The sequence below is a fragment of the Microvirga subterranea genome (assembly GCF_003350535.1).
GTDB classification, from domain to species: Bacteria; Pseudomonadota; Alphaproteobacteria; order Rhizobiales; family Beijerinckiaceae; genus Microvirga; species Microvirga subterranea.
Genome location: NZ_QQBB01000001.1, coordinates 1 through 115,343 on the forward strand (window position 1 = coordinate 1; position 115,343 = coordinate 115,343).

Consider the following 115,343-nt stretch of genomic DNA (forward strand, 5'->3'; position numbering starts at 1 on the left):
GTGCCCTGGTTGCGGCCTTCGTAGACCCGGTCGGCGCGGTCGTCGACGTCGTAGGTGTCGTTGCCGCGTCCGCCCCACATGTGGTCGGCGCCGGCGCCGCCGTCGAGGCGGTCGTGGCCGTCATGGCCCCACAGCCGGTCGGAACCGTCCCCGCCGACGAGGCGGTCGTTGCCTTTCTCGCCGTAGAGGCGGTCATGGCCGTCGCCGCCCGCGAGCCGGTCGTGGCCGCGCCCGCCGCGCAGCGCCAGGTCCTGCGGCGCCACCGGAGCGGCCGGACCCGGCTGCTCCGCCACTGGCGGAGTGACAACAGGAGGCTGCTCCGCCGGCGGCTGGGTCACGGGCGGCTGCGCCGGGTTCGAGGTCTCCTCACTCACCACGATCGTCACCCGCCCCTCGTCGTGGCCGCCATTGCCGTCCTCGACCCGGTAGGTGAAGGAGGCGGTGCCGGTGAAGCCGGCCCTTGGCGTGAAGGTGAGCGTGCCGTCGTCGTTCAGCACCACTTCCCCATGCTCGTCCTCGTCGACCGCGACCACGCACAGCGCATCGCCATCCGGGTCGCTGTCGTTGGCGAGCAGATCCGCCACGGTGAGGTTGAGCACCCCGCCCTTCTTGAGGGTGAAGGTGTCATCACCGGCGACCGGCCGGCCTGACGGCGAATGGTGCATGTCATCGTCGTCCGCGCATTCGCGGATCATCGGCTCCTGCGCCTCCTCACAGCGGTAGGTGATGGAGTGGGTGTCGCTCGCGAGGGTGATCGTGCCGTTGGCGTTGACCGTCCGGGTGTAGTCCCCGACCGTCCTGCCCGGCGCCAGCTCGACCACGTCCTGCTGACGCAGGGTGCCCACAATGGTGTCGTGGCCGCCATTGGAGCGGAACACGATGCGGTGAGCCGATTGCAGGGCCGAGATGTCGACCGTGTCGTCGCCCCCGTCCCCGTTGACGGTGATCGTGTTGAAGTTCAGACTCGTTGGGTTGAAATTGCCCACAGCCTGCACCGTGTCGGCCCCGCCGCTGGTGTTGATGGTGATCTCCTCGATGTTGTCGAGCTCGGCAATGACCGTGCCGTTGCGGGTGATCACGATCTCCGTATCCGGCCTAAGCCCGGCCGCGAGTGCCGCCGGGACGGAGGCTCGAGCGTAGACGACGAAGGTCTCGGCCGCGTTGCTGCCGGTGACGACGAAGCGGTCAAGGTTGCCGGCGCCGCCGTCGACATAGTCGCGGCCGTCGTTGGCGATCTCGAAGCCGAGGAAGGTCGTGACCCCCCAGGTGACGGTGTCGTTGCCAGCACCTGCAAAGATCAGGTCGTCGCCTCGGCCACCCGCCAGGGTGGTATTGCCTCCGTCGCCGATCAAGATGTTATCGCCGTTGTTGCCTTCAAGAGTCCCGGTGGTGTCGCGGTTGATCGTCACGGTAGCAGTGTCGGTCGCATTCGCCGCGCCGGATCCATCATTGGCCGTGTAGGTGAAGGTCCCGCCGCCCGTTGCATTGTCTGTGACGGTTACCGAACCTGGGTTGGTCGCCAACGAGACACTCGTGAGTCCGCTGTTGTTGGGCAGTGCGACAGCCGTAATATCAAGCGGGCTGCCATCGGCATCGGTGTCGTTGGCGAGCAACACCCATTCCGGAAGAATGAACGGTGTCGTCGTATAGTTGGTGAACACACTATCGTTGTTCGCCGACGGGGCGTCATTGACAGCCGCGACGTTGACGATTGTCGTAGCGATGTTGCTGTTCAAGAAGCCGTCGTTGACGCTGACCTGGACAATGCGGTCCTGAACGTCGGGCTGTTGCGACGTGTTCCTGAACGATACGGACTGGATAGCTGCTTGGTAGGCCGCCAGAGAAGCTGCTCCGGTCAAGGTGACGATGATCTGGCCCGTCACAGAGGTATCGATCACCCGGGTGATCCCAGCAGGCAGCGTGCCGACAAGGAGTTCATCACCCGCCTTGGCGTTCGTCAGCACGATCCGGGCCGAACTCAGCTGGGCCGTGTCGTCGGTGATGCCGGGATTGGACGCAATTGCGACCGGAGCACCGTCCTCTGTGAAGGTCGTCTCGTGGTTCACCGTCGGCGCTGCCGCAGGCTTTGTGAAGCTGACGGCAACGTCGTCAATGTTGACGAACTCATTGAACCCCATCGCTGTGGTCACGAAGCGAACGGTAGCGTTGGCTGTGAACGGGCCGGTAAGATCGATGCTCCGGTTGGCGTTGCCGGTGACCCCTGTGATCGTATCGACCAGGGTAAAGGTGATCCCGTCCGCCGAGAAGAAGACGGTGACCTGCTCGCCCGGATCAAGTCCCTGCTCGCTGACGGAATAGCTCAATCGCGCCGTAGTCGCTCCGGCAAGGTCAAGGCTACGTTGGATGCTGGCCCCGTCGCCGCCATTCTCACCAAGCCGCAGGTCGCCACCGGTGATCCGAATCGCACCCGAAGTCGCTGGATTTGCGGTGGGATCGCTCGTTTCTTGCCAACTCGTGGTCCATGGGGTCGAACCATTCGAGTTCGCATAGCTAGACTGATTGAATTGATCGCCATAGCTCCCTGCATCGAACGCATGCAGCGTCAGCTTCGGCGGAGACAAGGCGATCTCGCCGTCCGCGAACCGGATCTTTTCGATGTTGAACAGCTTGTCGACCCCGTCGGAAACCAAGCCGGCCGTCACCGTGTCGTGTGAGATCCGGATCGAACCGTCCGCATTCTGCGAGATGGTGTAGTTCGCCCGGACATCGCCATACACCGCGATGTCGGTGTCTCCCACGCCATCGTCCGCAACGATCTCGCGGACGATCGAGAGCTGGCCGGGATTGAGGGTGCGATCCAGCATCAGTGCGTCGAGCGTCCTGCCGCCGAACTGCGCGGCAGCGTTCGGGACAGGCGCTCCGTCCTTGTAATCGGCTTCACGATAGACCTTCTGGGCCATTCCGTCGGCGGTATAGGTCTCGTTCCCGACCGTGATGCGGATACGGACGTTCAGCCAGCGGTCGCCGTCGATCAGATCGTTTCCGCCGCGCCCCTGGATGACGTCGCTTCCGCCGCCGCCAAGCAGGATGTTCCCGTCGTCGAAGGCGACGACCTTCTCGAGGTCGCCGGTCGCCGGCGCTGCCGCAACCCAATCCCCGAGGAGAGCACGCAGGCCAGTGACCCTGTCGACGCCGGCCTGGGACAGCTCGTTGTTGGTGAAGACGGTCTCGACCGCATCGCCGTTCGCTCCCGGAGGAGGCGTCTCCGCATTCTGATCGCCGCGATTGTCGCCCCTCAGGATGTCGTTGTTCTTCCAGCCCGACAGGGCCTCGACCTGATCGAAGCGGTCCCGGAGGATGTCCTGCTCGACCGTGGTGAAGATCGGCGTCAGGAGATCGGAGTCCGCCGCCTCCTGGTTCCCCTTGTGGATCGCCCAGTCGTAGCCGAACATGCCTTCGTTGCGCATGACGCTCTCGCCCTGAACCATGATGTCGTCGCCTGATTCGGCATCGAAATCATGCTCGTTCTGACCGGCGAACATCACGTCGTGCCCGATGATCGTCGAGTTGAAGTTCAGCTCCGAGTTGTCTCCGGCCGTGGTGTCGAAGCCGTTTCCGGCCTCAATCCAGTCGTCGCCCTCGTTGCCGAGCAGGAAATCGCCGCCGTCGCCACCAAGGATGAAGTCGTTGCCGGTGCCGCCAAAGGCCTCTTTGCCGTCCGGTCCGGTGATGATGAAGTCCTGCCCCTCGTTGCCGAAGACCAACGCCAGACCGCTGCCGGCGTGAATGACATCGTTGCCCTCCTCGCCGTGGAGCATATCGACTTCACCGATATCCGTGCCGGAATTGGTGATGATGTCATCACCCTTGCCGCCGTGGATCCGGTCGACGCCGTAGCCGGCCTCGATCCGGTCGTTGCCGTCGCGGCCCCAGACCGAGTCGTCGCCTCCGCCCGCGATGATGGTGTCGTCGCCATTGGTTCCCTGGATCAGCACATGGTCGTTGGTGTTGACCCGGATATATCTGGCAATTGCAATCGGGTTGTCCTCCGGATTGATCAGGTTGCCGTTAGCATCCCGCCGTTCGACCATCGGGGAGACCGCCTGCAGCCAAGGATCGTCCTGGATCGGATCCTCATAGCCGAACCTGTTCTGCTGAGCATGGTCCATGTACAGAATGTGATCCGGAGTGGAGAAGATGTCGCCAGCCACTGCATAGCCTGTCTCGGCAAGGTCGGTATTGTTCAACACCATCTTGGCGAAGGAATTGTTCTCCAGCTCGTTGAGGAAGTTGAGGCCCTGGACGCGGGACAGGTAGTAGAACCGGTCTGCGTTCTGCAGGTTTTCCAGCTGCAATTCGAAGATGAACGAGAAGGTCGAGCCCAGCATCCCGCCGAAGGCCATCTTCTTCTCAGCCATGCCGCCGACCCAGAGGTCGATGTCCTCGAGACCGCCGAGCTTGCCGCCTGCATAAGCGCCGGTGGCGTTGAGGAAGTCCAGCCGGTCCGACGGAGCACCTTCACCACCGAAGACGAGCTTCCAGGCCGCCTCACGCTTCGCCTCCAGCGAGCTCGCCGAGGTGATCGTGGAATGGGTGCCATAGGCGGCAATGAAGTTCACGATCGAGGCCGGGTTCTTCAGATTGAGCGCGAAGTCCGTCCAGCTCGTATAGGGGTCGAGCTGCGAGTCGCCGTTCGCGATCTCCTTGAACTGCCTGCGCGCCTCGTTCAGCGGTGGAATTCCCGTATCGCGGCCGCGGGCAATGTTGAGCGCCGCGAGGTCGAGCGGAATACCGAGAAGCTGATTGCGGAGCACGTCTGTAACGAACTCGTCGATCTCATTGCCGATCTGGTTGGTCATGCCGCGGACGATCGCGCCGGCGGCGGCCGCATGGTCCAGGCCGTCGGCCCCGAATGCCAGCGGATTCAGGAACGCCTGGAACAGATCCATGCTGGCGTCGGAACCGTCCGCGTTGGTCGCGGCTACCTCCTCCCGAAGCATCGAATGGCCGAAGCGGTAGACCACGTGGGCGAATTCGGCGAAGATCGCCGGATTGATGTCCATCGACGGATTGAACACGAATGCGTCGACATCCGGCTGGATCTTGCGGGCGAACTCCTCGAAGACCAGGTGCTGATACTGCATCTCGGTCGTAAAACGTGCCGCCTGGAACAGGCGCTCGCCATCCCAAGCAAGGGTGCTTGCAAAGGCCTTGACCGCCGCGGCATTGGTAGGATCCGGCAGCTGCGCGCCTGCAGGGAGATCGACGAGGAGCCACTCGTTAAGGAAGGACAGATCACCCGACTCGATCGCCCGGGCCTTCACCTGGTCGACCATGTGGTTGTGCTCGGAGTGGAAGATGTGGTGGACGGCCGTGAGACCGATGTTCTCGTTGCCACGCCCGTCGCCGGTGATGTAGTGCGCGTCCAGCAGCTCGTTGTCGTACGCCGTCTGGCTTCCGCGTTCGTTGACTGGTCCGGCGCTGCCGTCAGCATTCTTGTAACCGACAGCAGTGTCGCTATCCTGCTGGAGAATGCCACCCACGACCACCGGGGCGGCGGCATGTGCAATGTCGTCAAGGAAGGCGTGGCCTGTGCGGATCGCGTTCGTGGTCGAGATTGGCGCGAGAGGATTGCCCTCTACGAAGACGTCGTCTCCACCTCCGAACTTGCCGTCGGCACCAAGGGAGGTGACCATTTGCGGATAACCGTTCGGACCGCGCACGAACTCGCCGTACTCGTCCATGACGAACAGCGGGATGTTCGTCACGTCGGCATCGGTCAGGTCGATGCCAAGCTTCGTGCGAGCCTGCTCCTTCACGTCAGCCCAGGTGGCAAGACCCTTGTCGCCCTCGAGCAATCGTCCGGTTGCGAGCGGCTTGCCGTCGACCATGGCATACTCGCGCATGAAGAGCTGTTTTGACGAGTGTGAGCTGTAAGTCTGGTTCTGGTCGACCCAGGGGGTCGTCAGGTTATTCGGGTTGGCCGGGGCGCGAGTGAGCACCATGAAGTTGGTGTGAGGGCTGTTCGGATTGTACAGCGGGTCGTCAGGCTGGAGCGGAATGTAGATCGTGCCGTTGCCGCCCTTGGGCACGAGATCAAGGCCGTGGTCGAAGAACTGGCCGAAGAGGGTGAACCAGCCGTTGTACTGGGCTGACAAGCCCTCGTCCGGTGACACGTTGGGAATCACCACACTGCCGTTTTCCACAACGACACCGTGCTTGACCAAAGCTGCATCCAAAATCGCCTTAGCTGCCGCGACGTCGGATCCAGTGGCGGAATCGAGTGCCGCCTTGGCCGCCCTGATCTCGTTCAAGGCCGGCATCAATGCCGCACCCGTAACACCAGCATAGGTCAGTGCTGCATAGATGGCCGCAGGATTATCGAGCGTCTGATCAACGATGAGATTGGAGACGAGGCGCGGATCGGCGTCGACGACGCTGCCGAGAGTACCGTAGTTGTTGTTGTTTAGCGGAACAGGGTTTTGCGGAGTGCCGAAGACGATCTGGTCGTCGCCTTCGTTGCGCCAATAAGGGTCCGTGATTTGGGGAAACGGCGTGTCCGATGCACCCCACTCTTCGCGGCCGGCCACAAGATTGTTGTAGCTGCCATCGACGGTGCGCAGGCCATAAGGTGAGAGCGGCGTGCTGATCGCGAGGGGCGCATTGGGGTCGTTTGTGATGTTGCCCTGCGCGTCGACGCGGATTTCCGTAAGCGGCGTACCGGCCGAATGTGCTTCGGCGATCTTGATCTGCTTGAGAATGAACTCGAGATCGTGCCTGACGAGATTGACCATTGCTTGCCTCCTGCCCTTGTTTTCGTCGCAATCCTGACGATGCCTGGACACATGTTGGGCAAATCGGCGGTCTGAGCGCCATACGGTCTGAAGCCTTGGACAGGTTGGACCGATGGCTCGGCCCAATGGGACGAAAGGCAGGAGGCAGGCCGGACCTTGGTCGGAGTTAACAGGGCTGTTTTTCTCGGGAACCCTTGTGCCGTACAGAAATGAAACGGTGCCAACTTAAGCCGGCAGACCTTCCGGTCGGCTCGGAAAGGTTCTTTGAGTTGGGCGCCGGAACTACAACCACTTGGCGTTACCCCCATGGAGGTAGCTTGGATCGCACGAAGATCGGCACCTGTTTAACTATCTGATAGACCTATTTTTTCCGAGATGTGACTTGGCCTGCGAAGCTCGCAGTGACAGGAATACGGTCTTGGGCAGCGTTGACGAACTTCTTATCTCAATTCAGAGTTACTTAAGGTCTTAACGCATGTGCCCAATGATCTTGATGTCCTGCAAGGTCGTGTATTCAAAAAGCTTAACTATAATGGAAGGCCGCCCGCACGCCGCGTTAGTGTCGATGCAAAGCGCATTTTATCCAAGCTTTAGAATCCTCGATCCAACAACAGAATGGATATGAGATATCGTTTCACAGCTAATACTTAATCATTACTTAATTATGTCGACAAAAAGGCTGAAATGCGGTAGACCTCTCACCAGCAAAGGTCCTGCGGCGTGCATGCTCTCCAGAATATCAGCATCGATCTCGAACCCGAGGGGTTCCACTGGCTGAGACACAATCTCGCCCGCCAGTTCATCCTCGTGGCGTTTGGGGTTCTTCTGGTCGGCATGTTCACGCTGGGCACATGGGTTACCCGGAGGATCGAGACCGGCGTCGCGGAAACAAGCGCTGCCTCGGCGGCCCTCTACATCAACAGCCTCCTGGCCCCTCATCTCCAAGATCTCGCCAGCCGCGACTCTCTTTCCGAAACGAGCGCGGAGGCCCTGAATGGCGCCATCGAGAGCATCGTTGCCAAGATGGATGTCGCCTCGGTCAAGATCTGGAATGATGACGGGTTCGTGATCTACAGCACCGATCGAAGCATCATCGGCAAGACCTTTCCGCTTACACCAGAGCTGAAGCGCGCATGGGGCGGTGCAATTGCCGCCGAATTCGCCAACAGCTCCCACGACGAGGCGTCTGCGCGAGACATTGACGCCGACACGCCTCTGCTGGAGGTCTATGTTCCCGTTCGGGATGCCAAGAGCGGCAAGGTGATCGCAGTCCTTGAGTTCTACGACTTCGCCGAGGAGATCGAATCGCAACTTTCGAAAGCGGAGTGGCACAGCTGGGCCATGACTGCCTTGGTGACGATCGCCATGATGACGGCTCTCTTCTCCATCGTCGCCAACGGCAGCCGGACGATTGATGAGCAGCGTGTGTCCCTGACCCACCGCGTGGCCCAACTCTCTGAACTCCTGAAACAGAACGAGGCTCTTCGTTCACGGGTGGAGCGGGCAGCTCGAAATGCCACAGAGGATAATGAGAAGTTCATTCGCAGGCTCGGCTACGATCTTCATGACGGTCCGGCGCAGCTGATCGGCCTCGCCCTACTCCGTCTCGATGCCCTGAACCTGTCTGGTCACGACGGCGACAACCTGGCGACGATCCGCGGCGCCCTTTCCGATGCGCTGAGCGACATCCGCAACTTCTGCGCCGGCCTGCTCCTGCCCGAAGTTCACAACATGACGCTCACGGGCGCCCTGCTGCACATCATCAGGGATCATGAGCGCCGAACGCGCACCAAGGTATCGTGCACCATCGCGGACCTTCCTCCGGATGCGCCGCAGTTCATGAAGGTCTGCCTTTGCCGCTTCGTGCAGGAAGCCTTGAACAATGCGTTCCGTCACGCCGGTGGACAGGGCCAACAGGTCTCAGCCTGGTCGGACGGAGTTTCGATCATGGTTGAAGTCGCCGACGAGGGGCCGGGAATGTCCTCGGACCCGTCCTATGAAGGCCGCATCCAACTGGGCCTGACGGGCCTTCGCGACCGCATCGAAAGCATCGGTGGAATCCTGAGTGTCGCAAGCAGGCCTGGCACCGGAACACGTCTTCTCGCAAGTTTGCCGCTGAATTCAGGGGAATCCAATGGATAACAAAATTCGCGTCGGTGTGGTCGACGATCATCCCCTCTACAGGGACGGCGTCGTTTTTACCCTTGCGGCCCAACCGGACATCGAGGTTGTCGGCCAGGGTGCTTCAGCGGCCGATGCCGTTCGGATCGCTCAGGACCATAAGCCCGACGTCCTTGTGCTCGACATGACCATGCCCGGTGGTGGACTGAGCGCCATAGCGACGATTGCCCAAAGCCACCCATCCGTCAGAACCCTGATGCTGACGGTCGTCGCCGATGAAGATCAGGTCTGCACGGCCCTCAAGCAGGGCGCCGGGGGCTATCTTCTCAAGGGAACCAGCGGCCCTGAACTCGTCCAGACGGTGCGACTGATCAGCCAAGGGGAGAACTACGTCTCCCCCAATCTTGCGGCTAAGCTCCTGATGCGCTCGGGCTCGGGGCCGGCGCGAGAGGAGAAACGCCCGGACCGCTTCTCCGGTTTGACCCCTCGAGAGGAGCAGATCCTCTCCATTCTCGTGGAGGGTCACAGCAACAAGGAAATTGGCAACAAGCTCGACCTCAGCGAGAAGACTATCAAGCACCACCTGACTAACATCCTGCAGAAACTCCAAGTCCGGAACCGGGTGGAGGCAGCGCTGTTGGCCTCGGACAGAATGTCCCACCGGTCGCATACGGCCCGTTGATCGCACAGAACGGACCGATACCCTCCATGTCAAACGTCTGGCCTTCGTAACGAGACTGGCCGTATTGCTCCGGAAGCGTCGTGGGGAGACGCGGCATCCCCATGTCTGTCGCGGCGGAAAATTGTTGTCCCGCTCAGGAGAAAGTGGTTTGAGCGACGCTTCCGACCATTTGCACCGACCGGAGGCAATCGTGGCCAAAGCTATCCATTCCATGATCCGCGTGCTGGATGAACAGCGCTCGACCGAATTCTACACGACGGCGTTCGGCCTCCAGGTCGCAGACCGCTTTCCCTTCGAGGGGTTCACGCTCGTCTACCTGCGCAATGCCGAGACCGATTTCGAGCTTGAACTCACCATCAACCACGGCCGCACGGAACCGTACCAGCTCGGCGACGGATATGGCCATATCGCCTTCTCGGTCGATGACGTGAATGCCGAACGAGAGAGATTGGAGGATCTCGGCCTTGCTCCAACTCCCGTGAAGACGCTGGAGCACGGGAGCAATCATCTTGCCACGTTCTTCTTTGTTCAGGACCCAGACGGCTACAAGATCGAAGTCTTGCAGCGGAACGGTCGGTACAAGTAGCCGGAATCAACATTTACCGCGAAGCTAAAGGCCATTTGTTTAGAGCCAACGTCAACCTTGAGTACGGCGAATTGCTTCGCCTGAGCCGTGTAATTGTGTCCCGATTGGCCCATATCATGCCCGATAGAGGCCATACTTGCACATTAGCGCTGGCTGCGTCCGCGCCGAAACCAGTACGGCAGCTGACGAAGCCATAAGACGATCTCCCTTCAAGGGGGAATTCAGCAAGGGGTCCTTCATGACGCAGCCAAGCGCCAACGAGCAGTATATGCTCGAACTGATCAATGCCGAGCGGGCGAAGGTCGGCGCACAGGCGCTGGCCTTCGATGCCAATCTGCTGACATCTGCGGAAAATCACAGCCTGTGGATGCTCTCCAGCGACACGTTCTCGCACACGGGTTCCAATGGCTCCGACCCCACCCAGCGCATGACATCCGCCGGGTATCAGTTTACCGGGTCCTGGGCATCAGCCGAGAATATCGCGTGGGCCACCACGCGCGATCAGTCAGGCTTTCAGGACGAAGTTCTGCTCCTGCATCAGAACTTGATGAACAGCACAGGTCATCGGACAAATCTCCTGAATGAGAGTTTCAGGGAGATCGGCATCGGCTTCGAGGTGGGAGACTACCAAGGCCGGGAGAGTGCCTTCGTGACGGAGAATTTCACCAGATCCGGCACGGGATCGCTTCTGACAGGCGTGGCATATCAGGACAAAGATGCCGACAGGTTCTACGATCCCGGCGAAGGTCTCGGAGGAGTGTCGATCTCAGCCGTCAGCTCCAATGGTCAAGCCTACACCGCTTCGACCATGACCGCGGGTGGATATCAACTGGACCTTCCGGCAGGCACATATACGGTCACGTTTTCCGGAGGCGGGATCGCGTCGACGTCACGCACCGTCGTAATCGGCTCCACGAACGTCAAGGTGGACTTGGTGAGCCCTGCCGCCGGACCGACATCGGCTCCGCTGGATCCCGCTCGACCCGTCATGAGCGGCACAGGGGGGTCGAACAAGCTGATTGGCACGGCAGATGCCGACGTCATCAAGGGCCTGGGTGGCAATGACCAGATTCAGGGACAAGCCGGCAATGATCGTCTCGACGGCGGCACAGGCAACGACAAGATCAACGGCGGGGCCGGCAGCGACTTGCTTTTCGGACGCGGCGGCCGAGACTCCCTGAGCGGAGGCCTGAACAACGACAAGCTTTACGGCGGCGCGAACGCGGACACCTTCATCTTTCGTGGGAAGTGGGGCTACGATCGCGTCATGGATTTCCAGGACGGGCTGGATAAGCTGGACCTTCGAAGCAACGGCCTTTCGTTCTCCAAACTGGCCATCCGAATGGCGGATGTCGACAGGGATGGTCGCTCCGACGACATCTTGATCAAAGCAGGCGCCAATACAATTGGTATCCTGAACACCAAATTGGCCACGATCGACCATGGCGACTTTCTGTTCTGAGAACATGGAATCCTGACGAGATCGCTGCGGCTCTTACGAGCCGTACCACATGAGCTGCGTAGAACGCATCGACATTCATGCCCGCACTAAGAGATTAATGCCCTTCAATCTCTCCTAGTTCACTTCTGCGCTTGTCCGGCGCACTACGTTGAGGCCGGAGAGCGCCACCGTCGTCTCGTAGCCTTGAGCATCGATCACGGTCCATTGGCGCAGCGCATTCGCGCGAGCGTCGAACCGCAGGGTGATCTTCGATGTCCCGCCCAGGGTCGCGCTGTCCTCGAACCGCACCGTGATGATCCCATCGGAACCGATCTGCACGTCCTGAACCTTGGTATCCTTGGCAAGATCAACCTGATCCTGCACAAGGAATTTCAGCGGCGTCTGACGGATCGAGTAAACGTCATTGGTACCGAGCTTCTTGTCGCGAATGGCGACCGAGCGCCCATCGGAAACGATTTCCAGCGAACTCGGCGGAGAATAGGCGAAATGGAGCTGACCCGGTCGCCTCATGGACAGGGTCCCTTCCGCACGCTGCCCATTGGCGCTGGTCTGCACGAAGGATGCTGTCATCTGGTCGATGCTGTTGAAATAGCCGTTCACTCGCTCGAGCGCCGCAGCGGGCGACGTCGGCACTGGTTGAGCGGACGATGCTGTGGGAGCCGCGGCCCTGACCGGCACCACGCTTGCTTTAGCGGGTGCTGCAGCATCCGATGCGGACGCCTCAGACCTGGGCGACGGAGCGGCCACCGGCTTGACTGCCTGAGCAGGCAGCTTGGATTTGGCCTTCTCCGGGCTCGCTGCGGGCTTGACGGCGTCGCTGCCGGTCTCGACACGTTGTGGCTGGGGCTGTGAGGGCAGCGTACTTGGACTGGAAGCCGCCCTAGGCTGGGGAACTGCGGGCGGCTTTGGGGCGGCGCGTGTCGGCGCTCTTTCTGCGGGAGCTATCGGCGCGGGTGCAGATTGTTCGGTGGGGGCCGCCTCCGGACGGGGCGTATCGCGTTTGAACATTCCATCGAGAAACCGCGTCAGCGGGTCAGCCTGCGCAAAAGACGGGGATGAGCAAGCAAGCCCGACGGCGAGACTGTAGAAAACGAACGTGGACTTCTTGCGCATGAACTCACCACCGAACAACGAATACCGACCGTAAGCTTCTTCGGACGAACCTTCAGGTCTGATGCTGGGCCTTAAGGGCTGAATGAAGGCAGAACAGCCATTTCCGTGCTTCACATGGGAATTCCCAAGCCGTCGACAAGCCATGCGGTATTCTGTTGCATCCGCCACGGCGATGCGCAATGTAGCGATGTTCAGGCGGAACTCGACCGATGATGTTTATTTACGGCCGTCGTATCCTATCTGACACCTTGGCCTTGATCCGGAATGTCAGACATTTGTTGGCAGCGTCCGCTCGGGCTGAGACCTCAGGCCCGAACTGCGGCCGAACGAAGAACAGAGATTAAGCGCTCATGGCGATCAACCGCGTCCCTACAACCCCCTTCTCCGATCAACGCCCAGGCACCTCGGGGCTGCGGAAGAAAGTAACCGTCTTCCAGCAGCCGCGCTATGTGGAGAATTTCATCCAGGCGATCTTCGACACCGTCGATGGGGCTGAAGGCGCCACGCTCGTGATCGGCGGTGATGGGCGGTATTTCAACGAAACAGTGATCCAGATGGCCTTGAAAATGGCTGCCGCCAATGGATTCGCGCGCATCCTCGTCGGTCGGCGCGGCCTTTTGTCGACGCCGGCTGCCTCGTGTGTCATCCGCAAGCACAAGGCCATCGGGGGCCTCGTCCTCTCGGCTAGTCACAACCCGGGTGGGCCGGACGGTGATTTCGGGATCAAGTTCAACATGGCTCATGGAGGCCCCGCTCCCGAATCCTTTACGGAAGCGGTCTTCAAGCGCGCAAGTGCGATGGCCGAATACCGGATCGTTGATGCACCCGACGTCGATCTGGGGCGCCTTGGTGAAACGCGTCTTGGAGATGCTACCGTCCAGGTGATCGACCCGGTCGCGGATTACGCGGAACTGATGGAGAGCCTTGTCGATTTCCAGCGGATCAGCGAGCTGTTCCGGTCAGGTTTCCGCATGAGGTTTGACGCTCTGAGCGCCGTGACTGGTCCTTATGCAAAAGCCATTCTGGAAGACAGGCTCGGGGCTCCGGCCGGAACCGTCGTGAACGCCGAGCCGAAACCGGATTTCGGTGGCCACCACCCGGATCCGAACCCCGTTCATGCCCATGACCTGATGGACCTGATGTACGGTCCGGACGCACCGGACTTCGGCGCTGCATCCGATGGCGACGGTGATCGCAACATGATCGTCGCCCCAGGCCTGTTCGTGACGCCCAGTGACAGCCTCGCGATCTTGACGGCACATGCCCATCTGGCTCCAGGCTACCAAGGAGGCCTCACCGGCGTCGCAAGGTCGATGCCGACGAGCCGCGCGGCTGATCGTGTCGCCGCGAAGCTCGGCATCCGGTCCTATGAAACTCCGACTGGTTGGAAGTTCTTCGCCAATCTGCTCGATGCCGGCCTGATCACTCTTTGCGGCGAGGAAAGCGCCGGCACAGGATCCAACCACATCCGGGAAAAGGACGGCCTCTGGGCCGTGCTCCTCTGGCTCGATATCCTTGCGGAGATCAAGAAGCCGGCTGACCAAATCGTGCGCGACCACTGGGCGTCGTATGGGCGGGACTACTATTCACGTCACGACTACGAAGACCTCGACACGAAGGCAGCTAATGATCTAATGGACAAGCTTCGCGGCAAGCTTGCAACCCTGCCGGGCCAGCGGTTCGGCGACCTCACGGTCGAACATTGCGACGACTTCTCGTACACGGACCCGGTGGACGGATCTGTCACGCCACGCCAGGGCATTCGCATCCTCTTCAAGGAGGATGCTCGCGCGGTGTTCCGGTTGTCGGGGACAGGAACCTCCGGGGCGACGCTTCGCGTCTACCTCGAACGCTTCGAACCTGATGTCAGCCGCCATGACTTGGCTGTGGCGGACGTTCTTGCGCCGGTCGCCAACGCTGCCAATGAAATCGCTGACATTGTACGCCTGACCGGGCGCGATGCTCCTTCTGTCATCACCTGAGCATTCTCCGGCGGCATCGTCACGCTCGGTGCCGCCGACCGCATCTGCACGACCTCTTCGGAATCGAATGGTCGGAATGCCCTGGAAAAACTCGTGTTGCGCCTACATCAGATGATGGGAGACTCCTTCTCTGAGGCGAGACAGGGCACATTTGGCGAAGCTTCCGGGCTTGAGGTCCATTCATGCGGTTCCGGCTTGCATTCAGCTGTCTTGTGCTGAGCAGCGCAGCAGCTTTCGGCAATCCGTCATCCGAGACTGTCGAGCAGGCTCTGTGCCGTCTGATCGACGACGCCGCCCTCGCCCGCCAGATCCCAACTGATTTTCTAACCCGGCTGATTTGGCGGGAGAGTTCATTTCGAACCGGCGTCACCAGTTCTGCCGGCGCACAAGGCGTGGCGCAGTTCATGCCAGGCACCGCAAAGGAACGGGGGCTGGAGGACCCCTTCGACCCCGAGCAAGCGATCCCTAAAGCCGCCGAATTCATCCATGAGCTGAACGGCCGTTTCGGGAATCTCGGTCTTGCGGCAGCCGCATACAATGGTGGACCGGCCCGCGTCGGAGCGTGGCTCGCCGGCCAGGGCGGCCTGCCATCCGAGACCAGAAACTATGTCTATGCAGTCACCGGAAGATCCGTCGAGGATTGGGCGGCGGACAGAACGGAAACTTTCGACGCACAGGAGGCGACTCCGGCCCCCGCCCAACGCTGCCTTCAGGTTGTCGCCTCCCTCCGCAAGCCCGGAAGTGGCATGCCGGAGGAGGCGCCATTCGCTCCTTGGGGCGTTCAGCTGGCCGGCAACTTCTCCAAAGCCACCGCACTCGCCAGTTTCTCACGCGCCCGGCAAGCCTACGCTTCGCTCCTGGGCGACGTGCGGCCTATGATCATCGGGACCCGTTTGCGCAGCCGCGGCACGCGGACATTCTATCGGGTACGTGCACCTGCCACGACCCGTAACGAGGCCAACCAGCTCTGCGACCGAATCCGTAGAGCTGGCGGAAGCTGCATGGTCCTTCCAAGCTAGGTGGGCGGCAGGGATAAGCTCCCACCACCCTGATCCTGGCACTTAGCGCCGCTGCGGCCGCAGGGAGCGGGCGAGTTCGCGGATCACGTTGTCTTCGATGTTGAGATTGAGGTCATGCCCTTCGTCGTCGTGATCTACATCTGCAGGAACGGGCTCGCTCTTGGGCGCTGCGGCCTGCTTGCGTCCTGTGTTCTCCTGCTGAGGAGCCGGCGGGCCGGAGCGACGCCCCTGCTCGGCAGCCGGCCGGGCAGGTGCCGGGGCATAGCTGCGTGGCGGGCTGTAGCGGTTCTCCAGGCTGTCGAGCAGGCTGTTGAGAGCCCCGTTCGAAATCGGCACGTCCGGGACGGGCGGTAGCCCCTCAAGCGCGATGGAACGGTTCTGGTAAACCGTATCGGACGTGACATCGGGGCCGAACCATGCCAACGGCCGGAAATCCCTGGCTTCCTCCTCGCTTTCGAACTCGACGGAGATCAGATCAAGTGGTCCAGGCGTCACGTAGCGGTTGATATGGATATCCCGCGTGCCGACCGTCAGATGCGACCGGACGTAGTCCACCTTGCCGGGGGTGACATCCAGCAGTGCCTCTGCATGGGCGCGAGGAACGTCGGTCCGCTCTTCCATCGGAGCGCCAGGACCGGTCGTGATAAGGACCAGGCTACCCTTGTCGCCCTCGACGATCACGTAGGAACTGCGATCAGCTTGGTTTGGGAAATGGCCTTCCGTGACACGATTGCCTCCCCTTTCCTTACGGATGAGACGAGCCAAGGAGGAAGCAATCAGATAACGTCGGGAAGTACTCATTGGGAGCTCTTTGCTGGCAGCTGTTAACGAACGCTTGGCTTTACGCAGAAATCCACAGCTTCATCATCATAATGGAACAGTATTTCGTAGTTGCATCGTGCAAGAAACGAAATAATGTTCACAAAAGAAGCCGCCGAATTCAGGTAGAGCGTGAATATAACAATTAGTACTTATCGTGGCACTTCAAAGGCAAAATTGATCAGAAAGTTAAGATCTGCGGGCTCACCCCAACGCTGGAGCCAAACAAGCGTGCTTGCGCCCTTTTGAAGTACGAGGGACTTTCGAAGTTTGAGGAAGGGGCGAGGTCGGAATGATCGCTCTCGCCCCTATCTTGTCTCACTCGCTGGATTTTGTTTTGGGCACGTAAGGCTCGTTGCCGTCGAAGGTGTAGGCGGTCTTCACCGTGGTGTAGAACTCCGCCGCATACCGCCCCTGCTCCCGCGGCCCGTACGAGCTGCCTTTCCGCCCCCCGAACGGCACGTGGTAGTCCACGCCGGCTGTGGGCAGGTTCACCATCACCATCCCGGCCTCCACGTTGCGCTTGAAGTGCGAGGTATGCTTCAGGCTCGTGGTGCAAATCCCAGCCGACAGGCCGAACGGCGTGTCGTTGGCAAGCTCCAGCGCCTCGTCATAGTCCCTCGCCCGCGTCACCGTCGCTACGGGGCCGAAGATCTCCTCCCGCGCCACCCGCATCCGGTTGTCGACCTCCGTAAATAGGGCCGGCGCAAGATAAAATCCGGGATTGTCCCGCTTCAGCAACTCGCCGCCCGCGACCAGCTTGGCGCCCTCCTCCTGGCCGATGCGGATGTACTTGAGGTCCTGATCGAGCTGGCCTTGGTCCACCACAGGACCGATCTGGGTTCCCGCCTTCAGGGCGTCGTCGACCACCAGCCCACGCATCCGGTCCGTGAGGGCCTGAACGAAGCGGTCATGGATTGCGTCTGTCACGATCAGCCGCGACGAGGCTGTACAGCGCTGGCCGGTGGAGAAGAATGCGCCGTTGACGGCACATTCCACCGCCACCTTGAGATCGGCGTCGTCGAGCACAACCAGCGGGTTCTTGCCGCCCATCTCGAGCTGCAGCTTTTTCATCGGATCGGTGGCTATGCAGGTCTGAGCCACCCGTCGTCCGGTCGGCACGGAGCCGGTGAACGAGATCGCCGCCACCTTTGGGCTCTGCAGCATCGCCTCACCCACCACCGAGCCGCGGCCCATGACCAGGTTGAACACGCCCGCCGGCACTCCGGCCCGGACGATGATCTCGGACAAGGCATGGGCCGAGGCAGGCACGAGCTCGGCCGGCTTGAACACGACCGTGTTGCCGTAGGCGAGCGCGGGCGCGATCTTCCAGGCCGGAATCGCAATGGGGAAGTTCCAGGGGGTGATCAGGCCCACGACGCCGACGGGCTCGCGGGTGATCTCGACATCGACGCCGGGCCGCACGGAGGGCAGCTTGTCGCCGGCCATCCGCAGGCATTCGCCGGCGAAGAACTGGAAGATCTGGCCGGCCCGCACGACCTCACCGATACCCTCGGGCAGGGTCTTGCCCTCTTCGCGCGAGAGCAAACGGCCGAGCTCGTCCTTACGGGCAATGATCTCGTCGCCGATGGTCTTGAGCAGATCGTGGCGGGTCTGGATCGAGGAACGCGACCACGCCGGGAAGGCGTCATAAGCCGCGTCGATGGCGGCCTGAGCCTCCGTCGCAGAGGCACGGGCGAACTCGCCCACAACATCGGCCGTGTTCGACGGGTTGAGATCGGCCGAGGCCTCAGACGCCACAACCCACTCGCCGGCAATGTAGTTCTTCGTCATCGTGCCGCTTCCTGTCCTGTCTTGAGAAGGCCACGCTGGGCCAGATTCATCATGAAGTCGCGAAGGCCGAAGGTCCACGGCTCACAATCCGCGCTCGATTTCATGCGGTTGACCAGCTTTCCAAGCTTCGGTGCCGCAATGGTGACGATGTCTCCGGCCTTGTGGGTAAAGCCCATACCGGCCTCGTTCCGATCCTGTGTGGGCGCGAACATCGTTCCGAGAAAAAGGACGAAGCCATCGGGATACTGATGATGGGGGCCGAGCGTCTGGCTGACAAGATCCTCTGGATCACGGCTGATCTTGGTGATCGACGACGACCCTTCAAGCCTGAAGCCGTCTTCTCCCTCGACTGTCAGGGCCACGGTGGTCTGGCGCACGTCGTCCAGTGTGAAGCTGTCGTCGAAGAAGCGAATGAACGGCCCAATGGAACACGATGCGTTGTTGTCCTTCGCCTTGGACAGCAGGAGCGCGGAACGGCCCTCGAAATCGCGAAGGTTGACGTCGTTGCCGAGTGTCGCGCCGACGATCCTGCCGTCCGCAGTCACGACAACCAGGACCTCCGGCTCCGGATTGTTCCAAGTCGATTTGGGATGAAGCCCGGCATCCATGAAGGGCCCAACCGAAGAGAGCGTCGGAGCCTTGGTGAAGACCTCTGCGTCAGGGCCAATCCCGACTTCGAGGTATTGGCTCCAGGCACCTTGCTCCACCAGGACGGCCTTCAGATCCGTAGCCTCCTTCGAACCTGGCCTTAGACGGCTCAGGTCGTCACCGACAAGACGGGTGACTTCGGCGCGGATCGCCGCAGCGGCGCTCGCATCCCCGCGCGCCCGCTCCTCGATCACACGCTCCAGCATGGATACCGCGAACGTCACGCCTGCGGCCTTGATCACCTGAAGATCGACCGGGGCCAGCAGCCAAGGCTTCGTTCCATCCCGCTGGTCAAATGGCGTGTTGGCCAGAATGTCCTCGATCCCGCCGACCCTCTCCCCGGCAGATGCCCTAAGCGTCCGGGCCGGATTATCTAAAGCGGCAAGATCGCTCATGGTCGGGCAGGTTTCCGAGATGTCGAAGGTGCCATCCTCGCGGATCGCCACAACGGATGGTCCAATGCCGGGACGCCAGACGCGGCCCGCGAGTGCCCCCTGAAATTCATCTTCGGGCAGGATATCTTTCCAGGTCTGTCGTGAAAGGAGGTCTCTCATCGCCGGCGTCTGCTCCCATGCGGGGACTGTTGCCCCTATTCGTCACCCTTTCTCTTATAGCCGTGGACGACAGGAGGACGACAGCAAAAATGGCCCGCTCAGGCCACTGTTTCCGGATGCCGTAAGAGCGCAGTCGCGCCACCGGCAGCCTGAACGGACAGGCTTCCGGCCGCAATAGCGCTCTCCAGGCAGGCTCGATCATCCTTTCGGTTCAGCCACGCATTGATGAAGCCCGCATTGAAGGCATCTCCCGCACCGGTCGTATCGACGACATCGACCGTCGGAGCGCGAAGCGAACAACGTTCCATTCCCCTGGCAAGGGTTGCCCCATCAGGTCCCTGCTTCAACACGACCAGTGGAAAATGGCGGGTCAGATGCTCGAGAGCCTGAACAGGATCTTCTCTTCCGGCAATTGCGGAAGCCTCCTCGACATTGGGCAAAAACAGGTCGACCCCGCGACAGTTCTCGATGAGAGCAGGATCGCGAATAAGGGTCTCGTCCCAGCTCGGATCGAGCGAGATGCTCACCCCCCGCCCCTTGGCTTCGGCAATCAGCTCCGGAAGCTCTGTCAGTGTTGCGTACTCGGCAATATGTAGGTGCCGAACACCGGAACAAGCGAGGGCAGCCCCAAGAGTTGCGGGACGTCCATGACCCGCACGCCGGGACAGGAATGCTCGGTCCTGAGGCTGCACAATGGCGACGGTAATCTGCGGCCCGGCATCCCGCGCCCTTTCGACGAAAGAGAGGTCGACGCCGGTTTGTCGAATCGGCTCTTCGAGTCCCACCGACAGGGGATCGACGCCCAGACGGGTGACGAGCGCTGCAGACCGTCCGAGGCTGACAAGATGGGCGGCCGTGATGAATGCTCCCCCACCTGGAACGACCGCGACATCGTCAGCGAAGAGCTCCCGCCCGAGAACCGGAAGGGTGCTCAATCCGGTAAAGACCAGATCGCAATAGGTGCGCCCGAGGCACAGGACGTCCGGCGCCGCCCCGGGGGAGTTTACATCCGGCATAGCGCCCGTTCTGTCTTGGCATCGAACAGATAGAGGCTCCCCGGCTGCGCATGGACAGTGACTCTCCCTCCTACCTTTGGAACTGTCTTGCCGGGGGCAGACGCAATGACGGACGTTCCGCCGAGATCCAAATGGACGAGGGTCTCAGAACCCAGCGGTTCAACGACGGACACTTCGCCCAAGAGAGTGAAATTGTTAGCTCCATCGGCGGAGCCGACATGCAGATCATGCGGCCTGACACCGACGAGCACGTCGGCTCCGTCGGATCTGATTGCTTGGCTGCCCGGCAGATGCGCTGTGGCGTTGAAGCCATTCAGAGCGGCCACGCGTTGGCCCTCCTTTTCGGAAAGTCGCGCCGGCAGAAGATTCATGGTCGGACTGCCGATAAATCGCGCCGTGAAGACGTCGGCCGGATTCTCATACAGCTCGATCGGGGTTCCGACCTGAAGGATCCGCCCGTCGCGCATGACGACAATGCGGTCGGCCATGGTCATGGCCTCGACTTGATCGTGGGTCACGAACACGATCGTCGTGCCGAGTCGCTGGTGAAGCTTCTTGATCTCCAGGCGCATCTGGGTACGCAGCTGTGCATCCAGATTCGAAAGCGGCTCGTCGAACAGGAATGCGGCCGGATCGCGAACCATCGCCCGTCCGATCGCGACGCGCTGGCGCTGGCCGCCGGAGAGTTGCGACGGCCGCCGATCGAGAAGGTTCTCGAGGCCAAGAATTCCGGCCGTCTCCTGGATGCGCTTTTTCTTCTCGGGCTCCGACAGCTTGGAAGTGTAGAGACCAAAGCCGATGTTCTGCGCCACAGACATGTGAGGGTAGATGGCATAGTTCTGGAACACCATGGCGATGTTCCGGTCCTTCGGCTCGGCCTCATTGACGATCCGCCCGTCGATGCTGATCGTTCCGCCGGAGATATCCTCCAGACCTGCGATCATGCGGAGCGTCGTCGACTTACCGCACCCCGATGGGCCGACGAGCACGACGAACTCGCCGTCCGCAACATTTAGATCGATGCCATGAACGGCCGTCGTTTTGCCGTATCGCTTGACGACGCCGTCAAGTGCAATGGTCGCCATCAGGCTTCTCCCATCAATGCGCGAAATTGTGTTTGAAGCTCGGCGGAGGCGGCAGCCTCACGACCCGCAATTGCACTGGCCTGCTCTTCGAGAGCAGCCAAGTGCCGGCGACAGACATTCAGGGCCGCCCGAAGCGCTTCCGGAGCCGGCCCTCCCAGCCGATTCCGCACAGCCACGAAATGGTCGGGCGAGACCATTTCGGCAAAAGCAGCTTCGTCGATTGTCGCTGTCCTGCCCGCCGCGCGCTCGAAGGCGCTCACGAAAGCGGCATAGCCGTCGCTGGCCAGGTCTCCCTGCATGGCCACGACGGCTCTCGCAACCGCTGCTGCGATCTCATGCGCCTCACGGAACGAGAGTCCTTCCCGGCGGACGAGACTGTCTGCAAGCTCCGTCACGGTAATGCAGCTCCTACGGATGTTGTCCCGGACCCGTGCCTCGTCGATCCGGATCTCGGCTACCAGCGCGGTCAGAAGATCGAGCACGCGGCCTGCGGAAATGAAGGCCTCATAGCCCATGCCTTGCGTCTCGCCTTCACTGTCGTTCATGTCCGTGAAGGGCGTGTTATGCATCACGTCCAGCATGGTCCGGGCCCTGCCGAAGGTTTGGGACGCCAGATGCCGAAGATGCTCAATAGGAACGGGATTGCGCTTCTGGGGCATGATGGACGAGATCTGCACGAATGCGTTCGGCACATAGACCTGACCGACCTCGAAGCTCGTCCAGAATTGCAGATCCTGAATCGGGCGACCCAGATGCAGGAACATGAGTTCGATCGCCCCATAGACGGAGGTGACATAGTCGACCGCAGCAATGCAGCTGTAGGAATTCTGTAGAGGCTTCGCGAAGCCGAGGAGCTCGGCCATCCGATCTCGGTCGATGGGGAAGCCCGACGTCGTGATCGCCGCCGCACCCATGGGAGATTGGTCGACGATCTCGCGCGCCGCGGCGAGGCGCTGAATGTCCCGCAGCAGCACCTCGGTCACCGCACCGAGATAATGACCGAAGGTCGTGGGTTGAGCCGGCTGGCCATGGGTGTAGGCCACGATCAAGGTCCCCTCCTCCCGAGCGGCGACCTGGATCAGGGCATTGGTGAGACGACGAGCCTTCGCGAGCAGCTCATCGACCCGCTCCTTCAAGCCAAGCTTGAATAGGGTATGGTCGATGTCGTTGCGTGATCGCGCCGTATGGAGGCGGCCGGCGAGATCCGGGCCAAGCCGGCGCTTGAGTTCCTTTTCGATCAGAAAGAAGAAGTCCTCGACTTCACCCGTATAGGTCAGGGTCGAGACGTCGATTTCGGCGTCGATTGCCTCGAGCGCATGAGCAATGGCGGTAGCCTGGGAGCGGTCCAGGATGCCGGTTTCCGCCAGCATGACCAGATGAGCCCGGTCGATCCGACGGAAGCCGTCGACGTGATAGGTCTTGGCTCCGTCGAAAAGAGGGCGGAGCACCGTCTCTTTGTAAACCGGATCGGGGAAAACGCTCTTGTCGTCGCGTCGCGGGTCACGGGTAACAGCCATGGATCACCCTTTGAGTCCGGCGAGCATGACGCCGCGCACGATATACCGCTGAAGCAGCAGGAAGACGAAGAGAGTCGGGATCGTGGCGAGGCTGGCGCCAGTCATGATCATCTCCCACTGGATCGCCTGCTCGACCGCGAAACTCGAGAGACCCACCGGCAGGGTGTAGAGCTCGCGGCTGTTGGTGACGATGAGCGGCCAGAAGAAAGCCGTCCAATTCCCAAGAAAGGTGAAGATGGCAAGCGCCGACAGCGCCGGCGTCACGAGCGGCATCGCCACTCGCCACCAGATCGAGAATTCGTTGAGGCCGTCTACCCGCGCGGCTTCGAGGAATTCATCCGGCACGGTCTCGAAGAACTGCTTCATGAGAAACGTGCCGAAGGCGGTCATCATGCCCGGAAACATGATGCCCCAGTATGTGTCGATCCAGCCGAAGCTGCTCGCCATCAGGTACCACGGGATCACCAGCATCTCGGTCGGAATCATCAGCGTCGAGAGGATCGCGATGAAGATGAAATATCGCCCTCGGAAGCGGAACTTCGCCAACGTATAGCCGACGAGCGAGTCGAAGAACACGTTCGACAGGGTAACGGCGACGGCGACGAAGAGGGAGTTCAGGAACCAGCGCAGAAATCGGCCGTCGGACAGCACCGTGATGTAGTTGTCGAGGGTCGGGCTCTCCGGAACGAGGCGCAGATCGTAGACCTGAGATGCATCCTTCAGAGATGTCGACAGCATGAAGAGGATCGGAGTGATCATCACGATGCCGCCCAGGAAGAGCAGCGTCCAAGCGATCACCTGACCGGGCCGGACGGAGCGGAAAGAAGACCGATGGTCCAGGGTTGCTGCATTCATGGACATCGTCAGCGGTCCTTCAGGATACGCAGCTGGATGAGTGAGACGACGAGGAGGATCATGAAAAGGACCACCGTCTGCGCTGCGGCATAGCCCATGTCGAAGGATTTGAACGCCGTCTGATAGATCATCAGAACGAGTGGCTTCGTCGAGTTGAGGGGACCGCCAGGATCGTTGAAATTCATGTTGTAGACCTGGTCGAAAATCCTCAGGAAGCCGATGGAGGAGAAAACGACGAGGAACACGATGGTGGGTTTGAGAAGCGGGATGGTGATCCGGCGCAGGATCGTGAACTCGGACACGCCGTCGATCCGGGCAGCCTCATAATAAGAAGTCGGAATCGCTCGAAGCCCGGCGATGAAAATGATGACCTGGAAGCCGAGGCCTGCCCATACCGCAGGGGCCAGGATCGCTGGCAGCGCCTGCGTCGTCGAACGCAGGAACGGTTGCTGAGGCAGCCCCAGCCAGGTCAGCAGTCCGTTGAAGACGCCGATGGGCACCGGCTGATAGAACCAGCGCCAAACCCATGCCATGGCGACGGCCGTCGTCAGGAAGGGCAGGAAATAGAGCGCCCGAATGAACCCGTGCATGAAACGCACGCGGTCGAGATAATAGGCGATGACGAACGAGATGATCAGGCTGATCGGCGTTCCGATGATGAGATAGGCGAAGGTGTTGCGAAAGACCTGCCAGAACAGCGGGTCGTTCCAGAGGCGGATGTAGTTCTCGAAGCCGACGAAGGACGCCGGCTTCAAGAGGTTCCAGTTCGTGAACGACAGGGCAAGCGCCTCCAGCGTCGGCCAGAAGCGGATCATCCCGTAAAAGACGATCGGCAGCGCCAGAAAACCCCAAGCCCAGATGACGCGCTTGTGGCGCAGGCTCAGCCTGTCCCAAGCACGGCCTGATGTCGCTGGCGCTGCTCTCACGGTCAGATCCTCACTTCGCAGCTCGGTCGATGATCGCCTGCTCGGCTTTTGCAGCCTCGGCCAGGGAGGCCTTCGGGTCCTGCTTCTGGATCAGGACACGGTTGACCATGTCGATCGCGGTCTGCCGCTGGGCTGCCTCGTCCAGGAACATGGTGGTGTGGGCGTATTCCAGCCCCTTGAGGAACGGCCCATAGATCGGGTTGGCGAGGTTTGCCTGCGTCATCGCCGCGGAACGGCGCGCCGGCAGCTCGCCGACTGTCTGCAGCCAGAGGTCCATCGCCTCGGGTGAGCTGATATAGGCCAGGAACTTCTTCGAAGCCTCCAGCTTCTCGCCCTGCACCTTGCTGCTGATCGCGTTGGCGAAGTAGCTGGCGTAGTTGCTGCGCATGCCCTTGGCATCGGCGGGCAATTCGGTCACCCCCCACTCGAAGCCCTTGATCGCGTTGAAGCTGCCAAGGCGGAAGGTCCCGTCGATCGTCATAGCCGCAAGGCCGGCCTTGAAGGCCGCCTGCCCTTCGTCCATGAAGCCGACAGAGCCGACTTTATGCTTCGTCTGGAGGTCGGTGTAGAATTGCAGGGCCTTCAAGCCTGCGTCGCTGTCGTACGCAACTTTGCGGTCGTTGTCAGTGTAAGGCGTGCCTCCGTACTGGCGTACGAGGACCTCTCGCCACCAATGGTGATCCTGCCCCGCCATGTCGAGCGTGATTCCCGCCGAAACGATGTTGCCGGCACTGTCGCGCTTGACGGTCTTTTCAGCAGCGGCGACGAGTTCGTCGAGCGTCTGCGGCGGCTTGCTGGGATCGAGCCCGGCAGCCTGGAAGGCCTTCTTGTTATAGAAGAGCGCCAAGGAGCGGACGGCAGTCGGAAGGCCGTAATATTCGTCGCCGCGCTTCATCGCCTTCACGATTGGGAAGAACTCGGCTTCGATCTTGTCGTGCGGGAACGCATCCTTCGGCAGCGGCTGAATGAGCTTGCCGGCGACGAAGCCGTCGACCCATCCGTAGAAGAGCTGAACCACGTCGGGCCCCTGCCCGGCGGTCACGGCAGCCGCAACCTTGGTCTGATACTCGGCGTAAGGAAAGGTCGTGTGCTTGACCTTGATGTCGGGATTGGCGGCTTGGAATTTCTGGATCAGCTGATCCATCGCCTTCACGCGCGTGTCGAAGACATATTGCCAGTATTCGATTTCAACGGCGCTGGCGGCATTGGCGGCCAGGACACTGATCCCGAATGCGAGACCAGCGATCATCTTTTTGAGGCGCATGCGTGACCCTCCTCTTGGCCAGCCGATCGAGATCATCGGCGTGGCATTCTTCCCCTCGATGCGAGCGTGGCAAAGTCCCGCTCATCCCACAAAGCTCATCTGCGGACCGCGCGCTGTCAATAAAATAATTCACTTGAGTTATTACAAAACGCTGGCATCGTCGGTGCACGACACGAGACACACATGCCGCGCTCAACCCCGCCTCCACCGAAAGCTGCAATTGGCAACAACCCCGAGCGAAACCGGTCCCACAACCGGCGGGTGGTCCTGGATGCAGTCCGGCTCCATGGCCCGCTTGGGCGCACGGCGATTGCACGGCTTGCTCATCTGACCCCGCAGGCAGTCTCAAACATCGTGAGCGAGCTTCTGGACGAAGGACTCCTGCTCGAATGCGGTCGCCTGCGGGCCGGTCGCGGCCTTCCACCTGTGCAGGTGGCCGTCAATCCGGATGGCGGAATGACCATCGGGGTCGAGATTGCCGCCGATCACCTCGTCATGGCTCTCGTCGATCTGACAGGCCGCGTGCGAGCGAACCGAACGCTCCCGCTTGAGGATGCCACCCCGGACCATATCGCGCCTCTGCTCAAGCGGGAGATCGACGGCATCTGCAAAACGGCCTCCGGGTCGCATCGCCGCCTCCTAGGTCTCGGCGTCGTCATGCCCGGCCCTTTCGACATCGATGGCATGAGCTCGGTCGGACCAACGACTCTGCCTGGCTGGGTTGGCGAGGATGCTGCCCAGGTTCTGACCGCCGCCACCGGCGTCAGTACCCTCGTCGAGAACGATGCGACCGCTGCTGCCGTCGGCGAGCGTCTGCATGGTGTTGCGCGCAAGCTGAACAACTTCTGTCTCCTGTATTTCGGTGCGGGCCTCGGCCTTGGCATCGTCGTGGATGGGAGGCCGATGCGGGGTGCCTTCGGCAATGCGGGCGAGATCGGCCACATCGTTGTTCAGCAAGATGGTTCGCGATGTGCATGCGGCAACAGAGGCTGCCTCGAGCGTTATGCCTCGCTGCACTCCCTGAAGGAAAAGCTCGCAGATGCCGGCGTTTCATGCCGCACGGTCTCGGACCTTGCGGCTCTTCATGAGGCGGGGTCAGCTCCACTGAAGGAGTGGATCGCCGAAGCGGGGGCTCATCTGTCTCCCGTCATTGCGATGCTGGAGAACCTCCTCGATCCGGAGTGCATCGTCTTCAGCGGCGCTCTTCCGGATACTCTCCTCGACGACCTTATCGCATCCCTTCAGCCCCTGCCGCTTTCGGTCGCCAGCCGGCGCAAGAGGGCCTTGCCGCGCATCATCAGGGGCACGACGGGGCTGCTCACCGCAGCGCTAGGAGCAGCGGCTCTGCCCCTTCAAGAGACGATGACCCCTAAGCTCGATACCGCACCTGCAATCGAACAATCGACTTGAGACGGAAAGCAAGCAAACGATGCTGCGAGACCACGAACGTATCGCAAGGGAAATGGCCGACCCTGCCCTCGTGCGTCTTCATCGCAAGCTCGAGCGCCTCTCGTCCGTCCTGACCGTCATGAACACCGGGGCGCATCCCGATGATGAGGCGAGCGGGATGCTGGCAGCGCTGCGCTTCGGCCTCGGCATGCGTGTCGTGATTGCCTGTTCGACGCGAGGAGAAGGGGGCCAGAACGCAATCGGACTTGAGCGCGGAGCGGCACTCGGTGTGCTGCGCACACGCGAGATGGAGGAGGCGGCGCGGCGTCTCGACGCGGATGTCGTGTGGCTCGGCCACGGACCTGACGATCCCGTGCACGATTTCGGCTTCTCCAAGAACGGTGACGACACGCTGGGCCGCTGGGGCGAAGATCGCATCGTCGAGCGCCTCGTTCGTGCCTATCGTGAGGAACGACAGGACATCGTCATTCCCACATTCCTCGACGTCCCTGGGCAGCATGGCCATCACCGAGCCATGACGCGTGCCGCCGAAAGGGCAGTTGCGCTCGCGGCTGACCCGAAAGCATTTCCCGAACATCTTGAAGCCGGGTTGAGGCCGTGGCAGGTCTCAAAATTCTATCTGCCGGCGTGGTCCGGTGGCGGCTCCACCTATGACGACGAGGTCCCGCCGCCTGTAGCGACCCTTGTGGTTCATGCCCCTGGAGACGATGTCGCGACAGGAGCACCCTTTGCGCATATCGGGGAATGGTCCCGCGCAGCGCATCTGTCACAGGGCATGGGCCACTGGCAGGAAGATCCTGTCCGGTCGTGGCCTCTGCATCTGCTCTTGAACGCTACCGCCGCACAGAATGAAGAATCGGATATCCGCGACGGCCTTCCCGCGACTGTTGGCGAACTCTCTACTCTTCTCCCGGAGGAGCCGGCGCGCCATCTGGCTGCAGCCCAACGGTTGCTCGAGCAGGCGCGAGCGGCCTTTCCTGATCGCGCCTCGATACGCAATGCAGCCATCGCAGCGGCCAAATCGATCGTGACGGCACTTGCATCCTGTCCTCACGAATACCTCGATGAGGTCGAACACAAGCTGAAACGCAAGCTCAGCGAAATCGACGATGTCGTCATCGAAGCGAGCGGGGTGCATGTGCGCGGCTGGGCCGATCCGCACGTCGTCAAGCCAGGTCGGAGAGCGATGGTGCATTACGCCCTTACCCGGCCAGACGTTGCAGTTTCTGTAGCGCCTGCATCCGTCAAGAACATAGGAGAGGCTGCCCCTTCGTCCGACGGCAATACAAGGGCATTTGAAATCGCCGTACCGGCCGGTGCCCCCCTCACCACGGCGTATCCTGCTCGCTTCAGAGTCCTCGGAGGCAACGGTGATATCCACCTCTCTGCCATGGTCGAGGTGGATGGGTATCGAGCCTGCCGTCTAATCGATCTCGATGAACCGATGCGCATCGTCCCGGGTCAGTCCATCGTGCTGGACCCCGATACCGTTCTTCTCCCCACATCCCGAACTCACGAGCCCTTCTTCATCAGAAGCTTGATCGACGGAGATGCCTCCAATGCCGGCATCGACCTCGTGACGCCGGCAGGATGGGCGCTCGACCCGAGGGACAATGGCTTTCGGGTGTCTCCCCCCACGCACCTGAAATCTGGTCTCTATCGGCTCGAAGGACGTGTGAACGGACATCCTGCCTATCGCTCGACACCGATTGCCTATCCTCACATCGGCCGCACGGCCCATCTCAGCCGCGAAGACCTCAAGGTGCTGGTCCTGGACGTCCAGCTCCCGACTGGAGCAAAAATCGGCTATGTGGGCGGAGGCAACGATCAAATCGGGACGTGGCTCGTCCGGCTTGGCTTCGACGTGACGGATCTTGATGGCGTTGACCTTCAGGGCGATCTCTCCCGTTTCACGACCATCATGGTAGGGATCTTTGCATTCGGAACCCGTCCTGACCTCGCGGAGGCCTGCCCACGCCTGCACCGCTTCGTGAGCGAGGGCGGGCATGTGGTGACGTTCTACCACAGGCCTACCGATGGCTGGGACCCAGGGCTGACGCCGCCTCGGCCGATCACCATCGGCGCACCGTCGCTACGTTGGCGCGTGACAGACCCTAGAGCAACGGTCAAGGTTCTCGGTGAGGACCATCCTTTGATGGCCGGCCCAAATCCGATCGGCCCCGACGACTGGGAGGGTTGGGACAAAGAGCGTGGGCTCTACTTCGCATCAGTGTGGGACGAGGCTTATGAGCCGCTGCTCAGCATGAGCGATCCTGGCGAAAAACCGCTCCTCGGCGGCCTTATCTCAGGCACGATCGGACATGGGCGCCACACCCACGTCAGCCTTGCGCTCCACCACCAGCTCGACAGGCTCGTGCCGGGAGCATTCCGGATTCTGGCCAATCTCGCCCAGCCGGCATAGCACAGCCATACTGTCACGGGTGCCCAGGCACCTCCGGCTGTGGCGTCGGATGGATCACCGGCTGCTTGGGCTCTGGAGCCTGTTCGGGCATGGGCGACGGAATGGTGGGCGATTCCAGGGGATGTGGCGCATCCGTGGGAGCTGGCGGAACCGGGACTGGCTCCGTTGGCGGCGGCTTCGGATAGAATTCATCCGGCAAGGGGCGACCGCTGCCGAGATCTTGCCGGCCGCTCGTGAGAAGGAGCATGGTGTCCAAGCCGAAGGGCCTCTCGATGGTTCAACCATGCAGGAAACCCTGATCGAGCCTATTGGTTCACGGACCGCCGAGCTTATTCGGAAGCCTGCACCTGTGTTTGTGAGACGCTGGAAGCGCCCGAATTCCAATCGTTCCAAATACCCCTATAATCATAGCCTGAGAGTGCTTATGAGCCCGTCGCGCGGAGGAAGGTCATGGAGCGGCCGCGCGAAAGCGATAGAAGGGATGCGCATTGATGGTTGGCACGCCCTCCCCCTCCGAACCGCGCCCGGACATTCCGGCTCCGAACCCCGATCCAGTCAACCCCGAGCCCCCGCCTTCAGGCGTGCCCGGGAGGGAGGAGCCCGTGAGCATTCCGCCGGACACTCCCGACGATGCTCCGATGCCCGGTGAGCCGATCGGCATTCCCCCGACAGTTCCACCAGAACTGTGAACCCCTCGACGTCCAGGCGCTTCGCTAGCCTTTCTCCTATGAGACCGGGCCTGTCCAGCGTCGCAATGACGACCGTCAGCTCTGACCGAGGGTGCGAACCGGCTCACGCGAGAACACTTGCTCGCGGGGCGCCTGCGCCTTCGGGAGCAGAGGGATCTTTTCAGCATCCTTGAGCATAATCAATTTCGCCACCTTCCGACCATGTCAGTTTGTTCTCGAAGCAGGAGAAGCGCTGGATGGTTCAAGACATCAAAAGCATTCTCGTTGGTATTTCCGGCGGCGAGGAAAAGCCGTCCTCTGCCCTGCGTTACGGCCTCTCCCTCGCGCAGCAGGCTTCCGCCCACGCTTCGATCTATGCCCCCACCCCCGAAATGCTGGTGACGCACGCCTTCGTCAGCAATGTTGCGGCAGGCCTCGTTGCTGCGGAGAACCGTCGCCTCCATGAGGCTTCCCTGATGGCGCTTGAACAGGCCCAGCAGGGTGCCCGGGCGTCGGGAGTTCCCTGCAGCGTCGAGGTGCTGCAGAAGCCCTATTCCGATCTGGCGGCAGCTCTTGCAGCCCGAAGCCGCGTCCATGACGTGACCGTCCTCGATGCGGAGCGGGACTTCTTGAGCCTCGGTCGAGGCATTCTTGAAGAGGTCCTATTCAACGGTGGACGACCGCTGCTGATCGTACCTCAAGGAACGGACGTCTTCCGGGTCGAGAGAGTTCTGGTGGCGTGGGACGGCAGCGCCAAAGCAAGCCGCGCGGTGCACGATGCCCTGCCTTTCCTGAAAGCCGCACAGCAGGTGGAGATCGCTTCGGTTGTAGGAGAAAAGGACCTGTCATCCTCGCTCCCGGGAGCAGAGCTTGCTCCGCACCTGAGCCGCCATGGTGTCGATTGCACGCTGAAGGAATTGCCGCTTCAGAGAGGCGATGCTGGCGAAACTCTCCGTTCGCAGCTCGGGATCTTCAGAGCCGACCTGCTCGTGATGGGAAGCTTTGTGCATTCACGCTGGCGGCAACTCGTACTCGGAGGGGTTACGCAGACCATGCTGAAGGGCTGCCCGGTTCCGCTGCTTCTATCCTATTGACCACGAGCGCAAGTCGTTGGTGTCGGATGCAACGGAGAGAGGAGGAAGGAACTCATGTACAGCCATATTCTCATTGCAACCGACGGCTCATCGCTGTCCGGCCGCGCCGTCGATCATGGCGTAGGCTTGGCGAAGGCGCTGGGTGCTGCCGTCAGCCTGCTCACGGTCTCAGAGCGATTTCACGTGTTCGCTCTCGACGCCGAACAGGTCGAAGAGACTGCCTCCACCTTCAGGGAGCACATGAGGGAGGAGGCGATCAAGACGTTGTCCCAAGCCTTTGAGGTCGCACGGTCGGCGGGAATCGAGGCGACCCAGATCCATTTGGAGGATGACGAGCCTTATCAGGCCATCATCCGGACCGCCGAGGGCCGGCGTTGTGATCTCATCGTCATGGCCTCGCACGGCCGTAGCGGCGTCTCGGCCCTTCTCTTGGGAAGCGAAACCATGAAGGTGCTCACCCACTCGAAGATCCCCGTCCTCGTCGTACGATAGCCGCCGTCAGCGAGCGACGCCGTCGTCCATAGGCTCCCGCGCGAAGGCGATCTTTGCGTGCACCCGGAACAGCCGGATCTCGTCACCGTCTACGACGGCTTCGAAATCCGTCACCGACATGGAACGGATGTTGCGGATCGTCTGCGAGGCGATCCGAATGCCCCGTCTGGCGGCATCCTCCCAACTCTGATCCGACTCCGCCACCACCTCGATCGACTTGAGCAGGGTCATGGCTTCCTCCTGAAGCGGTCCGCTCAAGAGTAGCAGCGATCAAGCGCGACAAGAACGACTATCCAGGAGACCAGGCTAGAAAGGTGACTTACTAGGAAATCGGGCTCCTGTGAGTTCGGCAACTTCCTCTCGGCAGTCCCAGCCTCGGCCTTCGCACTGCTCGAATCGGAACGTCTGCCCCTGTGAGGCTCGGCACGGGATGCCGGCTGCCGAAAATGACAGGTCAGGAGGCATTCACGGATCGAGCGCCCTGTGCTCTCGACGGTTGAAATGACATGCCTCGGGACGGGGTTGATCCCCGTCCCGAGAACCCTTTCAGGTGCAGGAGATCTGGCCACCGTCCACGCGCAGGATCGATCCCGTCATGAACGAGGCCTTTTCGCTCGCCAGGAAGACGGCCGCCGCCGCGAACTCCTCGATCTCACCGTAGCGGCCGGCCGGAATGCCGGCTCGCGCCGCAGCCGCGACGTCGTCGACCGAGCGCCCTGTCCGCTCCGCATTGGCGGCATCGAGCTGCTTGAGACGGTCGGTGGCGATGCGTCCCGGCGCGACGGCGTTCACGGTAATACCCGACGACGCAACCTCGGCCGCCAGGGTCTTGCCCCAACCAACGAGGGCCGGGCGGATCGCATTGGAGATGGCGAGGTTCGGGATCGGCTGAATGACGCCCGACGAGATCACCGAAATGATGCGGCCGAACTTGCGCTCGATCATGCCGGGCAAAAGCTGATCCGTGATCCGCACCAGGTTGACGAACATCGCCTCGAACGACGTGCGCCACTGATCGCTCGACACACCCTGCGCCTTCCCGGGCGGCGGACCGCCGCTGTTCAGGACCAGAATGTCGACTCCGCCGAGCGCATCCGTCACGTCCTTCGCCAGGGCATCGACCTGATCGACCTTGCCCGTATCGCAGACGAAAGGCAGGACGCCGTTGCCGATCTTCTCGGCGGCGGCTTTCGATCCGTCCATCGTCCGGCTGGCGATCGCGACGCGAGCGCCCTCTTCGGCGAGCCCTTGGGCAATGCCGAAGCCCAGCCCCTTGCTGGCGCCGAGAACGAGCGCGCGCTTCCCCTCCAATCCAGTCTTCATGCCGCAAGGCTCCCCTGTTGCGAGCGCTCGATGCGCTCCATCAGCCAATCGATTTCAGCAATCGTCTCCGGGCTCAGCTTCGGACCCGGCTTCCGCAGCGTGTCGGAGGCGATGATGCCGCGCTTCTTCAGCACGTATTTGCGCACCGCGAGGCCGAGGTTGGGCTGCGTCTCATAACGCACCAGCGGCAGATGCCGGTCGAAGAGGTCGTGCGCCTCCTGACGGCGTCCCTGCTTGATGAGGTTCACGACGCCGACGAGCATCTCGGGATAGGCATAGCCCGTCATGGCGCCATCGGCCCCACGCTCCATCTCGAACGGCAGGAACAGGCCGCCATTGCCGCACAGGATCGAAACGCGACGGACCTGCCCCTCGGCGCTGGCACGGCGCAGGGTCGTGATCTTGTCGAGACCGGGCCAGTCCTCATGCTTGAGCATCACGCAGGACGGGCTCTGCTCGATGATCCGCATGATCACCTTGGGAGTCATGACCACATTGGTGGCGAGCGGATAATCCTGGATCACGAAGGGGGTATCGGCTCCGATCGCCTCGACGGCGTCCGCGTAGTAGGAGACGATCTGATCGTCGGTCCTGAGGGTCGACGGGGGAGCGATCATGACGCCTGCGGCGCCCACGTCCATCACCTTGCGGGACAGGCCCGACATGGCCGCAAAGCCCGCGGCGGAAACGCCGACCACGACCGGAACCCGCCCGGCGACGGTGGACATGACCTGCTTGGCGAAAGTCAGCGATTCCTCGGCCGCAAGCTTCGGCGACTCGCCCATGATGCCAAGGATCGTCAGACCCGTGGCGCCGGCCTTCAGATAGGCTTCGACCATCCGGTCGGTCGAGGCGATATCGAGACGGCCATCGGATTCAAAGGGCGTCGGGCAGATGACATAGACGCCTTCGGCAGCGCTTGTGAGCAATGTTTCCTCCATCACGGAGCTTCAAGGGAGAAACTCGGCGCCTTTCCTTACACCGGCTTTTCGCCGAGTGCACCGGTGAACTTGATTGGCACGCAAGAGCGGACCTCGGAGCGGCTCACCGGGCCGAAAGGATCCTTGCCAGATCGGCGGTCTCGTCCACGTCGAGGAGAACGCCCGGATCGTAGGTCGGGACAAGCGCGAGAGCGGGCCCGAGCCCATCAAGGACACGGCGCGCGCCCTGATCTCCGTGAAGCGCCGCAAGTTGCGGGAACAAGAATGCGGATACAAGCACCGGATGCCCGCGCCTGCCCTCATAGACAGGCGCCGCGGCAAGGATATTCGGTAACGTCATTGCATCGGCCAAGGCTGCCGGTACCGTACTCGGAATGCAAAGCATGTCGCCCAGGAAGATGAAGGCGCCGGACGCGGATGGGGGCAGAGCGGCCAATCCGGCCCGGAGGGAAGCCGAGAGACCGTCGCGATGGTCTTGCGCGTGGATGACATGCACGTCCGGCGCATTGGTCCAAGTCGCGGCAAAGTCCTGAGCGGCTTCAGACACCTCTTTAGAATCCGCACCGGTCACGAGAACCACGCCCGCGACGGGAGCCGAAAGAGCGACCTGAAGCGCACCGTGAAGGAGGACGCCTCCGCCCCAGGGGGCCAGAAGCTTGCGCCCGCCGAAGCGGGTGCCTGCTCCGGCCGCCAACACAAGGGCGTGGAACTCCGCCATGCTGGTCTCAGGCGGCAGCGGCGGATCGGACGGAGGCGCGGCAGACCGACAACTCGCTCGAGGCCTGGATGACCTCGGCAATGACACCCGTGGCGATCTCCCAAGGGGAATTGCCGCCGATCTTCAGGCCGATCGGAGCCTTGAGTCGCTTCAGGTCGACCGGAGAAATGCCTGCCTCGACCAAGCGTGCGAGCTTGCGCGGGAGCCGCCGACTGCTGCCGAGAAGGCCGACATAGCCGGCCTTCGACGACAGTGCGGCCACCAAAGCCTCTTGGTCGTCCTCCTCCTGGTGCATGGCAACAGCCACGGCAGTCCAGGGATCTGCTCCGATCCGGGCCAGAGCATCCGCGGGTCGCTCGCGGATATAAAGGATGTTCGGGATGGGCGGAGGAGCCATGGGTCCTTTTGGGCGTACCAGGAAGGTTTCCATCCCGACCTGGCCAGCGAGCATGGCCATTGCCAGGGCGGTCGGATCATGTCCGAAGACGACGAAACGCTGCTGCGGCGCGTAAAGCCGATGGAGCATGTCCCCACGAGATCCGGCCCGCATGGCGTTCCGTCGTACGGCAGCGAGAGCGGCGCTCACTGCCTCGTCAGGAGAACCGCGGTCCTCCACCTCCAGGCAGAAGCGCCTTTGGCCATCACTGATCCACACGCAGGGCATCCGCTCTACTGAGAACCGGAGGAGAGCGGATAGAGCCGGGTCGCCTGCGGGGATACGCTCGGCCAGCAGCTCGATCCTGCCCCCGCAGGGAAGGCGAATGTCGATCGGACCGCCTTCACCGTAGATGAGGCGACGCGGCTGGCCATCGGCCAGGACCGCCAGCGCATGGCGGGTCACGTCCGCCTCGACGCATCCCCCCGACAGGTAGCCGCTCACCGCATTCCGCGTGATCACCATCTGGGCGCCAATGCCTCGGGGCCCACCGCCGATGGCCGTGTGAAGGGTGACGAGGACAGAATCCCAGCCGGACTCGACGGCGGCCTGCAAGGCAGGGCGAACGTCATCGTTCAAGCCGAAGGCCGGCCAGTCCGCCTCGACATGGTGCAGGGCCCCGCTCATTCCGATCCCTCAGAGAAGGTCCTCGATGCGGATTGGCAGATCCCGAATCCGCCGTCCGGTTGCATGATAGACGGCGTTGGCGACCGCCGCGTTGGTGCCGACATTGCCGAGTTCGCCCAGCCCCTTGATGCCGAGGGCATTCACCTGGTGATCCTCTTCCGGCACGAAGATGACCTCCACATCCTTGATATCGGCGCAGACGGGGATGAGATACTCGGCAAGATCGTCATTGACGTAGCGAGCCACCCGTTCGTCGATCTCAGTCGCCTCGTGCAGCGCCGAGGCCACGCCCCAGATAAGGCCGCCAAGCAGCTGGCTCCTCGCGGTCGTCGGGCTGACGATGCGGCCTGCCGCGAAGGCTCCGACGATACGCGGAACACGGATCTCGCGCGTCCTTTTGTGGATGCGGACCTCCACGAACTCGGCACCGAACGCATACTGGACATGGTCCTTGACGGAGCTGCCGGACGTCATGGCCGAGATCCCGCCCTCGATGAGCTTGTGGCCCATCAGCTTGACGGGAGCCGAAGCGATCTCCGGCGTGTACTTCGCATGAGCTTCCACGGGTCCGAACCCGAGGCGCATGATCGCCTCCTTCAAGGGCTCGCTTTTGCCGTCGGGAGCCACGAGCTTGCCCTGGCTGAGGCGGAGGTCGCCCGGATCGGCGCCTGCGAGCTGACCGTCTGCGTGAACGGCTCCTTGGGCGAGCCGCTCCCTGATCTCGTCACAGGCCATCGCGACGGCGTTGCAGATGCTCGCGGTCGCATTCGATCCGCCCGCAACGGGCGCTGGCGGCAGAGAGCTGTCTCCCAGCTCCACGTTGACATTCTCCAGCGGGACGCCGAGCCGGTCGGCGGCCGTAAGCGCAATGGCCGTATAGGCTCCCGTTCCGATATCGTGCCCTGCGGTCTGAACCCGCGCTCTCCCGTTCGGTGCAAGCGTTACCCGCGCCTGCGCCGGCGCCACGTTGGTCGGGTAGCAGGCCGTTGCGCAACCCCATCCGATGAGCCAGTCTCCGTCATGCATCGAGCCCGGCTCGGGATTGCGCTTCGACCAGCCGAAGGCTTCGGCGGCCCGATCGTAGCATGCCATCAGCGCCCGGCTCGAATAAGGCTTCTGGTCGATCGGGTTGACCATCGTGTCGTTGATGCGGCGCAGTTCGACCGGGTCCATGCCGAGCGCCGTTGCGAGTTCATCCATCGCGCTTTCCAGCGCATAGACATACGGCACCTCTGCCGGCGAGCGCATGAAGCCCGGAGTATTGCGGTCGGCGTGAACGATATGGACCTTGGTGTAGATGTTCGGACAGGCGTAGAGGAGAGAGGTCGTCTCCGTTCCGGCCACCTTGTAATTGTCGGGCCGCGAGCTGACCTCCCATCCCTCGTGATGCAGAGAGGTCAGCCGGCCATTGCGGTCGGCTCCGAGCTTCACGAGATGCTGGGTCTCCGCCCGATAGGTGGAGACATCGAAGCTCTGCGACCGGGTCGGCACCAGCTTGACGGGCCTGTTGAGGCGCTTGGCCGCCAGGGCCACGAACGCCGTGCGAGGCGTCAGCGCCGCCTTGGATCCGAAAGCTCCGCCGACGAAGGGCGAGATGACCCGCACCTTTTCGGGATTCATGTTGAGCTGCTTGGCGACACCGTTCTTGAGCCCGTGCACAAACTGGCTCGGCTCGTAGATCGTGAGCTGATCTCCGGACCAGGTGCAAGTGGTGGTGAACAGCTCGATCGGGTTGTGATGCTGCGTCGGCGTCGTGTAGTAGGCCTCGACCTTAACATCTGCGTGTTGGAATGCGGTTTCGGCGTCGCCCGTCTGCGGATCCGAGCTTGAGAGCGGATTGGAAATCTGCCGGGGCTGCGGCCGGCGCTTGTCGAATCCGGGCTTCGGCTTGCGCTCATCGTATTCGACATGGACCTTGTGCGCGGCCTCGCGGGCTGCCTCGTAGGTTTCGGCGACGACCACCGCAACGATCTGCCCGTCATGCCAGACCTTCGGCGAATCCATCGGCATGATGGTGGTCGAGGTGTAGCCGCCTCCGGAAAAGGCGCGCACCTTGCGCACCTTGCCCTTGGTATTCTCGTAGGTCAGAATGTCGAGCACACCCTCGACCTGCTGCGCCTCCTCGAGATGGATGGCCTTGATCCGCCCACGTGCGATCGCGCTGGTGACGAGATACGCGTATGCCGTGTCCTCGAGCGGAAAATCGGAAGGGTAGCAGGCGGTGCCCGTCACCTTCAGGCGCCCGTCGATGCGGGGCGTGGGCCTGCCGATCATGCCGCCATCAAAGGTCGTGGGAGCATTCATGATCAGGCCTCCAGCTTCGCGGCGTCGAGCAGGGCCCGCACGAGCGTGTTTCGTCCAAGTTCCGGCTTGAAGTCATTCTCGCCATGGGTCCGGGCCGGCTCGAAAGCCGCTTCCGCTGCAGATCGGGCAATATCCTCGGTCAGAGGCTTTCCTTTGAGGACTTCCTCCGCCGCAACGGCTCGCCACGGGATGGTTGCGACCCCACCCAGTGCGATGCGGACATCGCGAACCACGCCGTCTGCAAGGTCGAGCGCGACGGCGGCGGACGCTACAGCGAACTCATAGGACTCGCGGTCGCGTACCTTCAGGTAGAGAGACCGTTTGGCCCAGGCTTTCCGCGGGATTTGAAACGCCGTGATGATCTCGCCGGCCGCGAGCGTGTTCTCGATATGCGGCGTGTCGCCCGGGAGGCGGTGAAGCTCATGGACCGGGATGCGCCGCTCGCCTTTCGGACCCGTGATCTCGACCGTCGCATCGAGAGCAATGAGAGCCTGCGCGAAGTCCCCCGGATAGGTGGCAATGCAGTGTGGACTCGTCCCCAGCACCGCATGCTTGCGGTTGACGCCTCCGATGGCTGCGCAGCCGCTGCCGGGCTCGCGCTTGTTGCACGCGCCCCAGGAAACGTCGCGGAAATAGGAGCAGCGGGTCCTCTGCAGCACGTTGCCGGCGAGGCTCGCCATGTTGCGCAATTGCGCGCTCGCAGCCAGTTTGAGCGACTGCGACAGAACCGGATAGTTTTTCTCGACATCCGGGTGATGCGCCACCGTGCTCATGCGCGCCAGTCCGCCGAGGCGCAATCCATCACCGTCTGCAACGATCTCCGATAGCGAGTCTTCGAGCGGATTGATGTCGACGAGACGCTCTGGCCTCATGACGTCGATCTTCATGAGGTCGAGGAGATTGGTTCCGCCCGCGAGGAATTGGATCGGGGCGCGGTTCTGCACCTCGACCTGAGCTGAGGCTGCCCTGATGGCGGAGGCGAGGTCATGGGCGCGGTCATAGGAGAAGGGCCTCATGGCTGCTCCTCCATCTCGGCCCGAGCCTGCTTGATGGCTTCGACGATGTTGGGATAGGCGGCACAACGACAGAGATTGCCGCTCATATATTCGCGGATATCGTCATCGGTCGTCGCAAGTCCCTCTCGGACGCAAGCGACCGCCGACATGATCTGGCCCGGCGTGCAGTAGCCGCACTGAAAGGCATCATGATCGAGAAAAGCCTGCTGCATGGGGTGGAGTCCCCCCTCTTCAGGCGCAAGACCTTCGATGGTGGTAACGGCTTTGCCTTCGACCATGGCCACAAGAGTGAGGCAGGACAGCACACGCCGGCCATCGACATGGATAGTGCAGGCGCCGCACTGCCCCTGGTCGCACCCTTTCTTCGAACCGGTGAGGCCGAGATGCTCCCGCAAGGCGTCGAGAAGCGTCACCCGCGGGTCGACCGCAAGCCGATGGTTCCGGCCATTGACGTTGAGTACGACTTCAATGGTGTCGCGGGTGCCGGCGCGGCGCGACAGAGGCGCCGCCTTCAAGGGAGAGAATGTGTCCATGCCTGGTCCCCAGGATCGAGAGACGAGGAATGGCAGACGAACAGGCCGGCTGTTCCGGCAAAACGCAAGCTTCGCCATCCCCTCGGGAAACATAACCGGGGGGATGGGTGACAGGTTCCTTTCCGAAGGATTGGACACCTGTCACGGGATTGTGACGGCCAAAGCCAGTTAGCCGCAATGAGGGGCTCACCGCGGCTGAAGGATATAGGCCAGCCTACTTGTGCCCCGAACCGCCCTTTTTGCCGCCGCCGTCCTGCTTGTTGACGGTCGCCCAGGCGCGTCGTTCGGCTTCCTTTTCCGAGAGGCCGCGGCTTTCGTACGATTCCTCGATATGCTCGGCCTTGCGCTTCTGCTTGTCCGTATAAGCCGATTTGTCACCGCGCGACATGGTTCTCTCCTTCGGTTCCAGTCTTCGGTTTTCAACCGGCACGGCAGGAGCGGGTTCCGGCTGCGGCCTTTTAGCCGCTGTTGCGCAGGCCGGCCGCAATGCCGTTGATGGACAGATGGATCCCCTCCACGACGCGCTCGTCCGCGTCGCCGGCCCGGTGCCGCTTCAGCAGCTCGATCTGCAGGTGGTTGAGCGGATCTAGGTATGGAAAGCGGTTGCGGATGGATCGTGCCAGGAGCGGGTTGCCGTCGAGCAGCGCCTGCTGCCCCGTGATCGCCAGGAGCTTTGCGATCGAATCCTCCCATTCCTGCCGGATGCGCGGGAAGATGGCGTCGCGCAGGTCCTTGTCCTCGACGAGCCTTGCGTAGCGGGACGCAATGGCGATGTTGCTCTTGGCGAGCACCATGTCCATGTTCGAAAGTAGCGCCTGGAAGAAAGGCCATTCCCGGTACATCTCCTGCAGCAGGGCGAGTCCGCTGTCGGGGTGGTCCCTCAGCCACGCGTTCACGGCGGAGCCGAAGCCATACCAGCCCGGCAGCATCAGCCGGCATTGGGCCCAGCCGAACACCCATGGGATTGCACGCAGGTCCTCGATGCGCCGGGAATTCGTCCGGGAGGCCGGCCGGCTGCCGATATTCAGGTTGGCGATTTCGCCGATGACCGTGGATTCCCAGAAATAGCGTTCGAACCCCTCCGTCTCGTAGACGAGGCCGCGATAGGCACGAAAGGCGCCGTCCGACAGCTCCTCCATGGCCTGCAGATACTCGTCCCGCGGCGCGGACTGCCCCGAATGCAGGAGCGATGCCTCAAGGGTCGCCGCAGCCAGGATCTCGAGGTTGCGCCGCCCGAGATCCGGGTTCGAGTACTTTCCGGCAATGACCTCTCCCTGCTCCGTAATGCGGATTGCGCCCTGAACGGCCCCGCCCGGCTGGGCGAGGATCGCCTGATAGCTCGGTCCGCCGCCACGCCCCACGGAGCCGCCGCGGCCGTGGAAGAGGCGCAGACCCACGTCGTGACGCTTGAACACCTCGATCAGCTCGATCTCGGCCTTGTAAAGCTCCCAGCCGGAGGTGAGAAATCCGCCGTCCTTGTTGCTGTCGGAATAGCCCAGCATCACCTCCTGCGCCTGTCCGCGGCTGCGCAGGAGACGCATGTAGTCAGGCAGGCCGAAGAGCGCATCCATGACCTTGCTGCACTGTCGCAGATCCGCGATGGTCTCGAAGAGCGGGACGATGTTGACGTGCATCTCCCCTTCCCGCGGCCGGAGCAGACCGGCTTCCTTCAGGAGAAGCGCCACCTCGAGGACGTCCGAGGGGTCCCCGGCCTTGGAGATGACGTAGTTCGGAACGGAGGCTTGGCCATAGCGTCTGTGGGCCTGAGCGGCCTCATGGACGATGGCGAGTTCCGAGGCCGTCTCGGCGGAGTAGTCCAGGAAGGGCGAGGTCAGCGGCCGCGGGCTGCGGAGTTCCTCCAACAGCAGGGCGACGCGGCCTTCCTCCGAGAGCTCCTTATAGCCGGTGCCAGGATTGGCTTTCTCGAAAAGCTCGGCAACGACCCGCTCGTGCACGTCGGAATTCTGGCGCAGGTCGAGGCTCGCGAGATGGAACCCAAACACGCTGACGTTTCGGCGAAGCTTGCGAAGACGCCCTCGCGAGAGGGCGGCGGAGCCGTTGGACACCAGCGACACGTGGAGCGTCATCAGGTCGCCGGCAAACTCCTCGGCATCCGTATAGACCGGCGCCTCGCCCACGACGGGATGACGAACCACATCGAAGTGGCCGAGAGCCTGAGCCGTTGCGGCCAGGCGTGCATACATGCCGGAGATCGCTCGGCGATAAGGCTCGTCCTGCCTGTGGGGCGAGCGGTCGGGAGAGGCCTCCGCCAGCTCCTGCACCTGCTCGGACACATTCACGAACCGCCCGTCCAAGGACAGCTCGCCTCCGAGGCAATGCAGCTCTTCGAGGTAAAAGCCGAGCGCGTGCTTGCTCTGCAGCTGAAGCGCCTGCCGGAGCGCATCCGCCGTCACGAAGGGGTTCCCGTCCCTATCACCCCCGATCCAGCTCCCCATGCGCAGGAAGGCAGGAAGCTCCATATTGCCCCACGCGGGATCGATGGCCGCAAGTTGGTCCTCCAGGGAGGCATAGACCCGCGGCAGCTCCCTGAAGAAGGTGTAGTCGTAATAGGAGAGGCCGTTCACGACCTCGTCGATGACCTTCAGACGGGTGCGCCGCAGAATGCTCGTCTGCCAAAGGGTCAGGATGGCCCGACGCAGGGCCTCCTCCGTCGAGGCCTTCTCCTCAGGCGTGAGATGCTGCCTGTCGCGCTGGGCCAGGAGCTGCGCGATCTCCATCTCTCGGTCGATGGTGCTCTTGCGGCGGACCTCGGTCGGATGCGCGGTCAGGACCGGGCAGACCAGCGCCTTGGCAAAGAGTGCCTGAAGATCGGCCTGGGTGATGCCGGCCTCGCGCAGGAGCTTCAGCGCCCGACCGATCGTGCCCTCCCGGGGCGCGGGAGCGACGGCCGCGTGGGCGCCTGCCATGGCGTGAGCTCTCGACCGGCGGACATGATGCTGGTCTTCGGCTAGGTTCGCCAGATGAGAGAAATAGCTGTAGGCGCGGATGATCTGGTTCGTCCGCCCTCGGGACAGGCTGTTCAGGGTCGTCTCGAGATCCCGCCGCGCCGTCTCATCCTCGTCCCGGTGGAAGCGGATCGAGCTCTGGCGAATGCGCTCGACGATTTCGTAGACGGCCTCGCCCTCCTGCTCACGGATCGTATCCCCCAGGAGCCGGCCGAGAAGCCGGATGTCATCACGAAGGGGCAGATCCTTGCTCGGGGTGGCCTCGGGATTGATCAGGGACACGGCGGAGACCCTCGCTGGCGCATTCATGTTGCACCGCAAATAAACTCCGTTGTGGGACGCGCCGCAAGGGTCATCCCCCTTGGAGGTCAGGCCGCCACCGCCCAGCGAGCTGGATCCGCCGTCTGGCCGATGAGCGCAAGCCCATAGGCAATCGATTCGAACTGGTCGGCCGAGGTCAGGCGCTCCTCGCCGAAGCGCTCGACGAAGAGGCGCCGGATCGCCGGAACGAAGGAGGTCCCACCTGTCAGGAAGACCCTTTCGATCTCCCCCGCCTCCACACCGGCATCCGTCAGCGCCTTATCGACGGTATCGGCGATGCGATTGACGTCCTCGGCAATCCATTGCTCGAAATCACGGCGCCTGATCATCGCCTGAATGTCGACGCCCTCTCCGGAGAAGCGGAACTCGGTCTCGTCATGAGACGACAATGCCACCTTCGCCGACGAGACGGCACGGTAGAGGGCGAAGCCCAGGTCGTACTCGACGATGTCGATGAATTTCTCCAGCGGCTCCGGATCGAGGGCCGCGCGGGCCAGCTCCCGCAGTTCCTTCAGGTCGCCGCTGCCCTTCATCATGGCGAGATGGTTCCAGCGCGCGAAATTGGCGTAGTAGTGGTTCGGAATCGACAGGATCTTGCCCATGGACCGGTAGCTTCCGCCCTTGCCCAGACGCGGCGACACGACCTGATCGACGATGCGGTAATCGAAGGCGTCGCCTGCAATCCCGATTCCGGCATGGCCCAGGGGCTCGGCCCGAAGGGCACCGCTGGCGCGCGAAAACCGCATGACCGAGAAGTCGCTGGTGCCGCCGCCGAAATCGGCCACGAGAACCGTCGCGTCATGGTTCAGCTGCTGGGCATAGAAGAACGCTGCCCCGACCGGTTCGTAGACGTAGCGGGCATGATCGGCCCCCAGCTTGCCGAAGGCGGCGCGATACCGGTTCATGGCGAGATCGTCATCCGGGTGGCTCCCGGCGAACTGCACCGGTCGGCCGATCACCACGTTCCGGGCAGAGAGATCGAACCGCTCGCCTCCGTGGCGCTTGAGCGTGCGTAGGAACGTGCTCAGAAGGTCCTCGAAGCGGTAGCGCTCGCGGAAGATGCGTGTTTCCTGGAAGGACTGGCTCGCCGCGAAGGTCTTGAAGGACTGGATGAAGCGATGCGCCGTCAGCCCTTCGAGGAACTGGTCGATCGCCCAAGGGCCGCCTTCCACCTCTGTCCGTAAGCCGTTGCCATGCCGCTCGTCCCAGAAGCAAAGGGCCGTCACATAGACCTTGAGACTGCCGCCCCGGTGATAGAACGTCAGGGCCTCGACGCGCCCCTGCGAGTCGGCGAGCGCAACCACGGTGTTGCTGGTGCCGAAATCGATACCGATGGAAAGGTCCTGGGGGGCGACGGGCATGGCAGTCTCTGGGGATGGGGGGCGCGGGGCCGGACGGTCTATCTGCCGAAAGGCCCTGAGCCAAGAGAAATTTCAGGAAAATTCAGCCCTGAGCGCCTTCCCCTGCGGCAGCTTGACCCCGGTTGACCAGGGGATGTCCGGCACCGTAGAAGCCGCGCCTCGGCTCAGTCGGAGATTGTCATGCTATCCATCGGCCAGCGCATCGCGAACGAACTCAATGTTCAGGAATGGCAGGTCAAAGCCGCCGTAGACCTGCTCGACGGCGGGGCGACGGTGCCCTTCATCGCCCGCTACCGCAAGGAAGTGACCGGAACGCTGGACGACGCTCAGCTACGCACCTTGGAGGAGCGCCTGCGCTATCTCCGCGAGCTTGAGGACCGCCGGAAGACGATTCTCGACAGCATCCGCGAACAGGACAAGCTGACCGAGGAGCTGGCGCAGCAGATCAACACGGCCGACACAAAGGCGCGCCTCGAAGACTTGTACTTGCCCTACAAGCCCAAGCGGCGCACCAAGGCGCAGATCGCCAAGGAAGCCGGACTCGAGCCTCTCGCAGATCTGCTGCTCGGCGAGCCGAGTCGCGATCCTAAGGAGACAGCGGCAGCCTTCGTGAACACGGACAAGGACGTCGCGACCCCCGAGGCGGCATTGGAAGGTGCACGCGCCATCCTGGTCGAGCGCTTTGCCGAGAACGCGGAACTCCTCGGCGCCCTCCGAGAGACCTACTGGCAGCGTGGTCGCCTCACCTCCAGTGTACGCGACGGCAAGAAGACGGAAGGGGCGAAGTTCGCCGACTACTTCGATTTTTCCGAGCCGCTCACCAAGCTGCCGTCCCACCGCATCCTGGCGCTCTTCCGCGGCGAGAAGGAGGAGATCCTCGATCTGCGCATGGAGGAGGATCCGGCCAGCGGCGAACCGAATTATGTGAGCCTTTATGAAGGCCGGACCGCCCTGACGTTCGGCATCGAGGACAAAGGCCGCCCTGGCGATCGCTGGCTCATGGAGACCGTACGCTGGGCATGGCGCACGAAGCTGCGGTTCTCCATCGAGCTCGACATGAAGATGCGCCTGTGGCAGGCGGCCGAGGACGAGGCCGTGAAGGTCTTCGCCGGCAACCTGCGCGACCTGCTGCTCGCCGCGCCCGCCGGCACCCGCCCGACCCTCGGTCTCGATCCTGGCTATCGCACCGGCGTCAAGGTTGCGGTGGTGGACGCCACCGGCAAGGTCGTGGCGACGGACACCATCTACCCGCACGAGCCGAAGCGCCAATGGGACGAATCCATTGCGAGCCTCGCGAGGCTGTGCCGCCTGCACAAGGTCGAGCTCGTCGCTATCGGCAACGGCACGGCGTCGCGCGAGACCGACAAGCTCGCTGGCGAACTGGTGTCGAGGCACCCCGACCTGAAGCTGACCAAGATCATGGTGTCGGAGGCCGGTGCGTCCGTCTACTCGGCCTCGGCCTATGCGAGCCAGGAACTGCCCGATCTCGACGTGTCGCTGCGCGGTGCCGTGTCGATCGCAAGGCGGCTGCAGGACCCGCTGGCGGAACTCGTGAAGATCGACCCGAAATCGATCGGCGTCGGTCAGTACCAGCACGATCTTGCCGAGTACAAGCTCTCGCGCTCCCTCGATGCGGTGGTCGAGGACTGCGTGAACGCGGTCGGCGTCGATCTCAACACCGCCTCGGCCCCGCTGCTCGCCCGCGTGTCGGGCCTCGGAGAATGGGTCGCTCAGAACATCGTCGCGCATCGTGACGCCAACGGCCCCTTCAAGACCCGCAAGGCGCTGACGAAGGTGTCGGGCCTCGGACCCAAGACCTTCGAGCAGGCCGCCGGCTTCCTGCGCATTCCGAACGGCGACGATCCGCTGGACGCCTCAGGCGTGCACCCGGAAGCCTACCCCGTCGTGCGCCGCATCATCGAGGCCACCAAGAGCGACATCAAGGTGCTGATCGGCAACGGCGGCGTTCTCAAGAAGCTGAGTCCCGAGAGCTTCACGGACGAGAAATTCGGCGTGCCGACCGTGAAGGATATCCTGAGCGAGTTGGAGAAGCCCGGCCGCGACCCTCGCCCCGAATTCAAGACCGCCACTTTCATGGAGGGCGTCGAGAAGATCGATGACCTGAAGCCCGGCATGATGCTGGAAGGGGTGGTGACGAACGTCGCCGCCTTCGGGGCTTTCGTGGATGTGGGCGTCCACCAGGACGGCCTCGTGCACATCTCCGCCCTGTCGGACACCTTCGTGAAGGACCCGCGCTCCGTGGTGAAGCCGGGCGACATCGTGCGGGTGAAGGTCCTCGAGGTCGACAAGGCTCGCAAGCGCATCTCGCTGACGATGCGCATGAGCGATCCGGTCGAAAGGAAGGGCGGCGGGCGTGACGACAATCACGGCTCGTTCCAGAAGCCCCGTCCGCAGAACGGCGACCGGAAGCCCCCCGCACAAGGCCATCAGGCCTCCACCGGCGGCGCGCTGGCAGATGCTCTGCGCCGGGCCGGACTGAACGGCGCGAAGGACAAGAGCCCGCGCCGATAGGCGCTATCTCTCCCAAGCGGACAGGATCGTCTCGGTATCCGCGGTCTCGATCTGTTGGCTGAACCGCTTGCTGTAAAGGGCGAGGAGCGAGTCATGCCCCTCGTCCGACGAGCTGCACAGGCCATCGGCCGCGATCACCACGCGGTAACCGTGATCCACCGCCCCCAGGACCGTGGCGAGCACGCAGACGTCGGTTTCCGAGCCCGTCACCACCAGCGTGTCGGCGCCGCGCTCCCGTAGGAAGTCGGCGAGCTTGTGCCCGGCAAAGGCCGAGTAGACAGGCTTGTCGATCACGGTTGCGGGCGGGACGAACTGCCCGAGCGGCGGCATCAGATCCAGCATGCGCGGATCGAGGTATTCGCGCGTCGTCTGGCGCCAGCGCTCATAATACTGACGCCAGGTGCCGGGCATGTCCTCCGGACGTTCCGGCGTGATGAACCGGGTGAACACGGTGCGCTCCGGGAAGCGCTCGACGATGCGCACCACCGTCGGCAGAACCCGCTCCATCCAGGGCGTCGGCCAGGGGCCTTCCGTCGAGAAGATCCGCTGCATGTCGATGCAGAGATGAACCGTTCGGTCATTCAAGGGGCCGTTCTGGAGTCCGGACATGAGATCTTCCCGATGCGGATTGAAGAACGGACATGAGCCAGGGCCGTTCCACGCCGCCGATCATTCGACGCGCTACATCCTCATCCCTCTTGAAATCGCGACAAAGAAAAGGGAGCCATATCGATAGCACTGCGGCCATCGACCATGATCTGGGCCGCCGCCTCTCCGATCGCGGCCGAATGCTTGAATCCATGACCGGAGCAGGGGGAGACCACCAGGACACGGTCTTGATCGGGATGGCGGTCGATCAGGAAGTTCGAATCCGGAGTGACGGTATAGAGGCAGGTCACGGCCCGGGCACCCTCCGGCAGCAGGCCCGCAAGGCGACCATCGAGATGCTTCTTGCGCATGAGCCCGGCCTCGTCGGGAGCGATCCTGCGTTCGATCCGGTCCGGATCCGTCGCCTCGTTATACTGCTCGCCGGCCGTCTTGACGGTGCCGCTTCCCGGCAGCGAGGGAAAACCGTAGAAGAAATCGTTCGGACCGGTGCCGTGCGACCAGATGAAGACGGGGCTCTCGGCCCAGAGCTGCGCAGCCTCCGGCTCGACCGGAAACCAGTGCATGACCTGCCGGGTCGGGGTGAGAAGCCGGTCGAACGGAGCGCCCAGCAGGGCGGGAGCCCAGGGGCCGGCGGAGACGATCGCCTGCCCGGCCACGATCTCGTCATGGTCGGTCACGATCCGTACGCCATCCCCTTTCTGGCTGACCGACCGCACGATCGTGTCGAGGAGGAGGGAGGCTCCGAGATTCCGGGCCAGGGTGAGCTGGGCCGCCACGCAGCGCTCCGGGTTCAGATATCCCCCACCCGGCTCGAGATATCCCACCTCGCCATCGTGGGCCTGGAACTGCGGGAATCGCCGCCGGACCTCCGCCGCATCCAAGACCTCATGCGGAATATCGTACTGTCTTGCGGCCCGGAGGGTCCGTCCCATGAAGTCGATCCGGACATTGCCCTCGGCCCGCCGCTCCTCGGAGCCGATGATGAGGCAGCCGTTCTGCGTCAGCAGATGCTCGCCGGTCTGGGCCTCCACCTCGCGCCAGATCTCGTGGGAGCGCAGGGCGAGCGGGACATAGACCTCGCCCTCACCGATCGCCTGGCGGGTGATGCGCGTCTCTCCGTGAGTCGAGCCCTGGTCGTGCGGCGGCGCGAAGCGGTCGATGCCGATCGCCTTCACGCCTCTCTTGGCGAGCTGATGGAGCGCCGCCGATCCCATGGCCCCAAGGCCGATGACCGCGACATCGTAGGAAGAGGGCGAACCTGCCATGAAGCCTCCGTAAAGTCGGGGCCATCGGACCAGAAAGACAGGGGTTCGACAATGGGCCAGGAGCCCGAAGCGCCATGCGTCCGGCTACGCTTGTTCAAGGTCGTAAAGTCGTCTAGAAGCGAAATGTCTCACGGGGAGCCTTTCTCAGGGCTGAGAGGCGGCCGGGCCGCCGACCCGTCGAACCTGATCCGGGTCATGCCGGCGGAGGGAATGAGCATGCGATTTCGCAGAACAATCTGCGCCCCGTGCGAATTGCGCCGCCGATCCGGCTTGCCTCACGCATGGGAGCGCCCCTGATGTTACGCCGCCTTATTCTCTCCGTTCTCTCGCTTGGCCTCGCGACGGGTCTGGCTCACGCCCAGTCGAAGCCGACCCTGACCGTCTACACCTACAGCTCCTTCGCCGGAAAATACGGCCCGGGCAAGACCGTCAAGGAGCGCTTCGAAGCCGTCTGCGGCTGCGAGCTGGCATGGGTGACGTCCGAGGACGCCGGCAGCATGGTCGGACGCCTGCGCCTCGAAGGCGACAGCACCAAGGCCGACGCAGTCGTCGGGCTCGACATGAACCTCGCAGCCGAGGCAAAGGCACTGGGTCTCTTTGCGCAGCATGGTGCGGACGTGAAAGACCTGTCGCTTCCGATCCAGTGGTCGGACGAGACCTTCATCCCGTTCGATTGGGGCTATCTCGCCTTCGTGTACGACGCTAACAAGCTCTCCGATCCTCCGAAGAGCCTCAAGGAGCTGGTCGAGAACCCGAACGGCCCCAAGGTCGTGCTGCAGGATCCGCGCACAAGCGCACCGGGCCTCGGTTTCCTGCTCTGGATGCGTCAGGTCTACGGCGACAAAGCCGATGAGGCCTGGACCAAGCTCAAGCCCCGAATCGTGACCTTCACCAAAGGCTGGTCGGAAGCCTACGGGCTCTTCATGAAGGGCGAAGCGGACATGGTCATGTCCTACACCACGTCGCCGGCCTATCACATCGTGGCGGAGAAGAAGGACAACTACAAAGCCGCCGCCTTCTCCGAAGGTCATTATCTCCATGTGGAGCTCGCTGGAATGACCCGCACGACGAAGCAGCCTGAGCTGGCGAGGAAGTTCATGGAGTTCGTACTCAGCGAGCCGTTCCAGTCCGCCATGCCGGAGGGCAACTGGATGATGCCGGCGAAGACGCCGCAGGCCGGACTGCCGGCAGCCTTCGAAGGTCTCGTGAAGCCGACCAAGGCGCTTCTGTTCACGCCGGAGGAGGTGCAGCAGAACCGCCGCGCCTTCACGGACGCCTGGCTCAACGCGACGGCGCGCTGAACCGACACCATGCGACTGAGCCTGCCCCATCCCGGAAGCCTCGTGGCTCTTGCCATTTTAGCGCTGGTGACCGGCGGGTTCATCGCACTTGCCACGATCGACGGGGGCAGCCCAGCGCTTCTCTCCATCGGCCCCTACCTCACGCGCGTTCTCGCCTTCTCGGTCATCCAGGCGAGCCTGTCGACACTTCTGTCCGTCGGACTCGGCATCGCTCTGGCGCTGGCCTTGGCGCGCCGTCGTTTTCCGGGACGCGACGCCGTTCTGGCGGCTTTGAGCACCACGATGGTGATCCCCACCATCGTGGCGGTCTTTGCGGTGCTGGCCGTCTACGGCAGAAGCGGTTGGCTCGCGGGTGCACTCCAGTTCCTTGGCGTGAGCGGGGATCTCACGATCTTCGGATATCCCGGGATCCTGATCGCCCACGTCTTCCTCAATGCACCTTACGTGGCGCGGATCACTCTCGATGGCCTGAGCCTCGTTCCGGCCGAACAATGGCGACTCGCGACGGCATTGGGCTTCACGCCCGGGCAGATCTTTCGCCATCTCGATTGGCCGGTGCTGCGCACCGAACTGCCGGGCATCGCAGGCCTCGTGTTCCTCCTGTGCTTCAAGAGCTTCGCGGTCGTTCTTGCCCTCGGCGGCGGGCCCGCGAGGGCAACACTGGAAGTCGCGATCTACGAAGCTCTCAAGATCGATCTCGATTTCGGCCGCGCCGCATGGCTTGCTCTGATCCAGCTTGTGATCTGCCTGTCGCTGACGGGGCTGCTCAACTGGATCGTCACGAGGCCGCCTGCAGCTCATACCACCCGCTCCCATGTCGAGCGCCCGGATGCCGCCATCGGTCGCCTCAAGGTGCTGGATTGGCTCATCCTCGCAGCCGGCGCCCTGTTCCTCGTGCCCCTGGCCTTCAGTGTCCTGAGCGGCGTCACGCATCTCCTCGACGTCGTGGATGCCGACCTCCTGCAGGCGGCCGCGACGAGCCTCGCGATCTCGACCGCAGCCGCCATTCTGGCCTGCCTCATGGCCTTGGCACTCGGAAGCGCCGCGCGGCGGCAGCGACTTGTCGAGCGTACGCCTCGCCTTGCAGCCCTCTATGATTTCCTGCCGAACACCCTGCTGGCGATACCGCCTTTCGCGCTGACGGCAGGCCTGTTCCTCCTGATCCGCCATATCGTCGATCCTGCGGCCGCCGGGCTGATCCTGCTGCCGCTGATCAACAGCCTCGCCGCGGTTCCATTCGTCTATCGCGCGATCGCGCCCAAACTCATGACCGCGGAAGAGCGGTATGGTCGTGTCGCTGCCTCTCTCGGCATGACGGGCCTGTCGAAGCTGACCATCATGGACTGGCCCCTGCTGAAGCGCCCTCTCGCAAGCGGCTTCGCCCTCGCAATGGCGCTGTCGTTCGGAGATTTCGGCATCATCGCACTGTTCGGGGGCCCCGAGCTACGGACCTTGCCATACCTCCTCTACGAGCGCCTTGGCGCCTACCGGCTCGAGGAGGCAGCATCCATCGGGCTCCTGATCGTCCTCGCCGCCTTTGTCCTGGCCCATCTTTCCGGTCGACTGTCCCATGCTGGTGATTGAGAACTGCCGCCTGTCCTGGCCGGATTTCGAGGCCGATTATTCGCTGAGCGTGCGAAGCGGCGCACTCTGCGCGGTCGTCGGCCCATCGGGTGGAGGGAAGACCACCCTTCTCCACATGATCGCCGGCTTCGAACATCCGCAAAGCGGGCGGTTGAGCTTCGACGGTCGCGATCTGCTGCCGCTTGCACCGGCAAAGCGGCCCATCGCCATCGTGTTCCAGGACCACAACCTCTTCCCGCATCTCACCGCGGCCGAGAACGTCGCCCTTGGGTTGCGCCCGTCCTTGCGCCTGAGCGCGGAAGAGCGCGCGCTCGTGTCCGAGACCCTGGAGGCGGTCGGGCTGGAAGGGTTCGACCAACGCAAGCCCGGCGAGATGTCCGGCGGCCAGCGACAGCGGGTCGCCCTTGCCCGCGCGCTTGTATCGGGTCGTCCGCTGATCCTTCTGGACGAACCGTTCAGCAGCCTCGATTCCAATCTGCGCAGAAGCATGATCCGGCTCGTTGACGAGCTGCGGCGCAAGCGGCACGTCACCATCGTGATGTCGATCCACACGCCCGAGGATGTCGCGGATTTGGCGGACCAGATGGTCTTCGTGGCGAACGGCAGGGTCGCGGCGTCCGGTCCCCCTGCCGAAGTCCTGGAACGCGGGCTTGCGGAGGACATGGCAGGATTGCTCCCCGGGACCTAAAAGGGGCTCCTTGAGCCGATACGGCCGGATGTGGTGTTATCCGAAAGGTGATCAGCCTAGCAGTTGAGTTACATGGCACTCCTGAGGCATGGTCCGGATCCTGGATCTGGCAACCAGATCCGGTGACGTGAGAACTTGCAGGAACAGGATCCATGGCCGCACTGAGGTCGGAAGCAAGCGTTGGCACACTGGTGCCGGATCGCTACTTGGCTCAGCTCTGTCAGCACCTGTCGCGAGAGGTCACGGCAACCTATTCGGGCCGAGAGGGTCGCGCCGAGTTCGGCTTCGGACAGTGCAAGCTGCAGACGGGCCGCCGTGCGCTCATGCTGGTCGTCGAGGCCGAGGACGAGAACTCCCTGGCCCGCGTCCAGCACATCGTGAGCAGCTATCTCAAGCGCTCGATGTGGCGGGAAAAGCCGACGATCAACTGGATCCGCAAATCGGACTGACTGCCGCGTTGCGCCCTGGCGGGCTCAAAGCCCCTCGTTTCGTATTCTGACGGACTGGCCTGCCTCGTCGAAGACGTGGAGTGCGGAAACCGGCACATGGGCGGCGAAGCGGTCCCCTGACTTCACGGGGTCCTCGCCGGAGGCGCGGACGATCAGGTCCTCGCCGGTCGGAAGCGTCATGTAGACGAGGCTCGCCTCGCCGAGATGCTCGACGGCATCCACGCGCCCCTCAAGGACCGTTGCGCCCGGTCCCGCACTCGCCATGTGCTCGGGCCGGAACCCGATCGTCACGTCGTCTCCGCTCTTCAGCCGGCCGGGATCTCCCTCGATCACGGCTTCGGAGCCGGCGAAGGCAATGACCGCGTCCTTCTCCGTCGCTGAACGGACCTGGCCCTTGATGAAGTTCATGCGGGGCGAGCCGATGAAGCCGGCGACGAAGAGATTGCGTGGGCGACGATAGAGTTCGAGCGGGGCTCCGACCTGCTCGATCCGACCTTGGTTGAGCACGACGATCTTGGACGCGAGCGTCATGGCCTCGACCTGGTCGTGCGTCACATAGATCATCGTCGCGCCGAGATCGCGATGGAGCTTTGCGATCTCCAGCCGCGTATTGACCCTCAGGGCTGCATCCAGGTTCGACAGCGGCTCGTCGAACAGGAAGACGCTGGGCTCCCGCACGATGGCGCGGCCGATCGCCACCCGCTGACGCTGGCCGCCGGATAATTCCCGCGGCTTGCGGTCGAGAAGCGCCGACAGCTTCAGGGCATCGGCTGCTTGGCGGACGCGGCGATCCACCTCCGCCTTGTTCGTCTTCGCGAACTTCAGGCCGAAAGCCATGTTCTTGTAGACCGACATGTGCGGATAGAGCGCATAAGATTGGAACACCATGGCGATCTTTCGCTCGGCCGGCTGCATCTCGTTGACCCGGCGCCCGCCGATCCTGATCTCTCCGGCGCTCACGGTTTCGAGCCCGGCGATGATGCGCAGGAGGGTGGACTTGCCGCAGCCCGACGGGCCGACGAAGACCACGAACTCGCCGTCCTCGACGCTCAGATCGATGTCGCGCAGGATCTCCGTCGCGCCGAAGGATTTCGCGATGCCGTGGAGTGAGACCTCAGCCATGAATGTCCGATCCGTGAGTGAACGCACGCCTCACTTGACCGCACCGGCCGTGAGGCCGCGGACGAGGTAGCGTGAGAAGAGAAGGTAAAGGACGAGGACCGGCGCGATCGCCAGGGTGAGCGAGGCAAGCACGGCGTTCCAGTCGGTGACGTACTGGCCGATGAACTGCTGCACACCCAGGGTCACCGTCTGCTTCCCGCCTCCAGGAGCCAGGATCAGCGGAAACCAGAGGTCGTTCCAGATCGGCACCATGGTAAAGACGGCCACCGTCGCGATGGCGGGGCGGATTAGGGGCAGGATGATGCTGCCGAAGATTCGGTACTCGCTCACGCCGTCGCAGCGTGCGGCGTCACGGAGATCCTTCGGAATCTGCTGGATGAACTCGCCAAGGATGAGAATGGCGAGCGGCAGCCCTTGCGCCACATAGACGAGAATGAGGGCCGTCAGGGTGTTGACCAGATCGAGTTCCACCATCATGCGCAGAATGCTGACGCTCCCCAAACGGATCGGCACCATGATGCCGATGGCGAGATAGAGGCTGAGGATGGTGTTGCCGCGGAAGCGATACTCCGTCAGGGCCCAGGCCGCCATCGCGCCGATGAGGACGATCAGGCCCAACGACACGACCGTCACCGTCAGGCTGTTGAGGAAATAGAGCCCGAAATCGGAATTGGCGAAGACCCGGTCGAAGCCGATCGTCGTGAAGGTTCGGGCATCCGGAAAGCCGAGCGGATCGGCAAAGATCGCGCGTCGGGTCTTGAAAGCGTTGATCAGGATGAGAACGATCGGGCCGACGGCCAGCATCGCATAGAGGATCAGCGCGATGTGGACGGCGATGCGGCTTGGCCTGACATTCACACTCATGGCCACCTCAGAACGTGTGCCGCTGCAGCCGCCGCTGCACGCCGAAGAGATAGATGAGCACGCCGATCAGAATGACGACGAGCATGGCGGTCGCCACCGTCGCCCCCATCGTGGGGCTGCCCACCTGAAGCTGGTAGCCGAAGAAGGTTCGGTAAAAGAAGGTGCCGAGAATATCGGTGGAGAAGTTCGGCCCTGCCAGCGCTCCCTTGATGGCGTAGATCAGGTCGAAGGCATTGAAATTGGCCACGAAGGTCAGGATGGACACGACGCCCAGGGTCGGCAGGATGAGCGGGAGGCGCACGAACCAGAACACGCTGAACGGCCCTGCCCCGTCCACAGTCGCCGCATCTAGGAGATCGTCCGGAATGTTGATCAGGGCCGCATAGATCAGCATCATCGGAATGCCGACGAACTGCCAGACCGAGATCAGGGAAACCGTCAGAAGTGCAGTCGACTCCTGTCCGAGCCATGGTCCGAAGAACTGCTTCAGCCCGACGACCGCGAGGAGGCTTTCCGCGATTCCCCAGAGCGGATTGAGCATGAGTTGCCAGATGAAGCCGATGATCACGACCGACAGCATGGTCGGCAGGAACAGGAGAGTGCGGTAGACGCTTCCGCCCGTCAGCCTCGGCAGGCTGAGCAGCATGGCAAGCCCCAGGCCGATGCCGTTCTGGACCACCATGTGAATGGCGAAGAAGATCAGGTTGTTACGCAGCGCATTCCAGAACTGGCCGGACCAGGCCGGGTCGGAAAGCAGTGTGTAGAAATTGCCCAGGCCGACGAAGTGGCGCGCACCCGTCTCGTCTCCGGCGTACAGGCTGAGGCGGATGGTGTCGAAGAGGGGATAGATCGAGAAGAGCGTATAGATGACGAGCGCCGGGGCCAGAAACACCACGATATGGATGGGAAAGCGGGAGCGCCCGACGAAGCTCTCCGTCTGGACCTCCGGGGCGGCGATGTCCGTCATGCTGATCCGGGCGTGCGAGAGGCGGGAAAAGGCGGGCTGCCGTCGGACAGCCCGCCTGACGCGGCTACTTCTTGTGCGGCTCGTACCAGCTCGCCAGCCCGTCCTCGACCTTCTTGGCCGCCTCTTCGGGCTTCATGGTGCCGTTGAGCACCTGGGCGCTCACGTTCCAGAGCTCGTTCTCCAAGTTCGGCGTCCCGCGGGACAGGATCTGGTAGGAATTGCGGATCGAGCTTTCGCAGGTGTTGCGCCAGCCGACGAACTTGGCCGCCACCGGGTCCTTCACGTCGACCTTGGCATTCGAGAGCGGGAAGAAGCCCGGCAACTCGTTCGCGTAGATCTCGGCGAATTCCGGCGAGGCGACCCAGGACAGGAAGGTCTTGGCCGCTTCGACGTTCTTGGACTTGGCATTGATGCCGAGCGCGATATCCGTATGATCGCTGATGTAGCACTTGCTGGCCCCGTCCGGCAGCGGTGGCGCGAAGGCGTCGAACTCGAAGTCCGCCTGCTTGCGGAAGATCGGCACGTCCCACGACCCGGCTGGGTAGATGGCGGCGCGGCCCAGCGTGAACAGGTTCTGGGTGTCGGGATATTTCTGGGATTGATAGCCGTTGCCCATGTAGGGCGCCCAGCTGGCGAGCTCCGCAAAGGTCTGAACGTATGGCTGGTCTGTCAGCTTCTGCTTGCCTTCGATGAGCGCCTTGCGCCCCTCCTCGCCCTTCCAGTAGTTCACGCCGATGTTCTGGAAGCCCATGGTGGCGGCCTCCCATTGGTCGGCGGTGCCCATGGCAATGGGTGTGTACTTCCCGTCGGCCTTGATCTTATCGAGGGCGGCGTGGAACTCCTTCACGGTCTTGGGCGGCGTCAGCTTCAGCTCGTCGAAGATTTCCTTGTTGTAGACGAACCCGTGGATCACGGACGCCATAGGCATGCAGAACGTGGTCTTGCCGTCGTCGGTGGACCAGGCGCTCTTGGCCACGTCCGAGAAGTTCTCGATCCCCTTCACGTCGTTGACGGAGAGAAGCTGCCCCTTCTTGAACAGGTCGAGGGAAGCGTCGAAGGGCCGGCAGGTGATGAGGTCGCCGGCGGTTCCGCCGGCCAGACGCGCATTGAGGGCGGCGTTGTACTCCGTCGGCGGGTCGGCTTTGAACTGGACCTTGATGTTCGGATACTTCTTGTTGAAGGCCGGGATGATCTTGGTGTTCCAGACATCCGCGTCGTCGTTGCGCCAGCTCTCGATGGTGAGCGTCTGCGCCGAGGCTGCACCGGCGAAGGCCATCGTAAGGGCCGCCAAGGACGCCGTGGCGACGAGACGGCCTGCATTGCGCAGAAGAGTCGTGTTGTGGTGGGATCTCATCCTCGTTGTTCCTCCAAGCTCATGGCGGCACCGGCAAGCGCCTCATGAAGGTTCCCCATGCGTCCCGTGCACTTTTTCGTGCATTCTCGGCTTTCGGTGGAGCGGTGATCGCTCCTTCCCAAAACCTTGGACAAGTGACCTCATATTGGTATCGCCTCGACAGAAACACAACTGCCGTTTGCGGCCCGGCTTCATAGTACCATTGTCCTATCCTGCCAGCATCGAGCCTGCTCTGAAAAGTTCAATGATTGGGTGTCGTACAGAGCCCGAACAGGCATTTGCTCGGCGTACCTCTTCACGAACTGGATATTAAGTGGCATGGTGTGCGCCCTGCGCTCTTGCACGCTTAACCGGTCACCAAGATACATCGGCGATGAGTGAGTTCCTTTTCCTTGGCATTGATGGCGGCGGCACCAAATGCAGGGCCCGCCTGCGCGACGCTGAGGGAAACCTTCTCGGTGAGGGGGCCGGCGGTCCTTCGAACATCAGGCTCGACCCGGACCTTGTCTGGACCTCGATTCTCACCGCCTGCCGCGAGGCACTCAGCCAAGCCGGGCTCCAGGAGAACGACTTGGGCCGGGTCCGCGCCGGAATGGGAGCTGCGGGAGCGGGACAGAGAAGCGCGGTCGCGCGGCTGCTCTCGCGTCAGCACCCTTTCGCCTCCTTCGTCATCGACACGGATGCGCATACTGCGTGGCTCGGCGCTTTCGAGGGCGGTGACGGCGCGATCCTCATCGTCGGCACGGGCTCCTGCGGCTATGGCGTCGTTGACGGACAACGCCGCTACGTCGGGGGATGGGGCTTCGAGATTTCCGACGAAGGGAGCGGCGCCGCGATCGGGCGCGACCTCCTGCGTCGCGTGATCTGGGCCTATGACGGTCGAATTCCTGCGACCCCCTTGTCGAACGCCGTGCTGGGCGACTTCAGCAACGATCCGGAGGTTCTGGTGGACTGGGTCGGGAAGGCGCGCCCGAGCGATTATGCGCGCTATGCTCCTTTGGTTCTGGAGCATGCCCATCAGCGGGACCCCCTCGGTCTGGAACTGGTCCGACATGCCGCCGACGAGATGGCACAGATCGCCATGCGCCTCCTCGACCTCGGCGCTCCGGCCCTGTGCACGTTCGGGGGGCTGGCGGAGCCGCTGCGCCCCTGGCTGCCGCCACCGCTTCAGCAGCTTATCGTTCCGCCCCGGGCTGATGCCATCGACGGCGCCGTTCTCCTTGCAAAGACATCTCAAAGCGGAGGCAGGAATGACTGCACAGGCCTCTGAATCACTGCCGCTGCTCCCGCTCGACGAAGCCAATCCGACGCCTCTCTACCTGCAACTGCAGCAATCGATCGAGGAGGCGGTCCGCAAGGGTGCCATCAAGGCGGACGATGCGCTGCCGGGCGAGCGCGATCTCGCAAAGCAGCTCGGCATCTCCCGCGTGACGGTTCGCAAGGCCATCACCGGCTTGGTGAAGAAGGGCGTTCTCGTCCAGCGCTGGGGATCGGGCACCTTCATCGCGCCGCAGATCCGGCTCGAGCAGCCGCTGTCACGCCTGTCGAGCTTCACGGACGACATGTCGGCCCGCGGCCTCCCCTCCTCGGCCGTGCTGCTGAGCCGTTCGGTCGGCCAGGCCGCGCCGAACGAGCTCATGGCGCTGGGTCTTTCGCCCGGCGATCTCGTGAGCCGGGTCAACCGGCTGCGCCTCGCCGACGGAATCCCCATGGCCATCGAACATGCGGTGATCCCCAACCGCTTCCTGCCGGATCCTTCGCTCGTCAAGCAATCGCTCTATGCCGCGCTCCACGAGCAGGGCGTCGTGCCCAGCCGCGCCCTGCAAAGGCTGCATGCGGTGCTTCTCACCGAGGAGCAGGCGTCGCTGCTCCATGTTCCCCCGCAGAGCCCAGCGCTCTATATCGAACGCCGGTCGTTCACAACGGCTGGCGAACCCGTGGAATTCACCTCGTCCTATTACCGGGGCGACGCCTATGACTTCGTGGCCGAGCTGACCATCAGCCAGCCCGATCGGACCCAAAGCGATGATGCCTGACCAGAACAATTCCACCTCTGCCGTAACCGCCATGCTGCGCGAGGCCCGCGAGGCCCCGCAAGTTGTGGCGCGCCTGCTGGCCGGCAATGCCGACCTATGCCGGGATCTGGGCGAGCGCCTGCGCGCCTCGCCGCCGCCTTTCGCGGTCACCTGCGCCCGCGGTAGCTCCGACAATGCGGCGACCTTCGCCAAGTATCTGCTCGAGATCCATTCCGGTCTCGTCACGGCCTCCGTCGGACCGTCCGTGACGTCCGTCTATGAGGCGCGGCCGCGGATGCGCGATGCGCTGTTCCTCGCCGTATCGCAGTCGGGCCGCAGCCCGGACATCCTGCACCTTGCCAATGCAGGCCGGGAGGACGGCGCGCTGACCGTCGCCCTCGTGAACGACACCTCATCTCCGCTCGCCTCCACCTGCGAAGTCGTGCTGCCGCTCCATGCCGGCTCGGAGAAGAGCGTCGCTGCCACGAAGTCGTTCATCGCCGCCCTGGCCGCCGGCCTGCAGCTCGTGGCCCATTGGTCGCAGGACCAGGAACTGCTGAACGCGCTCGACACGCTGCCTGACGTTCTGGAGCAGGCCTCCGCCACCGATTGGTCGGCGGCCATGCCCATGCTGTCGAAGGCAAACAACCTCTTCGTCGTGGGCCGCGGCGTCGGCTTCGCGGTCGCCCAGGAGGCAGCGCTGAAGCTGAAGGAAACGTCCGGCGTCCATGCGGAGGCCATGAGCGCCGCGGAATTGATGCATGGCCCCTGGACGCTGGCGGGGGATCACTTCCCGATCCTCGTCCTGAGCCAACGGGACGAGACCCTGAGCGGCGTCAACGATCTCGTGACGAAGCTGAACGAACAGGGCGTTCCGGTCGTGGTCGCGGGAGCAGCCGAAGGGCCTGCCAGCGTCATGCTGCCCTCCGTGGAGAACATCCACCCCTATCTGGCGCCGATCGCCATGATCCAGAGCTTCTATCCGCTGGTGAACGCCATCGCCCTGGCGCGGGGGCGCAACCCCGACAGCCCCCCGCGTCTGCGCAAGGTGACGGAGACGGTGTGATGACCTTTGCCCTGACCGGAGCCCGCATCTTCGACGGCAACCATGTGCTCGAAGGACGTGCGGTCGTCGTCGAGAACGGCCGCATCCGTGCGGTGCCTTTCGAGAAGGATCTCGGCTCCGGGATCGAAATCCGCCGCATTGAGGGTCTACTGGCGCCCGGCTTCATCGACGTGCAGGTCAACGGCGGCGGCGGGATGCTCTTCAACGACGTCCGCAGCGTCGACTGCCTCCGTACGATCGCCGAAGCGCATCGCCGATACGGTACCGTGGGCCTGCTGCCGACCTTCATCACCGACACCCGCGAGCGTATGGCAGAGGCTGTCGAGGCTATGCGGCAGGCACTCGCCGCCCGTGTCCCCGGCGTGCTCGGCATCCATGTGGAAGGCCCCTTCATCAGTCCGGAGCGCAAGGGCGTCCATAACGCCGACTACATGCGCCCGATGGAGGAGGAGGACCTCAGGATCCTGACGTCTCTCACCGAGGGGCGAACCTTGGTGACGCTCGCACCGGAACGCAACCCGATGGAGGCTATCGACCGGTTGGCCGACGCCGGCGTGCTGGTCTGCGCCGGTCACACGGCCGGCGACTACGCCACGGTCATGGAAGCCTGCCGGCACGGCCTGCGTGGCTTTACCCACCTCTTCAACGCCATGCCGCCCTTCGCCGGCCGCGAGCCCGGCCCCGTGGGGGCAGGCCTCGACAGCGTCGGCACCTGGTGTGGGCTGATCGTGGACGGCCACCATGTCAGCGACGCGGCCCTGCGCATCGCCATCGCGGCCAAGGGCACGGCCGGCATGATGCTGGTGACCGATGCCATGTCGGTGACCGGGACGGCTATGGAGAGCTTCGAGCTCCACGGCCGCACGATCTATCGGAAGGACGGCAAGCTCACCACCGTGGATGGAACCCTCGCGGGCTCCGACCTCGACATGGCGAGCGCCCTGCGCAACAGCGTGAACAGGCTCGGTCTCGGCCTGCCGGATGTGCTCCGGATGGCCTCGCTCAATCCCGCGGCCTTCCTGAGGCTCGACCATGAGCTGGGGCGCGTCGTGCCGGGATATCGGGCAAGCCTCGTGCTTCTCGACGACGACTTGAACGTGCGGCAGACTTGGATCGACGGGCAATAGCGAAGAGGATTATCGATGGGTGCGAAGCGGGTTCTCGTCGTCGGTCTCGGCAACATGGGCATGTCGCATGCCCTCGCCTATTCCCGCATCGAGGGGTTCGAGGTCGTGGGCCTCTGCACCCGCAACATCGACGACCTGTCGCTTCCGGCCCCATTGCAGAAGGCCGCGTGCTTCACCGACTTCGACGAGGCTCTGGCGGCAACGAAGCCCGACGTGGTCTCGATCAACACCTGGTCGGACACGCACGCTCCCTATGCCATCAGGGCGATGGAGGCAGGCGCTCACGTTTTCGTCGAGAAGCCCCTCGCCGACACGGTGGCGGAGGCGGAGCGCGTGGTCGAGACGGCCATCCGCACCAAGCGCAAGCTCGTGGTCGGCTACATCCTTCGCCACCATCCCTCCTGGATGAAGTTCATCGAGATCGCGAAGACGCTTGGAACCCCGAACGTCTTTCGCATGAACCTGAACCAGCAATCGAGCGGCGCTGCCTGGGAGGCGCACAAGCGCCTGCTCCAGTCCCTGTCGCCAATCGTCGATTGCGGCGTGCATTACGTCGACGTCATGTGCCAGATCACGCGGGCGAAGCCCGTCCAGGTGCATGGGGTCGGGACCCGGCTGACGGACGACATGCCGGCAGGCATGTACAATTACGGACACCTGCACGTGACCTTCGACGACGGCTCGGTCGGATGGTACGAGGCCGGCTGGGGGCCGATGATGAGCGAGACGGCCTATTTCGTGAAGGACGTGATCGGCCCGAAAGGCAGCGTCAGCATCGTCATGGCCGAGACCGCCGGCGACATCCGCTCGGACGACATCAACGCCCATACCAAAACGAACCAAATCCTGCTGCACCACGCAGCCCTGGATCCTGACGGATCCTTCGCCAAGTCCGACGAGCGGATCAGCACCTCGGACGAACCCAGCCATGACGATCTCTGCGAGCGCGAGCAGCGTTACCTGCTGCGCGCCATCGACGAGGATCTGGACCTCTCCGACCACATGAGCGATGCCGTGAGATCCCTGAGGATCGTGCTCGCCGCCGACGAAGCGGTGCGGACCGGGCGGGTCATCTCGCTTTAAGGTTTGACGTAAAACACGAAGCTCCGGTTGCGCCCGGCGAACTCACGCTCGTAGTCGCGTGCGACGCGCCAGCCATGCCGCTCGTAGAAGCGGCGGGCGCCCTGATTGCCGCGGAAGCACTCAAGGCTCCTGGCGCCGAGCGCCTCGGCCTTTTCGAGGAGGAGCGCGCCCGCGCCCTGCCCGGTCGTGTGCGGGTCGATAAACAGCATATCGATGTGCCCGTCGGTCATGAGCAGGAAGCCGATGGGATCCTCTCCCGCCAAGGCGACGAGCATACGCTTCCAGGACGCGGAGAACCGCTCTGCAAAGTAGGCTGCATCCCGGCTAGCCAGCACCTCCTCCTCGAGGAGATCCTTGAACGCCGACCGGTAGGAACGTTGGGCGACGTCCGCCAGTGCCGGGATGTCCTCGACGCCGGCCTGCCGGACGATCACGGCTGGCCCCGCAGACGCGGGTCGAGGGTGTCCCGCAGGGCGTCCCCCAGGAGATTGAACCCGAAGGACAGGAACAGGATCGCAAATCCCGCGAAGATGGCGCTCCAGGGCGAGAGCTGGAGGAAGTTGCGCCCTTCCGACAGCATCAGCCCAAGGGACGGCGTCGGCGGCTGCGTGCCTAGCCCGAGGAAGGAGAGAGAGGCTTCGACCAGAATGGCCGCGGAGAGCAGAAGGCTCGTCTGCACCAGGATCACCGATGCGAGGTTCGGCAGGATGTGCAGGAAGATGATGCGGGCATCCGATGCGCCGATGGCCTTTGCGCCCGCCACGTACTCGCTCTCGCACAGGACGAGCGCCGGCCCGCGCAGGAGTCGGGCGAAGATCGGCGTATAGACCACTGCGATGGCAGCCGCCGCACTGTAGGTATGGGGCCCGAGCACCGCGATGATGCCGATCGCCAGCAGCATGACCGGGAACGCGAAGAGCACGTCCATGACGCGCATGATGATCCGGTCGGGCCAGCCACGGTAGTAGGCGGCGACCAGTCCCAGAGCACCGCCTGCGAGAAGCGCGATGCCGACCGCCAGCACGCAGGCGATGAGTGAGGTGCGGTACCCGTAGAGAATGCGGGTGAGAACATCGCGGCCGAGTTGGTCGGTGCCGAGCCAGTTGAGCTCGGTCGGGCCGCGCAGGCGCCGGGCGACGCTCTGGGCCATCGGATCGTAGGGCGCGAACAGGGGCGCGCCGATGGCGAGGATGAGTTGAAGCGCCACGAGAAAGAGCGCGAAGGTCAGGAGCTTGTTCTTGGCCAGGCGCGACATGATCAGGCCCTCACGCGCGGATCGACCACGATGTAGAGCAGGTCGACGAGGAAGTTCACCAGCACGAAACCGGCGGTCACGACCAGGATGGTGGCCTGGATGACGGGATAGTTGCGCTCCGCGATGGCTCCGAGGATGAGGCGGCCGAGGCCTGGAATGGCGAAGACCTGCTCCACCACGATGGCGCCGCCGAGGAGATAGCCGGTCATGATGCCGACGCTGGTGAGGAACGGGATAAGCGCATTGCGAAGGGCGTGCTTGTAGACCACCTTGCGCTCGCTCAGGCCTTTGGCGCGGGCGGTGCGGATATAGTCCTGCCCCAGGGCGTCGAGCATGGCCGAACGCACGAGGCGGGAGAGGTTGGCCAGGATCGGAAGCGCCAGGGCGATGGAGGGCAGCAGCATCCGCTGGAGATTGCCGAGCGGGTCCTCAGAGAACGGCACGTAGCCGAGGGAGGCGAAGCTCGGAGCGAAGCTCGCGAGCAGCAGGATGAGCACGATGCCGAGCCAGAAGGAGGGAATCGTCAGGCCCGCAATGGCGGCAATGCGCATCGCCACATCGGCGCCGCCCCCGCGGGTCTGCGCCATCAGGCAGCCGACCGGGACGGCCAGCACGGCGCCGATCACGAGCGACAGGAAGGTGAGCTCGAGGGTCGGCCAGAGATGCGTCATGATCTCGGTCGCGACGGGGCGCCCGGTCCAGAGCGACGTTCCGAAATCGCCGCGCAGGGCAGACCCCGCCCAGAGCAGGTATTGCTCGATAATCGGCCGATCGAGTCCGACCCGGCGGTTCAGCTCCGCCATGCGCTCCGGCGTGATCTCCGTATTGGCCCCGAGCATGATGGCGACGGCGTCGCCCGGAATGAGGCGGATCATCAGGAACACGATGATCGAGACGCCGAACAACACGACGACCAGATCGATGAGCCTGGAAATCAGAACGCGATTCATCTCGACAATGGCTTTGTGATGAAAACAGCCCCGGCGCCGCGAACGGTGCGGCGCCGGGGCTGGTTGCGGCTTAGTAGGTGGCGCTGCGCAGCAGCATCAGCGAGCGGTTCGGCATGACGTCATAGCCCTGCAGCTTGTCGCGCATGGCCGAGAAGAGCGTGCCGTAGGTCAGGTGCGCGACCGGCCCGGAGCAGGCGAGCTTCTTCTGCACCTGGTCGTAGGCGGTCTTGCGCGCCGCCTGGTCCTGCATGGTGCGGGCGCTGTCGAGGAGCTGGTCGATCTCCGTGTCCGAATACTTGAACACGTTGGTCGATCCGCCGGTGCGGAACGTGCGGTAGAAGTACTCGTCCGGATCCGGGCTGCCCGCATTGATCGACGCGAACATGTCGAAATTGCTGTTGCGCCAGTCCTGAATGAACTGCCCCTGCTCCTGGTTCTTCAGCTCGACCTTGAAGCCGACCCTGTTGAGCTGCTCCTGCACCACCTGGGCGATGTCCTTCACGTCCTGGCGGGGCAGGACGTTCATGCTGACGGTGATCGGGAGCGAGACGCCGGATTCCTTCAGCAGCGCCTGGGCCTTGGCCGGGTCATGCGCGTAGCAGGGGAACTGCTTCACGTCGAGCGCCCAGCTCTTCAGGGCCGGCGAGAGCGGGCCGCCCGGAACGCCGGCGCCGAAGAGCGCCGCATCGACGATCTCCTGGCGGTTGATGGCGTAATTCACCGCCTCGCGCACCTTCGCGTTGTCGAAGGGAGGCTTCGACACGTTCATGCCGACGAGCGTGTAGGCGAGCTCCAGCGTCTCGGAGAGCTTCACGCCCGGCTTGCCCTTGAGCTGGAGGGCCGTCGCCGCATCGATGTTCGGCAGGAGCGCATACTGGCCGTTGGTGAGGCCGACTTGGCGGGTGGCCGATTCCGGCACGATGTTGAACTTGAGGCCCGTAAGCTTCGGCAGGCCCTGCTGCCAGTAGGAGTCGTTCTTGGAGAGCAGGATGAAGCCGTTCGACTGCCATTCCTGGAACTTGAACGGGCCGGTGCCGACCGGCTGCTTCTGCAGCACGTCCTTATTGGTCTCGACCGAGCTCGGCACGATCGCGATGGTGGCGAGCGAGGACAGCAGCGGAGCGGACGGCTCCTTCAGCTTCAGCTCCACCGTCTGCGGGTCGACCGCGTTGGCGCTCTCGATGGCGGCGAGGCGGCTCGCGAGCGGCGATGCGATCTCCTTGCTCTGCACGCGCTTGATGGTGGAGATCACGTCCTCCGCCTCCATGGCGGAGCCGTCGTGGAATTTCACGCCCGAGCGCAGCTTGAAGGTGTAGGTCTTGCCGTCGGGCGAGACGGCCCAGGACTCGGCGAGGCTCGGGACGACCTTCAGGTCCTTGTCGACGGCGGTCAGGCCCTCATAGATGTTGCCGTTCACCACCATGAAGCTCGGAAAGGCCGTGATGAGGTGGGGATCGAGGCCGGTCGGGCTGTTGTCCGCGCCGATTTCCAGAACCTGAGCCGAGGCGGAGGCCATCGCCGCCACCATGAAACCTGCGCCCATGGCGCTGCGCAGTGCTGACCTGAACATGCGTCTTTTCTCCCTTGGAAGCCGCAAGCGGATTTATAGGCCATCGAAGCGGGCCTGTCATGGTCCAATATCATACCACTCTGGACCAACCATAGGCATGTGGTATGGTCGTGGCCAAAGCAATGTCACCGGAGGAACTGATGTCCCAAGGCTCGCCCGTCAAAGCAATCGGCGTCATCAGCGGCACGTCGATGGATGGGATCGACGTCTCCATCGTCGAGACGGACGGCGACACGGTCGTCACTCCGGGCCCTGGCCGGACCTTCTCCTACCCGGACGATCTGCGTCGCCGCCTTCAGGACCTGATCGCGGAGCCGGCGCGGGCCCAGAGCGAGCCGCTGGAGGACCTGGACCAGGCCGTGACGAACGCGCATGTAGCGGCGATCCGGCGCTTCATGGACGAGACGGGGACATCGGCGGACGAGGTGAGCCTGATCGGCTTTCATGGCCAGACGGTGTATCACCGCCCGGAAATCCGCTTCACCCGCCAGCTCGGCGCAGGCCGCCGCGTGGCGCAGGAGCTCGGCATTGACACCGTCGATCGTTTCCGTCACGCGGATGTCGCGTCCGGCGGCGAAGGCGCGCCGTTCGTGCCGCTCTATCACCGCGCCTTGGCAAGCCGCCTCGAGCAGCCCGTGATGATCCTCAATCTCGGCGGTGTCGGCAACGTGACCTATATCGACCGTGACACGGTGATCGCCTTCGATACCGGCCCGGCGAGCGCGCTTCTCGATGATTTCGTCCTGCGCCGGCGGGGCATAAGCTATGATGAGAACGGCCGGCTGGCGGCGTCCGGCACGGCGGACGCGAAGCTCGTCGCCGAATTCATGACGAACCCCTTCTTCGACCGCCCGGCCCCGAAATCCCTCGACCGCCAGGATTTCCACGCCCGCGCCAAAGGCGTCGAGGCGCTTCCGGATGCGGATGGGGCCGCGACGCTGGCGGAGTTCACGATCGAATCCGTCGTGGCAGCCTTGCGGCACGTTCCGCGCCGTCCTTTGCGGTGGCTCGTCACCGGCGGCGGCCGGCGCAATGCCCATTTCATGAACCGCCTGCGCGCGCGTCTCGGCGTCAGCGTCGAGCCGGTGGAGACCGTCGGCTGGGACGGCGACTTCCTCGAGGCGCAGGCCTTCGGCTATCTGGCCGTGCGCTCGGTGAAGGGCCTGCCCCTGAGCCTGCCGACCACCACGGGCGTTCCGCACCCCATGCCCGGCGGCGAACTGCACCGTGCGGCCTGATCGATCCCGATGCCCCTGACAGACCTGATCGAGCAGGCCTTCGCGCCTGCAACGGAAGCCCTTCGCGGCGACAACATTCCGGGTGCGGTGCTTGGCATCGTGACGGCCGACGGCACGCGCGCCGTGCGCTGGGCCGGCTGGGCGCAGATCGAGCCGGAGCGCGAGCCGATCTCGCGGGATACCGTGTTCGACCTGGCATCGCTCACCAAGGTCATCTTCACCACCACGACCATCCTGCGGCTCGTGGAGCAGGGAAGGATCGGCCTCGACGATCCGTTGACCGTCGCCATTCCGGACCTGCGCCAATACGACATGGATGCGGCCGAGCGGCACCTGACCTTTCGCCAGTGCCTGGCGCACCAGACCCACCTGCCGGCCGTGGAACCGCTCTACACCTACGGGCAGGACCCGGACACGTTGCGGGCCTTCATCCTCCAGCGGGTGTGGCGGAGCGGGCCGCCGGTCTATTCCGACATCAACTTCATGCTGCTCGGCATCGCCATCGAGCGCATCACGGGCACGCCCCTGATCGAGCAGCCGCTGCCCGGCGGCTTCACGTTCCGGCCGGATCCGTGCCTCTGCGCCGCGACCGAGCGCTGCACCTGGCGCGGCCGCGTCATCCGCGGCGAGGTGCATGACGAGAACGCCTTCGCGCTCGGCGGCGCCTCTGGCCATGCGGGACTCTTCGGCACCATCGATGCGGTTCTGGATTTCGCCCGGTCGATCCTCGACGGATCGGCGCTTTCGGCAGAGTCTCTGAAAGCTATTCGCACGCGCGAATCGGACAAGCGCACGGTGGGCTGGGAGGGGTTCTATGCCGGCTGGCACGGAGGCGATGCCTGTTCCCCGACGACGATCGGCCACACGGGTTTCACCGGAACCGGGCTATGGCTCGACTTCGAGCGCGGGCTCGCCTGGTCGCTCCTGACGAACCGCGTTCACCCGACCCGACACAAGGATACCGGAATCATGCCCCTGCGCCGTGCGACCGGCGAGGCGGTGATCGCGTTGTTCGACCAGAACAGGCGCTCTTAAGCACAGCAGCAAAAAGGTCTCCGGATGCCGGCTGGGCCATGTCCGGCCGATTGCCGACGCCCTTAACTGGACTTATATTGGTCTCAAGAAAGATCATGAGATGACCACAGAACATTTCAGCTCCCGCTTTCAGGATCTCGATTCCTGGTCCAGCCCCGACATCCTCGCCGCCTTCTATGAAGGCCAGCTCGCCGCCGTCGCGGCGGTCCGTTCCTCCCTTCCGGCCATCGCGGCCGCCGCCGAGGAGGCTGCCGTACGGCTGCGCCGCGGCGGGCGCCTCGTCTATGCGGGCGCCGGAACCTCGGGCCGGATCGGCGTTCAGGACGGCACGGAGCTTCCCCCCACCTTCAACTGGCCCGACGACAAGATCGTCTACCTGATCGCCGGTGGCGAAGGCGCCATCATGCGCGCGGTCGAGAACGCGGAGGACTCGGTCGAGGAAGGCGTCGCGGGCATCCGGGACAACGGCGTCGGCCCCAACGACGTGGTGATCGGCGTGGCCGCCAGCGGGCGGACGCCCTTCACCCTCGCGGCCCTGACGGAGGCGAAGGCGCGCGGCGCCCAGACGATCGGCATCTCCAACAACGTGGGCGCCCCGATCCTCGACATCGCGTCCCATCCGATCCTGGCCGAGACGGGCGAGGAGGTGATTGCCGGCTCGACCCGCATGAAGGCGGGCACAGCCCAGAAGGTCATCCTGAACCTGCTCTCGACCCTCATCATGGTGCGCCTGAGCCGCGTCTATCGCGGGCTCATGGTCGACATGCGCGCCACCAACGCGAAGCTGCGTCGCCGCAGCGAGGTCATGGTGTCCCAGATCACGGGCTGCGACGACGCGACGGCCATCGAGGCGCTGCGGCAGGCCGACGGCGACATGAAGGTCGCGTCCCTCATCGCCCTGGGTGCCGGCGCGGACGAAGCCCGTGCCGCGCTGGTCCGCCATGATGGCAATTTGCGCCACGCCCTGTCAGAGTTCCCGGCGACGAAGGACTGACGTCGGCCGGCGGAGCCGGCGCACCAAGGAAAGCGAAGCGTCATGGCGCTGGGGCTGGGCATCGACGCGGGCGGCACCGCCACGCGGTGGCGGTTGGCGGAACCGGGCGGCGCATGCGTCGCACAAGGAACCGTCGAGCCCCTGACGGGGCACCTCTTCTCGCCGGCCGCGGAAGAGCGGGCAAGGCGCATCGTCGGCGAGATGGCGCAGGCGGTGGCCAAGGCCGGCAGGCCGCTCGGCATCATTGCCGGGATCACCGGCCTGACCCGGGAAACGCCCGCCGAAGCCACCATGCGCGGGATCCTCGCGGACGCTTTCGGCCTTCCGCAGGAGAGGATCTTCGTCGCGGAGGACATGTGGATCGCCTACCTCTCCTACTTCGCCCTCGGCGAAGGGATTCTGGTCTATAGCGGCACAGGCTCGATCGGCTACTACCTGTCCGAGGACAAGCAGGTGATCCGCGTCGGCGGGCATGGCAACCTCATCGACGACGGAGGCTCCGGGTTCTGGATCGCCCGCGAGGCCCTGAAGGCCGTGCTGCGCACGGAGGAGGAGCAGCCGGGCGCCGGCTGGTCCACCGGTCTCGGGACGTGTCTTGCCGAGGCCCTTGGGGGCACGGACTGGAACGTGATCCGCTCCTTCGTCTATGGCGGCGACCGCGGCAAGATCGGCTCGCTGGCCCGCGCGGTCGGCGAGGCAGCCCTGAAGAACGACCCGACGGCGCTCGGCATCCTGCGGGACGCCGGAATGGAGCTCGCACGCCTGGCCAACTGCCTGATCAAGCGCGTCGGCCCGCGGCCGGTCGCTCTCGTAGGCGGCAGCTCCCGCCTTCACGGGATCGTGGCCGATTCGTTCCGCAAGGACCTGGTGGCGCCGGTCGAGGTCATCGCCAGCGACCTCGATGCGGCGCTGACCGCCGCGCGTCTGGCCGCGACGCTCCACAAGGGGTGAGACCGGTCAAAGCGGCGCCGGGTTGTCGCCCTCGTGCCCGACACCCTATAGGAATGTCCTTCAGGACATCATCGAACGGGAACTACCGTGATCTTCGACATCTGGGTCGATCTGCCGGTCTGGGGCATCTTCGGCTCCCTGGCCCTGCTGTTCGCAACCACGGCCCTTCTCATCCACCGCCTGTGCTTCAGCGAACTCACGCGGGCGCGGTCATCCGGCTTCGTCGGCGTCGTCGCCCCGTTCTTCGGCTCGGTGGCGGTCCTCTTCTCGCTCCTGACCGGGTTCCTGGCCAACGAGGTCTGGGACCGGAACCGGCAGGCAGGCCGCGCCATTCTGGCCGAGCGCGACGGCCTGTTGGCCATTCACGCCATCAGCCTTGCGACGGTGTCGGACATGAAGGAGATCCGGGCTGCCGCGCAGGGCTACGCAAAGGCGCTGATCGAGGATGAATGGCCCCGGATGACGGAGCAGGAATCATCCCCGAAGGCCGGACAGGAACTCATGGGCCTGCTCACCCGCGTGTCCAATCCGCAGGTCGGCATCGACGCCGGGCAGGCCGCCCAGAGCGCCCTGCTCGATTCGGTGCTCAAGCTTCGCAGCACCCGTTACGACCGCCTCGCCCTGAGCGGGGACCGGAGTGACCGGACCAAATGGGCCGCAGTCGTGATCCTGGGCCTCATCACCCAGATCGCCATTGCCATCGTGCACCTGGAGAAGCCCAAGGCGCAGGCGGCCGCGCTGACGATCTTCTCGGCCGCCGCCGTGATCACCCTCGGACTGATCGCCATCCGGGAGCGTCCCTTCGACGGGCCTCTGCGGTTCTCGCCCGACCCGGTGCGGGAGGCGCTGCAGGTCATGGCCGGAGCTCCCGGCCCCTGAATGCGGGTCGACCGGGTTGCACAATCCGCTCTCCTCGGCCAAGACTCTCCCGCAGGATTTCGGAGCTTGGGAAGTTTTTCAGCCATGCACGCGCTTTTCGTTGGCCAAACCTATATCGACGTGACCTTCCTGGCTGATGAATTGCCCACGGGCGACGAGAAGACGGTGGCGCGCGACTACGCGATCTCCTTCGGGGGCAATGCCGTGACGGCCGCGTTCGCCTGCGCCAAGCTCGGGATTCCTCCGGACCTGCTCACCTCCATCGCTGATGACTGGCTCGGCCGCATGTTCATCGACATGGCGGCGAAGTACGGCATCTCGGTCCACCACCGGAAGGTGGCGGAGTCGTCCCTCTCCTTCATCATGCCGCGCGGAGGCAAGCGCGCCATCGTGCGCTGCCGCGACGACCATTACCTGCACCCGGTTCCCCCGCTGAACCTGACCGGCTGCATGGCGCTTCATCTCGACGGCCACCAGGCCGATGCGGCCATGCACTACGCCCGCACCTGCCGGGAAGCCGGCATTCTCACGTCCCTCGACGGCGGCGGCCTGCGCTCGAACACGCACGAGCTGCTGGAGTTCATCGATGTCGCTATCGTGGCCGAGCGTCTGTGCGAGCAGATGAACCTGACACCTTCGGAAATGCTGAGCTATCTCAAGAGCCGCGGCTGCAAGATCGGCGGCATCACGTTGGGAGAGCGCGGCCTCGTCTGGTACGACGAGACCGGCGCCGAGAGCGTGATGCCGGCCCTTGCGGTTCCGGCGGAGGCGGTGGTCGACACCAACGGCGCCGGCGACATCTTCCACGGCGCCTATGTCTATTCCGCCATGGCTCGCCCGGAGCTTCCATGGCGCGAGCACTTCCAGTTCGCCCGTGCGGCCTCGGCTCACGCCATTCAGCACCTGGGCAACGAGGCGAGCCTGCCGGCGCTCGAGGACATTGCGCGCACGCAGGAGCGCTTCGCCGAGCGCAAGCTCGCCGCATGACCGCCGCGCCGTCGCTCCGGGACCGCGCAGCAAGCCCGGAGCGACGAAGCTTATGACTTACGCCGCCTTCTTCTGATAGTCCTTCACGTCCGAGAACTGGATCGCCTTCCAGCGGTCCTGCTCGTATTGCAGGTTGAACGTGTTGGTCGCCATGAAGACCGGCGCCTCGTCGAGGTCGCGCGCCATCGACGACAGGTGGCTGTCGATGAAGCGGTCGAGCTCGACCCGGTCGGCCGCCGTGATCCAACGGCAGATCGAGAAGCGTGTGGTCTCGTAGTCGATCGGCAGGCCATATTCGCCCTGAAGGCGCTCCTTGAGCACGTCGAGCTGGAGCGCGCCCACGACGCCCACGATTGCGCCTGAGCCGTCATAGGGCACGAAGAGCTGCACCACGCCCTCCTCGGCCATCTGCTGCAGCGCCTCGCGCAGCTTCTTGGCCTTCATGGCGTCCTGCAGCTTGATGCGGCGCATGATCTCGGGCGCGAAGCTCGGGACGCCCCGGAACACGATGTCCTCGCCCTCGGTGAGCGTATCGCCGATGCGCAAGGTGCCATGGTTCGGGATGCCCACCACGTCGCCGGCCCAGGCCTCGTCCGCGATGGCGCGGTCCTGCGCGAAGAAGAACTGCGGCGTGTTGAGGCTCATGGGCTTGCCCGTGCGCACGAGCTTCGCCTTCATGCCGCGTTGGAGCTTGCCGGAGCAGATCCGCATGAAGGCGATGCGGTCGCGGTGGTTCGGATCCATGTTGGCCTGGATCTTGAACACAAAGCCGGTCATGCGGCTCTCGCCCGCCTCGACGAGGCGCTTGTCAGCCTCCTGCCCGCGCGGCGGCGGGGCATAGGCGGCGAGCGAGTCGATGAGGTCCCGGACGCCGAAATTGCGCAGCGCGGAGCCGAAGAAGACTGGCGTCAGGTGTCCCTCGCGGAAGGCCTTCAGGTCGAAGGGCTTGCAGGCCTCCTGGGCCAGCATGACCTCCTCCTGCCAGGCCTCCGCCTCTTCCGGCGGCAGCAGGGCCACCACGGACGGATCGTCGGGGCCCGAGACCTCCATGGGCTCCTCGTCCGTGTCGATGCGGCGCACGAGGTTGCGGCGCAGGTCGAACGTTCCGGCGAAGGAGCGGCCCTGGCTGATCGGCCAGGTGATCGGCGCCGTGTCGAGGGCGAGGGTCTTCTCGATCTCGTCGAGAAGGTCGAAGGGATTGCGCGCCTCGCGGTCCATCTTGTTGATGAAGGTCACGATCGGGATGTCGCGCATGCGGCAGACCTCGAAGAGCTTGCGCGTGCGCGCCTCGATGCCCTTGGCGGCGTCGATGACCATGATGGCCGAGTCCACCGCCGTTAGCGTCCGGTAGGTATCCTCCGAGAAGTCCTCGTGGCCTGGCGTGTCGAGGAGGTTGAAGACGCAGTCGCCGTACTCGAAGGTCATGACCGAGGTCACGACCGAGATGCCGCGCTCCTTCTCGATCCCCATCCAGTCGGACCGGGTCGAGACCCGGTTCTTCTTGGCCTTCACCTCGCCGGCGAGCTGGATCGCTCCTCCGAAGAGTAGGAGCTTCTCGGTGAGGGTGGTCTTACCCGCGTCCGGGTGAGAGATGATCGCAAAGGTTCGGCGGCGGCTCACGGGAGCCGGAAGATCGGTCATGATTCTCTAAATTCTCTGGGTTCGGAGGCCGGGGGCAGAACGCCGCAGGAGCCGCCTCTTACGTCTGGGCTTTCTCAACCTATATTGGGCTTTCCCGTCAACAACGAAAGGAGGTGATCAAGTGTCTCATTGTCATACCCTGCGGTCCCCGGTTGCTGCGACCTTGATCTTGGCCTCTGCCGAGGTTCGTGCGTAACGCACAAAAGGGGCGGTCCAATCGGACCGCGGACCCGACAATGGAAAGGCCGCCCTTCGGGGCGGCCTTTCTCGTTTCATCAGGCGCTCAGAAGCTTGCCGGTTCGCTGGGCTTTCGTTCCGGCAACCTTGGCGAGGCGCTGACCTTGCGTCGCAAAGCGCAGGAGGATGCGGGCGAACATGACCCCGTCCGTCGGCGACGGAACGCTCGTCACGGTGCCGGTCAGCGGATCGACGATATCGGCGACCGGGTCCCCTTCCCTCAGCCGGTCCCCGACCTGGGCTTTGAAGACCACGATTCCCGTGGCCGGCGCCGCGACCGGCACGGAGGCGGCGAGCGGCGTCGGCGCGCAAAGGGGTGCCGGAACCTTGGGGGCTTCCCCGGCGATCACGCCGCGTAAGGTGAGGAAATCGACCAGAGCCGCCGCGTCGGCCTTGGCTAGGTCGTGGCTCACGTCGCCCTCGCCCCGGAACTCCAGGGTGGTCGAATGGCCGCTGAACGGGATCGGGTGGCCCGGGAAACGGTCCGCCAGCTCGGCCCAGGGGCGGCTGCATGCCTCGTCGAAGGGCTCGTCGCCCGATTCGTCCGCCAGCAGCAGGGCATGGGCGCCGATCAGCGCGCTCAGCGGCTCGAACACCTCGGACGAACGGGTGTGGGTGTAGAGATGCACCACGGCCTCGGAATCGCAGTGCATGTCGAGCACCAGATCCGCCTCGACGGCGAGGCCGAGCAGGGTCTTCTTCAGGACCTCGGCGGGGTTGTTCGCTGGCCATGCCGCGAGTTCGGCCCGCAGGACCTCCCGGATGAGGCGGACATTGGCCTCTCCGTCCTTCGTGAGCCGCCCCTCGATCCGCTCCGCCACCTGCGGGACCAGATAGGGATAGCCCCGATTGAAGTTGATCCCGTCGGCGAGATTGAAGCGACCGACATGCTCGCCCAGGACCCTTTGGGACAGCCCGATCGGATTGGCGGAGGGCACCAGCACGATCTCGCCCTTGATCCGGCCCTCGGCCTCGAGGCCGGTGAGGCGCTCGCGCAGGTGGTGGGCGGCGATCATGCCTGGGATCTCGTCGGCGTGGAGGGCCGCCTGGATGTAGACCTGCGGGCGGGCACCTGGCTGGCCGAAGCGGTGGACCGTCAGGGACAGGTTGGCGCCGGGGGCGAGCGGCGAGAGGGCGATCTGTTCTGTTCTCATGATGACCGGAAAAACGGGATGTCAGCGTGTGGAAGACATCGCGATATCAGGGCCTTTCCCGCTTGAACAGCGCCGACTGCCGCCTCAGGCCTCCTGCCAGCCCTGCGACTGGAAGATGAAGCCGTCCGGATGCGTCACCAGGGCGGCCAGCCCCTGGAGCGCCGGCTCCGGATTGACGATCACGTAGACCGGGACCGTGCGGGCCCAGGCGTCGTGCGGCGCCTTGGCGTCGAAAGCCTGCCGAAATCGGCCTTTCTGGAGGACATCCACGATCCGCGGCGCGATGCCGCCCGCGATGAAGACGCCTCCCGAGGCCTCGAAGGTGAGAGCGAGATCGCCCGCATACCGACCGAGAAAGCGGCCGAAGAGATCGACCGCGTGCCCCGCGAATTCCTCGCCCTCCAGGGCAGCCGCCAGCACGTCGTTGGGCTTGGCGAAGGGGCACGGGACAGCCCGGTGCGCCGCACAGGCCTTCGCCAGGCGCAGCAGCCCGGGTCCGGACAGGACCACCTCGGCCGAGACCCTGCCGCCGACCCGCTCGAGATGGGGCCAGAGCGCCATCTCCTCGTCGTTGGTCGGGCCGAACTCCATGTGGCCGGCTTCCGTCGCAAGGACCGCGAGGCGGTCCTCCACCGGCACGAGGGCTCCGGCCCCGAGTCCCGTTCCGGGTCCGAGGACCACCCGTGTCCCGGCCCCCGCCGGCATCACGGCGCCCAGGGGTGCGAGATCGCCGCGTTCCAGGGACAGGACGGTCACGGAGGTCGCGACGGGCGCATAGTCGTTGACGAGCGTCACGCGCTCGAGCCCGAGCGCGGTGCCGATCTCCTGCGCATCGATGGTCCAGGCCGCATTGGTGAGGCGGATGATCGGGCGGTCCACCCGTGTCGCGACGGCAATCATGGCCGAACGCGGGGCCGCGCCCTGGTAGCCCGCAAGCGCCGCTCTGATCGCCTCGACCGGGCTCGGCGTCTGCGCGGTCAGTGCCCGCGGCAGAAGGCAGACGGGCTCGCCGGGAGCCGGCAGGACGGCAAAGCGGGCATTCGTTCCACCGATATCACCGAGCAGGACAGGAAACGCGAACATCGGACCTTCTTTTGCTTCTCATGCTGGCAGGAGGCTCAGAAGGCCTCCTCCCAGCTCCGGCTCAGGCGCACGGCGGAATTGATCAGACCCACCATGGAGTAGGTCTGCGGGAAGTTGCCCCATAACTCGCCGGTCGTGAAGTCCGCATCCTCCGAAAACAGGCCGAAGGAATTGCGCAGGCTCAAGATGCGCTCGAAGAGCTCGATCGCTTCCTTCTTGCGCCCGATCGCGTTGAGCGCGTCCACGTACCAGAAGCCGCAGATCATGAAGGCCGTATGCATGTGGCCGAAATCGTCCTCCACGTCGTAGCGCAGAAGAAGATCGCCGCGCCGGAGCGCCTTGCCGACCGCATCCACGGTGGCGATGAAGCGTGGATCGTCGGCATCCACGAAATTGAGCTCCGCCAGCAGCAGCAGGGTGGCATCGAGATCCTCGCCGTCGAAGGACGACACGAAGGTCCCCTTCCCGGCATTGAACGCGCGTTCGTTGATGACTGCATGCATCCGCTCGGCATGCTGGTACCAGTAGGCCGCCCTTTCCTCCCGGCCCATGGCGCGCGCGATCTTGACCAGACGGTCGCAGGCGGCCCAGCACATGACACTCGGGAAGGTGTGGACGGCCGCCTTCGTGCGCAGCTCCCACGGGCCGGCGTCGGGCTGGTCGAACACCTCGATCGCCCGCTGCCCCAAGGTCTCCAGATGCGCGAAGAGCGCCCGGTTTCCGGTGCGGATCAGCCGCTTGTCGAGGAACGCATGGGTCGAGGCCAGGACGATGCTGCCGTAGGCGTCGTTCTGGATCTGCGTATAGGCGGCGTTTCCGACCCGGACCGGCCCCATGCCGCGATAGCCCGCCAGCGCTCCGGCCTCGCGCTCTTCGAGATTCGGCGAGCGGGTGATGCTGAAGAGCGGCGGCATGTCGACCTGCGCCGGATTGGCATCGGCGTCGTCGACGAGGTTGGTGATGTAGGTGAGGTATTCCTCCATCGTCTTCGTCGTGCCGAGGCGGTTGAGGGCCTGGATGACGAAATAGGCGTCGCGGAGCCAGCAATAGCGGTAGTCCCAGTTGCGCTGGGTGTGCGGCGCTTCCGGAACCGAGGTCGTCAGCGCGGCCACTATCGCGCCCGTCTCCTCGAAGTTGCAGAGCTTGAGGGTGATGGCGGCGCGGATGACCGCCTCCTGCCAGTCGAACGGAATGGACAGCGACCGAACCCAGTCGCGCCAGAATGCAACCGTCTGATCGAGGAACTCGCGCGCGGTCCGGTCGGCTTCCGAGCGCAGGGGCTCATCCTCGCCGAAGAAGAACGACATCGGCCGCTCCACCACGAAGGGCCGCTCCTCGGCCACGTAGGAAATCGGCGCATCGGTGGTCAGGCGCAGGGAGTGATCGGCACCGACGAAGCGCAGGTGGTTGCTGCCGCGGGTGGTGGCCGGCTGGCGCTCGCCCCACTCGAAATGGGGCCGCAGGCTGACCCGGATGCGCGGGCGCCCCTTCACCGGGCGGACGCGGCGGATTAGCATCGGCGGGCGGAACGTGCGGTCGTAATGCGTGAAGCGCGGCGCGAAATCCGTGATCTCGACGATGTTGCCGTGGGAGTCGGTCATGGTCGAGACGAGAACGGCGGTGTTCTCGAGATAGGTCTGCTCGCAGCTCACCATCCCGATCTGGTCGATCGCGAAGATGCCGCGCTGCTCCGCATCGGGGCGGTCCTCCGGGCAGTCGAGAAGGGCGGAGAAGACCGGATCGCCGTCGAACCGCGGGAAGCAGCTCCAGACGATCCGCGCGCGACGGTCGACGAGGGCCGAGATCATGCAATTGCCGATGACGGCAAGGTCGAGAGAACTCATGACTTCAGGAAATCCGGTCGAAAGGAAGGGTGCCTTCGGTTGCCCACACCGACAGGCAATGCCTCAGGTCGGAGGGCGTTCCGAGGCGCTCGCGGGCGATGGTCTCTCCGCCCCCGATGCGGATGGAGAGGCCGCCATGGGCATTCACGGTCTTGAATCCGTTCTCGTCGGTCAGGTCGTCGCCGGCGAAGATCGGGATTCTGCCGCGATAGGGCTCCTGCTGCAGGAACTGCTCAATCACCTTGCCCTTGCCGGCAGCCGCGGGAAGAATCTCGGCCACCGCCTTGCCGTGCTGGACCCGGTAGTCGGGCCCGAGCGCCTGGACGGCCGCATGGGCGGTCTCCAGGGCGAAGTCCTTCTCCTGCGGGGCCAACCGCCAGTGGATGGCGATGGAGCAGCCCTTGTCCTCGATCAGGACGCCCCGCTTGGGTGCGACGATCTCCTCGAGTCGCGCCGCCATCTGGCGCAGGTGCGGATGCTCGTCGGGATCGCAGAGAAAGAGTTCCCCGCCGACGCGCCGTTCGAGGCCGTGGAGCCCGCCGATATCGAAGAGATGCGGCCTGAAGCGGCTGTCCAGGAACTCGATCGGGCGCCCGCTGATGATGGCAAGCGCGCCGCCGAGCCTTTCCTGCAGCCTAGTCAGGATCCCCGGCAGGGCCGGATCCACCATGACGGCATCCGGACGCTCGACGATGTCCACCAGGGTTCCGTCGAAATCGAGGAAAAGCGCGTAATCCTCGGATTGGCTGAAGGGGGGCGGTTGGATCAAGGCAGCTTCACGCATACGCCGATGCCTCTTTCGGTTTCACGGGCAAGGAGCACAGGGTCCGGCGAACGGGCCGCAGGGGTCCTTCCGCGGAAGCGCACCGTTTAGGCGCGGCAACCTGAATGAAAGCGAAACACGCGCCCAGCCCGACGGGGCCCTGCGCCCCTTTGCCTGCAACAGGTCCGGGTCGCGTCACGGTCGCCTCGTCGTCATCGGGTCCTGTCCTCGTTCGGTCGGTTCTGCCTTCAACATAGGACCCGACCTTCCGGAGGGAATGCCCCTGGGGTTACTGCGAGCGGAAACCCTGGTCTGCAGGAACCGATCGGCCGCAGGTTCGCAACGGGCTGCATAAAGAAACCGCGGTCGGGCCTTTCGGACCGACCGCGGTGACAAGGCCTAAAAGGCTCGAGCGGGCTCAGTGCTCGCGGAAGGCGCGGGCAATCTGCTCCTCGAGAGGCTTGATCATGTACTGGAACGGCGTGCGCTCGTTGACCTGAACGAAGACCTCCGCCTGCATGCCGGCGAGCAGCTTCAGATGGCCGAGGCGCTTGATCTCGTCGGCCGGCAGGCCCACGCGGATCGTGTAGAACGACGCGCCCGTCTGCTGGTCGCGGGACACGTCCGCCGAGATCCGGGTGACGGTGCCGTGCAGCTCGGGCGTAGACCTCTGGTTCGAGGCGTGCACCCGCACGGTGGCCTTCTGGCCGATGGCCACCTGGTCGATCTCGTTCGGGAGTACCCTCGCCTCGAGGTCGAGCGTGTCGTTCGTCGGCACGATGTACATGACCGGCTCGGCGGGCGAGATGACGCCGCCGACCGTATGGACGTTGAGCTGATGCACGAAGCCGTCGCTGGGCGAGCGGATGTCGATGCGCTTGAGCTGGTCCTCGGCCGCGACGCGGCGCTCGGTGTACTCGGCGATCTTGCCCTGGATCTCGCGCAGCTCCTGCATGGCTTCGGCGCGCATCTGCTCGTCGATCTGGATGATCTGGAACGAGGTCTCGGCGATGCGCCCTTCCGCCTGAGCGATGGCGGCGATGAGCTGGCCGCGCTGGCCCTCGATGCTGGCCGCGTCGCGCTCCAGCGCATTCAGGCGCGGCAGCTGCACCAGGTTCTTCTGGTAGAGGTCGCGAACGCCCTTGAGCTCGTCGACGATCAGCTCGGCCTCGCGGGCCTTGGCGTTCTGCTGGGCCCTGAAGCCGACGATCTCGTCCTGGGATTGGGCGATGCGCTTGCGGAGCTGGTCCTTCTGGGCGTCGCGGGTCGCGCGGCGAGCCTCGAACAGGGTCCGCTCGGATCCCATGATCTTCACGATTGCCGGATCATCGAGGCGGCTTGCGAATTCCGCCGGCATCTTCACCTCGGCGGCGCCGTCGCGCTCGGCCTCGAGACGAGCCTGGCGGGCCAGGAACTCGTCGAGCTGCTTCGACACGACCAGCAGGTTGGCGCGGGTGACCGTCTCGTCGAGGCGGACCAGGAGGTCGCCTTCCTTGACCCGGTCGCCGTCACGGACCTTCAGCTCGCCGACGATGCCGCCGACCGCGTGCTGCACCTTCTTGATGCTGGAATCGACCACGAACTGGCCGCCGGCCACGACCGCGCCGGACAGGGTGGCGGTCGCCGCCCAGAGGCCGATCGTGCCGCCGAACAGGGCGATCATCGAGGCGCCGGCGATGGCCGAGCGGCGGAGAGCCTTCTGATGCCTCGACGGCTTCTTGGGCTTCTGGATCTTCATCATCATTTATCCAACCTCCCGCAGCGAGGCTGCCTGGGGTGCTGCGCCTGGGGCCGCCCGGGCGGGGGCCGGCGCAGGCGTCGTATTGCGTTTCATGACGGCCTGCAGGACCTCGTCCCGCGGACCCATGGCCTTGATCCGGCCCTCTTCCATGATGGCGACCAGATCCACGTTGCCGAGAGCCGCCGGGCGGTGGGTGATGACCACCACGATGCCGCCCCGCTTGCGCACGGACAGGATCGCCTCGTTGAGGGCCTCGTCACCGGCCCCGTCGAGGCTGGCGTTCGGCTCGTCGAGGACCACCAGGAAGGGATCGCCGTAAAGGGCGCGGGCAAGCGCCACGCGCTGGCGCTGGCCGCCCGACAGGGAGGTTCCGCCTTCGCCGATCCGGGTGTTGTAGCCCTCCGGCAGGCCCAGGATCAGGTCATGGGCGCCGGCGGTCTTGGCCGCCGCGATGACGGCCTCCGGCGAGGCGTCGGGCTGGAAGCGGGCGATGTTCTCGGCCACGGTTCCGTCGAACAGCTCCACGTCCTGCGGCAGGTAGCCGATATGGCGGCCGAGCTGGTCGGACTCCCACTGCTCGATGGCGGCGCCGTCGAGGCGGATGTCACCGCGGAGCATCGGCCACACGCCCACGAGGGCGCGGGCCAGGGTCGACTTGCCCGAGGCGCTCGGTCCGATCAGGCCGAGGCCCTGGCCGGCGCGGAGTTGGAACGAGGCTGCCTGGACGATCGGCGTGTTGGTGCCCGGAGCGCCCACATAGATGTCCTCGGCCACGACCTGCCCCTTCGGGGCCGGGAGGGGCATGAGCTCCTCCTGGGCCGGCACGACCGACAGGATGTGCTCGAGGCGGCGATAGCCCTGGCGGGCCGCCGTGAAGCCCTTCCAGTGGGCGACGGCGATCTCGATCGGCGCAAGCGCCCGGGACATCATGATCGAGGCGGCGATCATCGAGCCGCCCGAGACCTCGCCCTTGATCACGAGGTAAGCGGCGAGGCCGAGGATGCCCGACTGCAGGATCATGCGGAACACCTTGGCGAAGGCGCTGATGCCCGAGGTCGATTCGCTGGCGCGCAGGCCGTCGTCCACGTGCTTGGTGTGGACCTCCTCGTAGCGGCGGCCCAGGAACTCGACCATGCCGAGGGCGCGAACCACCTCCGCGTTGCGGCGGCTGGTCTCGGCCATGGCGTGGCGCTCGGCCGCGCTCTTGGTGAGCTCGTAGGACGGGCCCTTGCTCTTGGCGTCCGTGTAGAGCGTCAGGGCGATGATGACGATGCCGCCGACCACCGACATCCAGCCCAGCCACGGATGGATGATGAAGCAGCCGATGAAGAAGATCGGCATGAACGGCATGTCGAACAGGGCCGTCGGGCCCAGGCTGGACAGGAAGCCGCGGATCTGGTCGAGGTCGCGGATCGGCTGGAGGCTCTCCGCCTGGCGGGCGCCCTTGAGGGGCATCGCTGCGACCAGGTCGAAGATGCGCCGGGACAGAAGCTCGTCGAAGCGGGCACCGATTCGCGCCAGCATCTTGCCGCGGATCGTGTCCAGGCCGCCCTGGAGCAGGTAGGCCGCCAGCACGATCAGGGACAGGCCGACCAGGGTCGAGATGCTGCGGCTCGACAGGACCCGGTCGTAGAGCTGGAGCATGTAGATGGAGCCGGTCAGGGCCAGAATGTTCACGACCGCCGAGAATACGGCGACCCCGATGAAAGCGGGGCTGCTGGCCTTGAGAGCGTTGTAGACCTCGGAGCCGTCGTCCCTGGATCTTCTCGTTGCCTGCTTCATGTGTTCTTCCATGGTCGGACCAGAAACAGCCCGCGCGTGATTATTACGTGGATCTCATGCAACCTCAAAGAGTCGCATGAGCTTTGCCGCCTCGCGACGGCTGCGAACTTGGGCTTGTTCTATGCGAGCGTCTTTCCTGCACCGGCAGGCGGTGCGTGGGTTCTTGATACGCTCTCATAGATATGAGGAGCCCCCTGGGTGACGGTTTCCGTAACGCCACTCCTTTTGTAACCCTATTCAATGTAATTATGTCAACCAAAAGGCAGTGCAAGCAGTTAACTTTCTTTTTTTACTCTTCGTTTAGAGGGGGAACTTTCCAAGAACATGGCTTAACGTCGTAACTGTTTGGTAAATTTTCATAGTTAAGAACATGTGATCTACCGATGAGGTCACATTATGGACTTGCGAAATCATTCTCAAGATTTGTCCGGTGCTCGCAAGCAGGCCGACGTATCGTCAGCACCTTCAAAAGAGGTAGCCAGCATGATCCGGCTCGACCCCAAGGCGAGCGAGGCCCTGGCGTCGGCCGTCGCCGCCGCGAAACAGAATGCCGCGGGACCGAAGCCCGAGGCAACCGAATCTGCCAAGCTCGGAGCCTCGTCCCGCCTCGATTCGAAAGCCCCTCTGCTCCGGGCCGTGGCTGCCGCGGCCCTCGTGGCGGCGTGCGGACTGGCTTCTTTCGCCGGAACCCAGGCCCAGCGCAGCGCGGCGTATCAGTCCGGAGCCGAGGTGGCCGCGCTCAACCAGGACGCCTTCGCGAGACTGACCCGCGAGCTCGAATCAGTCAGGACGGACCTCGCATCCCTGAAGGCCGAGGCCGGATATTCGTCCCAGGCCAGCGCATCGGACCGGGACAAGCTGGACCAGAAGATCGAGGCTCTTGCGGCCGCACTCCGGAAGCCGGACGTGACGTCATCGGCGCTCGAAGCGCGCCTCGACCGGATGGAAAGCCAGATCATGAGCACGCTCGGCGATCTCTCCGCCAGGACGGCAGCAGCACCGGCGGCGCAGGTGCCGGCACCGGCCGCGGCGGCACCGCTCGCGCCGGTCGCGCCCGCCGCCCCGGCCCTAACGGAGGCTTCCCTCCGCGAGCCCGAGCCGACGCCGCCTGCCCCGCCCGTCAGGTCGGCGCGCAACGAGCCCGTCGACGGATGGATCGTGCGGGAGGTCTATGACGGCGCGGCCCTGGTGGAAGGCCGGAACCGGCGCCTTTACGAGGTCGCCCCGGGCGGCATCGTGCCAGGCGTCGGCCGGGTCGAAGCGATCGAGCGGCGCGGCCGGAGTTGGGTCGTGCTGACCGACAAAGGCTTCATCGGCAGCTACCGGTAGACGAGGCCCGCAAGCGTCTCACCGCGGGACGATGGCCCGCAGCCCATAGACCAGGACCGTGAAGACGGCGAGGCTCGCCGCATAGAGAAGAACGAACCAGAGGAGGCGCCTGCGGCGCCCCTCGGTCGGGCGGGAAGGCTCGGTGGCCATCAATGGTACCCGTAGCCTCCGCCCGAAATCTCCTCCGCGACCTTGCCGCGGAAGACGTAATAGGCATAGGCCGTGTAGATGAACGTGATCGGCAGCACGATCGCGAAGCCGACCAGCGCGAAAAGCTGGGAATGGACCGTGTTGGCGGTGTCCCAGATCGTCAGGTTCGGCGGCACGTTGTAGGGAAACAGGCTGACGCCGAGCCCCAGATAGCCCAACAGGAACAGAGCGATCGCCAGGAAGAAGGGCCGGTAGTGGCGCCCCTCCTCCAGGTCGCGGAACAGCCTGTAGGCCGTGTAGGCCGTGATCAGCGGAATCGGCGCCAGGAAGGCGATGTTGGGCCAGGTGAACCAGCGGCTCTCGATCTGCCGCCCCAGGAACGGCACCCAGAGCGAGACGACCACCATGGCGATGATCGTGCCGACGAGGAAGCGGATCGCCATGCGCCGGGCCCAGATTTCGAGCTCGCCCGTCGTCTTCATCACGCACCAGGTCGCCCCGAGCAGGCCGTAGCCGAAGATCAGGCCGACGCCCGTCAGGACGCTGAACGGGGTCAGGAAGTCGAAGGTACCGCCCGTGAACTGGCGCCCGTCGTTGGCGAAGCCCTGGACGAAGGTGCCGAGCACCATGCCCTGGAAGAACGTGGCGAGCAGCGACCCGAAGAAGAAGGCGTTGTCCCACAGGAATTTCGAGCGGTCCGCCTTGAAGCGGAACTCGAAGGCGACGCCCCGGAAGATCAGGGCGATCAGCATGAGGATGATCGGCACGTAGAGAGCCGGCATCAGGACCGCATAGGCGACGTGGAAGACGGCGAAGAGGCCGCCGCCGCCGAGGATGAGCCAAGTCTCGTTGCCGTCCCAGATCGGCGCGACCGAGAACATCATCCGGTCGCGCCAGTTCTCGTCGCGGGCGGCCTTGAACATGATCCCGATGCCGAGATCGAATCCGTCGACGATCACGTACATGGCGACCGCAACGGCGATCAGGCCGGCCCAAATGAGCGGCAGCCAGAAGGCGAGTCCCTCATATTGCATTCCGAAACCGAACATCGCGCCGCTCCTATTCCGCCGGTAGGGGCCTGCGGCCCGACCCGCTTTCGAGCCCCTCGTCGGGCAGGGAGAACGGCCGCTTGGGCTTCTTGCCGATGTCGTCGCGGATGTCCTCCAGCGGATCGGGGCCGCGCCGCAGGAGCTTCGCGAGGTAGTAGGAGCCGAAGCCGAACACGAAAGCGTAGACCACGATGAAGATCACGAGGGTCGTGCCCACCGCCTGCGCCGAGACCGGCGACACCGCGTCCGCCGTGCGCAGGTGGCCGTAGACCACGTAGGGCTGCCGTCCGATCTCCGCCGTGAACCAGCCGAAGAGGACCGCCCCGAACCCGGACGGGGTCATCAGCATGGCGGCGGTGAGGAACGCCCTGTTGGAGAAGAGCGTGCCTTTCCAGCGCAGGTAAACGCTCCACAGCCCGAGGCCGAGCATGGCGAAGCCGATGCCCACCATGATCCGGAACGAGAAGAACACGGGCCAGACCGGCGGGCGTTCATCGCGCGGGACCTCCTTGAGGCCAGGCACCACGCCGTCGAAGGCGTGGGTCAGCACCCAGCTCCCGATCTTCGGAATGCCGATCTCGTAACGGTTCGTCTCCGCCTCCTCGTCGGGGATCGCGAAGAGGCGGAGCGGCATGTTGGCCATTCGGTCCCAATTGCCCTCGATGGCGGCGAGCTTGGTGGGCTGGTACTTCAGCACGCCGAGGCCATGGAGATCGCCGATCAGGATCTGGACCGGCACGAAGATCAAGGCGAACCAGAGCGCCATCGACATGGAGCGCCGGGCGCCCGCGAGCTTCGCCTCCGGCGCATCGTGCGGATGGCGCAGGAGCATCCAGGCCGACATGCCAGCCACCGCGAAGGCCGTCGTGAGGTAGCAGCCCATCACCATGTGCGCATAGCGCAACGGGAACGAGGGGTTGAACACGACCTTGAACCAGTCGACCGGAACCGCCTTGCCGTTCTCGATCGCGAAGCCGTCGGGCGTCTGCATCCAGGAATTGGCCGACAGGATCCAGAAGGCGGAGATCAGCGTGCCGAGCGCCACCATGCAGGTCGCAAAGAAGTGAAGCCGGTCCCCGACCTTTTCCCAGCCGAACAGCATGATGCCGAGGAACGCGGCCTCCAGGAAGAAGGCCGTGATGACCTCGTAGGCGATCACGGGCCCGAGCACGTTTCCGGTGAATTCGGAGAAGCGCGACCAGTTGGTGCCGAACTGGTAGCTCATCACGATCCCCGACACGACGCCGAGGCCGAACGAGACTGCGAAGACTTTCACCCAGAAGCGGAAGAGGTTGCGGTAGAGCGGGTTGCCCGTCCGGAGCCAGTTGAACTCCAGCGCCACGAGCCAGCTGGCGAGGCCGATGGTGAAGGCCGGAAAGATGATGTGGAAGGCGATCGTGAACGCGAACTGGATGCGCGAGAGCATCAGGGCGTCGAATTCCATTTCCGCTTCCCCTTTGACGTTCCTGTCTGCTTTTAGGGCGCGGCCCTGAAGCGGACCAGGGGTGCGCCGGCGCGGCAGGAACGCGGGAGCGGTTTCGTTTCAGCCTCAGGCCGGGCGCCAGCCGGTGCTGAGACGCTGCAGCGCTTCGAGTTCGACCGCATCGTGGCTGCAGAAGATCCGCATGCCGCGACGCCGGTCGTTGGCGAGCGCGCGCAGGCGCTCCTGGTTGTGAAGGCGCGCCGGACGGTCCATCTCCATCATGCGCTGATAGGCGGCGAGGCCCGGCGTGCAGCGGGGCGCCGAATCCATCTCGTGCCGGTAGAAATAGGCGTCGCCCGCATTGAGCAGCCAGCCTTCCGGGGTATCGATCGCGACGCCCGCATGGCCGATCGTGTGGCCGGGCAGCGGGATCATCAGGATCTCGGGCGGCAGCCCGTCGAGGTCGCGCACCGCATCGAAGCCGAACCAGCGCTCGCCTCCCGGCCGGTAGAAGCGCCAGTCGTGCACGCCGTCCCACTGATCGGGCCGGTAGCGCCGGCGCTGGATGAAGCCGCGCCGGATCTGCGCCACCTCCGCCTCAGGCTGAAGAACGTGCACGCGCGCCTCGGGAAAATCCTCGAGCCCTCCGGCATGGTCGAAATCGAGATGCGTCAGCACGATGTGGCGCACGTCGCGCGGGGAGAAGCCGAGGCCGCGAACCTGTTCGAGGGCCGTGTAGCGATGCTCGAACTGGATGCGGTTGAAATGGATGAAGAACGGGCTCAGCCGCTCGTAGGGCTCCTCGACGTCGCGTGTTCCGAAGCCCGTATCGACCAGAACGAGGCCGCGGTCGCTCTCGACTAGGAGACAATGGCAGACCAGCTGGCCGGTCAGCCCGTGGCTCACGCCGTCCATCAACCTGCCGCCGACGGGACACATGCAGCCGCAATTGAGGTGGTGGATGCGCATCGCAAGCCTCTCCGTCTGGACATGACGCAAGTCCCAACGCCGGGCGCGTCGAAAATGTTCGCCGTCAGGCCCGCATCTCGGCCTGCGCCTGCTTGGGGGAGGCCTTGCGCTTCTTCTTGGCGGCCTGGCTCTTCGAAGCCTCGATCGCCTGCTCCAGACGTGCCTGAAGGAGAGACAGGACCGCCGCCTCTTCGGGCTTGAGGCCGGCGAGGTTGTCGCGCAGCTCCGCCTCGACCTCGTCCTTGACCTCGATCAGCAGCGAGCCTTCGAGGTAGCAGTTGAACACCTCGGGATGCACGTAGCACTTGCGGCAGATCGTGGGGGTGTTGCCGAGGCGCGACGAGACCCGCTCGATCGCCTGGCGGATGTTCTTCTTGGCCTTCGCCTCGCTGTCGAACTCCTCGAACTCGGCGAGCGCCAGGGCCGCCAGCACGGTGCCGGCCCAGGTGCGGAAATCCTTGGCGGTGATGTCACGGCCCGTGATTTCCTTCAGGTAGGCGTTCACGTCGGCGGAAGTGACCGACTGCTGCTGCCCCTCCTCGTCGAGGTATTGGAACAGGTCCTGGCCCGGCAGGTCCTGGCACGCCTTCACGATCTTGGCGATGCGCCGGTCCTTGACGGAGAGCTTCCAGGTCTTGCCGCTCTTGCCCTTGAACTGGAAGCGCAGCTCGGTACCGTCCACCTTCACGTGCGGGTCGCGCAGCGTGGTCAGCCCGTAGCTCTTGTTCTGTTTGGCGTAGTCGGAATTGCCGACCCGGATCAGCGTGTTCTCGAGCAGGTGCACCACCGTCGCCAGAACCTTCTCGCGCGGCAGGCCGCGCTGGCCCATGTGATCGTCGATGGTTTTGCGGATCGCCGGAAGCGCCTTGGCGAACTCGATCATGTGCTCGAATTTCGTGCTCTCGCGGATCTCGCGGAAGGCCGGGTGATACCGATACTGCTTGCGGCCCTTGGCGTCGCGACCCGTCGCCTGGACGTGCCCGTCGGCCCGGGGACAGATCCACACGTCGGCATAGGCGGGCGGGATCGCCAGGGAGCGGATGCGGGAAAGCGTGGCCTCGTCCGCGACCTTCCTGCCGTCCGGCCCCACATAGGTGAAGCCCTTGCCGAACTTCTTGCGCCGGATTCCCGGCTCCTCGTCGGACACGTAGCGCAGACCTGCCGTTTCGGCCGCATCCCGCGGATCGACGACGTTCTCAGGCGATGTATTCGGGTCCAGCAACATGACGCGCCCATGTTCGACAGAGGAAGGGTCAACCGGAGCGCGCCATGCCGGGTTCCGCCTGCGTCTTCGATGCCTTGGCATCCCGCCGGTCGTTGCGGATCTTGAGCACGAGAATCGTGGCGCTCATGGCGAGGCTCAGCAGGTTGAACACGATGAGGGGCACGCTGCCGAGCAGGAAGCCGTAGATCGACCACAGCACGAAGGCCGTGACGGTCACCATGTACATGCGCTTGGAAATGGCCGCCGTGTCGCGCTCGCGCCACGCCTTCAGGACCTGCGGCGCGAAGCTCGCGGTGGACAGGAGCCCCGCCACGGTACCCAGGATCGTCGGCAGCCAATCGCTCATCCTCGCTCGTCTCCTGCTCCGGCGCCAGACGGCAACGGAGCACGGCGGGCGAGGTTCCGGCCTCGAGCGGTCTCCCCTTTGGGCGAAAATGCTCCCAAGCATCGGACCCAAAAGTGAATTTGCACTTTTGGGATCGATTCCGATGCTTTCTCTTTAGGTCAGAGCATCGTTGAGAGCTGAAAACCGGGTCCACTTTTCCGCACGATGCTCTAGAAGGACCTCGTTACTCATTCTGGATCGATCTGTGTCTCCTTTGCCCTCCGCCGACGTCCAAGGCCGCAAGCTCGTCTTCGTGGTGACCGAGGACTGGTTCTTCGCTTCCCATTTCCTCCCCATGGCCCGCGCGGCGCGCGAGCTCGGCCTCGAGGTGACCGTGGTCACGCGGGTGCGTGCGCACCGGGAGGCCATCGAGGCGACGGGCGCGCGGGTGGTCCCTCTCGAGGCGGAACGCCGCAGCCTCAATCCCATGGCGGCCGGCTACGCCGCCGGCCAGCTCGCCGCGATCCTGAAGGACGAGAAGGCGGATCTCGTCCACTGCATTGCCCTCAAGGGCATTCTCACGGGCGGCTTCGCGGCCGCCATGGCGGGAGTCGGGCGGCGCGTCTATGCCCTTACCGGACTCGGTTTCCTCGGCGCCCGGACGGACATGACCGGGCGGCTGGCCCGGCGCGCCGTCCGGCTGCTCGTGCGCGGTCTCGAGACAAGCCGGACGCGCTACCTGTTCGAGAACACGGACGATCCGAGGCTGATCGGCCTCGACCCCGCAGGCGCCAACGTGACGATCGTGGGCGGGGCCGGCATCGACCCGGAGGCGCTGACCCCGTCTCCCCTGCCCTCCCATCCCCCGCTCAAGGTCGCCGTCGTCGCCCGCATGCTGTGGTCCAAGGGGATCGACCTCGCGGTCGAGGCGGTGCGGCAAGCCCGGGCGAAGGGCGCCGCCATCGAACTCTCGCTCTATGGCGCGCCCGATCCGTCCAACCCCAAGGCCATCCCAGAGGCGACCCTGAAGGAATGGTCGGCTGAGCCCGGGATCGCTTGGCACGGCGCGACCCGGGACGTGGCCGCGGTCTGGCGCGAGCACCATGTCGCCTGCCTGCCGTCCCGCGGCGGCGAGGGCCTGCCCCGGACCCTGCTGGAGGCGGCCGCCTGCGGGCGCGCCATCGTGACCAGCGACGTGCCCGGCTGCCGCACCCTCGTGCGCCACGACGTGGAGGGGCTGATCGTCCCGCCGGACGATGCCGCGAGCCTGGGCAAGGCCCTCGCGGCGCTGGCGGACGACCCGCAGCGGGTGGCCCGCATGGGCGAGGCGGCCCGCGCCCGGGTTCTCGACGGCTTCACGGAACGGGACGTGATGGAGGCCGTGAAAGGACTCTACGCTTCGATGCTGACGTCATGATCGCCGATCCCGCCGCCTTCATCCTGGCCGAGACGCGGCTGCGTCCGGTCCCGCATGCGCCGGAACTGGTCCTGCACGTGGCGGACGAGGCCACCGAGCTTTGGCAGAAGACCGAGGAGGAGCTGGGGGAGATCGGCCTGCCGCCGCCCTTCTGGGCCTTCGCCTGGGCCGGCGGGCAGGCGCTCGCCCGGTACGTTCTTGACCATCCCGAGACGGTCCGCGGGAAGCGCGTGCTCGACTTCGCGTCCGGCTCCGGCCTCGTGGCGATCGCCGCCATGAAGGCCGGGGCGGCGGAGGTGACGGCCTGCGACATCGACCCGTTCGCCATCGCGGCCATGGGCCTCAACGCCGAGGCCAATGGCGTCGGGATCGAACCGGTCCAGGCGGATCTCGTGGGCCGGGACGACGGCTGGGACGCGGTTCTGGCCGGCGACATCTGCTACGAGCGCGACCTCGCCCTGCGGGTGACGGACTGGCTCCTGTCCCTGAGCCGCCGGGGCGCCACGGTTCTGATCGGCGATCCCGGGCGGAGCTATCTGCCGAAGGAGCGGCTCGAGGAGCTGGCGGTCTACGAGGTGCCGGTCACCCGTTCCCTTGAGGATTCGGACGTGAAGCGCTCGAAGGTCTGGAAGTTCGCCTGAGGCTCGCGAGATCAAACTTTGCAATAACGCAAGGGAATTCGATATGTCATTGCGTAACTCCCTCCTTTGAAAGTGTAGCGATATAACCTATATCAATTGGGTGTATTACCGGGATTGATCAAAATCCTACCTCTCAGCCCCCAATGAGGAGGAACGACCGTGGCCCACCCAGCAACCTACAAGGCTCTCGTGGAAAGCAAGAGCGACCGCCCCCACCCTCTGCCGCCTTCCAAGGACATGACCCAGACCCTCGCCCGCGCCGAAGCGATCTGCCGGGCCCACGGCGTCCGCCTGACGCGGATCCGCCGCACCGTCCTGCAGGCGCTCTGCTCCAGCCCGAAGCCGCTGGGCGCCTATGAACTGGCCGACATGCTGGCCTCGAACGCCCGCCGCATGGCCCCGATCACCGTCTACCGGGCCCTCGACTTCCTGATCGAGCAGGGCCTCGCCCACCGGCTGGCGAGCCGCAACGCCTATATCAGCACGGTCGACAGCGACAGCGGCCGCGACGCGGTGGCCTACCTGATCTGCGAGAGCTGCGGCAGCGTCAGCGAAGGCTCCTCGGCGGCTCTCACGGGAGCCCTGTCGGACATCCTCCTGCGGGCGGGCTTCGAGCCCCGCTCGAAGGTGCTCGAGGTCGCCGGCCATTGCGCCGCCTGCCAGGGCCACAGCCAGGAGCGGCACTGACCCCTCTTCCTTGTGTGATCCGGTCGCGCTTGACGAACGAGGCGTTTGGCATCAGCTAATCCACGGCAGCCGGTCGCTGCCGCCGTGGATCAGCAGATGACATCCAGCACCCTTTCTCCCGCAGCCGGGATTTCCCCCGAGACCCTGGCCGGTCCCGCCCCGCGCCACAGGACCGTCGGCGTGCGCGTCGGCTCCGTCATGGTGGGCGGAGGTGCGCCGGTGGTCGTCCAGTCGATGACGAACACCGACACGGCGGACGTGGATGCGACCGTCGCCCAGGTCGCGGCCCTCGCCCGCGCCGGCTCGGAGATTGTGCGCATCACCGTGGACCGGGACGAAGCCGCGGCGGCCGTGCCGAAGATCCGCGAAAGGCTCGACCGTCTCGGCGTGACGGTGCCGCTCGTGGGCGACTTCCATTACATCGGGCATCAGCTGCTCGCCGACCATCCGGCCTGCGCCGAAGCCCTCGACAAGTACCGGATCAACCCCGGCAATGTCGGCTTCAAGGACAAGAAGGACCGGCAGTTCTCGGCCATCGTCGAGATGGCGATCCGGCACGGCAAGGCGGTGCGCATCGGCGCCAACTGGGGCTCCCTCGACCAGGAGCTCCTCACCCACCTGATGAACGAGAACGCAGCCTCCGCGAACCCGCGCGACATGCGCTGGGTGACCCGCGAGGCGATGGTCCAGTCGGCGCTCCTCTCCGCGGCGCGCGCGGAGGAGATCGGCCTCTCCCGCGACCGGATCATTCTGTCCGCCAAGGTCTCGGCCGTGCAGGACCTGATCGCCGTCTACCAGGAGCTCGCCCGCCGGTCCGACTACGCGATCCATCTCGGCCTCACCGAGGCCGGCATGGGCTCCAAGGGGATCGTGGCCTCCTCGGCCGCCATCGGCATCCTGCTCCAGCAGGGAATCGGCGACACGATCCGCTTCTCCCTCACGCCCGAGCCCGGCGGCGACCGCACCCTCGAGGTGAAGACCGCCCAGGAGCTGCTGCAGACGATGGGCTTTCGCACCTTCGTGCCGCTGGTCGCGGCCTGCCCGGGCTGCGGACGCACCACCTCGTCGGTGTTCCAGGAGCTGGCGCGGGACATCCAGTCCTGGATCTCCACCTCCATGCCGGAATGGCGCCGGACCCATCCGGGCGTCGAGAACCTGAACGTGGCCGTCATGGGCTGCATCGTGAACGGCCCGGGCGAATCGAAGCACGCGAACATCGGCATCTCGCTGCCCGGAACCGGCGAGCAGCCGGCCGCGCCCGTCTTCATCGACGGCCGCAAGGCCGTCACCCTGCGCGGCCCGACCCTCGCCCAGGACTTCCAGAAGCTCGTGCTCGACTACATCGACAAGAACTACGGGCAGGCAGGACGTGACGCGGCCGAGTAGATGCGCTAGAAGCCCTGCCAGACGTGATGGAACCCTAACGCAGATTTCGTTTTAAGCTTGAGCGCGATGTGCTAGAGAGCCCGCCGCGCCGGCACCGACGGCCGCCACGTTCTCGCGAAGAGGGGGCCGCCCTTCGTCGTACCGCAACGCAGTTGAACAGGGCCGTCCGCGGGCATATCCGCAAAGTAGCACCCATGGCAGATCAGCACGCTGTCGCCCCCGCACATGCCGATTCCGCGGCACCGGAGGCTTCCCTCCCGGAAAGCCATCACAAGGCAGGCTTCTGGACCCTGACCCTCGGCGCCATCGGCGTCGTCTACGGAGATATCGGCACGAGCCCCCTCTACGCCATGCGGGAGACCGTCATGGCGGCGACCGGCGGACATCACGGCACCCCGGTCCCGCTGACGCGCGACCTGGTCATCGCCATCCTGTCCCTGCTGATCTGGGCGCTGATCCTGACCGTCACGGTCAAATACGTCATTCTGCTGCTGCGGGCCGACAACAAGGGCGAGGGCGGATCCCTGACCCTCGTGGCCCTGGCCCAGCGCGCGCTCGGGCGACGAAGCCTTCCGGTCCTGATGATGGGTATGGCGGGCGCCGCCCTGTTCTACGGCGACGCCGCGATCACGCCCGCGATCTCGGTCCTGTCGGCGGTGGAGGGCCTGAAGCTCGTCACCCCCACGTTCGAGGACTACGTCCTGCCGATCGCCCTCGTGATCCTGATCGGCCTCTTCGCCGTGCAGGCCCACGGCACCGGCAAGGTCGCGGCCCTGTTCGGGCCGATCACCCTCCTGTGGTTCGTGTCGATGGCGGGCCTCGGCCTCCTCCACATCGCCGACGACCTGGAGGTGCTGCACTCGTTCAACCCGTATTACGGCGCGTCCTTCCTGCTCAGCCATCCGGGCACCGCCTTCGCGATCCTCGGCAGCGTCTGCCTCGCGGTCACCGGCGCCGAGGCGCTCTATGCGGATCTCGGCCATTTCGGGCGCCGGCCGATCCGCGTCGCCTGGGGCACCGTCGTGTTCCCGGCCCTCGCCCTCAACTATCTCGGTCAGGGCGCCCTCGTCCTGTCCAATCCCGGCTCCATCGAGAACCCGTTCTTCCTGCTCGCGCCGCCCTGGCTCCTCCTGCCGCTGGTGATCCTGGCCACTCTGGCGACGATCGTGGCGAGCCAGGCGGTGATCACGGGCGCCTATTCCCTGACCCGGCAGGCGGTGCAGCTCGGCCTCCTGCCCCGCCTCGACGTGCGCTTCACGTCGGAGACCCATTCGGGACAGATCTATCTGCCGCGCGTGAACTGGCTCCTGCTCGCCGCCGTCGTGACCCTCGTGGTGCTGTTCGGCTCGTCGAGCAGCCTGGCCAGCGCCTACGGCATCGCGGTCTTCGGCACGATGGTGATGACGACGCTCCTCGCCTGCATCGTGATGAGCCGGTCCTGGGGCTGGGGCCCGGTCAAGACCGCCCTCGTCATGGTCCCGCTGCTCGCGATCGATCTCACGTTCCTGTCCTCGAACCTGGTCAAGCTCCTCGACGGCGGCTACGTCCCGCTCCTGATCGCGGGCGTCTTCTTCGTCATCATGTTCACGTGGGTGAAGGGCACCAGGATCCTGTTCGAGAAGACCCGCAAGATCGACGTGCCCTTCCTCGAGCTCGTGAAGATGCTGGAGAAGAGCCCGCCCCACCGGGTGAAGGGCACGGCCGTGTTCCTGACGAGCGATCCCGACACCGCCCCGGCGGCGCTGCTGCACAACCTCAAGCACAACAAGGTCCTCCACGAGAAGAACGTGATCCTCACGGTCAACAGCGCGGACGTCCCGCGGGTGGAGAACCAGGACCGGGTCTCCATCGAGGAGGTGGGCGACTCGTTCTGGCGCATCCGGCTGAGCTACGGCTATATGGAGACGCCCAACATCCCGCGTGGCCTCGCGATCCTGCGCAAGCAGGGCTTCAAGTTCGACATCATGGCGACGTCGTTCTTCCTGTCCCGCCGCTCGATCCGCCCGGCGAGCCATTCGGGCATGCCGCTCTGGCAGGACAAGCTGTTCATCGGTCTCGCCAAATCCGCCAGCGACGCCACGGACTTCTTCCAGATTCCGACCGGCCGCGTCGTCGAGGTCGGCACGCAGGTGACCGTCTAGCGCATCGGCCCCGATGCGCCGGAACGGTTGTGGTTCCGGCGGCCCGATGCCACTCTCGGGCCCCATGACCGATTGCACCATGTCCGCCATCACCCTCCTGCGCCCGAGCCTCGACTGGCTTCCGGCCTACGAAGACGCCCTCGCCCGCGGCTGGTCGCCCAACACCGACCAGGACGTGAGCCGCGAGCAGCTGCGCCAGCTCAGGCGCGATCCCGCGCGCTTCCTGCACGATCTCTACAACAGCCCCATGATCCGCCTGTCCGACGGCCGTGAGGTGCCGCGCCTGCCTGCGCATGACTTCTGGATCAGCGACGGCGAGTTCTGCGGCCGCATCGGCTTCCGGTTCCAGCCCGGAACCGAGGACCTGCCGAAGAGCGCCTACGGCCATATCGGCTACACGATCGTGCCCTGGAAGCAGCGGCGGGGCTACGCGACCGAGGCGCTGCGGCGCATCCTGCCGGTCGCGCGGGCGGAGGGCTTCGCGCGGGTGCTGATCACCTGCGACGACGACAACGAGGGGTCCCGCAAGGTGATCCTCGCCAATGGCGGCGTTCCGGCCGGCAGGACGCCGCATGACCGGCGCCCGGGACACTCCAAGCTCAATTTCTGGGTCCCGACGACGGAGGCCTGACCTCTTCCGCGCCGCGAGGGCCCATGCCTTCGGGGCAATTCCGCGCTAACATGACGGCCATGACCGAGGACGTGAAGATGAAGAGGCGGCTGACCACCGTGCTGTGCGCGGACGTGCACGGCTACACCCGCCTGATGGAGCGCGACGAGGCCGGCACCCTGGCGACCCTGCGCCGCTACCGCACCGCCATGGCATCCCTCGTGGAGCGCCACGACGGTCGGATCGTCAACACCTGGGGCGACGCCGTGATCGCGGAGTTCGGCAGCGTCGTCGAGGCGGTGCAGTGCGCGATCGAGACGCAGCAGGAGCTGTCCCACCAGGACCGGGACCTGCCGGACGCGCAGCGCATGCGCTTCCGCATCGGGATCAATCTCGGGGACGTGATGGTGGACGGCTCCGACATCTACGGCGAGGGCGTCAACATCGCGGCGCGGCTGCAGGAACTCGCCGAGCCCGGCGGGATCATGATCTCGGGTCCGGTCTACGATCAGGTGCACAACAAGCTGTCGGTCGGCTTCGACTTCCTCGGCCGCCAGCAGGTGAAGAACGTCGCGGCTCCCGTCACGAGCTACCGGGTGAGCGTGAACGGCGCTGGAGGCGGACAAGCCGGGCCCGAGCCGGACGAGCAGGCCGCAAGAGCGTTCGGGGCATCCGACCTCCGCCGTCCGCAGGAACGGGAGCCGGCAGGCGCCACGCAGGCCGTCCTCGACTGGTTCGCGGGCCTGCCGCGGCCCGTCGCGACGGTCGTCGTCGTGTCGATCTTCCTGTTCCTGATCGACATCCTCACCGGGAACAGCATCTGGTTCCACTGGCCCGTGCTGGGCATGGGGCTGTTCCTCGCCCTGCGGGCGGTGCTCAGGCACAATCCTGAACGGGACGGAAAGAACCGCCGCCGGCCGGACGGCGAGTGACGCCGTCTCAGGCCTCCCGCTCGACCACGAAGCGCACCGCCTCCCGCAGGATCTCCGCCCGGGGGCCGAACCCGTCGAGAGCGCCTTGCGCCTTTTCGACGAGGTCGCGGCATTCGCGCCTTGCGCCCTCCATGCCGAGGAGGTCGACCAGGGTCGCCTTGCCCTTCTCCTGATCCTTGCCGGTGCGCTTGCCCATCGCCTCGGCCGAGGCTTCCCGGTCCAGAATGTCGTCGGCCACCTGGAAGGCCGCGCCTAAGGCGCGCCCGTATTCGACGAGACGGCCACGGGCCGCAGCATCCGCCCGGCCGACGATGGCCCCCGCCTCCACCGAGAAGGTGAGGATCGCCCCGGTCTTCATCATCTGGAGGCGCCGCACGTCGGCCTCGGCGAGGTCCGCCGGGCCGTAGCGCCCCTCCGCCGACAGGTCGAGGAGCTGGCCGCCGACCATGCCGCCGAGCCCGGACGCGCGGGCGAGCCCGAGCACGAGATCCGAGCGGATCGCCGGATCGGCATCGGTCGCCGGATCGGCCAGCACCTCGAAGGCGAGGGTCTGGAGCGCATCGCCCACCAGGATCGCGGTCGCCTCGTCGAAGGCGCGGTGCACTGTCGGGCGGCCCCGGCGCAGGTCGTCGTCGTCCATGGACGGCAGGTCGTCGTGAACCAGGGAATAGCAGTGCAGCAGCTCCACGGCGCAGCCGGCCCGAAGCGGCCCCTCCCCGTCCCGGCCCAGCAGCCGGGCCGTCTCGATGGTGAGGAACGGCCGCAGGCGCTTGCCGCCGCCCAAGGCCCCATGCCGCATGGCGGCCATCAGCCGGGCCGGCCGGGCAATCTCGCCGTGGCGGACTTTGTCTGCTAGCAAGGTCTCGAGACTTGCTTCGACAACCTCTGCGGCCTCTCTGAGCCGCGCCGTGAAAGTGATGGTGGATGGCGTCATGACGAGCCTGGATTCGGAGGGGGCAGCCACCCCGCCCGCGAAGTCGGTACAGGGGGAATCCGGGCCGGGCTGGACGATTCAGGCAGGACGGAAGCGGCCTGTGCTGACGCCGGGCCGCCTCCTCCGCCGCTTCGTTCAGATCGGCTTCGGGCTGGTACTCTTATGGGTCGGCACGGTCTTTTGGCTAGGGCTTTTGTACTGGGCCGTCCCGCCCGTCTCCACCCTGATGCTCGGCCGCTGGCTCACCCTGCAGCCCGTGGAGCGCGACTACGTGGATCTCGAGGAGATGTCGCCGCACCTGCCCCTCGCGGTCCTGACCTCGGAAGACGGCCGCTTCTGCGAGCATGGCGGCGTGGACTGGGACATGCTGCGCGCCGTGGTGGAGGCCGCGGACGAGGACGGCCCCTCCCGGGGCGCCTCGACGATCCCCATGCAGGCGGCCAAGAACCTCTTCCTCTGGCCCAGCCGCTCCTATGTGCGCAAGGGACTGGAGCTGCCGGTGGCGCTCTATCTCGACCTCATCTGGACCAAGCGCCGCATGATGGAGAACTACCTGAACATCGCCGAGTGGGGCGAAGGGGTCTTCGGGGCCGAGGCCGCGGCCCGACGCTATTTCGGCAAGCCCGCCAAGAACCTCACGCGGCGGGAGGCCGCGCTCCTCGCCACGGCCCTGCCGAATCCGCTCGTGCGCAACCCGGCCCGGCCCACCCGCCGCCACCAGGTCTTGGCAGCGCGGCTCATGGGGCGTATGGAGAGGGCGGCGCCCTATAGCGGCTGCCTGAAAAGTTAGGTCTTTGGCCAAGGGGACTAGATATTTCCTCAAAGACCATGTATGAGGCGCAACCTCATCAGATTGAGATGTGAGCGTTCCCCGGTTTGAGCGGGCGCTCCGCTATTGACCGGAGACGAGAAATGGCCGTTCCAAAGAGAAAAACGTCGCCTTCGCGGCGCGGCATGCGTCGCTCCGCCGATGCCTTGAAGGCCCCGACCTACATCGAGGACAAGGATTCCGGCGAGCTGCGCCGTCCTCACCACATCGACCTGAAGACCGGCATGTACCGTGGCCGTCAGGTCCTGAAGGTGAAGTCGGAAGCCTAAGACTTCGCATCCTGCGACATCAAGAACCGGCGTCTCAGCGCCGGTTTTTTGTGCGTGGAAAAGCCCGGCCAAGCTTGGTTTTCCGGCCCGGCCTTTACGCTCCCTTAAGCCTGAGGCCGGATCCTGCCCCCTTGTTCCTCCGGGGTTCGAGCTGGCTGCGCCCTTCGCGCCGCTCCTCCCCGGGCGGCGGGTGATCGAGGATGAGCGTGATGGCGACGAGGCGGCAGGGTCGGACGGGAATCTTCAAAGGCGCATCCCGGACGCCGCGAAAGGCCGCTCCCACGGGTCCGCAGGCCGCCCTCGCGGCCCTGAAAGGCGTCACCTATGCGTGGGATCTCGGGTCCGATGCGCTGACCTGGGGGCCCAACGCCGCCGACGTGCTCGGTCTCTCGCCAAGCGTCCTCCCCCGAACCGGCAGGGCCTTCGCCCAGATGATCGAGCCGGGAAGCGGGCTCGACCGCCGGGACGCCATGGCGGCGGACGAGCGCGGCAACCGCACGTTCGACGGGTGCTACGCCCTGCGCCTCTCGGCCGGCCATGTCCTGATGGTGCAGGATGCCGGCCGCTGGCAGGTCGATGCCGAGGGCCGTCCCTCCCTCCTGCGCGGGCTGCTGCGGGCCGATCCGGCCGCGAGCGCACCGGAACTCCTGCCGGCCGCCATCAAGGCGCGCTCGGCCCTCTTTCGGCAGATCCAGGACCAGATCGACGAGGCGGCGCAGCTCTCCCATACCTGCACGCTCATCGCCGGCGCCGTCAGTGAGGATGATGACGTTTCCATCGGCGAGGTGGCGCGCGCCCTGCGCCCCATGCTGCGCCGAGGCGACCGCTGCGATGCCCTGGGGACGAACCGCTTCGCCCTGACGCTGGCCTGTTGCCCCGCCTCGGAGGCTCCCGGCGCCATGAAGCGTGCGGCCGCCCTCATCAAGGCCGACGCGCCGGACCTGACGCTCCATCTCGGCGCCGCCTGCTCGCCGGATCACACCTTCGAGGCCGTGAAGCTGATGCGCTTCGCCGCCCAAGCCCTCGACCGGGCGGTCGCACGCTCCGAGACGGCCGTGCTCCACAAGATGCACCATGGGACGAAGCCGAAGGCCGCCGAGCAGGCGTCCTTCGATCTCGCGGCAATCCTCAACGACCGCCGCCTGATCCTGACCGGGCAGCCTCTGGTCGATGCCCCGTCGCGCCAGCCGGCCCTGGTCCAGGCCTGCCCGGCCGTCGGTTCTCCGGACGGCATGTCCGCACCCACCGGGCTGGTCCGCGCTACCGAGGAGGCGAACGTCGCCCTCCTCGTCGACGGACGTCTGCTGGAGCTGGCGGCGGACCACCTGGCACGCCACCACGAGGCGCGCCTCGCGCTTCTGGTCTCCGCCGCGACCTTGCGCGACCGGGAATGGCTGCCGATGCTGGCGGCGCATCTCGGAGCCCGGCCCGGCATCGCGTCCCGGCTGATCGTCCAGGTCCCCGAGGCGGTCGCGGGCGATCCGGAGGCGGCGCTGGCGCCGCTCAACACCATGAAGGCGTTCGGGGTCGGGATCGGGCTCACGGGCTTCGGCACCGGCCATGCGTCGCTCGCCGCCCTTCAGTCCCTGCCGGTCGATCTCGCGGTGATCGACGGCGTCTTCGTCCAGTCCCTCAAGCGCTCGACGGACGACCGGCTCTTCGTGCGCACCCTGATCGACATGGCCCGGCATCTCGGCATCGCGACCGCCGCCGAAGGCGTGGACGAGGAGGCCTCGGCCCGGCTGCTGTCGGCGTGGGGGATCGATTACATGCAGGGAGCCCTGTTCGGCGAGGCCAAGCCCCTCGCGCAACCGGAGACGCTCCTTCAGCGCCTCAGGCGCGCCTGATCGGCGGACTATTTGCGGGCCAGCTTGTCGAGCTTGGCCTGCATGTCGGCCATCTGCTTCTTCAGGGTCTCGAGCTCGCCGGAGGCTTCGGTCTTCGGTTCGGCCTTGGACTTGGCTTCGTCCTCGTCCGCCTGCCGCTGGGCGAAGGGCGAGAACATGCGCATGGCGTCGGTGAAGAGCGACATGTTCTTGCGCACCTGCTCCTCCATGGCGTGGAAGGCACCGGGGCCGAAGGCCTGGGACATCTGCTCCCTCAGCTTCTGCTGCTCCCGGGAGAGATTGTCCATGGAGAACTCGAGATAACTCGGCACCAGCGACTGGAGGCTGTCGCCGTAGAAGCGGATGAGCTGGCGCAGGACCGTGACGGGCAGCAGGTTCTGCCCCTCCTTGTTCTCCTGCTCGAAGATGATCTGGGTCAGGACCGAGCGGGTGATGTCGTCGCCGGACTTCGCGTCGAAGACCACGAAGTCCTCGCCTTGGCGCACCATGCCGGCGAGGTCTTCCAGCGTGACGTAGGTCGATGTGCCCGTGTGATAGAGGCGGCGATTGGCGTATTTCTTGATGACTGTCGGTTCTTTTTCCGTCGCCATGTGTCCCAAAGCGGTCCTCTCCACAACTCGAAAAAACCTGCACGGCCAGGGCCGCTTATGTCTAATTGTCTAGGACTTCAGCACTTTTGCCTAGATACTAGTTGCATGGCTGCCCGCGCAAAGCCGCAGGGCTTCCTAAGCAATCGGACTATGCCCCACCAGAGGGCGCTTGACTTCCCTTTTTCTGAGGCTTTGATCGAACCATCAACAGGCTGCCGCAATGTTCGGCAGGCCAGCACAGGAGACAGGAATGGCCCGAGACAGCATCGTCATCGTCGGCGCGGCGCGTACGCCCGTCGGCTCGTTCAACGGAGCCTTCGCCAACACGCCCGCCCATGATCTGGGCGCCATCGCCATCAAGGAAGCGCTGTCGCGCGCCAAGGTCGACGGGGCCGAGGTGGACGAGGTGATCCTCGGCCAGATCCTCACCGCCGGCCAGGGCCAGAACCCCGCCCGCCAGGCCGCCATGGCGGCCGGCATCCCGCACGAGAAGACCGCCTGGGGCCTCAACCAGCTCTGCGGCTCGGGGCTGCGCACGGTCGCCATCGGCATGCAGCAGATCGCCAACGGGGACGCCAGCATCATCGTGGCGGGCGGCCAGGAATCCATGTCCCAGGCGCCTCACGCCGCCTACATGCGCTCCGGCACCAAAATGGGCGACTTCAAGCTCGTCGACACCATGCTGAAGGACGGCCTCATGGACGCCTTCCACGGCTACCACATGGGCAACACCGCCGAGAACGTGGCCCAGCGCTGGCAGCTGACCCGCGAGGAGCAGGACCAGTTCGCGGTCTCGTCGCAGAACAAGGCCGAGGCCGCCCAGAAGGCCGGCCGCTTCAAGGACGAGATCGTGCCCGTCACCATCTCGTCCCGCAAGGGCGACACGATCGTCGACCAGGACGAGTACATCCGCGCCGGCACGACGATCGATGCGGTCGCCAAGCTGAAGCCCGCCTTCTCCAAGGAGGGCACGGTTACGGCCGGCAACGCGTCCGGCATCAACGACGGCGCCGCCGCCATCGTGCTCATGACCGAGGAGGAGGCCGAGCGCCGCGGCCTGACCCCGCTCGCCCGCATCGCCTCCTGGGCCACCGCCGGCGTCGATCCGGCCATCATGGGCACCGGCCCGATCCCGGCCTCGCGCAAGGCGCTCGAAAAGGCCGGCTGGAAGGTCTCCGATCTCGAGCTCGTCGAGGCGAACGAGGCCTTCGCGGCGCAGGCGCTCGCGGTCAACAAGGACATGGGCTGGGATCCGTCGATCGTGAACGTCAACGGCGGCGCCATCGCCATCGGCCATCCGATCGGCGCCTCGGGCGGCCGCGTCCTCGTGACCCTGCTGCACGAGATGGGCCGCCGCAACGCCCGCAAGGGCCTCGCGACGCTCTGCATCGGCGGCGGCATGGGCATCGCCATGTGCCTCGAGCGCTGAGGCGGCGCCCTAACGGTAATCCGTTCGATAGCTGCGATGCCGGCTAGAGCATCGGACCCAAAAGTGGTGCCCACTTTTGGGATCCATCCGATGCTCCGCCTGTTAAGCGGCGCATCGTTCGGGCGGAAAGCCGGGTCCACTTTTCCGCACGATGCGCTAGTCGCCGCGACGAATCCTAGGCTATGATTCAAGGCGGTCCGGCTCCCGGACCGCCTTTGCCACAGATAGGGTCCAGCAGAGACCCGCTTGGAAACGGCCTGGGAAGGAGACAGACATGGCGCGCGTCGCATTGGTCACCGGCGGCACTCGCGGCATCGGAGCCGCGATCTCGATGGCCCTCAAGAAGGCAGGCTACACGGTCGCGGCGAATTACGGCGGCAACGATGCGGCCGCGAACCAGTTCAAGAGCGAGTCGGGGATCCCCGTCTACAAGTTCGACGTCTCGGACGCCGCGGCCTGCGAGGCTGGCATCCGGGCGATCGAGGCCGAGCTCGGGCCGGTCGACATCCTGGTCAACAATGCGGGCATCACCCGGGACGGCATGTTCCACAAGATGACCTTCGACCAGTGGTCGGCCGTCATCCGCACCAACCTCGATTCGATGTTCACCTGCACCCGGCCCGTGATCGACGGCATGCGCGCGCGCAATTTCGGCCGGATCATCATCATCTCGTCCATCAACGGCCAGAAGGGCCAGATGGGCCAGGCGAACTATTCCGCCGCGAAGGCCGGCGTGATCGGCTTCGCCAAGGCGCTGGCGCAGGAGAACGCCAACAAGGGCGTCACCGTGAACGTGATCGCGCCGGGCTACATCGCCACCGAGATGGTGAAGGCCGTGCCCGAAGAGGTGCTGAAGTCGAAGATCTTGCCCCTCATCCCGGTCGGCCGCCTCGGCGAGGCCGAGGAGATCGCCCGCAGCGTCCTGTTCCTCGCGGGCGAGGATGCGGGCTTCATCACCGGCTCGACCCTGTCGGTGAACGGCGGGCAGTACATGGCTTGATGCAGCCGTCCCGACGAAACGCGGGACAGGCTCATAGGTGCTGCGCGAAAGCTCTCCCCAGACGGAGAGCTTTCGTTTATGGCGGGCCATCATGACGACGCGCACCGCCACCACCATCGGCTTCACGGCCGTTCTCCTCTGGTCCCTTCTGGCCCTGCTGACGGCTGCGACCGGCACGATCCCGCCGTTCCAGCTCGCGGCGATGACCTTCCTGATCGGCGGACTCGTCGGCATGACGAGCTGGATCGCGCGGCCCGAGGGCATAAAGGCGCTGCGTCAGAAGCCCGTGGTCTGGGCGCTCGGCCTCGGCGGCCTCTTCGGCTACCACGCCCTCTACTTCGCGGCCCTGCGCCTCGCGCCGCCGGCGGAGTCGGGGCTCATCAACTATCTCTGGCCGCTCCTGATCGTGCTGTTCTCCTCGCTGCTGCCAGGCGAGCACCTCAAGCGCGCCCATCTCGTCGGGGCCTTCCTGGGTTTCGCCGGCGTCGTGGTGCTGATCGCCGGGCGGGGCGCGCTCGACGCCAGGACCGAGTACCTGCCGGGCTACCTCTGCGCTCTCGTGGCCGCCTTCGTGTGGGGCGGCTACTCGGTGCTGTCGCGGCGCTTCGGCCAGGTGCCCACCGACGCAGTGGCGGGCTTCTGCCTGGCAACCTCCGCCCTGAGCCTCGTGTGCCACTGGCTGTTCGAGACGACGGTCTGGCCCGAGACGTCGATGCAGTGGCTGGCGCTGATCGGCCTCGGCATCGGCCCCGTGGGCGCGGCCTTCTATGTCTGGGACATCGGCATGAAGCGAGGGGACATCCGCCTGCTCGGCGTCGCCTCCTACGCGACCCCGGTGCTGTCGACGCTCATCCTGGTCGCCGCCGGCTATGCGGAACCGACCCTGACGCTCGCCCTGTCCTGCGGGCTGATCGTGGCGGGAGCGCTCGTCGCGACCCTTATGGGGAGGAGCGCCCGAGCATGACCCGGTGGGTGTAGCGGTAAGCGAGCCCGAACCCGAGCGCGCCATAGAGCGAGCGGGCGATCTCGTTCTCCTCGCGCACCTGGAGATAGGCCGTGTGGGCGCCTTCCGTGCAGCCCCAGGCCATGAGGCTCAGGACCACGCGGCGGCCAAGGCCGATCCCCCGCAGGTCCGGCGCCACCACGATGTCGTAGAGGCCGATATAGCCCCGCTCGACGACCCCAAGGCCCCAGGCGACCGGGCGGTCGTCGAGATTGAGCGTCGCGAAGGCGGCCTTCTGACGGATGCGCGAGACGATGCCCATCAGGGACGTCTCGTCGGCCTTGTCGCCGCCATAGGCTTCCGAAGCCTCGTGCACCCATTGCTTCGACACCTTGGGCGAGATCGTCACCTCCGGATCAGTCTCGCACTCCCTGCCGACGGGCGCCGCGAGGACATGCGTCGGCTCGATCTCCTTGAAATGCCGGGCGGCCAAAAGCGCATCCGCCTCGGGAGCCTGGAGCCCGTTGAGGCGGAAGGTGGGGCGCAGGTTCGCGGCGATGAAATGCGCGCTCATGTAGTCGAGCAGCGCCTCGTCGAGGGCGGCGCCGGGCATGAGCGGCGTCGCGGAATTGGCGCGTTTCGTGTAGCCGTTCGCAAGCCGCAGGATCCAGCCGTCATAGGCCTGGTAGTCGAAGGACGGCCAGGCGTTGAGGAGACGGCTCTCGAGTCCGAGAATGAGGCTGTGATCGCTCATGGAATCCTTATACCCCCAAATCCGCCTCGGCGTCAGAACCTGTTCTTCCATTCCCGCAGGGCGCGGAAGACCTCGACCGGCGGGGCGCCGCCCTCCTTGTGGACGGCCTTGGCGAGCGCCGGATCGCCCGCGCGCAGGAAGGGGTTCGTGGCCTTCTCCTGCCCGATCGTGGTCGGCACGAGGAAGCCTCCCTTCGCCTGGGCGGCCTCGGCCTCGGCGATCCGCGCCTTGAGGGCCGCATTGTCGGGATCGGCCGCAAGGGCGAAGCGTCCGTTCGAGAGGGTGTAGTCGTGGCCGCAGAAGACCCGGGCGTCGTCGGGAAGCGCCGCGAGGCGCTGCAGCGAGGCCCAGAGGTCCGCGTAGTCCCCTTCCAGCACCCGCCCGCAGCCGAGGGTGAAGAGCGTGTCGCCCGCGAACAGGTCGCGGTCCGCCGCGAACCAGTAGGACACGTGATCGGCGCAGTGCCCCGGCGTCTCCCACACATGGGCCTGGAGCCCACCCACATGGACCGTGTCGCCCTCGCGCACGAACGCATCGGCGAGCGGGACGGAATCGCGCGCCTTCTGCGGCGCGACGACCCGGCAGCCCGTGCGCTGCTTCAGGGGCGCGATCGCCTGGACGTGATCCGCATGGCGGTGCGTCACGAGAATGTCGGTGAGCTGCCAGCCGGTGTCCTTGAGGGCCTGAAGGATCGGCCCTTCCTCCGGCGCGTCGATCGCCGCGCAGGCTCCCGTGTTGGGATCGTGGACGAGAGCGCCGATATTGTCGCTGAGGCAGCGAAAGACGTGGACTTGAGCGGGCATGGCACGGACCGTGGCTTGATGAGTCACGAGTTATCATGGGACAGTTCGGCCGCGAAACCAGACCTTGGCCTTTGACGCATTCGATTCACAGGCCGGCAGACACGTGATGAGCATCGACATAACCGACCTGCGCAGCTTCTACGCCAGCCCGCTCGGCGGGGTGACGCGCCGCTTCGTGGGCCGGGCCATCGGCCGGTTCTGGGGCCCGCTGACGGGTCTGCGCGTGCTCGGACTGGGCTATGCGCCCCCCTATCTCGGAGCCGTCCGGGGACAGTGCGAGCGGGCGCTCGCCTTCATGCCGGCGAGCCAGGGAGTGGTGAACTGGCCGAGCACGGGCCCCTCGGCCTCGGCCTTGGTCGATCCCCTCATGATGCCCCTGCCCGACGCCTCCATCGACCGGGTGCTCCTGATCCACGCCCTCGAAACCGTCGAGAGCCCGAGTGAGCTGCTGCACGAGATCTGGCGCATCCTCACCCCGGGCGGGCGGATCATCGTGGTGGTGCCCAACCGGCGCGGGCTCTGGGCCCGCATGGACACGACCCCGTTCGGCTACGGCCAGCCCTACAGCCGGTCGCAGCTCAAGACCCTCATGCGCCAGACCTGGTTCTCGCCCGAGGGCTGGGCCGAGACCCTCTACGTGCCGCCGCTTCGCAGCCGCTTCCTGCTCGGCTCCGCCCAGGCCTGGGAGCGGATCGGCTCGGCCATGTCCCTGCCGGGGGCGGGCCTGCACATCGTCGAGGCCACGAAGCAGCTCTACATGCCGGGTTCAGTCCGGGCTATCCGCCGGAGCGCGAGACGGCGCCTCGCCCCGGTCTTCGTGCCGGCGCCCGCCTCCCGGGTCGCGGCGCCTCCCGAGACCTGACCGGGCCGCCCCTTGCCCCCGGGCCTCGTCGCGGGGTAAATCCCGCCCAACTTGACTTGAGGCCGGCAAATCGCCAGTGTCCGCGCCGGTCCGGCGGGGCTCTCATGCCGTCTGCGCCGGTTTTTCATTTCTGCAGAGTCTGATGCGCAGCTATCTCGATTTCGAAAAGCCCGTTGCCGAACTGGAAGCCAAGGTCGAAGAGCTCAGGGCGATCGGCGAGAACCGGGACGCCGTCTCGATCACCGACGACATCGCCCGCCTCGAAACCAAGGCGTCGGATGCCCTCAAGGAACTCTACGCCAAGCTCACCCCATGGCAGAAGACCCTGGTGGCGCGCCATCCGCAGCGGCCCCACTTCGTCGATTACTGCGCCGGGCTGATCACCGAATTCACGCCGCTCGCCGGCGACCGCAAATTCGCCGAGGACGAGGCCATCGTGGGTGGGTTCGGGCGCTTCCGCGGCCAGGCGGTCTGCGTCATGGGCCAGGAGAAGGGCCACAACACCGAGACCCGCATCCGGCACAATTTCGGCATGGCCCGCCCGGAGGGCTACCGCAAGGCCGTGCGCCTGATGGAGCTCGCCGACCGCTTCGGCCTTCCGGTGATCTCCTTCGTGGACACCGCCGGCGCCTATCCGGGCATCGAGGCGGAGGAGCGCGGCCAGGCCGAGGCCATCGCCCGCTCGACCGAGATGCAGCTCTCGCTCGGCGTGCCGAACGTCTCCGTCGTGATCGGCGAAGGCGGATCGGGCGGCGCGATCGCGATCGCCACCGCCAACAAGGTCCTGATGCTCGAGCACGCGATCTACAGCGTGATCTCCCCCGAGGGAGCGGCCTCGATCCTCTGGCGCGACGCCGCCAGGGCCCAGGACGCCGCCACCAACATGAAGATCACCGCCCAAGACCTCCTGCGCCTCGGCGTGATCGACTCCATCGTGACCGAGCCGATGGGTGGCGCCCACCGGGACCCGGCCGCCGCCATCGAGGCGACCGGCAACGCCATCGAGGAGGCCCTCAACGACCTCGGCAACATGGGACCGGCGGAACTGCGCGACCACCGGGCCGAAAAGTTCCTCAACATCGGCAGGAAACTATAACAAAGAGGGATTTTTTACCCCCAATTCACCATAACTCCATAACAGCACCGCTTGCGGTAATGCGGAGTTAAGGCTAACGATTTAGGAAATTGGGGAACTGTCCGGCACCAATGGCTGGGCAGATCAGAATGCGGGGACCCCCATGATGAAGCGCATCGCATTGGCCGCGAGCCTGACGCTCGCGCTCGCCGCCTGTCAGGACGACAACTTCTCGCGGAGCTCGACCCGGCATCTGACGCCGATTCCGCCCGCCGCCATGGCCCTCATGGCCTCCAAGGGAATGTCGAAGAGCGATCCCATCCTGATCCGAGCCTACAAGAAGGAATCGGAGATGGAGGTCTGGAAGCGGGGCTCCGACGGCAAGTACGCGCTCCTCAAGACCTATCCGATCTGCCGCTGGTCGGGCCAGCTCGGCCCCAAGACCCGCGAGGGCGACCGCCAGGTGCCGGAGGGCTTCTACACGGTCGCGCCGTCGCAGATGAACCCGAACTCGGCCTATTACCTGTCCTTCGACACCGGCTATCCGAACGCCTTCGACCGGCAGTTCGGCCGCAACGGCGGCGACATCATGGTCCACGGCTCGTGCTCCTCGCGCGGCTGCTTCGCCATGACGGACCAGAACATCGCCGAGATCTACGCCATCGCCCGCGAGTCCTTCGCCAGCGGCCAGCGCGCCTTCCAGTTCCAGTCCTATCCGTTCCGGATGACGCCCAAGAACCTGGCGCAGCACCGCCTCGACCCGAATATCGGCTTCTGGAAGAACCTGAAGGAAGGCTCCGACGTCTTCGAGGTCACCAAGGAGGAGCCGCGCATCGCGGTCGCCGGCGGACGCTACCAGTTCAACCCGGGCGACGAGATCGTGGCCGCCGCCGTGCGCCACAAGCAGGCGCAGGACGAGCAGAAGGTGGCGGAGCTGGTCGCCGACGGCGTGAAGCCCATCAAGCTCGCCTATCACGACGGCGACTCGCACGAGTCCTTCCGCACGGCGCTGGCCGGCTCCATGGGGGCCGACGGCTCGCTCGTGGTCGACGCCCGCATGCGCGACAGGTTCGGCGACGTGAGCCGTCCCGAGGGCCTGTCCTCCGGCCCGCAGGAGATCGCCCTCGACGACAGCGGCAGGACCAGGCCGCAGGCGCCTTCGGCCGCCATGGCCTTCGCGTCGCTCGATCAGGCCCCTGCCGCTCCGGCTCCCGCCGCGAAGGCGGCCGCCAAGGCTCCGGCCCCGGCTCCGGCCACGAAGGTGGCGGCCGTCGCGGCTCCGGCTGCGGCTCCCGCCCCAGCACCGGCACCGGCTGCCGCACCCTCGGAGACGCCGTTCTACAAGAAGGTGTTCGGCGGCATCGGCGACCTGTTCTCGACCGGCTCGACGGCACAGCCCGCCGCCGAGACCGCTCAGGCTCCGGCTCCCGTCTCCGTTCCGACCGCCAAGCCGCTTCAGAAGCGCGTGCAGGCGCCGTCGACGGTCAACGTGGCGGCCGTGCAGTAACGGCCATCCACAGGATCCATCTTCGAAAGCCCGCCCTCGCCGGTGGGCTTTTTCTTTTGCGGGCCCGATCCCGTCAGCTCTCGCCGCCCGGCAGCTTGGTTCCCGTGACCTGAGCATAAAGGCGCGCCACGGAGGCGTCGTCGTCGCGGCCCATGCCGGCCGCCGAGGTCATGAGGAACATCTGGAGCGCCGCCGCGGAAACCGGCACCGGGAACTTCGCGGCCCGCGCCATGTCCTGGATGATGCCGAGATCCTTGACGAAGATGTCGACGGCGCTGCGGGGCGTGTAATCCCCATCGAGCACGTGCGGGACGCGGTTCTCGAACATCCAGGAATTGCCCGCCGAGGCCGTGATCACCTCGTAGACCTTCGCGAGGTCGAGCCCCTGGCGGGCCGCGAAGCTGATCGCCTCGCAAGCCGCCGCGATGTGCACGCCGGCGAGCAGCTGGTTGATCATCTTGAAGGCGGCCCCCTGCCCGGCCGCGTCGCCGAGCTCGTAGAGCTTCGACGCCATGGCGTCGAGCATCGGCCGCGCCCTGGCGAAGGCCTGAGGGCTTCCCGAGGCGAGGATCGTGAGCGCTCCCTCGGCGGCCCGCTGCGCGCCGCCGCTGATCGGCGCGTCGAGATAGAGCCGGCCCGTCTCCTCGAGACGCCCGGCGAGGCGGCGCGCCACCTCCGGATCCATGGTGGCGGACGAGATGAACACCGCGCCCTCCGGCATCGCGGCGGCGACGCCGTCCGGGCCGAACAGCACGGCTTCCGTCTGGGCCGCATTCACCACCACCGACACCACCGCCTCGACGCCGTGCGCCGCCTCCGCCGGAACGGCCGCGCCGCGTCCGCCGCCGGTCGCGAAACGCTCGACCGCGCCGCGGTCAACATCGAAGCCCGCCACGTCGAAGCCCGCGCGCCTGAGCGACGTCGCCATCCCGAAACCCATGGAGCCGAGGCCGATCACGGCCACACGCGCCCCTCCTGACGGCCTGTCCGCCTGCACGCTCATCGTCGGTCTTCCTCCCGCTGCGTCACCCGTTGCCACTGTCCGGCGGCGGGGCGCAGGAATCAAGCATTTGCGGCCATGAACCGGTTGCCGGGAGCGATGCCCGTCCCAGATTGAAGCCTAAGGGGACCCTGGGTCTGCAGGAGGCACATCATGGACAGCCGCGAGGACAAGATCCGCGTAAGAGCGTACGACCTTTGGGAGCGCCAGGGACGCTCCGGCGACCCGCAGGATCACTGGCTCGAGGCGGAGCGCGGCGTGAAGGCCGAGGAGGACGCCCGGGCCGCCTCGCAGGACCGTCCGGAAGCGACCGTAGAGGACGCGTCTCCGGTCGAAGCCGTCGAGGCTCTCGAAGCGGCCTCGGACGAGAAGCCCAAGCGCAGGCGCACAGCCTCGAAGGACTGAGGATCGCGGGCGGCCGTTAGCTAGCGCTCTTTCTTCGCGGACTTGGCGGTGTCGAGTTCGGGATGGTTGCGTACGAGTCCCTCGCGGGTTTCGGCGAGGCTCTCCCACGTCCGGGCCATCTCCAGGAGCTGCTCGCGCTGCTCGCCCTCCGGCACCTGCCGGGCCAGGACCCGGCACTCCTCCGCGTGCTTCCGGTATTCCGATGCTGTCTTCATGGCTTTTTCGAACGGCCTGCAAAGCTCGGCACTTTATGGAGCGGCGAGCCAGGGAGGCAATCCCCGCAGGTTCCTTTGCGGAATCCAGTGTCGAACAGGTCACATGAGCCGGCTACGCCCGGCGGCCGGGCTCTCGGTCAGAAGGCGGGCGAGCTCGGCCCGGATCACGTCGCCGGATTTCGGGCCGATGCCCGGAACGATCTTCTCGATCTGGTCGGCGATGGATTGAAGCTGATCGATCGTGGTGACGTTCTCGCTCTGCAGCACGTGCCAGGTGTATTGAGGCAGGAGAAGGCCGGGGATCGGCCCCCAGCAGATCTTCCAAGCGTCATTGGGCATCTGCCTGTCTCCTCTGGGCCGCGGGGCGAAGGAGCATCGATCCCCGCGGGTGTTCGACACGAGGGCCGCCGACGCCGGCAGGCCCGTTCCGGGATTGCTGCGACCCGCAGCAACGTCTCAGCAATGGACGACGGGTTGGTAGGGGGGGTTAGGACTCGAACCTACGTAGGCTTCAAAAGCCAGCGGATTTACTATCCGCCCCCTTTGCCGCTCGGGCACCCCCCTCCGCAACGCCGACCACGACAAGAAGACAGGCGCCCGGCCCGCATTATTCCGGCCGCGACACCGGTCGGCCCATCACGGATGCGTGAGATGCCGGTCAAGAAAAAGCCCGGCGCGAAGGCCGGGCTTTCTCATATCGGTCGTTGAGGGGCGTTAAGCCACGAACTGCCCGTGGCAGTGCTTGAACTTCTTGCCGGAGCCGCAGGGGCACGGCTCGTTGCGGCCGACGCGGCCCCAGGATGAGGGGTCGTTCGGGTCGCGGGCCTCGACCGGTGAGGTCGGGGCGGCGGCGGCCGCGAAGCCGAGGGACGATCCGGCCCCGAAGCCTGCCCCTTGCGGCATGTCGAACTCGTTCTCGCCGGTGGCCGGGTCGAGGTGCTGGGCGAACATCGGCGGCAGTTCCTGCTGCTCGGGCTGCTGGAACACCACCTGGATGCGCATGAGCTGGCCCGTCACCTGCTCGCGCAGGTGGCCGACGAGGTTGTTGAAGAGCTCGAAGGCCTCGGACTTGTACTCGTTGAGCGGATCGCGCTGGGCGAGGCCGCGCCAGCCGATGACCTGGCGCAGGTGATCGAGGGTGACGAGGTGCTCGCGCCAGAGATGGTCGAGGCTCTGGAGCAGGACCTGCTTCTCGACGTAGTTCATGACCTCGGGCGTGTTGGCTTCGATGCGCTGGGCGTAGGACTCGTCCGCCGCCTTGGTGATCCGGTCGCGGATCTCGTCGTCGGCGATGCCCTCCTCCTTGGCCCATTCCTCGATCGGCAGATCGAGGTTGAGGAAGTTGGCGACGTTCTCCTTGAGGCCCTGGACGTCCCACTGCTCCGCATAGGCGTTCTCGGGGATGGCGCGGGACACGACGTCCTCGATCACGCCGTGGCGCATGTCGTCGATGGTCTCGCGCACGCTCTCCTCGGCCATGAACTCCTTGCGCTGCTCGAACACGACCTTGCGCTGGTCGTTCATGACGTTGTCGTATTTCAGGATGTTCTTGCGGATGTCGAAGTTGCGCGCCTCGACCTTCGCCTGCGCCCGCTCGATCGCCTTGTTGATCCACGGGTGGATGATGGCCTCGTCCTCCTTCAGACCGAGCTTGGTCAGCATGCCGTCCATGCGGTCGGAGCCGAAGATGCGCATCAGGTCGTCCTGGAGCGACAGGTAGAACTTCGAGCGGCCGGGATCGCCCTGGCGGCCGGAGCGGCCGCGCAGCTGGTTGTCGATGCGCCGGGACTCGTGGCGCTCCGTGCCGAGCACGTAGAGGCCGCCGGCAGCCAGCGCCTTCTCCTTGAAGGAGACGACCTCGTCGAGGATCTCCTTCTCGCGCCGCGCGCGCTCCTCGCCTTCGAGGCCGACGAGCTCGCGCTCGATGCGCATCTTGGCGTTGCCGCCGAGCTGGATGTCGGTGCCGCGGCCGGCCATGTTGGTCGCGATAGTGATCGCGCCCGGCACGCCGGCCTGGGCGACGATGAAGGCCTCCTGCTCGTGGAAGCGGGCGTTGAGCACCGCGAAGTGCTTGGTGCCCCGTCCGGCGCGGGCGTCGCGGTAGAGCGGCTCCAGCGCGTCGGGCTTCTCGAAGTCGATGAGGGTGTAGCCGTCCTTGATCAGAAGGTCGGCGAGATACTCCGACTTCTCGATCGAGGTGGTGCCGACCAGGATCGGCTGGCCGCGGCTCGAGGAGGCCTCGATGTCGCGGATGACCGCGCGGTAGCGCTCTTCCGCCGTGCGGTAGACCTCGTCGTCGTCGTCCACGCGGGAGACCGGACGGTTGGTCGGGATCTCGACCACCTCGAGGTTGTAGATCTCCAGGAACTCGTCAGCCTCGGTGGCGGCCGTGCCGGTCATGCCGCCGAGCTTGCCGTAGAGGCGGAAGTAGTTCTGGAACGTGATGGAGGCCAGCGTCTGGTTCTCGGGCTGGACCTGGACGCGCTCCTTGGCCTCGAGGGCTTGGTGCAGGCCTTCCGAGTAGCGGCGGCCCGGCATCATGCGGCCGGTGAATTCGTCGATGATCACCACCTCGCCGTTGCGGACGATGTAGTCCTTGTCGCGCTGGAACAGGGTGTGAGCGCGCAACGCCTGGTTCATGTGGTGCACGAGGGTCGCGTTCTGGGCGTCGTAAAGGTCGCCCTCCTTGAGCAGGCCCTCGGTGCGCAGCAGCTCCTCGATCTTCTCGGTGCCGCCCTCGGTCAGGGCCACGGAGCGCTGCTTCTCGTCGACCTCGTAGTCGGTCTTGGCGAGGAGCGGGATGATCTTGTCGACGGCGTTGTAGAGGTCGGAGCGGTCGTCGAGGGGGCCGGAGATGATGAGCGGCGTGCGCGCCTCGTCGATGAGGATCGAGTCGACCTCGTCCACGATGGCGAAGTTGTGGCCCCGCTGGACCATCTGCGCCATCTCGTACTTCATGTTGTCGCGAAGATAGTCGAAGCCGTACTCGTTGTTGGTGCCGTAGGTGATGTCCGCCGCATAGGCCTGAGCGCGCTCGGCATCGTCGAGCCCGTGGACGATCACGCCGACCGAGAGGCCGAGGAAGCGGTAGATCTGGCCCATCCACTCCGAGTCGCGGCGGGCGAGGTAGTCGTTCACGGTCACCACGTGGACGCCCTTGCCGGCGAGCGCGTTGAGGTAGACCGGCAGGGTCGCCACCAGGGTCTTGCCCTCGCCGGTGCGCATCTCGGCGATCGAGCCCTCGTGGAGCACCATGCCGCCGATGAGCTGGACGTCGAAGTGGCGCTGGCCGAGGGTGCGCTTGGCCGCCTCGCGGACGGTCGCGAAGGCCGGGACCAGGATGTCGTCCAGGGTCTTGCCGGCGGCCAGTTGGGCCTTGAACTCGTCCGTGCGGGCGCGCAGCTGGTCGTCGGACAGGGCTTCGAGCTCGGCCTCCATCGCATTGATGGCCGCCACCTTCGGCCGGTAGGACTTCAGCCGGCGATCATTGACCGAACCAAAGATTTTCTTGGCGAGAGAACCGAACATCGAGAGCCTTCAGACTTTCAGGATTCTGGATAAGGGGGCGATTTGAGCCGCCTTATAGACTTAATTACGCCGAAACGCATCTTAAAGGCTGTGCCGGAGTGGCGCAGCC

General features: G+C 64.9%; 97 protein-coding genes, 1 tRNA gene and 1 riboswitch. Of the genes, 44 read left to right on the plus strand and 54 right to left on the minus strand.

From position 1 onward, the window contains the following. The coding region (locus DES45_RS00005; RefSeq protein ID WP_114767935.1) for a peroxidase family protein at positions 1 to 6,755 on the minus strand (6,755 nt) is incomplete at its 3' end. Between the two features lie 720 nt (positions 6,756 to 7,475). Between DES45_RS00005 and DES45_RS00010 the strand changes: the two genes are divergently transcribed. The 4 genes from DES45_RS00010 (at position 7,476) to DES45_RS00025 (ending at position 11,606) form a co-directional block, all read left to right on the plus strand. Next, on the plus strand, positions 7,476 to 8,897 hold the full coding sequence (locus DES45_RS00010) for a sensor histidine kinase (RefSeq protein ID WP_114767936.1): 1,422 nt from the start codon (positions 7,476 to 7,478) through the stop codon (positions 8,895 to 8,897). Continuing rightward, positions 8,890 to 9,558 carry a LuxR C-terminal-related transcriptional regulator gene (locus DES45_RS00015; protein WP_114767937.1) on the plus strand — a complete coding sequence of 223 codons (669 nt, stop codon included), beginning with the start codon at positions 8,890 to 8,892 and terminating at the stop codon, positions 9,556 to 9,558. Before DES45_RS00010 ends, DES45_RS00015 begins: the two co-directional genes overlap by 8 nt. A 190-nt stretch (positions 9,559 to 9,748) precedes the next feature. Continuing rightward, positions 9,749 to 10,144 carry a VOC family protein gene (locus tag DES45_RS00020; protein ID WP_114768771.1) on the plus strand — a complete coding sequence of 132 codons (396 nt, stop codon included), beginning with the start codon at positions 9,749 to 9,751 and terminating at the stop codon, positions 10,142 to 10,144. 268 nt (positions 10,145 to 10,412) lie between these two features. Next, positions 10,413 to 11,606: a CAP domain-containing protein gene (locus DES45_RS00025; RefSeq protein WP_245429670.1), complete on the plus strand. Its 1,194-nt coding sequence runs from the start codon at positions 10,413 to 10,415 to the stop codon at positions 11,604 to 11,606. A 114-nt stretch (positions 11,607 to 11,720) separates the two neighbouring features. On the opposite strand, the gene DES45_RS00030 is transcribed toward DES45_RS00025, so the two are convergent. Then, a complete protein-coding gene (locus tag DES45_RS00030; protein WP_170151333.1) occupies positions 11,721 to 12,719 on the minus strand; it encodes an outer membrane lipoprotein carrier protein LolA in 999 nt (332 codons plus the stop codon). A gap of 350 nt (positions 12,720 to 13,069) precedes the next feature. Between DES45_RS00030 and DES45_RS00035 the strand changes: the two genes are divergently transcribed. Together DES45_RS00035 and DES45_RS00040 are read left to right on the plus strand one after the other, a co-directional pair. Then, on the plus strand, positions 13,070 to 14,701 hold the full coding sequence (locus DES45_RS00035) for an alpha-D-glucose phosphate-specific phosphoglucomutase (RefSeq protein WP_114767940.1): 1,632 nt from the start codon (positions 13,070 to 13,072) through the stop codon (positions 14,699 to 14,701). Positions 14,702 to 14,883: 182 nt separating this feature from the next. Next, positions 14,884 to 15,720: a lytic transglycosylase domain-containing protein gene (locus DES45_RS00040; protein ID WP_114767941.1), complete on the plus strand. Its 837-nt coding sequence runs from the start codon at positions 14,884 to 14,886 to the stop codon at positions 15,718 to 15,720. Between the two features lie 42 nt (positions 15,721 to 15,762). On the opposite strand, the gene DES45_RS00045 is transcribed toward DES45_RS00040, so the two are convergent. From DES45_RS00045 to DES45_RS00085, 9 genes are all read right to left on the minus strand, one after another. After that, positions 15,763 to 16,401, minus strand: coding sequence for a CYTH domain-containing protein (locus DES45_RS00045; RefSeq protein WP_114767942.1), 639 nt, complete (start codon positions 16,399 to 16,401; stop codon positions 15,763 to 15,765). A 456-nt stretch (positions 16,402 to 16,857) separates the two neighbouring features. Next, the gene (locus tag DES45_RS00050) at positions 16,858 to 18,333 is read right to left on the minus strand and encodes an aldehyde dehydrogenase family protein (protein ID WP_114767943.1); all 1,476 of its coding nucleotides are present in this window, start codon (positions 18,331 to 18,333) and stop codon (positions 16,858 to 16,860) included. Then, positions 18,330 to 19,535 carry a fumarylacetoacetate hydrolase family protein gene (locus tag DES45_RS00055; RefSeq protein ID WP_114767944.1) on the minus strand — a complete coding sequence of 402 codons (1,206 nt, stop codon included), beginning with the start codon at positions 19,533 to 19,535 and terminating at the stop codon, positions 18,330 to 18,332. Before DES45_RS00055 ends, DES45_RS00050 begins: the two co-directional genes overlap by 4 nt. A 98-nt stretch (positions 19,536 to 19,633) precedes the next feature. Next, positions 19,634 to 20,551, minus strand: a complete 918-nt coding sequence (locus DES45_RS00060; protein WP_114767945.1) for a carbohydrate kinase family protein — start codon at positions 20,549 to 20,551, stop codon at positions 19,634 to 19,636. Next, entirely contained in the window at positions 20,539 to 21,636 is a 1,098-nt protein-coding gene (locus DES45_RS00065) for an ABC transporter ATP-binding protein (RefSeq protein ID WP_114767946.1), read from the minus strand. The genes DES45_RS00060 and DES45_RS00065 overlap by 13 nt, the downstream gene beginning before the upstream one ends. Then, entirely contained in the window at positions 21,636 to 23,153 is a 1,518-nt protein-coding gene (argH, locus tag DES45_RS00070; RefSeq protein ID WP_114767947.1) for an argininosuccinate lyase, read from the minus strand. The genes DES45_RS00065 and argH overlap by 1 nt, the downstream gene beginning before the upstream one ends. Before the next feature lie 3 nt (positions 23,154 to 23,156). After that, complete coding sequence (locus DES45_RS00075; RefSeq protein WP_114768772.1) at positions 23,157 to 24,008, minus strand: carbohydrate ABC transporter permease; 852 nt, start codon at positions 24,006 to 24,008, stop codon at positions 23,157 to 23,159. A gap of 8 nt (positions 24,009 to 24,016) precedes the next feature. Further along, positions 24,017 to 24,934, minus strand: a complete 918-nt coding sequence (locus DES45_RS00080) for a carbohydrate ABC transporter permease (protein ID WP_425374247.1) — start codon at positions 24,932 to 24,934, stop codon at positions 24,017 to 24,019. Positions 24,935 to 24,944: 10 nt separating this feature from the next. Further along, positions 24,945 to 26,198 carry a sugar ABC transporter substrate-binding protein gene (locus DES45_RS00085; protein ID WP_114767948.1) on the minus strand — a complete coding sequence of 418 codons (1,254 nt, stop codon included), beginning with the start codon at positions 26,196 to 26,198 and terminating at the stop codon, positions 24,945 to 24,947. A gap of 183 nt (positions 26,199 to 26,381) precedes the next feature. Between DES45_RS00085 and DES45_RS00090 the strand changes: the two genes are divergently transcribed. The 4 genes from DES45_RS00090 to DES45_RS00105 all read left to right on the plus strand — a co-directional run bounded on the left by DES45_RS00090 (position 26,382) and on the right by DES45_RS00105 (position 32,284). Further along, a complete protein-coding gene (locus DES45_RS00090; protein WP_114767949.1) occupies positions 26,382 to 27,608 on the plus strand; it encodes an ROK family protein in 1,227 nt (408 codons plus the stop codon). Between the two features lie 19 nt (positions 27,609 to 27,627). After that, positions 27,628 to 30,030, plus strand: coding sequence for a PIG-L family deacetylase (locus DES45_RS00095; protein WP_114767950.1), 2,403 nt, complete (start codon positions 27,628 to 27,630; stop codon positions 30,028 to 30,030). 925 nt (positions 30,031 to 30,955) lie between these two features. Continuing rightward, positions 30,956 to 31,792: a universal stress protein gene (locus DES45_RS00100; RefSeq protein WP_114768774.1), complete on the plus strand. Its 837-nt coding sequence runs from the start codon at positions 30,956 to 30,958 to the stop codon at positions 31,790 to 31,792. A 54-nt stretch (positions 31,793 to 31,846) separates the two neighbouring features. Next, positions 31,847 to 32,284 carry a universal stress protein gene (locus DES45_RS00105; RefSeq protein ID WP_114767951.1) on the plus strand — a complete coding sequence of 146 codons (438 nt, stop codon included), beginning with the start codon at positions 31,847 to 31,849 and terminating at the stop codon, positions 32,282 to 32,284. A 6-nt stretch (positions 32,285 to 32,290) separates the two neighbouring features. Here DES45_RS00105 and DES45_RS00110 read toward each other — a convergent pair whose 3' ends face one another. From DES45_RS00110 to DES45_RS00155, 11 genes are all read right to left on the minus strand, one after another. Continuing rightward, positions 32,291 to 32,515 carry a dodecin family protein gene (locus DES45_RS00110; RefSeq protein WP_114767952.1) on the minus strand — a complete coding sequence of 75 codons (225 nt, stop codon included), beginning with the start codon at positions 32,513 to 32,515 and terminating at the stop codon, positions 32,291 to 32,293. A 315-nt stretch (positions 32,516 to 32,830) separates the two neighbouring features. Further along, the gene (locus tag DES45_RS00115) at positions 32,831 to 33,607 is read right to left on the minus strand and encodes an SDR family oxidoreductase (RefSeq protein WP_114767953.1); all 777 of its coding nucleotides are present in this window, start codon (positions 33,605 to 33,607) and stop codon (positions 32,831 to 32,833) included. Beyond that, positions 33,604 to 34,548 (minus strand): dihydrodipicolinate synthase family protein, encoded by a 945-nt coding sequence (locus tag DES45_RS00120; RefSeq protein ID WP_114767954.1) that lies wholly within the window; start codon positions 34,546 to 34,548, stop codon positions 33,604 to 33,606. Before DES45_RS00120 ends, DES45_RS00115 begins: the two co-directional genes overlap by 4 nt. 103 nt (positions 34,549 to 34,651) lie before the next feature. Further along, complete coding sequence (locus tag DES45_RS00125; protein ID WP_114767955.1) at positions 34,652 to 35,266, minus strand: nucleotidyltransferase family protein; 615 nt, start codon at positions 35,264 to 35,266, stop codon at positions 34,652 to 34,654. Positions 35,267 to 35,273: 7 nt separating this feature from the next. Beyond that, positions 35,274 to 36,329 (minus strand): XdhC family protein, encoded by a 1,056-nt coding sequence (locus DES45_RS00130; protein ID WP_114767956.1) that lies wholly within the window; start codon positions 36,327 to 36,329, stop codon positions 35,274 to 35,276. 9 nt (positions 36,330 to 36,338) lie between these two features. Next, positions 36,339 to 38,633: a xanthine dehydrogenase family protein molybdopterin-binding subunit gene (locus DES45_RS00135; RefSeq protein WP_114767957.1), complete on the minus strand. Its 2,295-nt coding sequence runs from the start codon at positions 38,631 to 38,633 to the stop codon at positions 36,339 to 36,341. A gap of 2 nt (positions 38,634 to 38,635) precedes the next feature. Beyond that, complete coding sequence (locus DES45_RS00140; protein ID WP_114767958.1) at positions 38,636 to 39,649, minus strand: FAD binding domain-containing protein; 1,014 nt, start codon at positions 39,647 to 39,649, stop codon at positions 38,636 to 38,638. Further along, entirely contained in the window at positions 39,646 to 40,182 is a 537-nt protein-coding gene (locus DES45_RS00145) for a (2Fe-2S)-binding protein (protein ID WP_114767959.1), read from the minus strand. Before DES45_RS00145 ends, DES45_RS00140 begins: the two co-directional genes overlap by 4 nt. A gap of 214 nt (positions 40,183 to 40,396) precedes the next feature. Next, complete coding sequence (locus tag DES45_RS24930; RefSeq protein WP_170151335.1) at positions 40,397 to 40,570, minus strand: hypothetical protein; 174 nt, start codon at positions 40,568 to 40,570, stop codon at positions 40,397 to 40,399. 70 nt (positions 40,571 to 40,640) lie between these two features. Beyond that, positions 40,641 to 43,457 (minus strand): phosphoenolpyruvate carboxylase, encoded by a 2,817-nt coding sequence (ppc, locus tag DES45_RS00150; protein WP_114768775.1) that lies wholly within the window; start codon positions 43,455 to 43,457, stop codon positions 40,641 to 40,643. Between the two features lie 59 nt (positions 43,458 to 43,516). Then, positions 43,517 to 44,830, minus strand: a complete 1,314-nt coding sequence (locus DES45_RS00155; protein WP_114767960.1) for an Hsp70 family protein — start codon at positions 44,828 to 44,830, stop codon at positions 43,517 to 43,519. Between the two features lie 180 nt (positions 44,831 to 45,010). On the opposite strand from DES45_RS00155, the gene DES45_RS00160 reads away from it, so the two are divergent. Beyond that, on the plus strand, positions 45,011 to 47,362 hold the full coding sequence (locus DES45_RS00160; RefSeq protein WP_114767961.1) for a Tex family protein: 2,352 nt from the start codon (positions 45,011 to 45,013) through the stop codon (positions 47,360 to 47,362). A gap of 3 nt (positions 47,363 to 47,365) precedes the next feature. Here the strand turns inward: DES45_RS00160 and DES45_RS00165 are convergent, their stop codons facing one another. Continuing rightward, positions 47,366 to 47,971, minus strand: a complete 606-nt coding sequence (locus tag DES45_RS00165) for a cysteine hydrolase family protein (protein WP_114767962.1) — start codon at positions 47,969 to 47,971, stop codon at positions 47,366 to 47,368. Between the two features lie 80 nt (positions 47,972 to 48,051). Then, a complete protein-coding gene (solA, locus tag DES45_RS00170; protein WP_114767963.1) occupies positions 48,052 to 49,236 on the minus strand; it encodes an N-methyl-L-tryptophan oxidase in 1,185 nt (394 codons plus the stop codon). Between the two features lie 121 nt (positions 49,237 to 49,357). Further along, positions 49,358 to 49,464: riboswitch (TPP riboswitch) on the plus strand. Between the two features lie 68 nt (positions 49,465 to 49,532). On the opposite strand from solA, the gene thiB reads away from it, so the two are divergent. The 4 genes from thiB to DES45_RS00190 all read left to right on the plus strand — a co-directional run bounded on the left by thiB (position 49,533) and on the right by DES45_RS00190 (position 53,258). Next, a complete protein-coding gene (gene thiB / locus DES45_RS00175) occupies positions 49,533 to 50,537 on the plus strand; it encodes a thiamine ABC transporter substrate binding subunit (RefSeq protein ID WP_114768776.1) in 1,005 nt (334 codons plus the stop codon). 9 nt (positions 50,538 to 50,546) lie between these two features. Beyond that, positions 50,547 to 52,121, plus strand: coding sequence for an ABC transporter permease subunit (locus DES45_RS00180; RefSeq protein WP_114767964.1), 1,575 nt, complete (start codon positions 50,547 to 50,549; stop codon positions 52,119 to 52,121). Continuing rightward, positions 52,108 to 52,809, plus strand: coding sequence for a thiamine ABC transporter ATP-binding protein (locus DES45_RS00185; protein WP_114768777.1), 702 nt, complete (start codon positions 52,108 to 52,110; stop codon positions 52,807 to 52,809). The genes DES45_RS00180 and DES45_RS00185 overlap by 14 nt, the downstream gene beginning before the upstream one ends. A 152-nt stretch (positions 52,810 to 52,961) precedes the next feature. After that, positions 52,962 to 53,258, plus strand: coding sequence for a DUF2218 domain-containing protein (locus tag DES45_RS00190; RefSeq protein ID WP_114767965.1), 297 nt, complete (start codon positions 52,962 to 52,964; stop codon positions 53,256 to 53,258). Between the two features lie 24 nt (positions 53,259 to 53,282). On the opposite strand, the gene DES45_RS00195 is transcribed toward DES45_RS00190, so the two are convergent. The 4 genes from DES45_RS00195 to DES45_RS00210 all read right to left on the minus strand — a co-directional run bounded on the left by DES45_RS00195 (position 53,283) and on the right by DES45_RS00210 (position 57,487). Beyond that, positions 53,283 to 54,380: an ABC transporter ATP-binding protein gene (locus tag DES45_RS00195; protein WP_114767966.1), complete on the minus strand. Its 1,098-nt coding sequence runs from the start codon at positions 54,378 to 54,380 to the stop codon at positions 53,283 to 53,285. 30 nt (positions 54,381 to 54,410) lie between these two features. Further along, the gene (locus tag DES45_RS00200; protein WP_114767967.1) at positions 54,411 to 55,244 is read right to left on the minus strand and encodes a carbohydrate ABC transporter permease; all 834 of its coding nucleotides are present in this window, start codon (positions 55,242 to 55,244) and stop codon (positions 54,411 to 54,413) included. A 7-nt stretch (positions 55,245 to 55,251) separates the two neighbouring features. Continuing rightward, entirely contained in the window at positions 55,252 to 56,211 is a 960-nt protein-coding gene (locus DES45_RS00205; protein ID WP_114767968.1) for a carbohydrate ABC transporter permease, read from the minus strand. A gap of 64 nt (positions 56,212 to 56,275) precedes the next feature. Further along, complete coding sequence (locus tag DES45_RS00210; protein ID WP_425374253.1) at positions 56,276 to 57,487, minus strand: ABC transporter substrate-binding protein; 1,212 nt, start codon at positions 57,485 to 57,487, stop codon at positions 56,276 to 56,278. Between the two features lie 451 nt (positions 57,488 to 57,938). Here DES45_RS00210 and DES45_RS00215 point away from each other — a divergent pair, with 451 nt between their 5' ends. Genes DES45_RS00215 through DES45_RS00235 form a run of 5 tightly spaced genes read left to right on the plus strand, consistent with a single transcriptional unit; the run spans position 57,939 to position 62,856 of the window. Then, complete coding sequence (locus DES45_RS00215; RefSeq protein ID WP_114767970.1) at positions 57,939 to 58,835, plus strand: glucosamine kinase nucleotide-binding domain-containing protein; 897 nt, start codon at positions 57,939 to 57,941, stop codon at positions 58,833 to 58,835. Further along, complete coding sequence (locus DES45_RS00220; RefSeq protein WP_114767971.1) at positions 58,816 to 59,601, plus strand: GntR family transcriptional regulator; 786 nt, start codon at positions 58,816 to 58,818, stop codon at positions 59,599 to 59,601. The genes DES45_RS00215 and DES45_RS00220 overlap by 20 nt, the downstream gene beginning before the upstream one ends. Next, the gene (locus DES45_RS00225; RefSeq protein WP_245429673.1) at positions 59,591 to 60,646 is read left to right on the plus strand and encodes an SIS domain-containing protein; all 1,056 of its coding nucleotides are present in this window, start codon (positions 59,591 to 59,593) and stop codon (positions 60,644 to 60,646) included. Before DES45_RS00220 ends, DES45_RS00225 begins: the two co-directional genes overlap by 11 nt. Beyond that, positions 60,646 to 61,773, plus strand: a complete 1,128-nt coding sequence (nagA, locus tag DES45_RS00230; RefSeq protein WP_114767973.1) for an N-acetylglucosamine-6-phosphate deacetylase — start codon at positions 60,646 to 60,648, stop codon at positions 61,771 to 61,773. Before DES45_RS00225 ends, nagA begins: the two co-directional genes overlap by 1 nt. 15 nt (positions 61,774 to 61,788) lie before the next feature. Beyond that, positions 61,789 to 62,856, plus strand: a complete 1,068-nt coding sequence (locus tag DES45_RS00235) for a Gfo/Idh/MocA family protein (protein WP_114767974.1) — start codon at positions 61,789 to 61,791, stop codon at positions 62,854 to 62,856. Here the strand turns inward: DES45_RS00235 and DES45_RS24935 are convergent. The 4 genes from DES45_RS24935 to DES45_RS00255 form a co-directional block, all read right to left on the minus strand. Next, the gene (locus DES45_RS24935) at positions 62,853 to 63,290 is read right to left on the minus strand and encodes a GNAT family N-acetyltransferase (protein ID WP_170151337.1); all 438 of its coding nucleotides are present in this window, start codon (positions 63,288 to 63,290) and stop codon (positions 62,853 to 62,855) included. The genes DES45_RS00235 and DES45_RS24935 overlap by 4 nt on opposite strands. Then, on the minus strand, positions 63,287 to 64,111 hold the full coding sequence (locus DES45_RS00245) for an ABC transporter permease (RefSeq protein ID WP_114767975.1): 825 nt from the start codon (positions 64,109 to 64,111) through the stop codon (positions 63,287 to 63,289). The genes DES45_RS24935 and DES45_RS00245 overlap by 4 nt, the downstream gene beginning before the upstream one ends. Positions 64,112 to 64,113: 2 nt before the next feature. Then, the gene (locus DES45_RS00250; RefSeq protein ID WP_114767976.1) at positions 64,114 to 65,061 is read right to left on the minus strand and encodes an ABC transporter permease; all 948 of its coding nucleotides are present in this window, start codon (positions 65,059 to 65,061) and stop codon (positions 64,114 to 64,116) included. Between the two features lie 70 nt (positions 65,062 to 65,131). Beyond that, on the minus strand, positions 65,132 to 66,631 hold the full coding sequence (locus DES45_RS00255; RefSeq protein WP_114767977.1) for an ABC transporter substrate-binding protein: 1,500 nt from the start codon (positions 66,629 to 66,631) through the stop codon (positions 65,132 to 65,134). 140 nt (positions 66,632 to 66,771) lie between these two features. Here DES45_RS00255 and DES45_RS00260 point away from each other — a divergent pair, with 140 nt between their 5' ends. The 6 genes from DES45_RS00260 to DES45_RS00285 all read left to right on the plus strand — a co-directional run bounded on the left by DES45_RS00260 (position 66,772) and on the right by DES45_RS00285 (position 72,715). Next, complete coding sequence (locus DES45_RS00260; protein ID WP_114767978.1) at positions 66,772 to 67,869, plus strand: anhydro-N-acetylmuramic acid kinase; 1,098 nt, start codon at positions 66,772 to 66,774, stop codon at positions 67,867 to 67,869. A gap of 9 nt (positions 67,870 to 67,878) precedes the next feature. Further along, the gene (locus DES45_RS00265) at positions 67,879 to 68,904 is read left to right on the plus strand and encodes a serine hydrolase domain-containing protein (protein WP_114767979.1); all 1,026 of its coding nucleotides are present in this window, start codon (positions 67,879 to 67,881) and stop codon (positions 68,902 to 68,904) included. 100 nt (positions 68,905 to 69,004) lie between these two features. Beyond that, positions 69,005 to 69,898 (plus strand): N-acetylmuramic acid 6-phosphate etherase, encoded by an 894-nt coding sequence (locus DES45_RS00270; RefSeq protein ID WP_114767980.1) that lies wholly within the window; start codon positions 69,005 to 69,007, stop codon positions 69,896 to 69,898. Between the two features lie 42 nt (positions 69,899 to 69,940). Next, positions 69,941 to 70,849, plus strand: coding sequence for an N-acetylglucosamine kinase (locus tag DES45_RS00275; protein ID WP_114767981.1), 909 nt, complete (start codon positions 69,941 to 69,943; stop codon positions 70,847 to 70,849). Between the two features lie 87 nt (positions 70,850 to 70,936). Continuing rightward, positions 70,937 to 71,728 carry a bestrophin-like domain gene (locus tag DES45_RS00280; protein WP_114767982.1) on the plus strand — a complete coding sequence of 264 codons (792 nt, stop codon included), beginning with the start codon at positions 70,937 to 70,939 and terminating at the stop codon, positions 71,726 to 71,728. A gap of 84 nt (positions 71,729 to 71,812) precedes the next feature. Continuing rightward, on the plus strand, positions 71,813 to 72,715 hold the full coding sequence (locus tag DES45_RS00285) for a sugar kinase (RefSeq protein ID WP_114767983.1): 903 nt from the start codon (positions 71,813 to 71,815) through the stop codon (positions 72,713 to 72,715). Positions 72,716 to 72,772: 57 nt separating this feature from the next. Here the strand turns inward: DES45_RS00285 and DES45_RS00290 are convergent, their stop codons facing one another. The 7 genes from DES45_RS00290 to DES45_RS00320 all read right to left on the minus strand — a co-directional run bounded on the left by DES45_RS00290 (position 72,773) and on the right by DES45_RS00320 (position 82,960). Then, on the minus strand, positions 72,773 to 74,356 hold the full coding sequence (locus DES45_RS00290) for a peptide chain release factor 3 (RefSeq protein WP_114767984.1): 1,584 nt from the start codon (positions 74,354 to 74,356) through the stop codon (positions 72,773 to 72,775). A gap of 275 nt (positions 74,357 to 74,631) precedes the next feature. Beyond that, the gene (locus tag DES45_RS00295) at positions 74,632 to 75,747 is read right to left on the minus strand and encodes a succinylglutamate desuccinylase/aspartoacylase family protein (protein ID WP_114767985.1); all 1,116 of its coding nucleotides are present in this window, start codon (positions 75,745 to 75,747) and stop codon (positions 74,632 to 74,634) included. Between the two features lie 84 nt (positions 75,748 to 75,831). Further along, on the minus strand, positions 75,832 to 76,812 hold the full coding sequence (locus tag DES45_RS00300) for a glucokinase (RefSeq protein ID WP_425374254.1): 981 nt from the start codon (positions 76,810 to 76,812) through the stop codon (positions 75,832 to 75,834). A gap of 53 nt (positions 76,813 to 76,865) precedes the next feature. Next, positions 76,866 to 78,674, minus strand: coding sequence for a glycoside hydrolase family 15 protein (locus DES45_RS00305; RefSeq protein WP_114767987.1), 1,809 nt, complete (start codon positions 78,672 to 78,674; stop codon positions 76,866 to 76,868). Between the two features lie 4 nt (positions 78,675 to 78,678). Continuing rightward, complete coding sequence (otsB, locus tag DES45_RS00310; protein WP_245429674.1) at positions 78,679 to 79,443, minus strand: trehalose-phosphatase; 765 nt, start codon at positions 79,441 to 79,443, stop codon at positions 78,679 to 78,681. A 412-nt stretch (positions 79,444 to 79,855) separates the two neighbouring features. Beyond that, positions 79,856 to 81,178 (minus strand): HlyD family type I secretion periplasmic adaptor subunit, encoded by a 1,323-nt coding sequence (locus DES45_RS00315; RefSeq protein ID WP_114768779.1) that lies wholly within the window; start codon positions 81,176 to 81,178, stop codon positions 79,856 to 79,858. Positions 81,179 to 81,181: 3 nt separating this feature from the next. Further along, a complete protein-coding gene (locus DES45_RS00320; RefSeq protein WP_170151338.1) occupies positions 81,182 to 82,960 on the minus strand; it encodes a type I secretion system permease/ATPase in 1,779 nt (592 codons plus the stop codon). Between the two features lie 483 nt (positions 82,961 to 83,443). Between DES45_RS00320 and DES45_RS24940 the strand changes: the two genes are divergently transcribed. Next, positions 83,444 to 84,289 (plus strand): hypothetical protein, encoded by an 846-nt coding sequence (locus DES45_RS24940; RefSeq protein ID WP_170151339.1) that lies wholly within the window; start codon positions 83,444 to 83,446, stop codon positions 84,287 to 84,289. An 18-nt stretch (positions 84,290 to 84,307) separates the two neighbouring features. Here DES45_RS24940 and DES45_RS25945 read toward each other — a convergent pair whose 3' ends face one another. From DES45_RS25945 to DES45_RS00350, 6 genes are all read right to left on the minus strand, one after another. Then, entirely contained in the window at positions 84,308 to 84,439 is a 132-nt protein-coding gene (locus tag DES45_RS25945) for a hypothetical protein (protein WP_281024053.1), read from the minus strand. Beyond that, positions 84,439 to 85,488, minus strand: coding sequence for a cytochrome d ubiquinol oxidase subunit II (cydB, locus tag DES45_RS00330; protein ID WP_114767991.1), 1,050 nt, complete (start codon positions 85,486 to 85,488; stop codon positions 84,439 to 84,441). The genes DES45_RS25945 and cydB overlap by 1 nt, the downstream gene beginning before the upstream one ends. 10 nt (positions 85,489 to 85,498) lie before the next feature. Then, positions 85,499 to 86,932 (minus strand): cytochrome ubiquinol oxidase subunit I, encoded by a 1,434-nt coding sequence (locus DES45_RS00335; protein WP_114767992.1) that lies wholly within the window; start codon positions 86,930 to 86,932, stop codon positions 85,499 to 85,501. Positions 86,933 to 87,037: 105 nt separating this feature from the next. After that, complete coding sequence (locus DES45_RS00340) at positions 87,038 to 87,880, minus strand: MBL fold metallo-hydrolase (RefSeq protein ID WP_114767993.1); 843 nt, start codon at positions 87,878 to 87,880, stop codon at positions 87,038 to 87,040. Positions 87,881 to 87,944: 64 nt separating this feature from the next. Beyond that, positions 87,945 to 89,105, minus strand: coding sequence for a DNA topoisomerase IB (locus tag DES45_RS00345; RefSeq protein ID WP_114767994.1), 1,161 nt, complete (start codon positions 89,103 to 89,105; stop codon positions 87,945 to 87,947). Positions 89,106 to 89,133: 28 nt separating this feature from the next. Next, positions 89,134 to 89,451, minus strand: a complete 318-nt coding sequence (locus DES45_RS00350; RefSeq protein ID WP_114767995.1) for a SemiSWEET family sugar transporter — start codon at positions 89,449 to 89,451, stop codon at positions 89,134 to 89,136. 244 nt (positions 89,452 to 89,695) lie between these two features. Between DES45_RS00350 and DES45_RS00355 the strand changes: the two genes are divergently transcribed. The 7 genes from DES45_RS00355 (at position 89,696) to DES45_RS00385 (ending at position 97,244) form a co-directional block, all read left to right on the plus strand. Then, the gene (locus tag DES45_RS00355; RefSeq protein ID WP_114767996.1) at positions 89,696 to 90,847 is read left to right on the plus strand and encodes a glycosyltransferase family 4 protein; all 1,152 of its coding nucleotides are present in this window, start codon (positions 89,696 to 89,698) and stop codon (positions 90,845 to 90,847) included. Further along, positions 90,844 to 91,488, plus strand: a complete 645-nt coding sequence (locus DES45_RS00360; protein ID WP_114767997.1) for a class I SAM-dependent methyltransferase — start codon at positions 90,844 to 90,846, stop codon at positions 91,486 to 91,488. Before DES45_RS00355 ends, DES45_RS00360 begins: the two co-directional genes overlap by 4 nt. 159 nt (positions 91,489 to 91,647) lie before the next feature. After that, on the plus strand, positions 91,648 to 92,175 hold the full coding sequence (locus DES45_RS00365; RefSeq protein ID WP_245429675.1) for a Fur family transcriptional regulator: 528 nt from the start codon (positions 91,648 to 91,650) through the stop codon (positions 92,173 to 92,175). 96 nt (positions 92,176 to 92,271) lie between these two features. Further along, a complete protein-coding gene (gene ispG, locus DES45_RS00370) occupies positions 92,272 to 93,561 on the plus strand; it encodes a flavodoxin-dependent (E)-4-hydroxy-3-methylbut-2-enyl-diphosphate synthase (protein ID WP_114767998.1) in 1,290 nt (429 codons plus the stop codon). Positions 93,562 to 93,755: 194 nt separating this feature from the next. Beyond that, the gene (locus tag DES45_RS00375) at positions 93,756 to 95,702 is read left to right on the plus strand and encodes a potassium transporter Kup (RefSeq protein ID WP_114767999.1); all 1,947 of its coding nucleotides are present in this window, start codon (positions 93,756 to 93,758) and stop codon (positions 95,700 to 95,702) included. A gap of 79 nt (positions 95,703 to 95,781) precedes the next feature. After that, positions 95,782 to 96,333 carry a GNAT family N-acetyltransferase gene (locus DES45_RS00380; RefSeq protein WP_210272393.1) on the plus strand — a complete coding sequence of 184 codons (552 nt, stop codon included), beginning with the start codon at positions 95,782 to 95,784 and terminating at the stop codon, positions 96,331 to 96,333. A 50-nt stretch (positions 96,334 to 96,383) separates the two neighbouring features. Further along, positions 96,384 to 97,244: an adenylate/guanylate cyclase domain-containing protein gene (locus DES45_RS00385; protein WP_114768000.1), complete on the plus strand. Its 861-nt coding sequence runs from the start codon at positions 96,384 to 96,386 to the stop codon at positions 97,242 to 97,244. A gap of 7 nt (positions 97,245 to 97,251) precedes the next feature. Here DES45_RS00385 and DES45_RS00390 read toward each other — a convergent pair whose 3' ends face one another. Beyond that, positions 97,252 to 98,178, minus strand: a complete 927-nt coding sequence (locus DES45_RS00390) for a polyprenyl synthetase family protein (RefSeq protein WP_114768001.1) — start codon at positions 98,176 to 98,178, stop codon at positions 97,252 to 97,254. On the opposite strand from DES45_RS00390, the gene mtgA reads away from it, so the two are divergent. From mtgA to DES45_RS00405, 3 genes are all read left to right on the plus strand, one after another. Continuing rightward, the gene (mtgA, locus tag DES45_RS00395) at positions 98,177 to 98,968 is read left to right on the plus strand and encodes a monofunctional biosynthetic peptidoglycan transglycosylase (RefSeq protein ID WP_114768782.1); all 792 of its coding nucleotides are present in this window, start codon (positions 98,177 to 98,179) and stop codon (positions 98,966 to 98,968) included. The two genes, DES45_RS00390 and mtgA, sit on opposite strands and share 2 nt — an antisense overlap. A gap of 122 nt (positions 98,969 to 99,090) precedes the next feature. Next, positions 99,091 to 99,276 carry a 50S ribosomal protein L32 gene (gene rpmF / locus DES45_RS00400; RefSeq protein ID WP_114768002.1) on the plus strand — a complete coding sequence of 62 codons (186 nt, stop codon included), beginning with the start codon at positions 99,091 to 99,093 and terminating at the stop codon, positions 99,274 to 99,276. Positions 99,277 to 99,485: 209 nt separating this feature from the next. Continuing rightward, positions 99,486 to 101,123 carry an EAL domain-containing protein gene (locus DES45_RS00405; RefSeq protein ID WP_114768003.1) on the plus strand — a complete coding sequence of 546 codons (1,638 nt, stop codon included), beginning with the start codon at positions 99,486 to 99,488 and terminating at the stop codon, positions 101,121 to 101,123. Between the two features lie 8 nt (positions 101,124 to 101,131). Here DES45_RS00405 and phaR read toward each other — a convergent pair whose 3' ends face one another. Continuing rightward, the gene (phaR, locus tag DES45_RS00410) at positions 101,132 to 101,713 is read right to left on the minus strand and encodes a polyhydroxyalkanoate synthesis repressor PhaR (protein WP_114768004.1); all 582 of its coding nucleotides are present in this window, start codon (positions 101,711 to 101,713) and stop codon (positions 101,132 to 101,134) included. A 250-nt stretch (positions 101,714 to 101,963) separates the two neighbouring features. On the opposite strand from phaR, the gene DES45_RS00415 reads away from it, so the two are divergent. The 3 genes from DES45_RS00415 to yddG all read left to right on the plus strand — a co-directional run bounded on the left by DES45_RS00415 (position 101,964) and on the right by yddG (position 105,106). Beyond that, positions 101,964 to 103,142, plus strand: coding sequence for an acetyl-CoA C-acetyltransferase (locus tag DES45_RS00415; RefSeq protein ID WP_114768005.1), 1,179 nt, complete (start codon positions 101,964 to 101,966; stop codon positions 103,140 to 103,142). A gap of 274 nt (positions 103,143 to 103,416) precedes the next feature. Beyond that, positions 103,417 to 104,142, plus strand: a complete 726-nt coding sequence (gene phbB / locus DES45_RS00420) for an acetoacetyl-CoA reductase (RefSeq protein ID WP_114768006.1) — start codon at positions 103,417 to 103,419, stop codon at positions 104,140 to 104,142. A gap of 91 nt (positions 104,143 to 104,233) precedes the next feature. Next, positions 104,234 to 105,106, plus strand: a complete 873-nt coding sequence (gene yddG, locus DES45_RS00425; protein ID WP_114768007.1) for an aromatic amino acid exporter YddG — start codon at positions 104,234 to 104,236, stop codon at positions 105,104 to 105,106. Here the strand turns inward: yddG and DES45_RS00430 are convergent. Together DES45_RS00430 and gloB are read right to left on the minus strand one after the other, a co-directional pair. Next, entirely contained in the window at positions 105,081 to 105,839 is a 759-nt protein-coding gene (locus DES45_RS00430) for a GNAT family N-acetyltransferase (RefSeq protein ID WP_170151341.1), read from the minus strand. The genes yddG and DES45_RS00430 overlap by 26 nt on opposite strands. A 32-nt stretch (positions 105,840 to 105,871) precedes the next feature. Continuing rightward, the gene (gloB, locus tag DES45_RS00435; RefSeq protein WP_114768009.1) at positions 105,872 to 106,642 is read right to left on the minus strand and encodes a hydroxyacylglutathione hydrolase; all 771 of its coding nucleotides are present in this window, start codon (positions 106,640 to 106,642) and stop codon (positions 105,872 to 105,874) included. 106 nt (positions 106,643 to 106,748) lie between these two features. Between gloB and DES45_RS00440 the strand changes: the two genes are divergently transcribed. From DES45_RS00440 to DES45_RS00450, 3 genes are all read left to right on the plus strand, one after another. Continuing rightward, entirely contained in the window at positions 106,749 to 107,504 is a 756-nt protein-coding gene (locus DES45_RS00440; protein WP_114768010.1) for a class I SAM-dependent methyltransferase, read from the plus strand. A 142-nt stretch (positions 107,505 to 107,646) separates the two neighbouring features. Further along, entirely contained in the window at positions 107,647 to 108,600 is a 954-nt protein-coding gene (locus tag DES45_RS00445) for an acetyl-CoA carboxylase carboxyltransferase subunit alpha (protein WP_114768011.1), read from the plus strand. A gap of 142 nt (positions 108,601 to 108,742) precedes the next feature. Further along, on the plus strand, positions 108,743 to 110,086 hold the full coding sequence (locus DES45_RS00450) for a L,D-transpeptidase family protein (RefSeq protein WP_114768012.1): 1,344 nt from the start codon (positions 108,743 to 108,745) through the stop codon (positions 110,084 to 110,086). 73 nt (positions 110,087 to 110,159) lie between these two features. Here the strand turns inward: DES45_RS00450 and ltnD are convergent, their stop codons facing one another. Beyond that, the gene (gene ltnD / locus DES45_RS00455) at positions 110,160 to 111,089 is read right to left on the minus strand and encodes an L-threonate dehydrogenase (protein ID WP_114768013.1); all 930 of its coding nucleotides are present in this window, start codon (positions 111,087 to 111,089) and stop codon (positions 110,160 to 110,162) included. Positions 111,090 to 111,239: 150 nt separating this feature from the next. Here ltnD and DES45_RS00460 point away from each other — a divergent pair, with 150 nt between their 5' ends. Continuing rightward, complete coding sequence (locus DES45_RS00460; protein ID WP_210272392.1) at positions 111,240 to 111,491, plus strand: DUF2934 domain-containing protein; 252 nt, start codon at positions 111,240 to 111,242, stop codon at positions 111,489 to 111,491. 20 nt (positions 111,492 to 111,511) lie between these two features. Here the strand turns inward: DES45_RS00460 and DES45_RS00465 are convergent, their stop codons facing one another. The 4 genes from DES45_RS00465 to secA form a co-directional block, all read right to left on the minus strand. Continuing rightward, complete coding sequence (locus DES45_RS00465; RefSeq protein WP_114768015.1) at positions 111,512 to 111,706, minus strand: hypothetical protein; 195 nt, start codon at positions 111,704 to 111,706, stop codon at positions 111,512 to 111,514. A gap of 99 nt (positions 111,707 to 111,805) precedes the next feature. Further along, complete coding sequence (locus DES45_RS00470) at positions 111,806 to 112,045, minus strand: hypothetical protein (RefSeq protein ID WP_114768016.1); 240 nt, start codon at positions 112,043 to 112,045, stop codon at positions 111,806 to 111,808. A 136-nt stretch (positions 112,046 to 112,181) separates the two neighbouring features. Beyond that, positions 112,182 to 112,270: transfer RNA gene (locus DES45_RS00475), tRNA-Tyr, on the minus strand. Positions 112,271 to 112,420: 150 nt separating this feature from the next. Next, a complete protein-coding gene (gene secA / locus DES45_RS00480) occupies positions 112,421 to 115,234 on the minus strand; it encodes a preprotein translocase subunit SecA (RefSeq protein WP_114768017.1) in 2,814 nt (937 codons plus the stop codon). Positions 115,235 to 115,343: the final 109 nt, after the last annotated feature.

Bases quoted from the DNA above. Each gene is read 5' to 3' on its own strand.
- DES45_RS00015 (WP_114767937.1), top strand. From the start codon at position 8,890: ATGGATAACAAAATTCGCGTCGGTGTGGTCGACGATCATCCCCTCTAC.
- DES45_RS00025 (WP_245429670.1), top strand. From the start codon at position 10,413: ATGCTCGAACTGATCAATGCCGAGCGGGCGAAGGTCGGCGCACAGGCG.
- DES45_RS00030 (WP_170151333.1), bottom strand. From the start codon at position 12,719: ATGCGCAAGAAGTCCACGTTCGTTTTCTACAGTCTCGCCGTCGGGCTT.
- DES45_RS00035 (WP_114767940.1), top strand. From the start codon at position 13,070: ATGGCGATCAACCGCGTCCCTACAACCCCCTTCTCCGATCAACGCCCA.
- DES45_RS00040 (WP_114767941.1), top strand. From the start codon at position 14,884: ATGCGGTTCCGGCTTGCATTCAGCTGTCTTGTGCTGAGCAGCGCAGCA.
- DES45_RS00050 (WP_114767943.1), bottom strand. From the start codon at position 18,333: ATGACGAAGAACTACATTGCCGGCGAGTGGGTTGTGGCGTCTGAGGCC.
- DES45_RS00055 (WP_114767944.1), bottom strand. From the start codon at position 19,535: ATGAGAGACCTCCTTTCACGACAGACCTGGAAAGATATCCTGCCCGAA.
- DES45_RS00060 (WP_114767945.1), bottom strand. From the start codon at position 20,551: ATGCCGGATGTAAACTCCCCCGGGGCGGCGCCGGACGTCCTGTGCCTC.
- DES45_RS00065 (WP_114767946.1), bottom strand. From the start codon at position 21,636: ATGGCGACCATTGCACTTGACGGCGTCGTCAAGCGATACGGCAAAACG.
- argH (WP_114767947.1), bottom strand. From the start codon at position 23,153: ATGGCTGTTACCCGTGACCCGCGACGCGACGACAAGAGCGTTTTCCCC.
- DES45_RS00075 (WP_114768772.1), bottom strand. From the start codon at position 24,008: ATGAATGCAGCAACCCTGGACCATCGGTCTTCTTTCCGCTCCGTCCGG.
- DES45_RS00085 (WP_114767948.1), bottom strand. From the start codon at position 26,198: ATGCGCCTCAAAAAGATGATCGCTGGTCTCGCATTCGGGATCAGTGTC.
- DES45_RS00090 (WP_114767949.1), top strand. From the start codon at position 26,382: ATGCCGCGCTCAACCCCGCCTCCACCGAAAGCTGCAATTGGCAACAAC.
- DES45_RS00095 (WP_114767950.1), top strand. From the start codon at position 27,628: ATGCTGCGAGACCACGAACGTATCGCAAGGGAAATGGCCGACCCTGCC.
- DES45_RS00100 (WP_114768774.1), top strand. From the start codon at position 30,956: ATGGTTCAAGACATCAAAAGCATTCTCGTTGGTATTTCCGGCGGCGAG.
- DES45_RS00105 (WP_114767951.1), top strand. From the start codon at position 31,847: ATGTACAGCCATATTCTCATTGCAACCGACGGCTCATCGCTGTCCGGC.
- DES45_RS00110 (WP_114767952.1), bottom strand. From the start codon at position 32,515: ATGACCCTGCTCAAGTCGATCGAGGTGGTGGCGGAGTCGGATCAGAGT.
- DES45_RS00115 (WP_114767953.1), bottom strand. From the start codon at position 33,607: ATGAAGACTGGATTGGAGGGGAAGCGCGCGCTCGTTCTCGGCGCCAGC.
- DES45_RS00120 (WP_114767954.1), bottom strand. From the start codon at position 34,548: ATGGAGGAAACATTGCTCACAAGCGCTGCCGAAGGCGTCTATGTCATC.
- DES45_RS00125 (WP_114767955.1), bottom strand. From the start codon at position 35,266: ATGGCGGAGTTCCACGCCCTTGTGTTGGCGGCCGGAGCAGGCACCCGC.
- DES45_RS00130 (WP_114767956.1), bottom strand. From the start codon at position 36,329: ATGAGCGGGGCCCTGCACCATGTCGAGGCGGACTGGCCGGCCTTCGGC.
- DES45_RS00135 (WP_114767957.1), bottom strand. From the start codon at position 38,633: ATGAATGCTCCCACGACCTTTGATGGCGGCATGATCGGCAGGCCCACG.
- DES45_RS00140 (WP_114767958.1), bottom strand. From the start codon at position 39,649: ATGAGGCCCTTCTCCTATGACCGCGCCCATGACCTCGCCTCCGCCATC.
- DES45_RS00145 (WP_114767959.1), bottom strand. From the start codon at position 40,182: ATGGACACATTCTCTCCCTTGAAGGCGGCGCCTCTGTCGCGCCGCGCC.
- DES45_RS24930 (WP_170151335.1), bottom strand. From the start codon at position 40,570: ATGTCGCGCGGTGACAAATCGGCTTATACGGACAAGCAGAAGCGCAAG.
- ppc (WP_114768775.1), bottom strand. From the start codon at position 43,457: ATGAATGCGCCAGCGAGGGTCTCCGCCGTGTCCCTGATCAATCCCGAG.
- DES45_RS00155 (WP_114767960.1), bottom strand. From the start codon at position 44,830: ATGCCCGTCGCCCCCCAGGACCTTTCCATCGGTATCGATTTCGGCACC.
- DES45_RS00160 (WP_114767961.1), top strand. From the start codon at position 45,011: ATGCTATCCATCGGCCAGCGCATCGCGAACGAACTCAATGTTCAGGAA.
- DES45_RS00165 (WP_114767962.1), bottom strand. From the start codon at position 47,971: ATGTCCGGACTCCAGAACGGCCCCTTGAATGACCGAACGGTTCATCTC.
- solA (WP_114767963.1), bottom strand. From the start codon at position 49,236: ATGGCAGGTTCGCCCTCTTCCTACGATGTCGCGGTCATCGGCCTTGGG.
- thiB (WP_114768776.1), top strand. From the start codon at position 49,533: ATGTTACGCCGCCTTATTCTCTCCGTTCTCTCGCTTGGCCTCGCGACG.
- DES45_RS00180 (WP_114767964.1), top strand. From the start codon at position 50,547: ATGCGACTGAGCCTGCCCCATCCCGGAAGCCTCGTGGCTCTTGCCATT.
- DES45_RS00185 (WP_114768777.1), top strand. From the start codon at position 52,108: ATGCTGGTGATTGAGAACTGCCGCCTGTCCTGGCCGGATTTCGAGGCC.
- DES45_RS00190 (WP_114767965.1), top strand. From the start codon at position 52,962: ATGGCCGCACTGAGGTCGGAAGCAAGCGTTGGCACACTGGTGCCGGAT.
- DES45_RS00195 (WP_114767966.1), bottom strand. From the start codon at position 54,380: ATGGCTGAGGTCTCACTCCACGGCATCGCGAAATCCTTCGGCGCGACG.
- DES45_RS00200 (WP_114767967.1), bottom strand. From the start codon at position 55,244: ATGAGTGTGAATGTCAGGCCAAGCCGCATCGCCGTCCACATCGCGCTG.
- DES45_RS00205 (WP_114767968.1), bottom strand. From the start codon at position 56,211: ATGACGGACATCGCCGCCCCGGAGGTCCAGACGGAGAGCTTCGTCGGG.
- DES45_RS00210 (WP_425374253.1), bottom strand. From the start codon at position 57,487: ATGGCCTTCGCCGGTGCAGCCTCGGCGCAGACGCTCACCATCGAGAGC.
- DES45_RS00215 (WP_114767970.1), top strand. From the start codon at position 57,939: ATGAGTGAGTTCCTTTTCCTTGGCATTGATGGCGGCGGCACCAAATGC.
- DES45_RS00220 (WP_114767971.1), top strand. From the start codon at position 58,816: ATGACTGCACAGGCCTCTGAATCACTGCCGCTGCTCCCGCTCGACGAA.
- DES45_RS00225 (WP_245429673.1), top strand. From the start codon at position 59,591: ATGATGCCTGACCAGAACAATTCCACCTCTGCCGTAACCGCCATGCTG.
- nagA (WP_114767973.1), top strand. From the start codon at position 60,646: ATGACCTTTGCCCTGACCGGAGCCCGCATCTTCGACGGCAACCATGTG.
- DES45_RS00235 (WP_114767974.1), top strand. From the start codon at position 61,789: ATGGGTGCGAAGCGGGTTCTCGTCGTCGGTCTCGGCAACATGGGCATG.
- DES45_RS00245 (WP_114767975.1), bottom strand. From the start codon at position 64,111: ATGTCGCGCCTGGCCAAGAACAAGCTCCTGACCTTCGCGCTCTTTCTC.
- DES45_RS00250 (WP_114767976.1), bottom strand. From the start codon at position 65,061: ATGAATCGCGTTCTGATTTCCAGGCTCATCGATCTGGTCGTCGTGTTG.
- DES45_RS00255 (WP_114767977.1), bottom strand. From the start codon at position 66,631: ATGTTCAGGTCAGCACTGCGCAGCGCCATGGGCGCAGGTTTCATGGTG.
- DES45_RS00260 (WP_114767978.1), top strand. From the start codon at position 66,772: ATGTCCCAAGGCTCGCCCGTCAAAGCAATCGGCGTCATCAGCGGCACG.
- DES45_RS00265 (WP_114767979.1), top strand. From the start codon at position 67,879: ATGCCCCTGACAGACCTGATCGAGCAGGCCTTCGCGCCTGCAACGGAA.
- DES45_RS00270 (WP_114767980.1), top strand. From the start codon at position 69,005: ATGACCACAGAACATTTCAGCTCCCGCTTTCAGGATCTCGATTCCTGG.
- DES45_RS00275 (WP_114767981.1), top strand. From the start codon at position 69,941: ATGGCGCTGGGGCTGGGCATCGACGCGGGCGGCACCGCCACGCGGTGG.
- DES45_RS00285 (WP_114767983.1), top strand. From the start codon at position 71,813: ATGCACGCGCTTTTCGTTGGCCAAACCTATATCGACGTGACCTTCCTG.
- DES45_RS00290 (WP_114767984.1), bottom strand. From the start codon at position 74,356: ATGACCGATCTTCCGGCTCCCGTGAGCCGCCGCCGAACCTTTGCGATC.
- DES45_RS00295 (WP_114767985.1), bottom strand. From the start codon at position 75,747: ATGAGAACAGAACAGATCGCCCTCTCGCCGCTCGCCCCCGGCGCCAAC.
- DES45_RS00305 (WP_114767987.1), bottom strand. From the start codon at position 78,674: ATGAGTTCTCTCGACCTTGCCGTCATCGGCAATTGCATGATCTCGGCC.
- DES45_RS00315 (WP_114768779.1), bottom strand. From the start codon at position 81,178: ATGATGAAGATCCAGAAGCCCAAGAAGCCGTCGAGGCATCAGAAGGCT.
- DES45_RS00320 (WP_170151338.1), bottom strand. From the start codon at position 82,960: ATGAAGCAGGCAACGAGAAGATCCAGGGACGACGGCTCCGAGGTCTAC.
- DES45_RS24940 (WP_170151339.1), top strand. From the start codon at position 83,444: ATGATCCGGCTCGACCCCAAGGCGAGCGAGGCCCTGGCGTCGGCCGTC.
- DES45_RS25945 (WP_281024053.1), bottom strand. From the start codon at position 84,439: ATGGCCACCGAGCCTTCCCGCCCGACCGAGGGGCGCCGCAGGCGCCTC.
- cydB (WP_114767991.1), bottom strand. From the start codon at position 85,488: ATGTTCGGTTTCGGAATGCAATATGAGGGACTCGCCTTCTGGCTGCCG.
- DES45_RS00335 (WP_114767992.1), bottom strand. From the start codon at position 86,932: ATGGAATTCGACGCCCTGATGCTCTCGCGCATCCAGTTCGCGTTCACG.
- DES45_RS00340 (WP_114767993.1), bottom strand. From the start codon at position 87,880: ATGCGCATCCACCACCTCAATTGCGGCTGCATGTGTCCCGTCGGCGGC.
- DES45_RS00345 (WP_114767994.1), bottom strand. From the start codon at position 89,105: ATGTTGCTGGACCCGAATACATCGCCTGAGAACGTCGTCGATCCGCGG.
- DES45_RS00350 (WP_114767995.1), bottom strand. From the start codon at position 89,451: ATGAGCGATTGGCTGCCGACGATCCTGGGTACCGTGGCGGGGCTCCTG.
- DES45_RS00360 (WP_114767997.1), top strand. From the start codon at position 90,844: ATGATCGCCGATCCCGCCGCCTTCATCCTGGCCGAGACGCGGCTGCGT.
- ispG (WP_114767998.1), top strand. From the start codon at position 92,272: ATGACATCCAGCACCCTTTCTCCCGCAGCCGGGATTTCCCCCGAGACC.
- DES45_RS00375 (WP_114767999.1), top strand. From the start codon at position 93,756: ATGGCAGATCAGCACGCTGTCGCCCCCGCACATGCCGATTCCGCGGCA.
- DES45_RS00380 (WP_210272393.1), top strand. From the start codon at position 95,782: ATGTCCGCCATCACCCTCCTGCGCCCGAGCCTCGACTGGCTTCCGGCC.
- DES45_RS00385 (WP_114768000.1), top strand. From the start codon at position 96,384: ATGACGGCCATGACCGAGGACGTGAAGATGAAGAGGCGGCTGACCACC.
- mtgA (WP_114768782.1), top strand. From the start codon at position 98,177: ATGACGAGCCTGGATTCGGAGGGGGCAGCCACCCCGCCCGCGAAGTCG.
- DES45_RS00390 (WP_114768001.1), bottom strand. From the start codon at position 98,178: ATGACGCCATCCACCATCACTTTCACGGCGCGGCTCAGAGAGGCCGCA.
- rpmF (WP_114768002.1), top strand. From the start codon at position 99,091: ATGGCCGTTCCAAAGAGAAAAACGTCGCCTTCGCGGCGCGGCATGCGT.
- DES45_RS00405 (WP_114768003.1), top strand. From the start codon at position 99,486: ATGGCGACGAGGCGGCAGGGTCGGACGGGAATCTTCAAAGGCGCATCC.
- phaR (WP_114768004.1), bottom strand. From the start codon at position 101,713: ATGGCGACGGAAAAAGAACCGACAGTCATCAAGAAATACGCCAATCGC.
- DES45_RS00415 (WP_114768005.1), top strand. From the start codon at position 101,964: ATGGCCCGAGACAGCATCGTCATCGTCGGCGCGGCGCGTACGCCCGTC.
- phbB (WP_114768006.1), top strand. From the start codon at position 103,417: ATGGCGCGCGTCGCATTGGTCACCGGCGGCACTCGCGGCATCGGAGCC.
- yddG (WP_114768007.1), top strand. From the start codon at position 104,234: ATGACGACGCGCACCGCCACCACCATCGGCTTCACGGCCGTTCTCCTC.
- DES45_RS00430 (WP_170151341.1), bottom strand. From the start codon at position 105,839: ATGAGCGATCACAGCCTCATTCTCGGACTCGAGAGCCGTCTCCTCAAC.
- gloB (WP_114768009.1), bottom strand. From the start codon at position 106,642: ATGCCCGCTCAAGTCCACGTCTTTCGCTGCCTCAGCGACAATATCGGC.
- DES45_RS00440 (WP_114768010.1), top strand. From the start codon at position 106,749: ATGAGCATCGACATAACCGACCTGCGCAGCTTCTACGCCAGCCCGCTC.
- DES45_RS00445 (WP_114768011.1), top strand. From the start codon at position 107,647: ATGCGCAGCTATCTCGATTTCGAAAAGCCCGTTGCCGAACTGGAAGCC.
- DES45_RS00450 (WP_114768012.1), top strand. From the start codon at position 108,743: ATGATGAAGCGCATCGCATTGGCCGCGAGCCTGACGCTCGCGCTCGCC.
- ltnD (WP_114768013.1), bottom strand. From the start codon at position 111,089: ATGAGCGTGCAGGCGGACAGGCCGTCAGGAGGGGCGCGTGTGGCCGTG.
- DES45_RS00460 (WP_210272392.1), top strand. From the start codon at position 111,240: ATGGACAGCCGCGAGGACAAGATCCGCGTAAGAGCGTACGACCTTTGG.
- DES45_RS00465 (WP_114768015.1), bottom strand. From the start codon at position 111,706: ATGAAGACAGCATCGGAATACCGGAAGCACGCGGAGGAGTGCCGGGTC.
- DES45_RS00470 (WP_114768016.1), bottom strand. From the start codon at position 112,045: ATGCCCAATGACGCTTGGAAGATCTGCTGGGGGCCGATCCCCGGCCTT.
- secA (WP_114768017.1), bottom strand. From the start codon at position 115,234: ATGTTCGGTTCTCTCGCCAAGAAAATCTTTGGTTCGGTCAATGATCGC.